Origin of the sequence: Archangium sp. (assembly GCF_036277355.1) — a bacterium.
Taxonomy (GTDB): Bacteria; Myxococcota; Myxococcia; order Myxococcales; family Myxococcaceae; genus Archangium.
The window spans coordinates 57,488-158,562 of record NZ_DASUNC010000105.1; the positions used below are offsets into that span (position 1 = coordinate 57,488).

Here is a 101,075-nt window from a genome sequence, read left to right on the forward strand (position 1 = left end):
TGGCCATTCCTCTCATCGCAGCGCAACTCGCAGCCCACCACCGCAAGCCGGGGCGGGGGAGCACATGAGCCTCTGGGCCGGCGACATGAGGGAGACGTTTCATATCAAGCGCAACCTGGGCCCGGACTCCACCAACCCGGACCCGCGGCTGCGCATGGTGGAGCGCTACGGCCCCGCTGAGCCCCACCCCTGCCGATGGCAGCCCGGTGCGCGACTGGTGAAGGCGGCGGACGGGCGCCAGGTGGTGAGCGAGGGGACGCTCTTCACCACCGCCCGCTTTACCTCCAAGGACTTGCTGTGGCTGCCCGGGGAGGACCCCGAGGACGTGGGCGCCAGCAAGCGGGCCCTGCGCGCCTGGGAGCGCAAGGCGCTGGAGACGGGAGACTTCGACCACACCGAGGCCGCGCTATGAGCCTGCGAGACGTGGAGCTCGACGTCGCCCTACTGCTCGAAGCGGCGGGGCTGGGCAGCACCAGCGCCAACCCGCCCACCCTCTACCCGGGCCCGTACCCCGCGACGGCGCCGGACGCGTTCATTGCCTGTCGACACTCGGGTGCGGAGAAGCCGGAGAAGTACCTGGCCAACACGGGGCTGGCCTACCACCGCGAGTCCGTGACGGTGATGGTGCGGGGCACACGGGAGCCGGGCAGTTACGTGACGGACGGCGCCCGCGCCCGCGCCGCATGGAGCGCCCTGTACGACTTACACCCCAGCGAGTACGTGCTGGTGGACCCGGAGGACGGCGGACCCACGTACCTCGGCGATGACGAAGAGCACCGTCCGCGCTGGTCCTTCACCGTGGGGCTGGAGTACCTCTCGGCTACCGCGCCGGGCGTGGTGGTGCCGCTCTCCCGCGACGCCACCCTGCGCGTGGGCGGGCTGTCCGTCACCGGCGAGGCCTCGGTGGCCGGGCTGCTACGCCTGGGCGCCCTTCCCTTCGCGAGCCTCCCCGCCCCTGGTGAGCACCGCGGGGCCCTCGTCTTCGACACGGACGCGGGCCTGCTGCGCGTGTCCACCGGCACCACCTGGCTGGCCCTGGGCGAGCTGCCCCCCATACCCACCGCCGCCGAGGTGCTCGTCATCCCGGCCGGCGAGCTCGCGGCGAGCACAGTCCAGGGGGCCCTCGAGGAGATTCAGGCGGACGTGTCAGGACGGGCCACGGCGGCGCAGCTGGCGGCGAAGGCCGACGCCTCGGCGGTGAATGACGCCCTGGCGCTGAAGGCGAACGCGAGCGCACTCACCAGCCACACCTCGGTGACGGCGGCTCACGGGGTGGTCGGCAGCCTGGTGGGCACCACGGACGCCCAGACGCTCTCCAACAAGAAGCACTCCGGGGTGCTCGAGGTGGTGGACGTCGCCTCGGGCGCGGTGGCCTTCCGCATCCCCGCGGGCAGTTGGCTGAAGCTCGGGGCCGACACCGCGAATGCGGACGTCCTCCTCTGGAACGGTTCCCGCTTCCTCTTCGGCCCGGCGGGTGGCTCCTCTGCCACCGTTGGCTCGCTTATCGTGGGGACGGAGGTTGTGCTGCAGGGCGGCGTTCTGCGCCGCTCCACCACGGGCCTGCTGTCCTATTCATCCACGCCCTCCACCGTCGCGCACCGGTTCACCACCTCGGCCGTCATGGCCGCTGGCGGCGTGCTGGTGGAGTTCACGCAGCCGAGCGGCACGGGCGGCGCCGAGGTGCGCAGGTGGGCGGTGGACAGGGACGGCAAGCCGCTGCTCAACACGGGCGACAGCAGCGCCGCCCCGGGCAACGCCACGCTCAACACCCCGGCAGGGAAGAGCGCCATCCTCGCCGGGGCCTCGTCCGTCACCATCACCAACAGTTGCTGCACGGCCAGTTCGCTGGTGCGCGTCTGGGTGCAGCAGGTGAACGAGGACGCCACCCTCGTCCGCGTGCGCGCCGTCCCGGCGGCTGGCTCCTTCATCATCTACGGCAACGCCTCCGCCACGGCCAACGTCGTCGTGGGCTGGGAAATCACCAACTGAGGAGTGCACATGGGGACACGGACACAGCGGGAGCTGGAGGCGAAGCGCGCGGAGGTGGCGGCGCTCGAGGTGAAGGCAGCCGAGGAAGATGCGGCCCTGGCGTTGGACTCGCCGCACGTGCGCCAGCTGGCGGTGGCCCTGCACACCAAGCTATGCCCGGACAGCCACGACACCCTGGAGTGCTCCTGGTTCCTGGAGGACCCCGTCGCCGCGGATGACCCCGAGGGCGCGGACTGGACGGCTCCGTCGCACTCCGACTGGTTGCGGCGCGCGCGGGGTGGGCTGGCCACCGAGCGCGAGCTCGGCTGGCGCATCTACCCGCCGGGCTCCTCGGAACCGCTCCCCACCCTGCCGTGAGCCGCCCCTTCTCCGGGGCATGGGACGCGGCTTGTACAGGGTGAGGAAGTCCGTCGAGGTCAACGTCCTCGCGCTCAAGCGTCTGCGCTCGCAACCGGAGCGGGTGTTGAGCGACCTGGACAGGCCGGTGCTGGACGCGGCCCAGCGTGGCATGGACCAGGCGCAGTTCCTGGTCCCGCGCGGCGGAGCGCCGGACGATCCGCTGAACCTCGCCGACACGTCATTCGTCAGTGTCCCCCACCACAATCTGGGCGCGCCCCTGAGCACCACCGTCACCACCGGGTATGACCATCCGGAGGCCGGGTCCATTCACGCGGGCTGGCACTGGGGCCACCTGTTGATTCCCCCCGAGTGGTTGCGCCGTGCCTTCAAGAAGGGGGTGCGCCCCCTGCTCATCAAGGGCGTGTCCAGCCAGCTCATGAAGTCTCTCGCGAAGCTCTTTCCCAAGAAGTGAGGCTATCCATGTCCACGCCGATCATCGCCCACAAGGTACCCATCCACATTCACGAGACTGCCGAGGAGGTGCTCTCCGACGCCAATAAGTTGGAGGCCGGATCGAAGTTCTCGGTGACCCGCAACAACGTCCACGAAACCGACAAGTTCCTCAACTCGGACGGCTACGACGAGAACACGATCGTCTGGACGGAGCTCAGCGGAAACATCTCCGGCAAGCGGCGCCAGGGCAGCCCGACCCAGGAGGTGATGGCGGCCGCCTCGGAAAACCAGACGCACTTCTACATCTCCGTCGTGACCAATCCGACTGCGTCCGCCGGCAGCAAGGGCAAGCGCTACAAGGTCTCGATCGAGTCGGACCCGAACGACTTCGAGGCCGGCACCTCGCAGGCGTTCGATTACGGGCTGAAGTTCAGCGGCCCGCCCGTGGCATTCTAATCCCTCTCACCCTCCATCCTCACGCAGAGACCATATGCCCACCGATGCATTCAATTCCCCCCCCCGCCTCTACAAGACGGTCACCATCAACATCGGCGGCACGCCCGTTACGCTCGCCCTCCGGCGCATCTCGCCGTCGCTCGCGGCCATGGTCATGGCCGAGGCCCAGAAGGCCGGGGACGCGGACAAGGACAACAAGCCGATCGGTCTGGATGGCGGCATGCGGGTGATGGCGCGGATGGCCGCGTGCGTCATCTATCTCCCCGACGCCGTGCGCCCCCGGTTCAACCGACGCAACCCCGAGGACCTGGAGACGATCATCGAGTCCGACTGGCTGATGGACCTGCAGGACGACATCAACGGCGCCATGGCCCACTCGGGCGTCGCGCTGGAGCACATCAAGGGAAACTCCGAGGCGACCCAGACCGAGCCCTCGAAGTCCGGGTCGCCAGACTGATGGGGTGGACGCTCGCCACGGCGCGCGAACAGCCCTTCGAGGACATCCTCTCCTTGGCCGCAGACGCGATCATGGAGGCAGAAAGCGTGACGTCCGGACGTGAGCCGCCCGCGCCCCATCGGGACGGACGTCCGATGACCAGTCACTCCACCGTCATCTACGAGGCCGAATAGGCCCGGAGAGGTAGTTGAGCCATGGCCGGCGCGGGAAACGGTCCAGGTGGGTTGAAGGTCGGAGACCTCTACGTCTCCGTCACCGCCGCCATCGGCGAGGCGGTGAAGAACCTCAACGCCATCATGGAGAAGATCGAGGAGACGGCGGACACCATCGAGGAGCACATGTCCAAGGCCGCAGCTGCCCTGGGTGACTTCTCGGACGGCCTGCTGTCGGTGGCTGCCGTTGCTGCCGGCGCCTTCGCCGTAGCGAGCAAGACCTCCGAGCCCGCCAAGAAGGCACTGGATGATCTCACGGGCTCGCTCCAGACGCTGGGCAAGGAGGTGGGTTCCGTCTTCATCCCTCTCGTCCAGGAAATGACGGTATGGGTGAAGACGGCCGTGGCCACCTGGCGCAACCTCACCTCCGAACAGAAGGATGCAATCGTCGCGTTCGTGAAGATTGCGACTGTTGTGGGGGGCTTGGCCAAGGTGCTCGAGCGCTCGCTCGTCTTCACGAAGAGCTTTGCCGAGGGGACGGTGGTGCTCGCGCGGGTGGCCGGGCCTGCCGCCACCGCGGTGAGCAAGGGCTTCTCGTCCATGGCGGCGTCCGTCGTCATGACGATCAATAAGGTGGGAGACCTCACCAAGAAACTGGGCGAGCTCGGCAAGTCCGACGCGAGCAAGACGTTCAAGATGCTCGACGTCGGGCGGGTGAGCTCCGGCTTCGACAAGGTGGTGTCCGCCATCAAGGGCGCCATCGTCGCCATCCCCGCGGCACTCGCCGTGGGCGCGGCGAAGTTCAAGGCCCTGGCGCTCGCGGCCTCTCCGGTCCTGGCCACCGTGGGCGCCATCGCCCTGGCGGTGGGCTCGCTGGTGGTGCTGGCGGCCGTGCTCCGCGACACCTGGGAGCAGTCCGGAGAGGGGATCAAGGCCTGGTTTGAGGGCATCACCCAGGAGGCCGTGGCGCTGGGGAAGACTATCTCCAGCTTTGTCGGGGAGATGTTCTCGTCTCTGACGGGCTTCCTGCGTCGTGGCGTGGAGGCGGCCTTCGAATTCATCGCAGCACAGGTGCGATGGATCGCGAAGATGGCCGCGCCGGTGGCGAAGTGGGTGGGCGCCGACAAGGTGTCCGCCATGTTCGAGGCGATGGCCAACACCTCGGGCAAGAAGATGTTGGAGTACCTGGACCAGGGCGTGACGAAGCTCTGGGACGCGGGCAGCGCCAAGGCGCGCGAGGCAATGGAGGGCGTGCAGGAGATCGCCAACAAGGCGGGCGAGGCCCTGAAGGATGGCGCCTCGGGAGCAGTGGACATGCTCACCACCGCGAAGGCCTCGTACGACAGGGGCATGGCGCTGCTCAAGAAGGACTTCGGATTCAGCGTCGAACTGCCCTCCATCAACCTGCCGGAGATCGGAGACCCCAACACCGTCGAGGGGACGAAGACGCTCGACGAGATGAAGCGGGTAGCGGATGACGCGGCGAAGTTCGCGAAGGATGCACTGGACGTTGCTCGTGACGTGGCCAGCGGACTGGTTGACCTGGCGCTCCAACAGAAAGACTTGATGGAGAAGGCACAGGCATGGCTCGCCCAGAACGTGATGGCGCCTCAGTTTGAGCTGCTCTTCCGGGAGAGCCTGACGCCAGCCATTGCCGCCGCCAAGGAGGCGCAGCAGGCGATCGCCGAGCGGGCAAAGCAGCTCGCTGAGACGCTCGCCCAGGCCCGGGACGCGCTGGCGTCCAAGGCCCTGGGGCGGATGGGCGAGGCACCCGGGATCGTCGAATCCGGCATCCAGGGAGCCACCGTCGCGGGCCCCCTCGGCGCGGTGGCCGCCGTCCTTGGCGATCTGCTCACCCGCTCGGAGCAGTTCAAGACGCTGGTGGAGATGGTAGGCACCCTCATTCAGCGGGTGGCCGACACGCTGGGCCAGTTGGTGGTGCCCCTGCAACCGCTGATCGGCGGGCTCTCCACCCTCGCCATGTCGGTGGTGTCCGGACTGTCCCCCGCGCTCACCGCCGTGGGCGAGGTGCTCGAGCCGCTGGCCCCGCTCTTCCAGCTGCTGGGCACCATGTTGGCCCCGCTCTTCCAGGTGCTCGGCCAGGTCCTCTCCGCCGTCATGCAGCCGGTGAAGTACCTGGTGGAGGTGGCGCTGAAGACGCTCTTCGAAGTGTTCAAGACGGCCGGACTCACGGTGATGACGATCGTCCTGGGCATCCGCGAAGCGTGGAATGGGATTGTGGGGGCGGTACAGGGGGTGTTGCGCAGCCTCGGCGACATCACCCTCTTCGGCGGCAAGCCCCTGGGCTTCCTCCTGGAGTGGGCGGAGGGGCTGGAGGGGGCGAAGTCCGACACCTCGGGCCTGAGGAGCGCCATCAACCAACTGCACCACGCCACCTACGAGACGGCCCTGGCTCAGGCCGAGCAGGCCGCCGCGGTGCTGCAGGCCACTGCGGCGGTGGACAAGATGACGGCGAGCCTCACCAACGTCCCCTCCAGCTGGAAGTATGCCCTGCGCAGCTTCGAGGCGCAGAATGCCCGCCCCTCCCCCCTGCCGCTCCCCACCTCCACGCCTTCAATCCCGGCCGGGGCGGGCGGTGGCGCGGCGCCGAGCTCGCCCGCGGGGCCTGCCCCGGCGCCGTCCGGCCCCGTGGTGGACACCATCAACGTGTACGTGCAGGACGAGAACGCGGCCATGGCCTCCTTGGAGACGCGCCTGGGCAACGTCGCCTACCGCAGCGCCGGCAGCCGGGGCGGGCGCGGCCGCAAGCCGTACGGGCAGGATGTGGGGTTGACGACGCCATGAGCCTCTTGAAGATCAACGGGGTAGCGGTGCAGGCAACGGCCTCCGAGTGGCAACCGGTGACGCTGGGAGAGATGGCGCGCACCCTCAACGGCGCCCCGCGCTCCACGGCCAGGGTGCGCAAAGCAGACCTGCGCTACACCTCGGGGCTACTGATGGTGCCTGAGGCACATTTGCTGCGCGCGCTGGTGCTGGGTGATGGAGATGTGTTGTCATTTGACGACGACACCACACCCGAAGCGTTCCTGTACACATCCCGTTGCGTGTTCCCCGTGTCACATAGCGGCGTAAGTCGTTCTACCGTATTCCCCTGGAGAGGCATTGCCAATCTCCGCATTTCCGCAGGCGGCTCAGTGTCATGGGCGGCGCAGATGGATGGTGGCTTTACGGTTATGTTCTACAGTCGATTTGTGTCCCCCGGCGCGTCTGCCTGGAACCACGTTGCTTGGAATTCATCATCCGGCAGGTGGTATAACGGTATCAATTTCCCATCCGATCCACTACCGCCGGGATTGATATTCAACGAAGACGATCAGGCGTTTGGCTTTACCGTCCCGCCAGGCCAGACTGTCTTCGACGTCGACGACGTCGTTATACTTCCATTCGCAGCACCAGACGCGTGGATGCCAGCATTGTTTGCATTTCACGAGACACGGCCGTGGCCCGCTCTCCCGTACGTGCTGGTGGAGGATCCTCGCCTGCCAGCTGGCGGCGTGCTGTGCCTCGGCGAGGTAGGCCCCTCGCAGGCGCTGCCGCTGCGCACCAGCGTGGCTGAGCGGGTGGAGTTCACGCTCTACGGCACCTGAGCACCGCTTCTCCTGGGCATGCGCCCCCTCACCGAGCAACTGATTCGCATCCTCACGCACCCCGCCGGCTACCACGCCCGCGGCCGGGTGCGCATTCTGGGCCCGGACGGCCAGTGGTGGGATCTCACCAACCTCCTGGGCCGGGACTTCCTTGAGGGCGTGGACGTAGATGAGAACCTCGACATGCCCGTGGGGCAGGCCACCGTCCGCCTCATGCGCCAGGTGCGCGGCCTCTCCCTCGCCCCGCTGATGACGAGCTCCCTGGCCAACAACCTGGCCGGCAGCTACGCGCCGCTCGTGGACCCCAACCGGCGCTTCCGGGTGGAGGTGGCCGTAGGCGTTCGCGGGCAGCCCGTCCTCCCGGTGTGGCTGCCCCTCTTCTTCGGCCGGATCGACTCGGTGGACTCCGGCAACCCGGACATCATCACCTTCACCGGCAGGGACTTGTCCTCCGCCCTCCAGGACGTGTGGACGGACGAGGAGAAGGTGTACGGCAGCGACGGCGGCGTGCCGCTGGAGACGGTGTGCAACGCCATCCTCACCGACGCCCAGCTCTCCGACTTCGCGCTCTACACCCCGGTGGCCTCCGCCCAGGCCCTGGGGAAGTACAAGCAGGACTACGAGCCCTGCATGGACGCGCTCTCGAAGCTGGCCGTGGGCCGGGGCTGGGAGGTGCGCTGGAAGCTGCGCCCGGACACCGGCGACTGGGGCCTGTGGCTGTGGGGCCCGGACAGGACGGCCACCGCGCCCGTGTGGACGTACACCGCCTCGGACTACCAGTACCTCGGCGAGCTGCGCATGGGGCTCGAGGACGTCCGCACCGCGGTGGAGGTGGTGTACCCGGACGCTTCGGACTTGGACGCGGCCGGGCAGCCCAAGCGCAAGACGGTGCGCCGGGAGTCCGCCACCGCCCTCGCCCGCTTCGGCTGGCTGACGAGCGGAGGCACCCGCCTGCACCGCCTCATGCGGGTTACCGAGGGGGCCTCCACCAACCTGCGCACCGCCGCCGAGGCTGGGCGCCTCGCGGACCTGGCCCTGGCCGACCTCTCCACCATGGACGCCGGGGCCACGGTGGAGGTGGGCTTCCACCCGGCCCTCGAACTAGCCGACCTGGTGGCCCTCACCCCCAACGGCGTGAACTTCAACGCCGAGCAGCGCCTGGCCGTCCGGCAGGTGACGCACTCCCTCTCCTCCACCAGCGCCAAGACGACGCTGCGCCTGCTCGGCAAGCCTTCCCTCGGGCCCGCAGCCTGGCTGTCCATGGAGTCCCGCGCCGGCATCGCCCCGGGCGCCCCCTTCACCGGGCCCGCCGCTCCCTCCGGACTCGGCGTCACCAACAGCGTCACCGGCGCGGTGCTCTCCTTCACCGCCCCCAACATCACCTCGGGCGGCCCGCGCGCCGAGGAGTACGAACTCCACGTCTACGATACCCCGGGCGCTGCCCTCTCCAGCGCCACGCGGCGGGAGGTGAGCAACTCCACGTGCTTCGACGTGACGGGACTCACGGCGGGAGCAACGAAGTACGCCCGCGTCCGCTCCCGAGACAGGAAGGGCAACGTGGGCCCGGCCTCGGAGGAGGTGACACTGGCCCCGAGGTACGTCACCCCGAGTGATGTCGCGCAGAACGTCACCTGGTCCGCGCTGCCTCTCAACTCCGACCTCGAGTCCCATCCCGATCCATCCAGCCCTCCGGCCGCATGGCGTTTGGTGGGCGGCACCTGGGGCGTGGATGCGGTGGCGGAGACGAGCACGGTGTTCAGCGGCTCCAGGTCGGTGCGCCTCCAGGGCACGGGCACACCCACGTTGGAGAGCCAGCGATTCACCGTGCGGCCTGGTGACAGGCTGACGCCTTCCGCTGTCGTCTTGGTACCAGCGCCCGAAAACCTCAGCCACACCGCCGCGCTGTGGCTATTCTGGTACGACGCCGCGGGAAGTACCGTGGGCAGCGTGAAGGTGTCCGAGACGTACTCGGCCGGGTCTGACGTCTGGCAGATACTGGGTGTCCGGGCCCGCCCCACCACCGTCCCTCTCGCCGCGCGCTACGCCAGCGTCGGCGTCTCGAAGTCCGGCACCAGCAGCTACTTCGTGTATGTGGACTCGGTGCGCGTCGTCCTCCTCGCGGACACCTTTCTCTACCGCTATCCGCTCGCTGCGAGCGGTGTTGGCTGGGTGCCCCCATCTGGAAAGGTGGCTCCCAGGTATCGGATGAACTCTCTGGGGGAGATCCGCCTGGAGGGGTGTGTCAACACGGGCACGTTGGGGGAGGTGGCGTTCTACCTGGACGCTGGGGATCGGCCTGCCTTCACCGCGGACTACATGTGCGCGGGAGAACTTGGACCGGCCACCATCCGGATCGCCGCAAGCACCGGAGCAGTCACCCCGATACGGGGCAGTTTTCCCATCAACATTGACGGGGTGACGTTCCTGGCCCAGGCGGCCGGCACCCTCTGACTACGGGTAGGGCGTGTTGCTCGCCCAGGTGAAGACGGTGCCGTCCAGGGCGAAGAAGGTGACGGCCTCCGGGCAGTCCCTTCTGCAGGCAGGGCTTCCGGGGCAATAGAGCCACCACTCCGAGAATGACGTGCCGGACGTCTGCGTGGTGTAAATGCACGGCGTACCACACGCTGTCTCCATTGCCGCCGTAGGCCTGCCGAGCATGGCCCGCGGCGAGCAGGAGAGGGGTGGTTGTGGGCCGCTGCTCGTCGTGGTCCCCGCATCCGGCATGGAGGGCAGCGGGGACAACGGGGCAGAGCCACAGGCGACGGCAAGCAGGAGCAACAGGGTACGGGGCATCATCGGTTCTCCGAGGAATGACGTGTGCTCCTCGGAGAAGCGTCGGCGATGCTGCGATTAAAGATCGTCTGCCTTCGCTTGGTTCTGCCTTTCGACCATCTTTGAAGCCAACCGCATACTTGCGTAGGTAATGCTGATCTTCGGCGTGAAGTCCTTCGCCTCGCAATCCAGACGAATCATCGTCTCGCCCGTAATCCACTGCGTCTCAAGCGAGGCATATCCCATTCTCAGGGCAGTCGATAGACCATCAGGGCTATCTCCAAGAAAGCTTTTCCCCTCCCTCCATCTGACAGTATCATACATCGGCGGCCCGTACTTTTGGACAAGCAGCGCCTTGAGGCTGCGATGATCCTCAATATATTGCGCCACCGTTGGACGCGTCGTTTGTAGCTGGATCGCAACGAATGACAAGCGATGATCGCCAAATCCAAATGCCGTCAATGACTTGTGACCGGCCGTCTCGCCGGCGAGCCACATTCCCTGCTCGACAGCCTGCGCTTCAGGATAGACCAGCTTCACCTCGTCTTCGGACATGCCCCAGCGAGCCTTCTGATACCCCTCCGGACTGCGATACCCAGATGGCGGATTGATGAAAGCTGGATTTATCGTACCGTCCGGTAGCCGCATGGGCGTTCCATCAGCAGAGACCGGCCCATTCACAGTCTGGACGGTGGCCACGGGTGCTGGGTTATGGAGTGGTGCGACGGGAGACGCCGTGGACGTTGCAACCGCCTGCATCTCCGCAGCGTGCTGCCCTATTCCTGTTTCCTCTGCGGCGCGGGAGGGAGCCGCAATCCGCTCCTGCCGTTCTTTCTCCCGTGGAGCCCCCATCACAGCAACTGCGGGCGGCGTCGCGGTCGTGTTTCCATGCACTGGGGGAGGGGCAGCGCAGTGGTACTGTGCCGTCATGCCTGGAACGATGCCGGCGGTAAACACACCCAGCAGCCAACCCCAAAAGGGCATATACGTCTCGACCTTGGCAATCCCGTACGTGCACTCGCGAGCGTCGGCCGTCACGGTCGTCAGTCCGATGAAACTCACGCCACCGTTCTCGCCTTGCTGTCCGCTGCGCCCGGCTGGCGAGTCCACAACGACCCGGAAACATCCCGGAAGCAACAAGAACATCACCCCTAAACACACCGCTCTCATAGACTCCCCTCCTCGAGCCCAGAGGCACGACGGCACTCCGAGCAGGAGCGGACCCTACCCAAGCCACGATGTACGTCACAAGCCCGCGCAGCGCGCGCAGTCCACCGCCCAGCGCTTCCCCAGGCCCGGGCCCTTGTCCTCCACCAGCCTGAGGTGACCCTTCCCGGGAGGGACGTGGGTGCCGCAGGTGCAGGTGCCCGCGCGGATGTTGGGACGGTGGCGCGCGGCCCCCTGGGCACACGCGGGCTCCGGGTGGGCGAGCCCCTTGTCCGCCTGGAAGTCGGCGTACTCGCCCTTGCGGACGCGCCCGCCACAGGTGCGGCACGTCCCGTCCTTCTTCGCGACGATGCGAGGCATCAGGCGGCCTCCTGGAGGGCGTTGCGCAGGGCGGCCAGCCCGCGGGCCCGGGCGGCGTGGAGCTCCTCCAGGGTGCACTTCAGCCGGCGGGCGAGCTGAGCGTCCGAGAGCTGCTCGCGGGCGAGGCCCATGGGGACGGCGACGGCCAGGCGCTCCAGCTTCGGCAGGCGCTTGAGGGCGGCCACGGCGGCGAGCTGCTGGGCGCGCTCCTCCCGGTGCTCGTCGCGCTCGTCGGCGTGCTCGAGGTACTCGCGATCCCCGGCCAGGGTGGCCCCCAGCTGCAGCCCGAGGGAGGTGGCCTGGTCCGCGCCCTCCGTCTTCAGGGCCTCCTCGTAGGAGACACTCTCCCGGGCCACGCGGCGGCGCGCGCGGGCGGCCAGCTTCCGCCCCCACTGGGTGGGGCGCACCAGCTTCGCCTCCTCGAGGACGTTGCCCAGGTGCTGGCGGACGGCCTTCATGACGTACGCGGGGTAGAGCGTCTTGCCCGGGCCGGCCCAGCCGGACTCGAAGCCCACCCACAGCCGCTGGGCGCGGGCGAGGGCCTCCTGCAGCAAGTCCTCCTTCTCCAGGTGGGTGCGCGCGTGGTGCGTGTACGCGTGCTCCACCTCGGCCCGGAGGAAGGGCACCAGCAGCTGCAGCAGGGTGGCCTCGGCGGCACGCTGCTGGCGGGACAGCCGGGTGGCGTCCACCTTCACCCGCTGGCCCGTGGCCTTCGCCTGCAGCTGCCGGCGTCCGTTGGCGGCGGGCCCGCGCACCACGGCCAGCGCCCCCTCGATGGACTCGGCGAGCTCCGGGGTGAGGAGCTTCTCCTGCCGCGCGCGGTTGAAGGGCAGCAGGGGTTGGCGAGGCGCCCCGGCGGGAGGGGTGCGCCCGCGCAGGTGCGGCCGGTGGGCCCGCGCCACCCGCCGCTTCTCCCGCGTGGGCACCTCGGCGAGGAAGGCGAAGGGCTCCTGGGCCGAGGCAGGCGCGGCCACCTGCGCGCGTGGCTGTCCCTCGCTCCCAGAGGAGCCAGGCGGGGTGGACGCGGGGGGGACAGGCAAGAGGCGAGCTGCGGAAGCCATACGTCATCCCTCCCAGCGGGGAGGGCTTGCGTCAACAATCCGGCATGCCGGAAACCCAAACCAACTCAGGCAGGTGGCCCGGCGGCGAGCACGGCCCGGCCGTCCCCGCGGCAGTGAATGCCGTGCCTGTTGAGCACGTTCGTCACGGTGCTCAGGCTCAGGCCCAGGCGTTCGGCAATCGCTTGCGCGGAGAGCTCCGTCTCGGAGCGGTAGAGCTGCACAATCCGCTTCACCTTCCAGCGGACGTACTCCACCTCCGTCATCCCGAGCTCGGGCCGCTCGGGGCCCATACCCAGCGAGTCGCGCGCCTCGGGCTCCAGGTGCGCCGGGCGGGAGGGGGTGGGCTCGCCGCGCTGGCGCGCCAGCGTGTGCTTCCACCAGCATTCGTCGCAGCGCCAGGGTAGGCGGCCCTTGGGCTTCACCTGCAGCACCGCGCCGCACGCGCAGGTGACGGTTTTGGGACGACGCAAGTCATTAAAGACTGTCATGGCTTCCTCGGTGAGTGGGTGGAGGGCGAGAGACGCAATTGCTTGCGGTATTTCAACAGGCGGTTGGCGTTGCGGGTCCGCCGGGCCCGGGCGCTGCGCTCGGCGCGCGCGCGGCGGTGGGACTCGGCCTCGGCGGCGGTGGCGAAGGCCTCGCCCTCGAGCAGCACCTCCACGCGGGGGTGCTTGGGGTCGTCGTCCAGCCGGTACCCGTGGTCCTCGGACACCTGGCCGTCATCGAGGAAGCCCCAGCCCTGCAGGGCGTCGAGCAGCACCTTGCGCGTGTTGTCCAGGTCTCCCACCCGGCGCGGGCGGTACACCCGGAGGGTGACGCGGACGGGGCCCGTGAGGGGCAGCACGCCCTCGCGCCGGGCGATCAGCTCGACGGCGGCCTTGTACCTGCGGGCCTCGTCCGAGGGCACCAGCCCGCGGCCCGGGGCGGGCTTCCAGTACGTGTTGGCGCTCGGGGGGTACGGCAGGGTGAGGCGGATGGACTTCGGCAGGGGGCAGCTCATGGCGTGGACTCCAGGCAGCAGGGCGGGGCCACCGGGGCACCGCGGCAGTTCTCCCAGTACGGCACGGCGTGCTGACACCGGGGCCAGGTGGGGTGGCCCTCGAGCGTCACCTGCCGCACGGGCATGGCGCCGTGCCGGCCGGCCGCGTCCACGTGGCGGCCCCGGCCGCATTCCTCGCACCGCACCCAGAGCACCTCCCAGCCCCCGGCGGCAGGGCGCTGGGGTGCCTCCGGCTGACGTTTCGGCACGGGGCGAGGCGCCGCGGGCAGCTCGGCGCGGGCCTGTGGTGCGGCCGGCTGGGAGGTGGGCTCGGCAGGAGGGGCGAGTGGCAACGCCGCCTGCTCTGCCCGTCGAGAGCTGGTGTCCGCCGGGCGGCGCTTGCGGCCGGTGCTCATGGCGCGCCCTCCCCGTCCGGGCTGACGAAGCGCACGCCGGAGAGTCCCTGAATCTCGGCCATGCGCCCGAGCAGCCCGCCGTAGTGGTCGCTCAGCCAGTCCACGTGGAAGCGGTCCGTGCACTCCAGCACCAGCACCCCCTCGTCCACGCCCCGCGCGCGCAGCTTCGCCAGCCAGTTGAGCGCGTAGTGCTTGCCGTCCGCGCGCAGGGCCTCGAGCATCTGCCGCCAGGCGCCCGCCGCGGGGGTGTCCTCGGCCGGGGCGGAGCTCTCGGCGGCCGGAGTCCCGGGCAGGGGCTGCTCGCCCCGGGGCTCCGGGTCAATCGTCCACTCCCCGCCCAGCAGCTTCTCGGCCCAGGTGTACCCGTCCCGGGTGGTGCCCACGAGCAGCTTCACCACCGTGGCCCGCTGGCCGCTGGAGAGCTCGCCGCGGCACACGTTGGAGCGCGGCACCAGGGCGAAGGCCTTGAACCACTCCTCGAGCGGCCGGCGCTCCAGGGCGGTGAGGGCGTCCCGCAGCAGCTTCGCCGAGGTGCGCTCCCCCCAGGGGGCGAAGCCATGGGGCGCGGCGAGCTCGTTCCACCCGTTGCGCAGCGCCTGCACCTCGGGCGGGAGGGTGTCCGGGGTGCGGTGCTCTCGCGGCTTCTCGCGCTGGGAGTCACGCGCGTTCGCCGTGACGAGCACCAGCGTCCCTCGGGCCTCCGCGCTGGAGGGAGGAGGAGGGAGGAGGGTTTCTATACTTCTATTCTTCTCTTCCTTCCTCCGTGTCACGCTGGGTGTCACGCTGTCACGCTGGCCTGTCACGCTGCGCTTCCGCGCCCTCTCATTCTGCTTTCTCACTGTGGCGAGCGCCTGTTCCCGCTCCTTCCCGGTGGGGGGTGTCACGCTGGCTGTCACGCTGTCACGCTGCTCGGGGCGTGACGGGGCGTGACGGGGGGCGGGGGCCTCCACCTGGCGCCCGGACAGGAAGAGGGCGACGGCCTCCCGAAAGCCCTCGAGCTTCGCCTCGACCCGGGCCCGGGCGAGCCGCTCCAGCTCGAGCTGGGCACGGAGCTCCAGCACCTCCTGGGGCATGCTGGCGCACGTCATGGTGTGGCCCCCGCGAAGCTGAAGAGGTCCGACTGTCGAGCCGGCTGGCAGTGAGGGGAGAGCCAGATGCGCTCACGCTGGGCGTTGGCCTTGTTGCCGGCGCTCGCCGCGTACCCCCCCGGGGCCTTCCACGCCACGCACCGCCAGCTGCCCGGCATGGCGTGCTCGCCCTCGTAGCCGCACAGGGCGATCCGCAGCTTGGGGTTGTCCCCGTTGGCGAGGGCCCACTCGCGCACCGCGTGGGCGACGTCGAGGTCCTCTTCCGCGTAGATGCTCGGGTCCCGGCCAGCGGCCGCGCTGTACGGCGGATCCAGGAAGACGGCGGTGGTGCCGATCGCCTCGGTGACGGACGGCGTCAGCACCCGCTTCCAGTCCCCGCAGCAGACGCGGACGTAGCGGAGCCGGGCGGCCAGGGCCTGCATCCACTCGAGGATGGTTCCCTTCTTGCCTGAGGCGTGTACTCCGGCCCCGGCGGCCCCGCTGTCGCCGCGGAGCATCGGCATCTGCTGCCGGGGTCTGAAGCACCTGGCGTGCACCCCTTGTGAACTCCCCTTTCGGAAACCTCCAGTCCAGTTCACCGAGTTCGCGAGCGACACGTTCCAGTCGTAGGAGAAGGTGCCCTCGCGGTACGTGCCCGTCTCCCGCGCCGCGAGCTGGTGCACGCCCCGGCCGGGCTTGTCGAGTGCGGGGCGCTTCTCGTACTCGGCGGTGTGGATGCCGCACGTCTTCTCGGCGCCGGCGGCGTCCTGCTCCTCCCACGCGGGCTGAGCGCACCAGCCCGAGCCGATCCACTGGCTGATTCCCCACACCCAGCGCCCGGCTACCTCGGCGTCGAAGTAACTCTCATCCTTGCGCAGTCGCTCGCGCAGCGCTGCACCCAGCGGGCGCCCTTCGAGTTGGCCGGCACGGAGCGCCGCTTGAGCCGCCGCCACGTCCCCCGAGGTGAGGGCCTGCAGCGCCACGTTCGACGCCTTGCGCAGACGCGCCGCCTCGTCCTCCCCGTTGATGAGCCATCGGTGAGTCGCGTGCAGGTCCGCCTCGTTGACAGGGCTGTCCGCCCAGTAGGCCACCTCGTCCGGCGAGGCCTGGACGGCCCGCCAGAAGTTGGCGAGGTAGCAATCCTTGTCGTTGACGGTCTCCACCCGCGGAGGCGTGGGCCGGGCGAGCAGCACCGCGAGGCTGCCGGCGAAGGGCTCCACGTAGTTGGCCACGTCCCCGAAGGCCTGCCAGACGAGAGGGGCCGCCCGGGACTTGCCACCGAACCAGGGGAATGGAGCTCGGAGCGCGCTCACGCAGCCTCCCGCGCGGGCATCCGCTCGCCCAGGTTGGCGCGCACCAGCGCCTCGGCCACCTCGGGGCAGACGCTGTTGCCAATGAGGCGCACCTTCTCGGCCTTCGAGCGGGCGGCGATCATGTCGTAGGCGTCCGCGAAGCGGCCGAACTGCGCCCGGAGGAGTTCGTGGGGCTCCAGCATGCGCATGCCGATGTCGGTGATCTGGTAGTCCACCCCCTCCACCGTCACGAGTCCCAGCCGGGCCTTGGCGGTGATGGTGCGCAGGGGCCGGTCCACCCGCTGCCCCACCGAGCCCTCGCCGTAGTACGTTGTCAGGAAGGCACGCACCTCGGTGGTGCGGTCCGAGCCCCCCGCCGAGCCCGGCACCCCGAGCGTGGCGGTGGCCAGCGCGTGGTGGTCCGTCGCGGTGACGGTCGACATCGGCTCGGTCATGGGGATCCCGGGCCGCTGCCCCCTGTCCCCGTAGTGCTTCGCCAGGAAGGCGGCCACGAGCCCGTGCTTGCAGCCCCCGGCCACCACCGTGCCGAGTGGGGTGTGCAGGTCCAGCGTTCTCGCTTCCTGGCCCTTCCGCTCGCCATACCCCGTCTGGATGAGGGTGGGCACGCAGAGGGCCCTGTCGTTCTTCGCGGTGATGGTGCCCACCGGTGCGTCAACGGGAGTCGCGGACGACTGACCAGCTCGCCCACCTACGCCGACGACGAACGGCCGGGGGTTCTCCAGGACGTACTTGCGGATGCCCTCGGCGATGCGCCACATCGTCTTCTCGGCCAGGGGCCGCTTCCGCTCGAAGATGGATGGGCACGGAATGGACCAGTCGATGCACTGCGCCGCCGTCCGGTAGGGGTGGGCGCGGCCCGGGCCGTGCGTGGGCTCGGGCCAGGTGATGGGCTGCCCATCCTTCCGCGCCACCAGGAAGAGGCGCACTCGACTGGTGGGCGCGCCGTAGTGACAGGCATTGAGCAGCCGCCAAGCCACCGAGTACCCCAGGCCTCCGAACTCGCTCACGAACTCCCGGAACGTCTCCCCCTTGCGCTCGGGGATGGGCGTGCCGATCAGCCTGTCACCCTCCTGCAGCACGCGGCCGTCCGGCGCGACGTGGCCCACCTCGTACAGCGGCCCCCAGTCCACGAACTCCCCCACGTTCTCCAGCATGATGACGTCCGGGCCCACGTCCCGGGCCCAGTCGCGGACGACCCACGCGAGGGAGCGGATGCCCTGCTCGCGGGGCTTGGCACCCTTCGCCTTGCTGAAGTGGGTGCAGTCGGGACTCGCCCACAGCAAGCCCACCGGCCGCCCGGCAGCCACCGTGCGCGGGTCCACCTCCCAGACGTTCGCGACATGGTGCCGCGTGCGCGGGTGGTTGGCCCTGTGGACGGCCATGGCGACGGCGTTGTGGTTGGCGGCCTCGTCCACGGGCCTGCCCAGCGCGGCCTCGATGCCCGTGTCTGCGCCACCGCCGCCCGCGAAGAGCACCACGGCGATCGGCTTCATGTGCGCCGCGATCCTCACGCCACCACCTCCTGGCGCAGCTCGAAGATGAAGCCCCGCCTGATGAAGTCCTCCGCCTCCGCCACCACGCCCTCGTTCTCGGCAGACCAGTCCAAGGCCTCGGTGTCGGCCGTCGTCAGGTGCCCGTCAGGGCTCAGCACGAAGGGTCCAACCCGGAGCTGCACGTCGCCGCGCGCGGTGGGCGAGACGAAGTCAACGTGAGGCTCTGCCTTCTCCCCCTCCCCCTCCCATGCCTCAAGCGTCCGGCAATTGGAGAGGGCGTAGATGTGCGGCCCGGCGCCGAGCGTCTCGGGCTCGTACACCTTCAGTCCCGGCACCCGGCCCTCGCGACAGTCCTCGGCGAGCGGCTTCACCACGCTGTCCGCGTTGTCCGCCCACCAGGACTCCAACTCCATGTGGGCCGCGAGCTGCTCGCCCTCCAGTTTGCCGGAGAGGTGGTGGCTTCGACGCAGCGAGGACACCCCGCTCCACCAAGTGGCCGGCTTGCGCTCGCCGGTGGCGTCGTTCACAAGCCAGAGGCGAATGATGGTGTGTCCCTCATTGCGCTCCGGCAGCTCGACGCGCCACGTGACCGGGGCCGCCGGTGCAGTCACGGGCTCGGAGGCGGGGAGGGCCGGTGCTGGAGCCTCCTTCGGAGTGCCCTTCGAGCGGCGCGTCTTTGACGCCTTGGTGGTGGGGAGGAGCGCCTCAGTGCAGCGCTGGCACTTCCACCGGCTGAACATGACGGCGCCGGCCTTGGGGTCCTTCTCCGCCTCCCACGTCGTCCCGCCCTGGGGCCGGTGCCGCCGCGTGAAGGACAGCCGGGCCCGGGTAGGAGGATCGCTGATCGCTCCCTCTCCACACCCATCGCAGGAACTGTTGGTGCCTGTCACCTCGAGCTCGTCGAGGTACTCCATGGAGGAACGGCGTGGCCCTTCAAGGAAGTCGAGCAGCGCCGTCTTGTCGAGCGCCTTCGTCCAGTCGGGGGCCGGGAGCGGCGCCTTGCGCTGGCTCTCCGCACGGCGCAGCTTGTCGTCCAGGGAATCCTTGGCGTCCGGCTTGGCGCTGTCGAAGTCGTCCACCTCCGCCTTGCAGGGCGCGCAGTAGAAGCCCCTGCTCTCCCCCTCACCCACCGGCTGGAACTCCGAGGCCTTGAAGGTGCTGCCGCACCCGTCGCACTCGCACGGGTGGTCCGGCGTGGTCTCCATGCGCGGCAGTTCCTCCGTGGGCTCGGCGGCGGGCGAAGGCTCGGCAGACGCCTCCTGCTTCTCGGGCCACGTCGCTCCCAGGTACTCGGCCACCGCGCGCAGCACCGGCCTGGGCACCCAGTTCCAGCGCGTGTCCTTCTCGTACGTCAGCGTGGTGGCGCTCTCACCCAGGTAGCTGTAGACGCAGTTCACCGCCTCACCGTCCTGGAAGGCCAGGCCGTAACCCGGCACCCACCACACCGGAGGGGTCTCCGACTCTCCGCCTTGCCACGTCGCCACGATGGTGCACCCCTGCTCTCCGCCCCGCCCGGTGCTCAGGCTGCCCTTGTGGGGGCGCACCTTCCACCCCGGCCACCCCCCGAGCTCGACAGCCGCGGGGGTGAAGCGCTTGCACTTGCACTTGCTCATCCCCCTCACACGGAGGCACCGGCCCGTGCCGTCCTTATGGTCCGCCACCGAGTCACCGCACTCGCAGCACGGCACGCGAGGAGCCGGCACGGAGTCGTCCACCTCCGCCCCCGGGCTGGCGTTGGCTTGGGCGCTCGAGGCGGTCCGGGCCGAGTTCGCCGCGGCGCGCTTCGTTCCCTTCTCCTCCGGTGCACCCTTGCGCGAGCGGGAGCGGCTCTTCCCGCTGGGAGACGAAGGAGGCGGCTCGTCCTCGTCAGCGGAGGCCGTCGCGGTGGTCTGCACCGGAGACACCGGGGAGGCGTCGGCGAGCGGCAGGGACTGCTGCTCGGGCGCTTCGGGGCTCACCCCCGTGGTAGCCGCGCGCATCAACCGCGCGTGCTTCTGGCGCATGGCGTCGGCCATGGCCTCCAACTCGGCGAGCAGCCGGGCCTTGAGGTCCTCCAGTTCCTTCAGGCCGTCCTCGAGCGCCAGGGCCGCAGTGAAGGCCTCGCCCCGCTGCGCGTGGGTCAACATGGTAGGGATTGCGTTCGACATCCGAAGCTCCAAGGGCGAGGCACAGGGCCCCGCGGAAGGGGATGGAGCCGCCGAGTTCGCGGCGGCCGGGGTGGCGGTGAGCGCGGCTCGACGGGCCTTCAGCCACGCCAGGCGATGGCCCTGGCCGAGTCCCTCCATCGGGGCGGCCACGACCCAGGAAGCAGGCAGGTGCGCGCGAAGAGCGTTCACGTAGGCCGCGCCCGCGTACACGGTGAGGTGCGCCGGGGTGCCCAGGTCATCGTCCGTGAGGTTGCGGATGACATCGCGCCCCCAGTCGAGCAACTCGTCGCCCGTGAGGTCATCGAGGTGAAGGTCGTACGGCTCCAACACCTCGTCCAGGTCGGTCAGCCCGTACTTGGCGCTGAGAATCCAGACGTCGGCGCCGAACTCAGCCTCGGCCACCTCAAGCGCGGCCCGGAAGAGCGGCCCCGTGTAGAGGTCCCGCGCCGGGGCGGCCCGGTCCAGCTTCTCCTTTCCACAGCCCACCAGGGCATAGCGGCGCGGGTCGCTGGTCATGGGTTGGCGACCTCCACCCGGCGGAACTCCACCACCCACACCCAGGGGTTGGCGCGCCATGACTCCAGGGTGTTGATGGACGCCCACAGGTTTTGGAAGTGGTACTTCCAGTGCTGGCTCGGCGTGACGATGCGGCACACGTCTCCGCGCAGGCCGAGGTTCTCGCAGACGACACCCTCCGCCTGTGCATCTGCCTCGGAGATGTCGTGCAGGCGCTCGACGCGCACGCCCGTCACCTCCAGCGTGATTCTCGAGGCCCACCGGGGCATGTGGATGGAGGGACGCCACTTCCCGCGCCGCTCATAGGATCCCCGCCACTGGTCCATGTGGACCGTCATGGTCCGCTTGGCGAGGTCGGCCGAATACTCAACGTGTGCCGTAAACTGATCTTCGGCAGACGCTTCCCGGATGTTGCCGAGCACCCCCCACGACTCGCGCACCCACAGCCGGTCCCCGGGCCGGCCGTAGGGGCAGCGCCACCGAGGCTCGGTGCCGAGCAGCTTGCGGACCGCCCATACGGGACCGGCAACGGTCCAGGTGCCATCCCTCATGAGGTGCGGACTGAAGCCGTCGCCGGACAGTGACCGCACAGCCTCCATGCTTGGGGGCTGCGGCTTCACCACGCGCCGGGTCTGCGTCTTCCGGCCATGGAGAATGGCCCTCACCATGGGCCCGGAGAACAGGATGGGCCGCTCGCGAGGCTCAGCCATGGTCCACGTCCTCTCCGCTGGGCAGACCCGGCATCTCGGGCTCCAGCGCGTGCTGGGCGGTGAAGGCCTCGGGCGGAGCGGCGAGCGTGGCCCGGAGGGCGTCGAGCGTCAGGCCGAGTTGCTGCAGCCGCTCCTCCGTCTGGGCACCGGTGGTGACGCTGTCGCACACCCCGAGGACAGCGCGCGCGGCCAACTCCATGGGGCGGAGCCGCTCCAGTTCGCGGGTGACCTCCATCAATGCCTGACGCATCCGCTCGTGGTCGCGCTGCTCGCGGTCCAGCGCGTCGGCGAGGTCCTCGATGTCGGAGGAAGGCAGAGGGCAGGTGTTCATGCCGCACCTCCCACCTTCAGCACGCCAACGACGTGGCGCACGCGCTCATGCAAGGCCTTGTCGGCCTCGATAGCCGCGACGTCCAGCGACTCCCAGTCGGCCACCTCGGCGAGCAGTTCGGCCAGGGCGATGGCCTCGTCCTGCTCCTGCACCCTCGTCACGCGCCGGCCGGTCCGGTCCTGGGTGATGCACCAGTAGGGCCCGGGGGGCCAGAAGTCGACGCCGGGGTGCACCGAGAGCCCTCGGGCGCGCCACACGGCGGGCACGCGCACCAGCCCGTCTGGGGTGACCGCCCTCACCAACCCCACCGCCGTGAAGTCCGGGGAGAGACAGGACCAGCGGACGGAGGCGTCGAAGTCCACGCGCTCCGGGCAGTCGAGATAGGCCGCCTTCTCCGGGTCCTCGTACTTGATGCAGTCCGGGCAGACACCACGGAGCGCCCAGGACCACGTCACCGTGGAGCACTGGAGGAGCGACTCGTAGAACGCCACCTGACGACGCCAGTGCCGGTGCTCGCCCAGATCCGGACGCACCATCTCATGGAGCTGCTTGACGAGCTCGGCCAGCCACTCGCCCACGGCCTCCGGCTTCGGGCACTTCACCCGCTCGCAGACGCGGCACGTCGTCTGCCAGTCCTTCCACTCGGGATACTCGAGGGTGGTCATGCCGCACCGCCCTTCCCGCCCCGGGGCGCGCGCACGTTCTGCGTGGGCGCGCGCAGGTCCTGCGGGCTCGTCAGCTCGCGGATGACGGAATCAAGGATGCCTTCGATGGTGTCCGGACTGAGCGGCACCACATCGACGACGCGGGCTCGCTCGCACGCCCAGGACCTGCCGAGCGCGATGACGTCCGGGTCGTGCTCGAACTGGCCTTCGGGCACCACGCGGTACACCCAACCTCCACCCGGGTACATGGCGGCGAACACCTCCGCACCGACGTACTCGGAGGCCACGTACACCCGGGTGGGCTGGTACCCGGGCCGGCTCGTCGCCCCGTCCTCATACGCGGAGAGGATGAAGCGCGTCCGCGTGATGCTCGGCGGGAGGACGTAGTCGCCGACCTTCAGCCCCGGCACGCCACCATGCCAGTAGGTCTCCCGTGTGCTCGCCGTGTGCTCACCGGCAACAACCGGCGACACACCCGACGCAACCCGGTGAGGTTCCGCCTCGCCGCTCACCCCAGCGAAACCAACACCTTGCAACTCGGCGCCACTGCTGCAAACGCACGAACCACCCCGGTCCTTCTTCAAGAAGATGAAGGCCCTGGGCCTGCGGCGCGGCGCGGAGAAGGACGCGGGCCCCAGCGGAGGTGAGGGCTGAGGGCGTGACACCGGCCCCCGCACCTTCTGCACCCGGCCGCCCGCACGCATGCAGGATTTGCGGGCAGCCCGGCGCCTCTCCGGACGGCCACCACCTCGCACGCTTGCTGCATCACGGCGGCACCGGTCCCAGATCGTCTGTGATCCGCCGCGAGGTCCCCACATGCTTCCGGTCCCCCACTTCCGCCCCGCCCGGCTGGCGCGGTCATCGAAGCAGTCCCGCGGCCACCGCGCGGCGCTGACGCCCGATGATCGCGCGCTGCTCGACACGTGGCTGGCCGAGGTGCGGCGGCATCCCCTCCTGTCCCGCGAGGAGGAGGCGGCGCTCGCCCGGCACTTCCGCGAGCACCACGATCCCAAGTCCCAGGCCCGGCTGGTGGCCTCGAACCTGCGGCTGGTGTTGAAGCTGGCCCGCGAGCACCACCGCCCTCCCCTGCTCCTCATGGACCTCGTCCAGGAGGGCAACCTGGGCCTCGTCATCGCCGTGGAGCGCTTCGAGCCGGAGCGCGGCGTGCGGCTGTGCACCTACGCGGCCTGGTGGATCCGCGCCTACCTGCTGCGCTTCATCATGGAGAACTGGCGGCTGGTGAAGCTCGGGACCACGGACGTGCAGCGCAAGCTGTTCTTCCGGATGAGGCAGGAGGAGGGCCGCCTGCTCGCCTCGGGGCAGGAGGTGAGCCCCCGGCTGCTGGCCGCCCGGCTGGGCGTCCCCGAGGAGGACGTGGTCGAGATGGATCAACGGCTGCGCCAGGACGAGCTGCGGCTGGACGCGGCCTCGCCCGAGGACGACTCGGGCCGCCCCACGCCAAGCCGTGCCCTGCCCTCGGGAGCGCCGGACGTGGACGAGGAGCTCGGGCGGCGGGAGCTCACCCACTGGTTCCAGGGGAAGGTCCACGACTTCGCCCACGCGCTGCACGACGAGCGCGAGCGCTACATCCTGGAGCACCGGCTCCTGGCCGAGGAGCCCGAGACGCTGCAGACCATCGGACAGCACTTCCGGGTCAGCCGCGAGCGGGCGCGCCAGGTGGAGGCCGGACTCATCTCGAGCATGCGGGAGTACCTGCACGAGCACATGCCGGACTTCACCTGGCTGGGCGCGGAAGCAGGCTCCAGCCAGCACGCACCGGCCTGAGCCGGGCCTTCCCACCCGTGGCGGAGGAATTGCATGTGAGCATCGGGGAACACATGGGGACGCGGAGCGCCCCGAGGAGGCGGCAGATGCGCATCGGCGAGCTGATGACGAAGAGCCTGGAGACCATCGAGGCGGATGACACCCTCCGCGAAGCGGCCGAGCGGATGCGCTCGTACGGCATCGGAGCGCTGCCCGTCATGGACGGAGAGCAGATGGTGGGAATGCTGACGGACCGGGACATCACCGTGCGCGCGACGGCCGCGGGCAAGGACCCGAACCGGACGCCGGTGCGCGAGGCGATGACCCATGCCGTCATCACCTGCGACGCGGACGCCCCGATCTCCGAGGCCGAGCACCTGATGGAGGAGAAGGCGGTGCGGCGCCTGGTGGTGCTCGACGCGTACAAGAAGCCGGTGGGCCTCATCAGCCTGGACGACCTGGCCACGATACCCGGCGAGGCGCGTCACGCCGGAGAGGTGCTCCGCGAGCTCAACACCCCTCAGTAGGCGCGGCGTCGAACCAGTCGAAGAGGGACAGGGTCTCTCCGCTCAGCCGGGCCAGGGTGTCCTCCATGGCATCCTGGTTGCCCCAGAGGATGTCCCCGTCCCCGTGCTTCTCCAGCAGCTCGAGGATGAAGTGGCACCAGTTGCCCTTGTCCCGGCTCACGTAGAAGCCATACGTCCGGCAGGCCATGGGCCGGTGCGCGTACACCCGGCAGCCACCGGACTCGCGATCCAGGAAGGGGCAGGTATAGGGCCGCCGCGTGCCCTTCAGCCCGGCCACGCGGGCCCGGACCTCGGCGCGCACCTCGGGAGGCAGGGCCTGGAAGCCCTCCCAGAGGTACGTCCACTCCAGCCGGGTGACGGGCAACGGCGCCGCCAGGTGACGGCAGCAGTGGTCGCACCCCTTCCGGCAGGGCCACCAGGCATGCGCCCCGGTGATGGGCGCCACGCGCTCGTCGATGCGCCGGTAGAGGTCTTCCAGTGTCTTGCGTTGCGCTTCGGTGAGTGGCTCCATGAGCGCATAGACTGCCGCCCCATGTCCGAGCTTGTCGAGCCGCTGCCCCACCCGCCTCCCGAAGCGCCGCCCCCGGCGCCCCTGCCAGAGCCGGAGGTCATCCTCCGCACCCGGGGCCTCACCCGCGCCTTCCTCGACGTGAAGGCGGTGAACGGGGTGGACCTGGAGCTGCGGCGGGGCGAGGTGTACGGCTTCCTCGGCCGCAACGGCGCGGGCAAGACGACCACGCTGCGGATGCTGATGGGCATCCTCCGTCCGGACTCGGGCGACATCGAGCTGATGGGCCAGAAGGTCCGCCGGGTGGGCGCGGCCCAGAAACAGCACCTCGGCTACGTGTCGCAGGAGCAGGTCTTCTACCCGTGGATGACGGCGCTCGAGCTGGGGCGCTTCGTCTCCGGCTTCTACCCGCACTGGGACGACGCGCGCTTCCAGCAGCTGCTCCACGTGCTGGACGTGCCGAAGGACCGCAAGTCCGCGCAGCTCTCCGGCGGCACGCGGATGAAGCTGGGACTGGCGCTCGCGCTCTCCCACCGCCCGCCGCTGCTCATCCTCGACGAGCCCACCGCCGGGTTGGATCCGGTCGCGCGGCGCGAGTTCCTCGACATCCTCCGCGACCAGGTCCGGCGCGAGGGGCAGACCGCGCTCTTCTCCTCGCACCTCGTTGGCGAGGTGGAGGAGGTGGCGCACCGCATCGGCATCCTCCACGAGGGCCGGCTGCGCTTCCAGGGCAGCCTCGACACGCTCCGCCAGTCCGTCCGGCGCGTGGGGGTGGAGAGCGCACCGGAGCCGCTCCCGCAGGGCCTGTCGCTCGTGAGGCGCGAGCGCCTGCCGGATGGGCGCCTGACGCTGGTGCTCTTCGGGACTCCCGGGGAGTGGGCCACCGCGCCCTTCGCTCCGGAGGCGGTGGAGACGCTGTCCCTGGAGAACATCTTCCTCGCCTACGCGCGGCGGTCGGACGAGTCATGAGCCGGGCCCTCCTCCTCAAGGAGTGGCGCGAGCACCGGATCGCGTGGCTCCTCCTCAACCTCCTCCTCGGGGCCGTGCTGTTCCTGCTGCTCGTGGCGCAGAAGGACATCGAGGACAAGGGCAGCCTGTTCGCGCTGCTCCAGGTGCCCGCCGTCTTCCTCTCCACCGTGGGCGCCCTCTTCGTGGGGCACCGGCTGGTGGTGCGCGAGTACGGCCAGCGGACCCAGCTCTTCCTCGAGGCGCTTCCGCTCTCGCGCCCGCGCATCCTCGCCACCAAGCTGGTGCTCGGGGCGGCCGTGCTGCTGCTCCCGCTCGCGGCGTTCCTCCTCTACCTGTGGAGCAGGGCCCGCGCCCACGAGGACGTCACCGCCCGCTTCCTCCTGCTGCTCTCCCTTCGCGCGGCCACCCCGGTGCTGCTGGGCTGGAGCTCCTTCGCGCTCGCCGGGCTGCTCGGCCGCTACCGCAACCCCCTCTACATCTTCCTGTTCCTCGCCGCCGTCACGCTGGACCAGCTCACCGAGTTCGAGCTCTTCGAGTCGGGGCCCTTCGCGCTGCTCGGCAATGACTTCGCCTTCGAGCGCCAGCGCATCCCCTGGGAGCACCTGCTGCCGTGCTGGGCCCTCATGGCGGGGGTGGTGGCGCTCTGCTTCGGGCTGGTCCTCTACCGGGATGGAACGCTGACCGAGCTGTTCTCCCAGAAGATGAGCCACCGGGAGAAGGTGTTCATCGCGTGCCTCGTCACCGGGTTCATGACGGCGAGCACCCTGCTCGGCAAGGCGAAGCACCGGGAGCCCTTCTCCCTGCGCGATGCGGAGCAGACGCGCGTGAAGGAGTCGGCCCTCCAGGTGGCTTCCGGGGTGGGCTTCCCACGGGAGCGGGCCCGGGCGCTGTCGGAGCGGCTCGCGCGGGAGCTGCTCGCGCTGAGCGACTACCTCGGGCTCGAGCGGCTTCCGGCCGTGGCGGTGCTGCCCATCCGCGAGCTCGACGCGGACGTGTTCCAGCGTGCGAAGCTCGAGAAGGCCGATGGCGTCGTGGTGCGGGCGAACCTCTCGGCTCCGGACTTCGATGAGCGGGCCTTCGAGGCCTTCCTCTTCCGCGAGGTGCTCATCCACCTCAGCGAGGGCGTGGTGCTGCGGGAGGAGCGGCAGTGGCTGCTCGATGGCTTCACCACGTGGTGGGCGCACCGGAGCGGGCAGGAGCAGCGGCTGCCGGCGAGGGCCGCGGTAGCCTCGCGGGAGGGCTTCGACGCCCGGAGCTGGTTGAGCACGCGCGAGCGCCTCGGGCCGTGCCTGTCGGGAGCGCTGGCGGCCCGGGGAATCCAGGCGCTGCACACGCGGCTCGGGGAGGCCTCCTTCCAGGCGCTGATGCGGCACACCCTGGCGCGGCCCCCCGGCACGGGCTTGTGGGGCTTCTGGACCGAGCCCCGGCTGGCCTCGCTGCTGCGTGAGCAGGGCGGATTCTCCGAGGAGGAATTGCTGCAACGCTGGTCCGAGGCCCTCCGTGAGGACCGCGAGGCCCACGCGAAGGAGCTGGAGTGGGTGGCGGGGATGACGCCCTCGTTGTCGCTGGTGGCGGAGTCGGAGGAGACCTTCCGGCTGGAGCACACGCTGCAGGCGGCTCGAGGCCAGACGCTTCCCACCCGGTACGCGCTGCTCCACCACAAGCTCGAGCCCTTCGAGAACGAGGTGGCCGCGCACGAGCTCTCCCGGCAGGACACGGTGCCCTCGGCGAGCGGGACGCGGCTTCCGCTGGGGCTCGCGCGAGGAGACCGGTGGCTCTTCGTGGTGCAGGTGGAGTCCGAGACGCTCGGGTGCCCCATCCGCCTGCTCGCGGAAAGGAAGGAGATCCGATGATCCGCCCGCTCGTGGCCAAGGAGGTGCGAGACCAGCGGCCGTTCCTGTGGCTCGCGCTCTTCTTCATCGCGCTCGACGTGGTGTCGGACCTGTGGACCGAGCCCCTGGGGTTCTCGCCCTACGCGGACACCTTCGACCGGTTCAGACCGGGCGGCGACCTGTCCATGATGACGTTCATCCTCGCCTTCGCGCTGGGCTGCGGCCTGCTGGTGCGCGAGCAGGATGACCGCACGCTGGAGTTCCTCGACGCGCTGCCCACGTCCCGCTGGACGCTCTTCTGGGTGAAGCTGCTCGTCGCGCTCGCCACCGTGCTGGTGTTCCCGCTGGGGACGATGCTGTGGATGATCTTCCACCAGCTCGTGTCCAGCACCTCGCTGGAGCCGGGCCTGCACCTGGACATGATGGCGGTGGCCGCCGTGCTGCGGGTGGCACAGGCCTTCACGGTGCTGGCGCTGGCCCTGGCGCTGGCGCCATTGCGGCGGCTGTGCTGGACGGTGCTGGCGGTGCTGATGCTGACCCAGTCGGTCCTCGAGGAGCGCGAGCCGTGGCTGGCCGTGCTCAACCCGCTCCGCTTCACGGCGCCGCGATTCGAGGGCACCACGTGGCGCTGGCCCGTGGAGGCCCTGCGCCTCCAGCTCTCGGTGGCCTGCGTGCTGCTAGGCCTGGCCCTGGCGCAGTTCCTCGGGTGGGGCGAGCGGCTCACCGCCGCCGTCCAGCGGCGGATGCAGGGCTCGTGGCTGGGGACGCTGGCCACGGTGGCCACCGTGGGCCTGTTCGTCTGGCTCTTCGGCCGGTGGTCCGCGAGCGACGACACGAAGCAGGACAGCGGTGACAAGGGCCCCCGGGTGGAGTTCCCCACCATGGCCACCGCGCAGGCGGCGACCGGGCATTACCAGTTCAGCTACCCCGCGAGCCTGCGCAAGCGGGCCGAGCCGCTGCTGGATGGAGCGGATGGCGTCTTCGAGAAGACGCGGACCTTCCTCGGAGTGGAGGCGGGAGACATCATCCGCGCGGACCTCAACGGGAGCGCGAGGCACACGTCGGGCACGGCCTACTGGAACACGCTGCGGATGAACCTCGCCGGGCTCTCGGATGCCGAGGAAGGGCTCGCGGTGCTCGGACACGAGACGACGCACGTGCTCGCCCAGCGCATCGCGGGGGTGGACGCGGCCCCGCGCCTGTCGGCCCTGAAGCTGCTCAGCGAGGGATTGGCCAGCTATGTGGAGTACCGGCTCTTCTACCCTCCCGGCGCGGAGGAGGAGTTCCAGCTCATCGCCGCGGCGGCGCGGGCGCGGCGGGAGGTGAAGACGGAGGAGCTGCTGGACTACGAGAAGCTCGCGGCCGAGCGGGACGAGAATCAGGTGTACCCGCTGGGCAGGGCCTTCATCGAGGTGCTGGTGCGGCGGCATGGGGACGGAGCCCCGGCGCGCGTCATCTCCGCGCTCGGGAGGAAGGACGCCCCCGAGGGACTGGAGGGCGCGCTGGCGTGGCAGGACGCGTTCCAGACGGCGGGCATCGACCTGTCGCAGGTGTTCGACGACTTCTTCGCGTACCTGGACGAGCAGGTGGAGCTGCGCCGCGAGGTCATCGACTCGCTGCCGCGCCCGCGAGGAGCCGTGGAGCGTGATTCAGGGCGGGTGGGCATCCGGGCCATCGTGGACGGACCGGTGCCCGATGACTGGGAGGTGGTCTGCCGCTTCCGTTCGAACGAGACGTCCAACCGCCACACGTTCGACGGGCCCTACCTCGGAACGGGCCCGCACTGGCGAACGCCGGCGAACATCTCGGAGGGCCGGCTCTGGTATCAGCTCGGGCTCAGGACTCCTCGGGGACAGGTGCTCTACGAGCCGTGGACGATGGTGCGGGTGGAGTGAGGTTCGCTTGAATACACGAGCCAAGGACTCAGAGCGCTAAACAAGAGTAAGGGCTGGGCCCTCCCGTCAGTGGGGGAACGCCCCTCAAATCTTATTGCAGCTCATTCGCGAAGGCGCACACCGTCTTGCCAATCCGCATACGGGTGGCATGGCCATCTGGGGTGGAGGATACCGCCAGCCCTCGCCTGGGAGAGGAACCTCGAAATGAACATCCGCTGGGAACCCTATGTCTGGAAGGAATCCCACCCTGCAGCGCCTGCTGAAATCGCGGAACTCGAAGCGGCCTGGGGCGTTCAGTTGCCCGAGGAGTACAAGCAGCTCGCGCCCCAGCACCAGGGCATGCGTCCCACCCCCAACGTTTTCGACATCGGGGAGAGTGACAATGCTTTCACCTGTCTGCTGACCCTTTCCCTGGAAGAGTCCAAGGAAGGGTATGCCATCCCCACCAGGTACAGCATCATCAAACCCTACGTACCATCGGGCATCTTCCCTTTCGGAATGACCCCGGGAGGAGAAAGCATCTGCTTTGACTATCGCGAAGTACCACCTGGGCAGCCCAGGATCGTCCTCGTCACGACGGAGATGGAGGTCTACCTCATCGCCAACAACTTCCGCGAATTCCTGACGGGGCTGCACGAGCTGCGCGATTGAGCAGCACGGACCGCACATGAAAACGGCGCGGGGGCCTCGTTGCCGCCCCCGCGCCGCCGGGAATTCCAACCCCTGTCTCGAGCGATTACCGCGTGATGCTCACCGCGGTGTCATCGAGGAAGAAGCTCGTGGCCAGCGACGAGTCCTCCGTGCCGTTGAAGTACACGCGGATGCTCTGGCCCTTGTACGCGCTCAGGTCCAACGTCTTCTGCACGTAGCCCGTCGACTTGTTCAGGTTGCTGTAGGTGGCCAGGGTCGCCAGCACCGTGCCCGCGCTGTTGCGCACCTGCACCGCCAGCTTGTCGTAGGCCGTGGTGGTGGTCGTCTCGGAGGTGGTGATCTTCACCCAGAAGCTCAGCGAGGCGCTGCACGCCGTGGAGGGGATGGTCACATCCTGGTACACGTACTCGGTGCGGGTGGTGCCGGCACCGCCCAGCCACGCCTTGTAGCTGCCCGTGAGCGCCGCGCTGCCCGACGTGGTGCCGTCGATGACGCCCGTGCTCGCCGTCCAGCTCACGTTGCCGCCCTCGAAGCCGGGGTTGGCCAGGAGCTGCTCGGAGAGGGAGCAGCTGCCCGTGCCGTTGCTCACGGTGACGGACACCGTGGACGAGCTGCCCACGTTGCCTGCGGCGTCATACGCCTTGGTGCTCAGCACGTACCCACCGTTGGCCACGCCCGTGGTGTTCCAGTCGAAGCTGTACGGGGCCGTGGTGTCGCTGCCGAGCAGGCTGCTGCCCAGGTAGAACTCCACCCGGCTCACGCCCACGTCGTCCGAGGCATTCGCGCTGACAGTGGTGGTGCCGCTCACCGTGGCGCCGCCCGCCGGAGCGGTGATGGAGGTGCTCGGCGCCGTGGTGTCCCCGCCGCCGCCACCCCCGGTGACGAACATGCTGTAGAGCAGCAGGTTCGGCGAGCCCGTTCCCGGGCTGGTCACCTTGTTCGGGGTGGCGTTGGTGGTGAGCGCCGACATCGTCTGGGCCGGGGTGGACGAGGGGTTGGCCTGCAGGTACAGGGCCGCCACGCCCGCCACGTGCGGCGAGGCCATGGACGTGCCGCTCATGGAGGTGCTGCCCGTGTCGCTGGAGTACGAGGCCGAGGTGATGCTCGAGCCCGGCCCGAAGATGTCCAGGCAGGTGCCGTAGTTGGAGAAGGACGAGCGCGCATCACTGCTCGTGGTGGAGCCCACGGTGAGCGCGTTGGGTGTGCGGGACGGCGAGTAGCTGCAGGCGTTGCCGCTGTCGTTGCCCGCGGCGACGGCCGTCACCACGCCCGCGGCGATCATCCGCTCCACCGCCTCATCCAGCGCCGGGGACGGGTCTCCACCGAGGCTCATGTTGGCCACGGCCGGCTTGACGTGGTTGGCCGCCACCCAGTCCACGCCTGCGATGACCTGGGCGTCGGAGCCGTAACCCGTGCAGTCCAGCACGCGCACCGGGTGCAGCGTCACCTTCTTCGCCACGCCCCAGGTGGTGCCGCCCACCGTCCCCGCCACGTGCGTGCCGTGGCCGTGGCAGTCCGACGCCGTGCCGCCCGCGGTGATGGAATCGAAGCCGTTGCCCACGCGCCCGGTGAACTGCGAGTGCGTCAGCCGCATGCCCGTGTCGAGGATGTACGCGTGCACGCCCGTGCCATCGAAGTTGTAGTTGTACGTCGAGTCACGCGGCAGGTTGCGCTGATCGATGCGATCGATGCCCCACGTCGCGCTCGTCTGCGTGGCCGACGCCGACACCACGCCGTTCTCCTCGACGTAGGCCACCCGCGGATCCTCCAGCAGCTCGCGCACCTGGGCCTCGGACATCTTCACCCAGAAGCCCTTGAGCGCCCGCTCGTACGTGTGCAGCACCTGGCCGCCACGCGCCGCCACCAGCTCGCGCGCCACGTCCGAGGAACCGCGCAGCGCCACGTCCTTCACGTCCTCGCGCAGCACGACGATGTACTCGCCCGGAATGGCCTTCGGCTTGCGCAGGAGCTGCGCCATCTGCCCCACCTCCTTCGACGGGAGGACTCCCTCCTCCTCGGGCAGCGGGCCACCGCAGGCGGCCACGCTCAGCAGGGAGCAGGTGAACAGCGCACGGCTCAGCTTCAGCTTCATGAACGGCCTCCGGGGGGGTCGAGGACTACGGGTGAAGAAAACGAGCCCAACCGGTGGAATTAGTCTTTCCCGGACCCACCGGTCAAGGCGGCTAATCTCGTTTTCTCCGATTCCGTCTCCCCGGAGGCCGTGCGGCTACTACTGACCCGGAGCCACGTTGGGCCCGAAGCCCAGGGCCAGGGTGGGCAGCACCTTCCACTCGGTCCACGCCGGGCGGGCGCCATGGGCACCTCGTAATGTCACCCGGAGCATCCACGAGGCCGCAGCCCGTGGCCAGCAGCAGCGCGCAGGTGAGCGCGCCTCTTCGATTCCACCTGGTTGCCGTCATGGGGGGCCCGAGTCGTACCACGAGCGCTCCCCCACCAGCCATGCAACCGCCGTGAAGCTCACGCGCCAACGGCGGTGGGACGCGCGGCGATCTCCCGCACGGGCTCGTCCACCTGCTGCCGGGCGGGGATGAAGGTCATGGCGCGCTCGGCCAACGCGGTGATGGTGAGCGAGGGATTCACCCCCGGGTTGGCGGAGATGGCCGAGCCGTCGATGACGTACAGGCCCTCGTAGCCGAAGAGGCGGTGCTGGGAGTCGATGGTGCCCGTCTGGGGCGAGTCCCCCATGCAGCAGCCGCCGAGGATGTGGGCCGTGGTGGGGATGCCCATCACCGACTCGGAGGCCAGCGTCATGGGCAGGCCGTCCAGCTTCTCGGCCACGCGGTGGGCCAGCTCGGTGGCCTCGGGGATGTGCGCGGTGGGCGCGGGGCCCTCCTGCAGGCCGGTGGTGAGGCCCTTCGTTCCGCCCGTGAAGAGCCCGCGCCCGCGCCGCATGCGCAGGTGTCCGTCCAGCGTGCGCATGTAGAGGAGGATCATCGACCGGCGGGCGAAGTCGCGGGTGAACCAGGAGCGGAACACCTTGAGCGGGTGGCGCAGGAAGAGGCCGGCCAGGTTCGCCATGCGCGACAGGGCGGTGGTGCCTCCGACGTGGGGCGCCATCAGCGAGCGGAAGAAGTCCGAGCCCGCCGCGTAGCGCACCGGCTCCAGGTGCGAGTGCGCGTCCGTGTGGAGGATGGAGCCGATGGCGATGCCCTTGGACAGGTCCTTGTCGTGGAAGCGCTTGCCGGCGATCACTCCGATGAGCGCCTCCGAGTTGGTCCGCACGCCATCGCCGAGCCGGTCCGACAGCCGGGGCAGTCCGTCCGGGTGGGCCTTGAGCTTGAGCAGCAGGTCCACCGTGCCCAGCACGCCGCCGGAGAAGATGACCTGGCGCGCGGTGAAGCGCCGCTTGCGGCGGGAGAAGCGCGAGGTGCCCTCGAGCGCCTCCACCTCGTAGCCGCCACCGGGCAGCGGGCGCACCCACGTCACCTCGGTGTCCGCGTGGAGTTGGAGGCCGCGCTTCTCGGCGAAGTAGAGGTAGTTCTTGTCCAGCGTGTTCTTGGCGTTGAAGCGGCAGCCCGTCATGCAGCCGCCGCACGCGTTGCAGCCGGTGCGCTCGGGGCCCTCGCCGCCGAAGTACGGGTCCGGCACCGTCACCCCGGGCTTGCCGAAGTAGACGGCCACCGTGGTGGACTGGAAGTCCTCGCGGCCCATGTCCTTGCCCACCTGCTGGATGATCTCGTCCGGCAGCGTGCGCAGCGGGTTCACCGTGGCCCCGAGCATCTTGCGCGCCATGGCGTAGTGCGGCGTCAGCTCCGTCTTCCAGTCCGCCAACGCCCCCCAGGAGCGCGCCTGGAAGAAGTCATCCTTCGGGATGGGCAGCGTGTTCGCGTACACCAGCGAGCCTCCGCCCACGCCCACGCCGGACAGCACCGTGACGTGGCGGAAGAACGTCATCTTGAACAGGCCCCGCCACCCGAGCTGCGGCATCCACAGCCACTTCTTCAGGTTCCAGTTCGTCTCGGGGAAGTCCTTGGCCCGCAGGCGCCGGCCCTTCTCCAACATCACCACCCGGTAGCCCTTCTCCGTCAGCCGCAGCGCGCTCACGCTGCCGCCAAAGCCCGAGCCGATGATGAGCCAGTCGCAGTCGAAATCCATCGTGTCCTCCCCCCCTACCGGGGATGGTTCACAGACTACCCGGGAGCGCGCTGGATGCGCTCATCTTCCCGCTCGGAGGGCAGGCACCCGGGCACGGGTGGGAACCCGGGGCCCGTGGCACCCTCACCCTGTCCCTCTCCCGAAGGGAGAGGGGAGATGGGGTCGGTGTTACTCCAGCGAGGTCTGTCCACCCTCGGAGGGCGTCAGTTTCTGGCGGGCCGTCTCCCGCCGCTTCGCTCGCACCTTGCCCGCGACGTTGAGCAGCAGCCGGTCCCTCTCCCAGCGCTCGCGCGTGGGCGCGGCCACCTGCTCCCAGAGCGTCCCCAGCCCGTCCACCCGTCTCCGGAGCAGGTCGATGGCTCCCGCCAGGGCCAGGTGCACCGCGGGTGACGCCGCGTCCGCCTGCGCCAGTCCCCGCATCGTCACCGCGAGCGCCAGCAGTTCCTCGCGCACCTCGTCCGGCCAGCCCGAGCGCCGCGCCACCTGCAGCAGCCACCCGAGCACCGCCGCGAACACGTGGCAGTCCTCCACCGTGCGGAACGGTTTGACGTAGCGCTCGTAACCATCGCCCGGCAGCACCTCCTCGGGCGCCACCGCCACGTCGTGCAGCCGCAGCTCCGCGTGGGGCACCTCGGGGACGAAGGGGGTCTCGGGCAGCTCGGTGACCGTCACCCCCGCGCGCCGGGAGTCGATTCGCACCAGCCGCAGCCGGTTGCGCCCTTGTGCGTCCTGTCCCTCGCTGGCCACCACCAGCAACTCGTCCGCCGCGGTGCCCAGGGTGACGAAGGCCTTGGTGCCCTCCAACCGCGGCTCGCCCTTGCCCGAATCCGTGAGCCGGGTCTGCATCGCCGCGGGGTGTCCGCCCCCGGCCTCGGTGACGCACAGCGCATAGCGATGCCGGGGCGGCAGCTGGGGCAACAAGGCGCGCAGGGCCGAGTGGTAGCCCGAGGCGAACGCGTAGCCCAGGCGATCCGCCGCGAAGCCCCCGGCGAACGCTACGTCCACGGGCAGGGAGAAGCGCGAGGACAGTTGAAGGTGCCGCGTCCACCAATCCCCGACGGAGCCGAGGGGTGCTGGCGTGGGGGGCTCGGAGAGGAGGAACCGCAGGAGCTCGTCCATCCGGCCACTCTAGACGAATCCCGGAGGCCGGGGACCTGCCGGACTCGAAGTCGAGCAACTGGTCCGATTGTCGGACCAGTTGGGGAAGCGCGCGCCCGGAAGGGGGGGCACCGGCTGCTGCCGCGCGTGGAGCTTGGCCACGAACTGCTTGCCCCTCCGAGAGGCCGCGCGCTTCTTCGTGTCCGTCGCGCGCTGTCCGGCCCCTCGCGTCCGCGTCAGTCCTTGAACTCGGTCCACACCGGCGCGTGGTCCGACGGCTGCTTCCCCTTGCGCGCGTCCCGATCCACTCCCGCCGCCACCAGCCGCTCCACCAGCGGCGCCGTCGCGAAGATGTGATCGATGCGCAGCCCCTGGTTCTTCGGGAACGCCAGCATCCGGTAGTCCCACCAGCTGAACTTCTGCTCCGTCGGGTACAGCTTGCGGAACGTGTCCGTCAGCCCGAACCCGCACAGGTGCTCGAGCGCCTTGCGCTCCTTGTCCGTGCAGAGCGTCTGCCCCTGCCACAGCGCCGGATCCCACACGTCGATGTCCGCCGGCGCCACGTTCCAGTCTCCGCACAGCACCAGCGGCTCGCCCGGCTTATGCCGTGTGTCCAGGTAGCGCCTCAGCCGCCCGTACCACTCCAGCTTGTACTCGTACTGCTCCGAGCCCACCGACTGCCCGTTCGGCGCGTACGCGCTCACCACCCGCACCCCGTTCACCGTCGCCGCGATCAGCCGCGCGTGCGTGTCGTCCACCCCGTCCGACAGGCCCTTCACCACATCCTGGGGCTCCGTCTTCGCCAGGATGGCCACCCCGTTGTACGTCTTCTGCCCGTGCACCGCGGCGTGGTAGCCCGCCTCCCGCACGGCCTCCATCGGGAACTCGGTGTCCTGACACTTCAGTTCCTGCAGGCACACCACGTCCGGTTGAGTGCTCTTCAGCCAATCCACCAGCCGGTCCAGCCGGGCGCGGACCGAATTCACGTTCCAGGCAGCGATCTTCATCCCGCCCAACGTCGCACGTCACTTTCCACCCCGCCACGGTTTTTCCCCTCCTCCCCACCGCGGCCCCCTCGTGGGTCCTGTAGCGCACTGTCGCACCGCGGCCCTCGGGCCCCGGGTTTCCCCGGTGTGGCCCACCGGCCGCACGGAGGCTGTCCGGGGAGCGGGGAGGCGTCCTCGGAGACCCTCACCCCCGCCCTCTGCCAGAGGGAGAGGGAGTCCGCGACACGGCTGGCACGGGCGTCGCAATGAGCTCCTCCCGACAAGGAGCCGCACCATGAGGAATACCGTCCTGTCCGCCTGCTTCGCCGCCCTCTCCCTCACCGCCTGCGACGTCAGCCAGCTGCGGCGGCCCCAGGGGCTGCTCCCGTCCACCGCCAACCGCCTCGACAACCGGGTGCTCCCCTCCCGCGAGCCCACCACCGAGGTCGCCTTCTCCACCCCGCCCTCGCTCCCCTCGCCGGGCGATGCCCTGCCCGAGACGGCCGGCCTCCCCCCGCCTCCCCAGATGCCGGACGAGCCCCTCTCGCGAGCCGAGGAGCTCGCCCCCGCAGAGCCCGCGGACTCCCTCTCGCTCCCGCACGAGCCGCACCTCTACCCCGTGGCCCACCTCGACCGCGCCCGCGCGCTGCGTGAGGAGGGTGACCTCTCCGGTGCCCTCACCGAGGCCCGCCGCGCCGTCCACGACGCCGGTGACGACGTCGACGCCGCCGAGCAGGCCCTCGATGCCCTCATCGAGCTCGCCCGCCTCTCGGGCCAGAAGCAGCTCGCCGCCGACGCGTACCGCGAGCTCGCCGTCCTCTTCCCCGACGGCCCCGAGCCCCTCGTCCAGCAGGCCCGTCTCCTCCTGGAGCTCGGCGACACCGAGGGCGCCTTCCGCGCCGCCGAGGCCGCGCTCGAGCTCGACCGCGAGTACCCCGAGGTCTACCAGGTGCTCGGCCGCATCCACCTCGCCGCCGGCCAGCTCACCGAGGCCATCATCCGGTTCAAACAGGCCGTGCACCTCGACCCGTACCACGGGTATGCCCTCAACAACCTCGGGCTCACCTACTTGCAGACCGGCCAGGACGCACTCGCCGTCGAGGCGCTCGCCCAGGCCGCCTGGCTGCTTCCCCAGGTGGGCTACGTCCACAACAACCTGGGGCTCGCCTACGAGCGGCTCGGCCGCTACGAGGAGGCGCGCATGGCCTTCGACACCGCCACGCGGCTGTCCCCGGGGGACCTCAAGGCCCGCCTCAACCTCCAGCGGTTGAATCGCGAGGCCCGCGCCTCCGTCGATGTCCAGGCGATCCTCGGGGGACGGACGTCCCCGGGGTGCCCGGAATAGTCAGGGGCCCCGCGTGTCTCGGGAGGCCCCCCGCCCGGTGGGCCTCCTGCCCATTCCGGTTCTCCGCCCGGCGGTTTAACGTCGCCCCCCCCTTTGTTGTCCCCGCGTCCCATGAACCCGGCCCGAGAGATGAGCTCCCAGCCCTCCCCCCTTCCTCCCGCCACGCCTCCGGCACCCCCGGCTCCTCCGGCCCGTCCCGGCCTGGGTGCCCGGTTGTGGCGATGGACGAAGCGGCTCCTCGTCCTCGGCGCCGTGGGCCTCGTGCTGCTCGCGCTCACCGTCCTGGGCGCCTACCTGTACTACAGCCGGGATCTCCCCTCGGTGGAGGCGCTGCGCAACTACAGCCTGCCCCAGGTCACCAAGGTCCGCTGCGCCGACGGCTCCATCTGCTCCGAGTTCTTCCAGCCGCAGGGACGCCGCACCGTGGTGGACGTCAAGGAGCTGCCGCCCCACGTGCGCAACGCCTTCCTCGCCGCCGAGGACGCCGACTTCTACAAGCACGAGGGCCTCGACATCTTCGGCATCATCCGCGCCGCGGTGAAGAACCTCATCCCCGGCAGCCGCAAGTCCGGTGCCTCCACCATCACGCAGCAGGTGGTGAAGAACATGCTGCTCACGCCCGAGCGCAGCCTCGCGCGCAAGATTCGCGAGTGGATCCTCACCCCGCGCGTGGAGCAGGCGCTCACCAAGGATCAGATCCTCGGCCTCTACATCAACCAGTCCTATTACGGGCAGGGGCGCGATGGCATCGAGGAGGCCGCGCTCTACTACTTCGGCAAGCAGGCCAGGTTCCTCACCGTGGGCGAGGCCGCGGTGCTCGCGGGCACGGTGCAGTCGCCCAACCGCATCAACCCGGAGAAGAACATCGTCAAGGCCAAGCAGCGCCAGCGCTACGTGCTGGGGCAGATGGCCGGGCAGGGCTTCGTCCCCAAGGAGACCGTGGACAAGGAGATGGACAAGCCCATCGTCCTCTCCCCGCGGCCTCCTCCCGAGGTGGGCTCGTACTACGCCGAGGAGATCCGCCGCACGCTGGTGGCGCGCTACGGCGGTGACGCCGTGCTCACCGGCGGCCTGCGCGTGGACATCGCCATGGATCCCAAGCTCCAGGTGATCGCCGACGACGCCGTGCGCAAGGGACTCGAGGCCGTGGATCGACGCCAGGGCTACCGCGGCCCCGTGGGCACGCTGGAGCCCGCGCGCTTCGAGCAGCTCAAGCCCCTCATCGCGAAGCAGATCGAGGAGGCGGGCCGGCGCCAGAAGGAAGGCGCCTACGTGGCCGACCTGGCCTCGCTCGCGCAGTCCCCCACCACGCCCCCGCCGCCCGAGCAGACGCCCGCGGTGGTCACCGAGACCGAGCAGGAGGAGGAGGCCCGGCTCTCCGCCGACGAGAAGCTCGCGCTCGCGGTGCAGCTGCAGCCCCTGAAGGAGGGCCTGAAGGTGCACGGCTTCGTCTCCCAGGTGGATGACACGGGCAAGAAGGCCCGCGTGGAGCTGGTGGGCCGCGCCGCGGAGATCACCTTCTCCACCGTCACCTGGGCGCGTTTCAAGGGCAAGGGCGCCCCTTCGAAGATGTCCGACGTGATGAAGCCCGGCGACATCGTCCGGGTGCGCATCACCCGCGCCACGCCCTCGCCCGCGCTGCTCGAGGCCACGTTGGATCAGGTGCCGCTCGTGCAGGGCGGCCTCGTCGTCATCAACCCGCGCAACCGCTACGTGGTGGCGCTGGTGGGCGGCTACGACTTCGCCGCCTCGCCCTTCAACCGCGCCACACAGGCCAGGCGCCAGCCCGGCTCGTCCTTCAAGCCCTTCCTCTACGGCGCCGCGCTCGGCAGCGGCCGCTTCACCCCCATCAGCACGGTGAACGACGCCCCCGAGGCCATCCGCGATCCGTACACCGGCAAGACGTGGAAGCCGCAGAACTACGACCGCTCCTTCGACGGCCCCATGACGCTGCGCCAGGCGCTCACCAGGTCCAAGAACACCGTGTCCGTGCGCCTCATCGAGGCGATTACCCCCGCCACGGCCATCGACTTCGCCCGCCGCGCGGGCATCCGCTCGGAGCTGCCGGAGAACCTCACCCTGGCGCTGGGCACCGGCGAGGTGACGCTGCTGGAGGCCGCCAACGCCTACGCCACCCTGCAGGCCAACGGCCGCTACGCCGAGCCGCTGATGATCCTCAAGGTGGCGGACGCGCGGGGCAAGGTACTCGAGGAGCACCAGCCGGCCTTCGAGGAGACGCTGCCCCCGGCGGTGGCCTACCTCACCACGTCGCTGATGCGCAGCGTGGTGGAGGAGGGCACGGCCCGCGCGGTGACGGAGCTCAACCGCCCCGCCGCCGGCAAGACGGGGACCGCCAACGAGAGCCGCGACACGTGGTTCTCCGGCTACACGGCCGACTGGGTGGCCAGCGCGTGGGTGGGCTTCGATGACCACTCGCCCCTGGGCAGCTCCGAGACGGGTGGCCGCGCCCCGCTCCCCATCTGGCTGGAGTTCATGCGCGCCGCCCACGAGGGCCTGCCCTCGCGCGAGTTCGAGATTCCCCCGGGCGTGGTGCAGGTGCGCATCGATCCCGTCACCGGACTGCTCGCGGGCAACTCCGTGCCCGGCCGGCTCGAGTCCTTCCTGGATGGCACCCAGCCCACCGCCGAGGCGCCCCCGCCCGGCCACGTCAGCCCGAGCGACTTCTTCCTCCAGGAAGGTAGCCGGGGGGGTTTGTGAGCCGGGCCCTCGCCGCCGCCCTCCTGTTGGCCGCGCTGCCCGCTCCGGCCGCCCAGACTCCCGCTCCGCCACCGGCCGCCACGACGGCCCCGGCCACGCCCGCCCTCGAGCGGCTCGCCCAGGCCGTGGCCACGGACGTGCGGGCGATGAAGCCCGAAGCCCCCGTGGCCCTCCACCTCTCCGGCGCTACCCCCGAGCTGCGGCGCGCCTTCGGAACGCTGCTCGCCTCGCGCCTCGCCTCCGCCGGGCTCGCTCCCTTTGTCCTGGAGATGCTGGAGGCCCCCTCGCCCGAGGCCGCCGAGACACTCGCCCGTGAGCAGGGCGCCCGGGCCCTCGTGCGTCTCAGCTTGAGCGTGGAGGCCGGCGAGCTGCGCGCCCGCGGCGATGCGTTCGGCACCTGGGTGAACTTCTGGTCCGGCCGCACCGCCCCCCGCGCGCCCTCGCCCGCCGCCGCCATCGCCCAGGCCGTGGAGGCGGATGCCGCGGCGCTCGCGCTCGCCGCCGTGGAGCCTCCGCGCACGCCCACTCCGGCCCCCGAGGAGCCGCGCCCCCTGCGCCTGCTGGGTGCCGTGCTCGCGCGCCTGCCCTCTCCGCCCGCCGCGCTCGCCGCGGGAGATCTCGACGGGGACGGCAAGGACGAGGTGGCCGTGCTCACCGCGCACGCCGTGCACGTCTTCACCGCCGAGGGGAGCCTCCTCGCGGAGCGCTCGCTGGACATGCTGCCCCCGGGCCCCGCCCCCACCCGCGAGCCCTTCGGGGCGCTCGCCGTGCTCTCCGGGCCACCGCGCCTCGCCGCCTGGTCCACCCGCTTCGCCCACGGCGAGGTGCTCACGCTGGAGAACGGCGCACTGCGGGGCGTGTCCCGAATCGAGGCCGTGCCGCTGGGCCCCGATGCGCGCGGCAGCTTCGTCCCGGGCCAGACGGCCTTCGCCCCCGAGGTGCGGCTCGGCACCGGCGAGCAGCGGCTGGCGGTGACGTCCCGCATCACCACCTTCAGCGCCGCCAACTCCCGTGTGCTCCTCGTCCACCCGGATGGCTCGGCCTCCTTCTTCTCCCAGCCCTCGGTGGCGCCCGTGCCGCTCTCCGGGCTCGGCGCCGGCAGCGCGCTCGGAGACCTGGACGGGGATGGGACGCCGGAGCTGCTCACCACCTCGCCCGAGCTCCAACCCTCGCCGGACGCCCTGCGCGTCTTCAAGACGAATGGGAGCGAGCCCACCGCCCATGAGCCCCTGTGGCAGGGCTCCCTGCCCTCCGGCCGCGCCCTGTCCGTGGTGACGGCCAACCTGGACGGGGACAAGCGCCGCGAGGTGGTGGTGGGCCTCACGAAGCCGGACGGCACCGGCGAGCTCTTCCTCCTGCGCCAGGGTGCGCCATGACGCTCCGCCACGCCCTCGCCAGCCTCCTCCTGCTCGGGGCCACGCCGTCGCTCGGCGCTGGCCGCATTCCGTACGGAGGCGAGCTGCGCGTCGCCCACACCGGCCCCGCCGAGCCCGGTGAGCCGGCCCTCGCCGACAGCCCCCTCGAGGCCACGCTGCTCGGGCTGCTCTCGCGGCCCGCCTGCCAGCTGGCCCCGGACGGGCACGCATCACCCGCGCTCGCTCGCGAGCTGTCGCGCCCCGCTCCGCAGGTGGTGCGCCTCACGCTGGCCTCGCCCGCGCAGGCCACCGCGCTCGCCCGGGCGTGGATCCGGCTCGCCGGCACCGAGGCCCCCTCGCCCTACCGCGCCCTGCTCTTCCCACTGCGCGGCGAGGGCCGGCTGCTCTCCCCCACCGGCGACACCCTGGAGCTTGCGCTCGGCTTCCCGTGGCCGGACATGGAGCGCGCGCTCTGCCACCCCGCGCTCGCTCCGCCGCGCTCCGTTCCCGCCGCGCTCGGCCCGTTCTCCGCCGTCGGTGCCAACACCGTGGAAGCGCGGCTCGCGTGGAGCCAGGGCCGGCCCTATCTGGACAGGGTGCGCCTGCAGGCCACCGATGAGCGGGGACTGTCGCGCCTGTGGTCGAACCAGGAGGCCCAGGTGGCGCTCGGCGTCCTGGCCGACGCGGGCACGCCCTCGGGCGCGGCGCTGTACGCCACGTACCTGGCCTGGTCTCCGAGGCGCGTGCCCCCGGACTTCCGGCAGGCGGTGGAGAGCGCCCTGGAGCGCGAGGATCTCACGCGCCTCTTCGTGCGCGGGCCGGCCGTGCCCATGCCGAACCTGCTTCCGCCCGCGCTGCTCCCGGTGTCCCCGGGTGCGCGCCCCACACCGCCGCCCACGGCCCAGGCCGGACGCAAGGTGACGCTCGTGTACGACGCGGGCAACGAGGACCAGCGCGCGGTGGCCGAGCGCCTCCAGGTGCGGCTGCACGACCGGGGCTACACCGTGGCCCTGGAGCCCCTGCCTCGCGCCGAGCTGCGCGCCCGCTGGGCCCGGGGCGAGTACGAGCTGATGCTGCACTCGCTGCTGCTGCCGCCCGTGCCCGGCCCGGCGCTGGCGGTGGTGCTGGACGCCGCGGGCCGGAAGGATCTGCTCGGGGTGGAGCTGCCACGCATCGGCGCCCTGCCCGACGCCGCGGCGCGAGACACGCGGGCGAGGGAGCGGGCCCTGGCGCTCGCCGCGTCGGTGCCGCTGCTGCCGCTGTACGCGCAGGGACTGGCACTGCGCGCGGCGCCGGAGGTGGGAGGCCTCGTCTTCGACGCCCAGGGGCTGCCCATGCTGGACGGGGCCTGGCTGCAACCGGCGGTGACGGGTGTCCCGGGAGCCCGGAGATGAGACTGAGGACGAGGCTGGCGCTCGCCTTCGCGCTGCTGGCGCTGGTGCCGCTGGCGGTGATGGTGCCCTTCACGCTGACGGAGCTGCGCACCACGCTGTCGCGAGGGCTGGACGCGCGCATGGAAGGCGCCACGGCCTCGGCGCAGGAGGCCGTCGAGCGAGCCGCCGCCAACGCGCGCCGGGCGGTGGAGGAGCTGGTGGAGAGCTCCGCCATGGAGGACCTGGCGCGCGAGGCCCGTGAATCGCCCGCCCGGGCCATCCGCGCGGACACGGCCCAACCGCTCATGAAGAGCCGGGGCCTGACGGTGCTGTCGCTCTTCGATCGCAAGGGCACCACGCTGTCCTCCGGGCACCTGCCGGCGCGCCGGGGAGATCCGGATCCCGCGCTCTTCGCGGTGACGAAGGAGAAGTCCCCCAAGCCGGTGCCGGTGAAGGTGGCGGTGCGAGGGGACCAGGGATTGCGCGAGGTGCCCGCGCTCGTCACTGCGAGGCCGGTGGACTACGGGGACTCGCGGCTGTGGGTGGTGGGCGGGGTGCTGCTGGACCAGGGGCTGGCGGCGCACCTGTCGAGGCTCACGGGGGCGGAGGTGGCGCTGCTGTCGGGGGACACGGTGGTGGCGAGGGCGGGGAGCGTGACGCCGCCCACGGTGGCGCGCGTGTTGCCACTGGGCGAGGCCGCCACGGTGCGGCTGGTGTTCAGCCGGGCGGCGGAGCGGGAGGCGACGGTGGGCGTGTTCCGCTCGTTCCTGTTGCTGGCCGGATTGGGGTTGAGCTTCGCGGTGCTGCTGGGGCTGCTGATGTCGAGGCGGATCACCCAGCCGGTGGAGGCACTGACGTCGGGAGCGAGGCGCGTGGGCGAGGGGGCGTGGGACGTGCAGGTGCAGGTGAAGGCCACGGGCGAGGTGGGCGAGCTGGTGAAGACGTTCAACCACATGACGACGGAGCTGCGCTCGACGACGGAGCGGCTGGTGGCCACGGAGCGGGTGGCGGCATGGCAGGAGGTGGCGAGGCGGCTGGCGCATGAGATCAAGAATCCGCTGACGCCGATCCGGATGTCGCTGGAGACGCTGATGGCGGTGCAGGACGCGCGGGACGCGCGCTTCCCGGCGCTGTTCCGGGAGAGCGCGGGCGTCATCCTGGAAGAGGTGGACCGGCTGAAGCGGATCGTCGACGAGTTCAGCCGGTTCGCACGGTTGCCCAAGCCGCAGTTGGAGCCGGTGGACCTGGGCGAGCTGGCGCAGAGCGTGTTGTCGCTCTACGCGTCACCCCCGGAGGGAATCAGCATCCACTCGGAGGTGCAGCCGGGGGTGGTGGCGAAGGCGGACCGGGATCAGCTGACGCAGGTGCTGGTGAACCTGGTGAAGAACGCCGAGGAGGCGATGGCGAAGGGAGGCGGAGCGCTGCACGTACGGGTGCGAGGCAGCGAGCAAGAGGCGGTGGTGGAGGTGCAGGACAGCGGCCCGGGGATTCCGCCCGAGCACAGAGCGCGCATCTTCGAGCCCTACTTCACGACGAAGGAGGGCGGCACGGGCCTGGGACTGGCAATTGCGGCGAGGATCCTCCAGGAGCACGGCGGCAAGCTGGACGTGGGCGGCGAGCCCGGCCAGGGCGCCTGCTTCACCTTGTCGCTGCCGCGCGAGCGCTGACGACGCCGCAGAAACCAAGGTGTAAGGGGTGCCTGCCGCATTTTCTCCGCCCAGATGAGTTCCTAATAGATTTCGGCTTGCCACATCACCTAAGACGTTGGCACAATCTACCCACCTTTTAGGTAATTACCTCGGAAGCGGGCTCACACTGTGCGGCAGAAGCACGGCTCAAGAAGCACTTTCAAGCATGTAGCGCTCTACTCCTGCCAAGCAGGGCTCTATAGTCCGCGCGGAAATCGGGAGTTCAGGTCCGTTTGTGAGATGGGACGACTGACACTCAGGGAGGAAGCGTGCGGAGAGGTATAAATGAACCAGCAGTGATCAGCCTCTTTACTGGTGCTGGAGGTCTCGACTACGGATTCGAGGCCGCCGGCTTTCGGACCGCGATTGCGGTAGAGATGGATGCTGACTGTTGCCGGACGCTGAAGGCCAATCGAAAGGACTGGCCTCTCATGGAGAACGATCTCACTAAGGTATCCACGGACAAGATCCTGGAAAAGGCAGGCCTTGAGAAGGGGCAAGCGGCACTCGTGATTGGTGGGCCGCCTTGCCAGCCTTTCAGTAAAGCTGGTTATTGGAAGCGACAGGACACACTTCGTCTGGCAGACCCAAGAGCTAATACCCTGGAGCATTTCCTCCGCGTAGTAGAAGAAGCACAACCTCAAGCCGTGTTGCTTGAGAACGTTGTAGGGCTCGGATACCGCGGCAAGGACGAAGGCCTGCAAATGCTGCTCAAGGAGTTCGAGCGCATCAACCATCGGACAGGCAGCAATTACATACCGAAGTATAAAATCCTTAACGCCGCGGATTTTGGTGTGCCTCAAATCCGAGAAAGACTTTTTGTGATTGCAGCGAGAGATGGGCGCGCCTTCACGTTCCCATCACCCACCCATGCAAGTTCGCCTCCCCCAGACTCCGCATTGGAAAAGTACCGTACTGCGTGGGATGCAATTGGAGATCTTAAAAACGACACCTCGCCTGAACTCAAGGTAAAGGGCAAGTGGGCGGACCTGCTGCCCTCAGTTCCGGAGGGGAGCAATTACCTGCACCACACTCCAGAGGGCGAAGGAGAGCCGCTATTCGGATGGAGATGCCGGTACTGGAGTTTCCTACTGAAGCTTTCTAAGCAGCTTCCTTCATGGACGATTCCCGCACAACCAGGGCCTGCTTCCGGCCCATTCCACTGGAAGAACCGCCGGCTCAGTATGCGGGAACTCTGTCGGCTTCAAACGTTTCCCAACGAAGTGAATATTCTAGGAAGCATAAACACCATCCAGCGACAAGTCGGCAACGCAGTACCCTCGCTCTTGGCTGAAGTACTCGCGAGAGCTATTCGAACGCAGTTGCTAGACCTACCTGATATTGAACACCCCCCAAGGCTACGCCTATCCCAAAGATTCGACGTGCCGCGTAAAGAGCGGGCTCGCAAAGTTCCTGCGGCCTACTACAAATACAAGGGGAAACACGAGGCACACCCCGGAGAGGGGAAAGGGCCCGGAGCACGCGCACTCTCAGGCACAAATTCCGATCACCCAACCATTTAACCATCATAATACATGCAATGAGCACGCCTGCTCATGGGGACTTCGCTCAGCTGGTATACTCCTCGCTGAGTATCGCGGCTGCACCACGTCTGCTAAGAAGGATGTTCGCTGGTAGCCACGCCGCTCCGAGTTCATCTAGCGGGTGTACGCAATACTGATCACGAGCCACGTACGCACAAGTCGGACAGCCATCTGCACACCCCTGAGCACAGCCAAGTGTCAAGTCACGCGCAGCTTCAACGAGCTGCACGAGGCCTGCGCCTCCATTAACGAGTTGGATGACGCCTCCACGCCCAACTGAACTCTTCTCGAACAGCACCACCGTAGCAGTTGCTGGGAAAAGGCGCGCACCGAGTGTTTCACTTCCAATCTGACGCATTGCTGCGTTAAGGAGGGCATGCTCTACCGCATGCAGTGCCCGGTAAGCGCGAATTGATTGTCCCTCTGTAGTCAAGAGATCGCGTACTTCTCGACTGGAGATAGATGCCGACTCTTGCGCGAGCACATCCTCCAGCGTGCTCGTCGAATCGAGACCAAGGCGTTCCAGGACACGCACAGGATCGAATTGCAGCACAAGGGCACTGCCAATGGTCGAGTGAGAGAAGGCTCGGAAGCGAGAGTAGCCCTCCGGATCACCAAAAAGAGTAGCGAGACGCTCATCGGGCGCGACCCGCGACTGAGGATGTGCGGCAGCATTGCCCGGTTTATACCCGTATGCCACAGTCACAGCTGACACTCCACCGACCAAGAATGCACGCGCAATACAAGCGTTACGTAACGTGGCGAGTGCCTCATTATCGAGGGAATCTGCGGGCGCCTGTTCCCTGTCTGCTATGTCAACCAGAAATGCATCTGACATACGACGTGTAACCGCTTCACGAGCAGCAGCGTGGAGCGTTACTGGGTCAACCGGACGATTGTTGACGTACATTTCCTGGTGTACCAACGATTGCAAAGCATTGGGCGCGCTCGCAGGCACTGCGTTCATAAAGATGACGCTCCCTTGGGCATCCCCGGCAGATGGCAGAGCGCAACGCAGGCAGCGCTGCTGTAGTACGATTTGATAGCCACAACGTGCGGTGCAGCGCCATTCCCATTGTGCGACCTGGTTGGTCCCGTGCTTCTCAAGATGCACGTGCCCGCGCCCGCAGTCTGGACACACAGTCGCTGCACCGAGGGCATGTTCGGCCATCCCAGGGCGTCGCATGTCACCACGCCGTTCAAGTGGTGGAACTAGTTCACGCATGTCGCCGCATCGGCCACAAACGAAGATAATAGGCTCAACGCGCAGCATGCTCTGTCGGCAACATGGGCATCCGAGAGTAGAAGGCACATTGCTCGGATCCAGCAGGAAAAAATGCCCACAGCGCTGACAATGAACAGTCCTTGGAAAGACTCGCGTTCGAACGATCGCGTCCTCATCAACCTCAATCAAGCTGATGTCTCCCTCAGCAGGGAGCTGCGGCTGAGAAGGCGTACTATTGTCCGTCCCACCAGTGCTCTCTGCGCTGGGATTTTCTAAAAACGCATCAAACCCATCAGGGAGCACAAAATCAGGCTCAGGTTGGGGCAGAGCCCCTACGGCGGCGCTGCTGCCAGCAGCGTTCCTGCGTAAAACACGGCGCGCTGCGAGATCCGTGTCATGCTGATATCGACGTTGCAGCTCAACCAAGATGCGCCGCGCCAGAGAGCGGCGCACCAATCCACTCAGAGGATCTTCACGATCACCACGAGAGGAAACGATCGTCCGCACACGCGTTATCTGGCCATGCACAAAGCGCACTGCATCTGGAAATGCTTGATATAGAACCTGCAAGGGAGAAATACTTTGAGGTCGAGACATGGTTTTACTCAGTGAAAGCGTTCAGAATACCAATGTTCAATTGGAGACCAGCGTATCATCGCCAAGCTCGTCTTCTGGCTGTCCCCCCTCAGGTGCGCGAAGACGAGCAAGCAGCGCATCGTCAGCACACGTCACTCGGACCACGTTTCCTGGACGCCCACGAAGACTCCGTATCAGCCAATCGGATGTCGGCGCAGTCATGATGGCAGAAAGAAAGGCGTTCTGTTGAGACAGCTGGTCCATCAACGCGCGGAATCGCGTATCAACGAGGTCACGAGTATCCGCAAGCAACTGAGGGTCATCGCAGAGCAACCCAGCAAGCCCACCACGTATCTGCGCATCCCTGCCGCCAAGTGCATCGCGGACCCCAATCGCATTTGGCCAGCGAGGTCGCTGGGGACGGAAACAAAGGCCCACAAGAGTGGCCTTCACGATATTTCCGAACATTTCACCGGCACAGAACAGATTCGTACTCTTAACCGGTAGCACGTCGTAATAGCCGCTCACATCAGAGAGCACTGCGTGAAAGTGACGGTACACATACGCATCACGAGGATTGAACGGCTGGAGGATCACATGCACGTGACCACTTGAGCGCAGTCCGCGCCCCGTCCGTCCGGCAGTTTGCACGAATTCAGTGAAGCTCTGCGTCATCCCGAGCATGACCATGTGGTTTAACCCGTGGATATCGACACCCAGACTAATTACGAGATTCGCTAGCAGGATGTCGATTTCACCTTGCAGTGCTCGCGTCAGAATGTTGCTGATCTGGTCCTTCGGAGCCTCTCCGCTCAAGAACTCGACTCTCAGGTCATCTCCCACAGTGTTGCGGTACATGTCACGCAAAGCACGCCGCATGTCCGCGCCTTCCTGCTTTTTGAAGAGATAACCGAGGAGAAAACGCCAATCCTGAGAATGTGGCGTCATCGATGCTAGCCGTGGTTCAAGGTCGGCTCGCTGGCCGTGCAGGTGCTCGTAAGCATTCAGGATGGATTGGATGAATGCCCGTTTAGAGGAAGTACGCGTTGGTAAAGTAACGAGCACTCGATGGCGGACTGATGGATTGACGATTTGGAAATAATCGTGCGCCTGTCCCTCTGCTGGAATCAAAAGAATTTCACCAACTGACTGACGCCGTCTCGTGAGCGCTTCGATAAGCTCCGTCTCGTTGGATATAGTTGCAGTCGCCGTCTCAAATCGAATACCAACACCATTTTGACCGCCCTCTCGCCGCTGAGAGAGGAATACTTGTAGCGCCTGAAGGCTGGCCAGGAACATTGACAGGTAGGTTGCAGTCACACCATAAAGACTGTGCACCTCATCGAAGCCCATGTACCGAATGGGACGAACCTCTATCGGCCCTCGTGTAGTCCCAGGACAACCAGCGTTCCTATGAAACTGCTGGCAGCGCATCGCATCCGGTTTGAGTTGCAGATGGACATCTGGGCATGCACGCCCACACAAAGTACAGCGGCGCACCGGCGCGCCAAAAAGCCCTATGCGATAAGTTTCGTGCTTCTGGACAGTGGCCTCGTAGAGCAACTTGTCGGGTGTTGCAATTACAATGTCGGGCAGAAATGGCTCGACTTCAAACGTCGTGAACATGTAGTCCACGCGGTGTCCACATGCAGAACATGCTGGCAAAATGCGTCCTACACTTGCGCCAGTGCCAATCACTGCTGTTAGCGGCGCATGGTTATTACATGCGGGGCACCGCCCGAAGTGATGCATTGGTTCGCCTTCATCTGGTGCGAGCAACACACGATAAAGCGGGTCACTTGTCCCCATGAGAAGCCCCCCTGTCGCGGTCGCTGTAGACTCGTGAGTGCGGAGGGCGTACACAAATGCGGTGAGTCGCCGGAACATGTCCTCGTTCAAAAGGCGTGTCGGGAAAACAAGAACGGCGCTTCCCGGCTCTTGAGGGCAAAGCGCTGAGACCGCGGCGTTCACGAGGAAAACGACCGTCTTCCCTGCACTAGTTGGTGCGCGAACAACCGTGACAGGACGGTGCGCCCCGCTAGCAACAAACTTGAGATTTGCCTGGATGGCGTCCCATTGGAACCGGTGTAGTCGAGTGAAGCCGAACGCCGAACCAGCAGCCCTCAACACGGCTTGAATGACAGTCCAGCGATTCGTGACAAGCGCACGAACCTCTTCGGTTGGTATGTTTATCTCTGCAAGTAAAGACGCAGGCGAAGTGGTCAACGCCGCCAGTTCTGGTCCTGGGGCAGGCATTTCACGGGGCGTATCAAATACGCCGAACGTCGTAAGAACAACGGTGTTGGGCTCGGCAGGTGATCGGGTAGCAATACACCCCGACTGGCGTACAGCGTAGAGCCGCCGGGTAGACTCCAGCCGTCGAGCATCCTCGTCGGCTAGCGAAATCAATCCCGCCTTAGCTTCCGCATATTGTTGTGGCGGGAAGTCTGGCATGCCACCCAGCGTGGTTACGAGCAAGTGCGGCATGAGGAGCGCTCCCAACATCGGGGCGCTTGCGCGGTCATCCTCTCGCTCAGGGGTAACATTGCGAAGGCTCACAGTCACGAGTACCCGGTTTGCGCGTTGACGCACCCATGAGACGCGAAGCTGAACTGCCGCCTCCCGCGTCTCAGCCCAGAGATAGAGTGGCTGTGCTCTCCGAGTGTCGCGCACCATGGGCCGCCCGATGAATGAATCACCTTCGCCCCGGCTTGCCAGAATGGTCCCGTGTTCATCCACGGTCCCGTAAACCAAGTCAAGGGCAGGGCTATTGAGTCGCCGCTCGACCTCTCCAGTTTGTCGATCAAAGCCGACGACCACATCGTGAAACACTTCGCGGAGCGGGCCCGCGACGGCACGCAGGCGGTCACCGTCTGGCTCACCGAGTTCATGGTCCGTACCCCCAATGCGGAAACGCTTAAATTCTTGGGGTATCGAGCGGTTTGGGTTTACGACCTTCTCTCGACCTCGTTCACCGATCTTCAGCTCTGACCCCTGACCCCAACGCGCCACAACTCGCACGCCAAGCAGTCCTCCAGTGTCATCAACATCGAGCGGGAAAGTGACGCTCATTGCAGAGGGGCCACCTACTCGCTCGGATTGCTCGACATACTGAGGAACAAGAGCGTGCGCAGCAAGACACGCATCTATCGGCGCGCCTTGCTGGTAGGCGAGATCGAGTACTTCTGCCGCGGTAATCTCATCAAGAGTGCGGGCATCAGGACCAATCGGCGTGATGCGCTCAAGAAGAGCACGCACCCATGTATCAAGCACTGCACGAGCATCAGAGAGTTGGTAGAGCATTGACTCAGAATGGTCTGCCGCCGGAGCGCAACGCGGCGGGTACGTGGGGACATCTATCGGCTGCTCGCTGCGTCACGCGTTGGAGCAACCGCGCCGATACAACACGATCCAACACAACCGGCAATACCTCTAATGCACCTGACTCGCGCAGCATATGCGCAACACCTGCCATCGTATGTCCAGTCGTCACAGTGTCATCGAGCAGAACGATCCGTCGACCAACTACACGTGTACCCGGCTCTGGCACGACTCGATATTCGTTCGAGGCAATTCTCGCTCGCGCTTCAGCAACGCTCCCTCGCGTCGATCGGCGTTTGTCCCGGGCGAGTAGACCTTCGATAAATGGAAGGCCAAGCTGAACCGCAACGTTCGCAGCAACACTAGCAAAGACATCAGCCCCCGTAGCGCCACTCATGGGAATGTGGGCAACAACCGTATCAACTGCATTATAGATGCCTCCTCTGCTCATCCGGAGAGCATCTCTGGCAGCAATGGCGAGTAGGCGGCTCACCAACACATTTGTGCGCGATCGCACACGCCGGAGGTCGTCCCGTAGCGCCTCCGAAGTGCCTGATGCCCAGCCAACCACGGACAGCACTAGACCGGTGGCGTGCAGTGCACAGTACGCCTCATGCGCATCGCCGACACGTCGTACGGACTGACACGAGTGGCAGACGGTATGCGTACCAATAAAGGCCGCTGGCAATGTTACTGGTGTAGCCACTGCGCGAGCCAACGAGGCGTCATCCAGAGCGCTAAGCGCTGCGAAGCACTCGGCACATAGCACGCGGGAAAGTGGACTCACACTCACAGGACCAAACGCTCCACATTCTTACAGGGTCGAATTCGAGTGGGCTGGAACCTCATGGCTCGTAAGCATACCTGCTATTTACGCGCAAGGCCCGCTTGGAGACACCGTATCTTTCTGGGGCGGGCTCATCTGCCGATGATTCGGAACGAAGCTGTCGGAGCGGTAGACCGTCTCTAGCTCATCGGCATACCCCACGTTCCCTGCGTATTCACGCTCTGCTCCCAGAGAGAGCACCAACCAGGCACGTCCTGTCTCCATGCCCGCAGTGGAGGGTCCTACGCGGCAGACAGTGAAGGACTCCAGGCATGGGGTGGAACCACCTCATCTCTGGAGACACCTGGGACTCCGCAGGTCGCTCAGTGTTACCGCGCAAGCTGGTTGATGGGCGCGTGAGCGAGCTGGTTGATGGGCATCACGCCGATGGTGGTGTACCACCGTGGGTGATGGGGAGGGGTCCGGGGAGGGGGGACTCGTGGATTACAGGGGGGGCGGTGTCAGGTGGCAGGAACATTGATGCACTCGGCGGCAGTAGCTCCGACCCGACTCCGCCAGTGGTGAGGCCTCCGGCCTCACGCGGTCGGCCCACCACTCGGTGAGGACGCTGTCCAGGGGCGCGTAGCGACTCGTGAAAGCGAGCCTGCCCTGGACGGCGCCGCAGGAGCGGGGCACACGAGGCAGGGCGCCGCGCGCCGAGCCCAGGGGGTCAACGTTGGTGACGCGAGGGGGAGCGTGTCTACTCTCGCGCCACAGGCGGCCGACTCCCCGCCGTGGGGGATGATGGAGCCGCGGCGAAAGGAGCCGGGCTGCGCTCGCGCAGCCTGTCCAATCCATCGAAGTGGAAGCTGTCCCGGATGCGCGCGGTAGCACCCCCAGCGGCAGGGCACACCCGTCCCGTCCAGCCTTGCTGTCCGACGCGCAGCCAGGGGCGTGGGCGTGCGGAGGCAGGCCGGATTCGGGCAGCGTATGCAGTCCGGCTCCCCCCAACCCGGTGGGCGGTTCGGAGCCTGCGCCGGAGCGCTGATGCCCATCAGTTCACATGGCTGGCCCCGGCGAACGCCTGGTGGGGCAACCCGGCGGCCCGTACCCAGGGCGGTGCCAGGCCGCACAAGGCCTGTGCGACACGTGCCGCCACCTGCCTGGGTTCACCCTGGGCCCGCGAATCCAGCGACGCCCAGAGCGTCCCGTCCGCTACCTGCCGGACCCAGCGCGCCAGCGTCCGCCATCCTCGCGACGGGCCGCCTGTCTGCATCCGGCCCCCCACCAGGGCTCGTACCTGGGGCCGCGCTCCAGCCACACAAGCCCCAGAGCGCCAACGCCAGCGCCATCGCCGCTCCCGAGAAGTGCTTGCGGGCCAGCGCGGCCTCCGGAAGCACCGTCAGTACGGCCGTACACGCCTTGCAGCGGTAGCGGCGGCACGCCACCTCCCGCTTCACTCCCACCCCTCCTGGGGACACGGGCCCTCTCTGCTGCCGCTGCACCACTCCATGCCCGTGTATCCACACCTCTCCTCCCTCGTAGGCTGGCTGGCCGCACATCGGACACGTGCGTGGACGGGCCGCATCGGCGCTGGGCAGCGACACCTCGATCCGCCCGCTCATGGGCGGGCTCCCCCCGCCTGCTGGCTTCTGCTCCATGTTCGTCTTGTCGCGGAACCCAGGGACGGGTGGCTCTGTCCACCGCGGGTCTCCCCCCTGCTCATCCGCCATGCAGCTCCGCTCTCCTCGGGCAACCGCTCTACTCCTGCTCCTGGTCGTTGACACGGACCGGCCAGGATGGGAGCGGCTCGCCCAACCCACGGGCTCGTGGCCATCCCATCAGCCAACGTGCCTCGCCTTTCCAGTCTCGGTGATGGGCTACCCCTGCCCGCTGAAGGCTTGCCCATCACCCAGCGCTCTCATTCTGGCCCGCTTTTCCCTCATCCAGCGTGCTCGGTAACAGCTCAGCACGAGCACAGCATCGAGTAGCAGGAAGCACGCATCTCCCGAGTGATGCGCAAGAGGCCCATTCACATTTCTCATCGGCCCTCCGTCAGGAGGCTCGGTGCCCGGCCGTGTGGTGCCGCGCGATGACCCAGACCCGACTGATTCCTCTCCTCGCGCTGCTCCTCGTTGGTTGTCCGTCTTCCCCCACCGTCGACCCGGATCCTGATGGCGGCTCAGGGCAGAACCCCACCGGTCCCACCTTCACCGTCCACGCTCCGAGCGAAGTCACCTCCACCTTTCAGCTGTACAGGAACGTCGACGTGCTGCTCGGCGATGGCAGCAAGTACCGCGCGCGCCTCGATAGCAGCGGCGTGGTGCACTTCCGGGACCCGGCCATCACGGGGCCGCAAGACGTGACGCTGGTGATGGTGCGCTCCACCGGAACGGTGGAGGCGAAGACCTACCTCGCGCTCAACGGACCCGAGGTCTGGCTGCCGAGCTCGCTCTATCTCCTGGGCGCCATCCCCTTCACGAAGCAGGGCACGATCACCGGCAAGGTGACGGGCGCGTCCAATCCCAGCAACCTCTCCGTCACCGTGGCCGGCAATGGCCTCTACGGCACCACGACCCTGTCCGAGGACGGCTCCTTCAGCATCGACATCCGCGGTGACGCTCCCGGCAAGGTGGACCTCTTCGCCCAGGAGACCACCGGCACCGAGGGAACGGTCGTCCGGGTCGGCCTCGCGCGCGACATCGCCGTGAGCGCCGGCACCACCGTCAGCGGGCGGGACGTCGCACTCGACCACCCCGTGGACCAGTCGTTCGGTGTGACGGTCGCGAGCGGCGAGATCCCCGACACCACCCTGAACGCCTCGCTCCGGTACATCCTGGGCGGCCGGCTCCTCTTCGGCACGAGCGCCTCCGGGACGCAGCCCCTCTCCGTCCCGATGATTGCCCGGACGGCACCCTTCGACACCGTCACCCCGATGCTCCGCGTCTCCTCGGGTGAGGCGGCGAAGCTCCCGGGGGGTCAGGTCGAGACGAACATGCCCGTGAGCACCGGCTCGTCCGCGCAGGTCACGTTCCTGAACCCGCCGAGCATCACATCTCCCGCCGTGGGAACCCTGGAGGACCCGCCCAGCGCCTCGCGCGCCGGCCTCGTCCTGCGCTGGAGTCCCGATGCCTCCGCGCACCTGACGGAGGTGGAGCTCGCCGCGACGATCGGGCCGGGTCCCCTGGATTGGACCGTGGTGGCCCCCGCGGACAGTGCCCCCGTCACCACCTTCCCCGCGGGCTCCTACCGCGTGTGGGCCGCCACCAGCTGGCAGGCCAACGCGAGCGGCTACGCGAGCTTCTTCACCGGAAGCCTGTCCAGCGACCCGTACGTGGAGACCCGGACGACCCGGCTCCTCACCTACGTCGAGCTCCAGTAGCCCTGAAGCACCGGGCTCGCGCCTCCCGCCTCACTTCCGAGGCGCGCGCCCGTGCGACCGCGCGTGACGGCCCGGAGCCTGTCCCGTGTCCCGCTTGGACATCCCGTGGTCCTTCTGCGGCGGGCCCGGGTCTCTCTGCGCGGCCTGGTGGCGCTCCCACTCCGCCTGGAAGACCGGGTCCTCGCGTGGCACCGTCGCGCGGGGAATCCCGGCCCGCATGATCTGCTCGATGCGCTCGGTCATCAGCCGGTCCTTCGCCGTGACGAACGTCGAGGCCACGCCGCTCGCCGAGGCCCGCGCCGTGCGGCCGATGCGGTGCACGTAGTCCTCCGGTGCGTGCGGCAGGTCGTAGTTGATGACGTGCCCCACGTCCTCCACGTCCAGCCCGCGCGCCGCGATGTCCGTGGCCACCAGACACCGGTACGTCCCCTCCCGGAAGGCCTTCATCGTCTGGTTGCGCTGGCTCTGCGTCCGGTCCGCGTGCAGCACCCCACAGCTGTACCCCGCCCGCTCCAGCGCCTTGTGCACCTTGTCCGCCCGCTCCTTCGACGCCGCGAAGATGAGCGCCGTGGCCTCGTCCCTCGCCAGCAGCGTCAGCAGCAGCGCGGACTTCTCCTCGGGCTTCACCACGTACAGCCGCTGCTCGGCGCGCTCGGCCGGCGTCCCGCTGCGCGTCACCTCCACCCGCACCGGCCGGTGCAGCTCCTCGCGCGCGAAGTGGCTCACGTCCGGCCCCAGCGTCGCGGAGAACAGCAGCGTCTGCCGGCGCCTCGGCAGCGCCGCGAGAATGGTCTCGAGCTGCGGCTGGAAGCCCATGTCCAGCATCCGGTCCGCCTCGTCCAGCACCAGGGCCTCCAGCTGCGGAAACGCCGCGATACGCGCCCCCAACAGGTCCACCAGCCGCCCCGGCGTGGCCAGCACCAGCGTGGGCCGGCGCTTCAGGGCCTCGGCCTGCGCCGCCATGTCCTCGCCGCCGATGACCACCGCGTGCGTGACGCCACGCGGGCCCCCGAAGAACTCCACCGGCCCGGCGATCTGCTGCACCAGCTCGCGGGTGGGCGCCAGCACCAGACCCAGCGTGCCCTTGCGGCCGGCGAAGCGCTCCACCAACGGCAGCACGTACGCGGCCGTCTTCCCCGTGCCCGTGGCGGCGCAGCCGATGACGTCCCGGCCCGCGAGCGCCGGAGGAATGGCTTGCGCCTGGATGGGCGTGGGCCGCTCGAACCTCGCGCGGCGGATGGCGTCGAGGGACTCGGGGGACAGGCCCAGCTGGTCGAAAGTGTCGCTCACGCTCTGGGGGTACCACGCCGCCCCCTTCGGGGCCACCCGGCTCGTGCTCCGTTCGTCCTGTCCGTGGCGCTGTCGGGGGCCGGACGCCTCCCCAGCCCACGAGCCCTCAGAAGCAACCGGCCAGCACCAGCGCCTGGTGGTGGGCGGAGAGGACGACGGCCGGCCGCAGCTGGAGCCCCACCGCCTTCTTCCGGAGGCCGGAGGAGAGCTCGTACCCCAGGAAGGCGCCCACCACCGGCAGGGGGATGGCCACGCCCTTCAACACGCCGGAGAGCGGCTGGCCCGAGCGCTCGGACAACGCCCACAGCCCCACCGTCCCGAGCCCTCCCACGGCGGCTCCCCCGAACGTGGCGAGCAGGCCCCCGTCTCCCGCCATCAGCTCGCCGCCCCACCAGACGCCCAGCGGAAAGCCGAGGGCCGCTCCGGTGAGCAGGAAGGGAAGCACCGTCGGGCCCTCCTCGGGCTGGATGAGCCGGACCCCGCTCCCGAGCATGTACGTCCCCAGGCCCACGAGCGCTCCCGCGAGGCCCGTGCCCACGCCCGCGCCTCCCTCGACGAGCAACCGTTGCCACAAGGGGTGCACGGGTGGCGCCACGGGCACGGGGTCCGGGAGGAACCTCGGCGGGGTCTCCACGATCGGAGGCTGCACGAGCCGCAACCTCGACCCCTGCCCCGCCCGGGCCACCGTGGGGAGCAGGAAGAGCAGCACCAACATGCACCGCACGGCCACGCATCTGGACAAGGGGAGCCTCCCGCCCGGTGTCGTTCAGGCGGGCCTTAGCACACGCGCTACCTGCCCGGCGTGGGCAGCCCCACGGCCGCGAGCTGGACTTCGTAGAAGTCGCCATTTCCGTTGCCCGGCGACTCCAGCTTCGTGGCGAACTCCTTCGTGGTCAGCGGGCGCTCGGGCGTCTCGGAGAGGAAGGGCCGCCGCTGGGCGTAGAGGAGCGTCCCCCGCGCGGGCACCACCGTCGGGGTGAGCCCCCCGTCGAGCCGGTTGATGGCCGGTCCGAGGTTGCGCGGCACGCCCCACTGCCCGTCCTTCCGCTCACTGACGTACAGGTCGTAGGCATCCGGCGTCAGCCCTCCCGGCCGTTGCGAGGAGAAGACGAGGTAGCGCTCGTCCGCGTCCACGAAGTGGTTGCCGTCCCCGTGGCCCGAGTTGATGACGTCCGGCAGCGGCTCGCCCGGGCCCCACCCTTCTCCCTGGGGCGCATGCCGGTAGATGCGCCGCTTGCCGTCCTTGGGGCTGCGGGTCACGTAGACGGCGCCCTCGCGCGTCACCGAGGTGTTCGTCTCGGACTCCGGGGTGTTGAGGCCCTCGGCCAGCCGCGGCGTCCCCCAGCCCTTGTCCGTGCGCTCGACGAACCAGATGTCGAAGTCCGCGTGCACCGCCTCGCCCGAGGACTGGGGCCGCACCGAGGCGAAGAAGAGCCGCCTGCCGTCCGGCGTGAAGGCCGGGTCGATGTCCCGGTAGCGGCCCGAGAAGGGCAGCACCTCGGGCGCCGTCCAGCGGCCGTCCCGCCAGTGCGAGACCATCAGCAGCTGGAACTTGAAGCGCGTGGGATCCGCCCGGTTGAACACCACCGTGCGCCCATCCGGCGAGAACGTGATGCCGAACTCCTCGTGGGCGGTGGACACCACGCCCGGGGCGAAGAGCACGGGCTCGGGGGTGGGCGTGGGAGCGGCGTGGAGCAGCAGCGCGAGGGGAAGGGACAGGAGTGAGGACATGGAGATTCCTTTCCGCCCGGAAGCGAGTCCGGGCGGGCAGTAACGGCCAGGGTGGAAGGGAGTGTCAGGCCCGGCGCAGGACGAGCACGGGCGTGGAGATGAGGGCCAGGCCCGCCACCAGCCCGAGCACTCCGCTCAGGCCGTAGAGGACACTGCCCAGGGAACCGCACAGTGTGGCCACCAGGCCCGAGGCCAGGAGGAAGCGCTCATGTCCCTCGGAGCGCCGGAGCGCCGTGAACGCGAGGACGGCTCCGGCGGCCAGCCCTCCGCCCACGCAAGTCATCAGACAGAAGGCCCGGCAGCCGCCGGTGTAGCAGACATGCCCCGCCCCACTGACCACGAAGGGGAGCAGCAAGGGAAACAGTCCGGCGAGCAGCCCGGGAGTCACCGCGCGGTCCCACTTCCGCCCCCACCAGCCCAACCCGAGGCACAGCAGCACCAGCAGTCCACCCAGGACGAGCAGGGCGGGCCGCACCCGGTGCTGGAGCACGGCCGCCATCACCAACAGGCCCAGCGCATGCAAGGCCCCGGGCATCGCGGCCCGGAAGCGTCCCCACTCATAGGACCAACGCGCGCGCCGCTGGAGGCGCTCCAGTTCACTCGACACCATGACGCATCCTCCATGCCTCGCGCAGCCGCCCGAGCGAACGCTCGAGCCGTTTGCGGAACGTGGCGCCAGGAATCGCGGGCCGCTCCCGCTCTCCCATGGCCGCCTCCAGGGTCTCCACATCCTCCGGCCTCAATCCGCCCATCACCTCCGCCAACGCGTGCCGCAGGTCCTCCGCGAGCAGCCGCGCCTCGGGCCCCGCGGCCCCGTCCACCACCTCCGTGCCCTCCGTCTCGGGGGCCTCGCGCCGGCGCGCCCGCGCCTTGAGCACGGTGCGGCACTCGTACGCGGCGATGCCCAGCACCCACGGCAGGGCCTCGCGCGACACGTCGTACTCCGAGGCCCGGGCGAACACCTTCAGCAACGCCGCCTGCGCCGCGTCCTCGGCGTCCTCGCGGCACGGCAGCAGCCGCGCGCAGAAGCGCTCCAGCAGGGGCTGGAGGCAGGCGAAGGCCGGCGTGAAGGCCTCGCGGTCGCCCTCGGCGAGCCGCGTCATCCACCGCCGGAGCTGTTCCCGCGTACCGTCGTCCACTGCATCGTCCCCCTCGGTCCGAGCCGTCGTGCCCTTTATAGGCCGCCGCCGGAAAAGCGTGACACCCCTGGCGCCGGGGTCGTCACCGCCGTGAGGTGTCATGAGGAGCGCCGCTTCAGGAGACGGGGGCGGCGCTCTCTCATGGAGGGAAGTGGGCGAAGACATCCCCTCTCCCCTCGGGCGAGGGGAAATAACCGCGGTCAGGCTACGGGGGCGCGTACGTCCGTGCGCGGTGGGAAGTCCTCTCCAGCATCCGCGGACATCGGTCCGGGGGTGTCCTGGGGTCGGGGGCTCCCCTATTGGCGGCCGAAAGGCCGGGGTTCGACTCCCCAACGGAGGCACCGGGAGCCAGCGCCCTCGAGGCGCACCGTGCGGAACGGCCATGCGGGCGAAGAGCCCCCGCCGCGCCGCCGGGGCTCCCGGGGCCGACGTCTTTCGCTGAACGAGGTAGGAGCCGGTGGACACGTTCCGATTCATTCCGCTGCTGGTGGTGGTGCTCGTGCTGGGCGCGGTGGCCTACAAGCTGCTCGTGCTGAAGGTGGTCGTCCCCGAGGGCTTCACCGCCCTGCTCTACCGCCAGGGCCGCTTCGTGCGCGTGCTGAGGCCCGGAGCCCATCGGGTGTTGCGCCAGCTCCACGGCACGCAGCAGGTGGACATGCGCCAGCGCTACCTCACGGTGCCCGGCCAGGAGGTGCTCAGCCAGGAGCAGGTGGGCCTCAAGGTGAGCCTCGCCGTGCGCTTCGCGGTGGCCGAGCCCGAGCCCGCCCTGCACCGCGTGCAGAACTACACGGAGGCGCTCTACCTGGCCGTGCAGCTCGCGCTGCGCGAGGAGGTAGGCCGCCATCCCCTGGAGGAGCTGGTGGCGGGCCGCGTGGACCTGGGGCAGCGGATGCGCGAGCGCGTGGCCGGCGAGGTGCGCGCGTTCGGCCTCTCGGTGGAGTCCGTGGAGGTGAAGGACGTGATGCTGCCCGCGGAGCTGCGCCGGGCCTTCTCCGAGTCGCTCAAGGCGAAGAAGGAAGCGCAGGCCATGCTGGAGAAGGCACGCGGCGAGTCGGCGGCCCTGCGCAACCTGGCCAACGCGGCGCGGCTGGTGGAGCAGCACCCGTCGCTGCTCGACCTGCGCATGCTGCAGACGCTCGGTGGCGCGAGCACCACGCCCGGCAACACCTTCGTCCTGGGCGTGGGCGCGGAGCTCGCCCCCCGCGCGCGCAAGCACCCGGCTCCGGGTGGAGCACCGGTACCGCCCTCCGAGGAGGACGAGCCCGGCTCCACCTGAGCGCCAGGCCTCACTTCTTGCCGAGTCCCGCCCGCTCCGCCGCCAGGGCCCCGAGGGCCGACCAGTCCAGGTCTCCCCTGCCCTGGGCCACGCCGCCCAGGTAGTGGTCGCGCAGGAGGCTGGCCAGGGGCATGGGCACCTCCGCGGCCCCGGCGGCCTCCAGCACCAGCCGCACGTCCTTGAGCCCCAGCTTCAGCTTGAAGCCCGCGGGCTCGTACTGCTCGTTGGCGATCAGCACCGCGTAGCGCTCGAAGATGGGCGAGCGCGCGAACACCGACTGGAACAGCTCCAGGAACACCTGGGGCTCGACGCCCGACTTGCGCGCCAGCGCGAAGGACTCCCCGAGCGCTTCGATCATCGAGGCGATCAGGAAGTTGCCCGACAGCTTCACCACGTTCGCCGAAGAGGCCTTCTCCCCGAGCACCGAGAGCCCGCGGCCCAGGGCCTCCAGCAGTGGCCGGCACCGCTCCACGTCGGCCTTCGCGCCCGCGGCCACCACCCAGAGCTGCCTGGCCTCCGCCGCCTCGGGCCTGCCGAACACCGGCGCCGACACGTACCGCTGCCCGGCCTTCGCATGCGCCTCGGCCAGCCGCTCCGAGAGCGCCACCGAGAGGGTGCTCGACGACACGTGGAGCGCCCCCTTCTCCAGCCCGGCCAGCAGGCCCGAGCCTCCGAGCACGGCGGCCTCCACCGCGGCGTCATCCGAGAGCATGGAGAAGACGACCTCCGCTCCACGGGCCGCGTCCGCTGGCGAGTCCGCGACGCGGGCCCCCTGCTGGCGCAGCGCCTCGGCCTTCTCGCGCGTGCGGTTGTAGACGACGAGCTCATGCCCCGCGGCGCGCAGATTCCTCGCCATGGGCTGGCCCATGTTGCCAAGTCCGACGAAGCCCACCTTCATGTGCACCTCCTCGAAAGCGAGCCGCCACAGCTAGCAGGAAATGCGAGAGGGCCCCAGGTCGCGGAGACCTGGAGCCCTCGGGAGACAACACTGTGGCGCCGGAAGCGTCAGTCCTTGACGGGCGTCGCCTTGAGGGCGGCCTTGCCCTCCTTCACGTACACCTGGAAGCGCACCGTCTTGCACGCGTACTTCTGGACGAGCTGCTCCTTGTTCTTGCGCAGCTTGGCCACGAACTTGTCGTACGTGAGGCCGTCGTTGGGCTCACCGCACTGATCGCGCGTCACGACGAACTCGCGGAAGACGTCCTGGAAGTGCTGCTCCTCGGCCAGGGCGATGGCGCCGCTGCCCGTGGGAGGCGGGGGCGGCATGCCCGGCATCTGCGTGCCCATGACGGGCGTGGGCGCCGAGGACGGAGCGGCCATGCCGGGGTGGCCCGGCCGCTGGGACGGGAGGGGAACCTCGGCCGTGTTGGGACGCGCCGAGCGCGCCAGCAGCTCCTGCGGAATGGCGGCCACGCGGGTCGTCTCGGGAGGCGAGTCCTCGCCATAGAGCGGCGGCGCGTTGCCCGCCTGCGCGGCGGCCGCGGCGAACGGATCCGCCGCCTGCTGCAGCGTGTAGGCCGCCGTCGGCTGGTCCTCGAAGGCGAACGCGCCCCGGCGAGCGGCCGCCGTGGCCACATCCGAGCCCGAGTCCCCCGTGGGGAACGGGAACGCATCGCCGGAACCGCCCGACGCGGCGAACGGATCCTTGCCCGGCACCGTGGGCGAGCCGTACGGATCCGCCACCGGAGGCGGCGTGGGGAACGGGAACGCATCCCCCCCGGAAGCCGCCGGAGCCGGCGGCGCGGGGAACGGGAAGGCATCGCTGTCGGCGGCGGCCGGCGCGGCGCGGGCCGGGAAGGGGAAGTCGTCCGGGCCGGGAACGGGCGGCTCCTGCACGGCCGCCACGGGGAGCGGCGCCGCGGCCTGGGCGGGCGCCGGAGCCGGGGCCTCCTCCTGGCCCTTCTTGCCCTTCTTCTTCTTGCTGTCCTTCTTCTCCTTGGCGGCGGCGTCGGCCGGTGCGGCGGCGCGGCCCGAGCCCATCACCAGCAGCCACACCAGCGAGAAGCCCAGCAGGCACATGAGCGCGAAGAGGGCCACCTGCTGGTAGTCCGCCAGCGCCGTCATGAAGGGCAGCACGCTGCAGACGGCCACGACCTCGAGGCCACCCTCGAGCGCCCGGCGCGAGCCCACCGCGAGCGGAGCATCGCCCCCCTTGACGTCATCGGCGCGGGTGAACATGGGCAGCTTCACCTGCGGCACCTGGGAGAGCCACCCACGCACGCTGCCACTGCGCACCACGTGGCCGTGCTGGCCCTTGCGCAGCACCTTGATGCCCTCGGCGGCCAGCTCCTTCTGCGCGCCCGCGGTGCCCAGCACCGTGTCGCCCCGCACCAGCGCGAGCGCGGCGACACCGGAGGACAGCGCCGCGCCCTCCAGCGCCTTGGCGTCCACCAGCGGCGCGCCCACCACCAGCGTCGCGGCCACCTGGGACTGGCCGCCCTCGGCGTTCCACAGCACCGGCACGGAGTAGAAGACATGGGGCGCGTCGAACGCGTCCACCACCACGCCCTCGCTGCCCGCCTTCAGCAGCGCCTGCACGTCCAGCGTGTCGTCCGAGACGGGCTCCCCGTCGGCGCGCACGTACAGCGAGCCCTCGGTGGTGGAGAGCGCCAGCACGAGCGAGCCCGCCAGCGGCGCGGGCACCAGCTCCCTGGCGGCGGCGCGCAGGTTGGTGAAGCGCTCACCCGTGGGCGGCTCCACGACGCGGATGCCCTTGCCCTTGGGCAGCGGCACCACCTGCGGCTGCACGGCGGTGGCCACGTCCGGACTGGCCGCGAGCTTCAGCGCCAGGCCCTGCACGGCGAGCCGGCGCGCGTCGAATGCGCGGGAGAGCTCGGCGATGGCCGCCGTGGCGGGGGCCGCGGCCTCCTGGGTGGCGCGCTCGCTCAGCGCTCCCGAGACCAGCGGGAGATGCGCCACCCCGAGTCCGAGGACCAGAAGTGCGAAGACGAAGAACTTGAAGCGGACCATCGCCGACCTTTAGCCCGGGGGGTGTGAAGTGTCCGCTTATAGCTTCCACCGCTCGGGGCCAGCAAGAAACCGGGAAGGGTCCGCCTGGGAGCCCGGACACCAGGCGAGGGATCCGGGCTCCGTCCGCGCGCTAGAAGCGCACGTCCTGGGGGAGCCCCTGACTGCTCTGCTCCCGGCGCTTCTCCAACGTCCGGGTGATCATCTTCTCCAGTGTGTCACGCGCCGCGTCGATGGCGTGGAACATGGTCTCCGCCGTCTCCGTCACGTGCATGCCCGCGAAGCCCGGCATCCGCACCGTCACCCGGCACTCCTGGTCCACGCCTCCCTTGGGACCATTGATGTCCACCATGGCGATCTCGATCTCGGTCGCCTCGTCGTCAATGAACTTGACGAGGGGATCCACCAGATGCCGGTTGGCGTAGTCCCTCAGCTCGTCCGTCAGTGACAGGTGGACTCCTCGCATCAGTACCTTCATCGCGTCACCTCCCTTGGACCCTCAAGATGGGCAGCCCGCCCACATTCGGTGAGCGGCGGACGTGCTCGCTCCCTTGGCCGCCCTCGCGGCGAGGGACGGAGCGCTGAAGAGGCGTGGACGTTTCAGGAGGGCTCCCGGGTTGCCCAGTCGCATGGGAGAGCGAATCAAGGTGTTGCTGGTCGAGGATGACGGCGACAGCCGGGAGCTTCTCGCGGAGCTGCTGGAGATGGACTTCGACGTCGTCACGGCGGCGGACGGGCTCGCCGGGCTGCGGGCCTTCGAGAACGATCACCCCGACGTGGTGGTCACGGACGAGTCGCTGCCCGGCATGTGTGGCACCGAGCTCGCCCAGGAGGTCAAACACCGCCAGCCCAAGGCGGGCGTCATCCTGGTGTCCGGTTACACCAATGTGGACGCCGGCTGCTGTGACGTGGTGATGCGCAAGCCCATTGATGTCGAGCGTTTGTCAGCCGCCGTGGGAAGCCTGGGGGAAGCAGCCAGGCATTGAGGCCGCGCGTGCTAACCTCGGGCCCGGTTGCCAGGGTGTGGTTCCTGGAGGGAGGCACGATGAAGTACTGCATGCAGTGCGGTTCCGAATACCAGGATGGCGTGAAGACGTGCGCCGACTGTCCCGGCAGTGAGCTGGTGGACGCCGAGGCGATGCGCCAGCGCCACATCCCGCTGTCCAGCGAGAGCGACACCCGCAAGTTCGTCCGGGCCACCACCGCGGATGATCCCCTCACCGCCGAGGACTACGTGCGCGTGCTGGAGGCCGAGCGCATCCCCGTCTTCGTCCGGCCGCGCCGCGGAGGCGCCGTGGACGTGCTCACCACCGGCGCCCTGGAGCCCTGGTGGGAGATCATGGTCGGCGAGGAGCACCTGCAGCGCTCCCTCACCCTGCTGGCGCAGGAGAAGGCCCGCCTGGACTCCACCTCCGACGAGGCCGCCCGCGCCGCCGAGGAGGAGGAGCTCGAGACGGAGGCCACCGCGCCCCCGCCCGGCACCCTCTGAGGGACGGCCGCGAGCAGCACGGCCCCGGAGCCTGGCGGGGAGCACCGTCTCCGTTCCAGGGCTCCGGGTCCTCTCCTGCCCGCCAGGCGGGCAGCTTCCCGACACCCGGGCCCGGGGACCCGGCGGAAGCATCCCCCCTCCCTCATGAGTTTTCGTCACATGACAAGCCGCTCCTATCAGTCTGATTGACCGGATTGACCGGTCCATCGAACTGAAAAAGGAGAAGCACCATGTTGCAGGAGAAGGCTGTCAGCCGATTGGGGGAGATCGGTGCGGCGCAGGTCCTCGCGAGCGCGCTGAACGTCAGGAGTGGCCCGGGCACCAGCTACCGGATTCTCACCGTCGTCTATCGCGGCGAGTGGGTCGATATCCTCTCGGGAGACTACGGCTCCTGGACGCGCATCAGAACCGCCGGCGGGGTCATCGGCTACGTCGCCTCGCAGTACCTCGGTAACCATGTCGGCCCGTGACCGGCTCGTCCGGCTCCCGAGGGGGGCAAGGCCGTGAAGGGCAGGACGCGCACAGGTTCCGCCGCCCTGCCCCGACACACCGCGGCCCGTCCACGCATCACGGAGAGCGCACCAGCTCGCCCCCGCCCGCGTCGGGGCGGCGCGGCTCGTAGAGGCTCACGCCGGAGACCTTCCACTTGTCGTACTTCGCGTTGCGGGCGACGTTGCCGTCCACACCGCGCCGGGCGTGGCGCAGCCAGGTACGCTTGCCCTTCTGCACCACGAAGCCCAGGTGCGTCACCCGCGTGGCCTTGAGCGGCAGATCCTCGCGCAAATACCCCCTGACTCCTGGCCGTCCAGCAGTGGCTCACTCGTAGTCGACTACAAGCGGCAGGTGCGACACCTGCCCACAACAATCGAAGTCACTACGAACGGAGACATAACCCTCACCAATCCACACCTCCACCCACATCACTCATGGTCGACTACGAGTAAAGCGGCGGTTGCAGCCCACCCATCGGGCCAGCAGACTCGCCATGCCATGCGACTGCGGGCCGCGTTCGAACACGAGCGTAACAGTGCTGGCCGTCGCAACGCCTGACCAGCTAGGTTCAGTCGCCGATGATGACCTCCGCCATCGGCCAGCTACGGAACGTTGTCCTGGTTGCTCTTCTGGTGGTGTCCGCTACGAATGCGGCCGCCCACGGGCATCTCGCCCTTGATTCGGAACGAACAAGGCCAAGAACCCTCTACCTGTCGAAGGACCCCAGGCATGAAGTGCCCCAGGTCTTCGTTGCCGGCGGCAGGGTGTCCACGCTTCGGTTCACGACCGACTGCGAGCCAGGTCAGACGAAGCTACTCGGGTGGGAAGGCCGCTTCGAGCCGCTGCTCGTGGGCGGAAGGTCCGTAGTCATCGTTCCATTTCAGGATCTGGACCCGGACGACCGCTTCATGCTGCTGGTGACTCTCAAGGACGGCACGTCACTGCCTTTCACCGTCACGGCCCGTGCGGGTTACGTAGATGGGCAGGTCAACGTCTTCCCGGACCCGGAAGCACCCGAGGCGGTACTCACGGCATTGAAGGAGCAGCACGAGGAGAACGAGGCGCTTCGTGCCGAGAACCACCGCCAGCGTGAGGAAGGAATCTCGGTGGATCACGCCATCGCGGCGCTCCTGGCCAACGACAAGGTCGACCTGACCCCGTTCACGGAAGGCGAGAAGTGGGTACTGCGGAGGGAGGAAATCGAGGTCGAGATCCTCATCTTCGTTCCCAAGAAGACCCGGAGGAAGGTGGCCGAGACGAAAGCCGGTGTCGTCTTCAAGGTGACGAACAAGGATCCCTCGAGACCCTGGGCTTTGCAGGAGGCACGGCTCTCGACCCTCACCACCCAGCAATCGAAGCCCTTCGCGCTGCGCGAGACCTCACCCGTCATCGCCCCAGGTGAGACCGGCCGCATCGCCATCGTCACCGACCTGGCCACATTCGATCCCGCCAGAGATGGCGACAAACTCGCTCTGGAGCTCTTCAGGGATGGAGGGCTGCGACAGGCCTACGTCGAGCTGATTCCCGCCAATCTGCTGCGTTGACGTCAGCGCGCTGATGAACCCGCTCTGGTAGGACTCCTCCCATGTTTCTCATGAAAAAACCGTTCCTTTCCGCCCTCGGAATCTGCTGCCTCGCCCTCGGCTGCACAACATCCGGCGTCTCCCTGCGCCCGGACGGCGGCCCGGGACCGCAGAAGTGTCCGGAGAAGGCCCTGGAGGCGATGAGGATCCTGCGGCTCCGCCCAGGCGATAGCTCCACGGTGGTAATCGACGCGAACCAAAGCAGCCAGAGCCCGATCATCGTCAACGACGGTCCTGTCGAGAGCCACCTACGGGACGAAATGGGATTCCTGGATGCCGGGACCCGGATGTACGGACAGATCTGGACTGGTGGTCCGAACGTGGTCATCCGCTACTACGAGGCGCGACCACCAGACGCAGAGCCGATCCCGATCTGTGCTGTGGCCCGCCTGGGTCATGGCCAATTGAAGAAAAAGCAAGGACCTGCCCCAGGAACCGCCGAACTCGAATTCTCTATCGCGGGCATCTACATCGTAGACGGCTTCCGCTAACCCTCCTGCTGTGCCTTGCTCTCGGGGCATTGGTGGGGCGCCTCCACCCACGACAACCATGAGAGATGTATTTGATTCCAGCGCTTGCCCTTCATCCAAGACGAAGCAGAGTCGATTGGATGAGACCAACCACTTATCCTCGGCAATAAGTAACGAAGGCTGTGCCCCTGGGCCATGGTCGAAACTGAGGTACCGCGAAAGCTCTTGATGATTGTAGTAGCTGGGATTTATCAGCTTGGCGCCACTGAGCGATGAGAACGTTGCTGTGGAAGCATCATCTGGCGAAGTGAGTCAGGAAATCACGCTATTGAGATACAGGGTGATGACTTTCATGGCCATTTCAGAAGCCAAGGACGTCGTTGATGCCACCGGATACGAATCTTCAAACTTGGACGCACGAACACGTGCAAACTGACATGCACGCACATAGGCTCGCTCACTTGTCCATGGACACAATGAGCGCCATTGCGGCAACCCACTCGTAGTCGGCTACGAGCGGTGGGTGAGATCTACACCCACATCATTCATGGTCGACTACGAGTGAGGGTGGGGCAGGGCCGTCACGGAGAGCTCACGAGCTCGCCCCCGCCCGCGTCGGGGCGGCGCGGCTCGTAGAGGCTCACGCCGGAGACCTTCCACTTGTCGTACTTCGCGTTGCGGGCGAGGAAGGTCTCCAGGTCCTCGTCCACCACCCGGCCGTTGCCGTCCACACCGCGCCGGGCGTGGCGCAGCCAGGTGCGCTTGCCCTTCTGCACCACGAAGCCCAGGTGCGTCATCCGAGTGGCCTTGAGCGGCAGATCCTCGCGCAGCACCACGAGGATGGTGCCCGAGGGCACCTGGCGCGCGTGCGCCATCACCCGCTCCAGGGGAATCATGTCCAGGCTGTAGGTGCCGCGCGGCTGGCGCGTCTTGGGCAGCCCCAGCGCCAGCGAGGAGCGGGACGTCCACGTCACCGCGGTGAGCGTCTTCTGCACCTTGACGGTGTCCTCACCGCCGTAGCGCCGCGTCACGTCCACCAGGAAGCCCTTGCGCTGGTTGTTGGGCAGCCACTGGGCCTCCATCAGGTGGTTGCGATCCTCGTAGGTGGGCGTGCTCGCGTAGCGCAGGCGCTCGAGCACTCCGGCCACCTCGGGCTCGGCGGTGGCCAGGCTCATGGCCAGCGCCTGCTCCACGAAGGTGAGGCAGTCCACCGCGTCCAGCCGGAAGGTCGGATCCGGATCCACCCCGCTCCCCTCGCCCAGCGGAGAGTGGACGTAGGGCGTGCCCAGGAAGCGCTCGCTCACCCGCAGCAGCCGCTCCTTCAGCGGAAGGGCCGCGTCCCCGGTGAGGAACGAGGCGCGCTCCTGGGGGCTGAGCGAGGCCCACACCACCCGGGGCTCCTTCACGGGCTCCTTGAGCGTATTGCGCGCCAGGGGTTTCCCGGTCACGGCCGGAGCCGGCGCGGTGGCGGCGGCGGGCGTCTGGGCCAGCAGCGCCGAGACGAGGGCGAAGGCCTTCACTTCACGACCCCCGCCTTGCGCAGCAGCGCCTTGCGCTCGTCATCCGCCAGGTGGAGCGTCTCCAGCTCCTTCTCGTAGGCGAGCTTCTCCTCGCCCTTCGCGTTCCACGAGGCCAGCACCAGCCAGGACATCATCGTCTTGTCCCCTCCCTGGTAGAGCACGCGGGCCGCGCCGGCCGCGAGCGTGCGGTCCTTGTCCTCCAGCAGCGGCCGGAGCGCGGCCGAGGACTGCTTCACGGACACGCCCTCGTAGAGGGCCAGGCCCTGGCGGCGCACGTGCTTGTCCTCGGAGGCCAGCAGCTTGCGCGCGAAGGCGAAGCCCTCGGGGTCCCCCAACAGGCACAGGCCCCGGGCGGCGGCGAAGCGGGTGCTCTCCGAGCTGTCGTCGAGGAAGGTCTCGAGGCCCGGCGCCTGCTTCTTGTCACCCGCGGCCCCCACCGCCTCCAGCATCATCACGCGCGTCTGCGGATCCGCCTCCGCGCGCGCCGCGGCCAGCAGCGCCTTGCCCACCTGGGGGTTGCCGGTGGCCCCGAGCGCGCGCGCCACCTCCCGGCGCACCCCGAGCGACTTGTCCTCCAGCAGCGGCAGCATCACGTCCACGCGCCGGCTGCGCACCTTGCCCAGGCCCTGGACGGCGTACATGCGCACCGGGCCGTCCTCGTGCCCGGCCAGGTCCACCAGGGTGGGCTCGGCCGCGCGCGTCTCCAACCCGGCCAGCACGGCCGTCACGTCCCGCAGCCGCCGGGGCTCCAGCACCTGGTCGATGTTCTCGATGATCAACCCCGCCGCGAAGGCCTCCTCCCGCAGGATGCGCAGCCGGGAGATGGCGGTGGGCACGGGCAGCCTCCCGTCGAGCACGTCCTTGACGAGCGCGCGCGTCTCCCCCCGGCGCTCCTGGCGCTTCTGCACGGAGGGCGGGGTGGCCAGGACGGCCGACGAGGTGAAGGCGAGGACGAGCAGCAGGCAGGCTGGCAGGGTGCGCACGGCCGGCCACGATGACAAGGCCGGAGCGAGGCTGTCAAAACCCCGGCCGGGCCCGCTCCCTCCCTCGGGGATGTACGACTGACCGATTCTTGACCCTCCCCGAGTCGATTGATACGACCCATCTCCTAGTGTCTTCCAGCCCTTATCCCGAGGCCCCTTCCATGAAGCGACTCCTGGTCCTGGTGGCTGCGGCGGGAGCCGTCGCCGGGTGCGGTCCCCTGAGGTCCACTTCGAACCTGTTGGACGCCGAGGTGCAGATCCAGGCGGCCCGCACGGCTGGCGCCGAGAAGCTCGCCCCGTACGAGTGGACGGCCGCCAACCTCTACATCCGCAAGGCGCGCGAGGAGGTCGGCTATTCGGACTTCCAGGCCGGGGTGGACTTCGCCGAGAAGGCCGCCCGCTTCGCCACCGAGGCCCGCGCCAAGGCCATGGCCAACGCCAACGCGGAAGAAGCCGCTTCCCAAAGCCCCAACCCCTGACGCGAGAGCACCCACCCGATGCGACGTCTCATCGCCTCTTCGTTGCTGCTGCTCTGCGCCGCCTGCGTGAGCGGTAACAAGGTCCGCGCCCAGTCCGAGGTCCTCCAGGCGGATATCGAACGCGCGCGCCGCAGTGGCGCCATGCGCTGTGCCCCGGTGGAGCTCGCCACCGCCGAGGCCCACCTCGACTTCGCCCGCGGCGAGCTGAGCCAGGGCACCAGCTACCGCGCCTCCGAGCACATCCGCGTCTCCGAGGAAGCCATCAAGAAGGCGCTGGAGCTCTCCAAGGGCTGCGCCCCCGCCAAGGTCACGGTCAAGGACAAGCCGGACGCCACCACCCCCCCGCAGCAGCAGACGGGCCAGCCGCCCACCGTGGAGATCACCCCCAAGCCGTCGCAGCAGGTGGTGGTGCAGATCGAGGAGAAGGACTCCGACGGCGACGGCATCCTCGACAAGGACGACCCGTGCCCGGACCGCGCGGAGGACCGGGACGGCTTCGAGGACACGGACGGCTGCCCCGAGCCGGACAACGACCGCGACGGCGTGCTGGACGGCAACGACAAGTGCCCGCTCACGGCCGGTCCGCTCTCCAACCAGGGCTGCCCCGAGGAGGCCCCTGGCGACAGCGACAATGACGGCATCCCCGACAACCTGGACAAGTGCCGCGACCAGGCCGAGGACAAGGACGGCTTCGAGGACTCGGACGGCTGCCCCGACCCGGACAACGATCAGGACGGGCTCATCGACACCGCGGACAAGTGCCCGGATGCGGCCGGCCCCATCCAGAACGTGGGCTGCCCGCGCACCGACAAGGACGGGGACAACGTCGAGGACTCGCTGGACAAGTGCCCGGAGGAGCCCGAGGACAAGGACGGCTTCCAGGACGAGGACGGCTGCCCGGACCTGGACAACGACTCGGATGGCATCCCCGACGGCCTGGACCGCTGCCCGCTGAAGGCCGGCCCGCTGGAGAACGGCGGCTGCCCGGACGATGACAAGGACGGCGACGGCGTGGTGGACCGCATGGACGTCTGCCCGGATCAGCCCGGCCAGAAGGAGATGCGCGGCTGCCCCGACCCCGACAAGGACAGCGACGGCATCCCGGACCGGTTGGACCTGTGCCCGGATACGGCCGGCCCCGCGGAGACGCGCGGCTGCGCGGACGTGGACACGGACAAGGACGGCCTGGTGGACCGCCTGGACGTGTGCCCGAACGAGGCCGGTCCCAAGGAGATGCGCGGCTGCCCGGATCCGGACAAGGACGGCGACGGCATCCCGGACCGAGTGGACGTGTGCCCCGAGGAGCCCGGCATCAAGGAGGAGCGCGGCTGCGCCAAGAAGTACAAGATGGTCATCGTCAAGAAGGGCAAGATCGAGATCAAGAAGCAGATCAAGTTCGGTTCCGGCTCGGCGAAGATCATCGGCAAGGAGAGCTTCACCATCCTCGACGACGTGGCGCAGGTGATGCGCGACATGCCCACCATCAAGAAGCTGCGCATCGAGGGCCACACGGACTCGCTGGGCAAGGACCTGGCGAACCTGAAGATCTCGCAGGCGCGCGCGGACTCGGTGATGGCGCAGCTGCTCAAGCGGGGCATCGACCCGGGCCGGATGGAGGCCGTGGGCTTCGGTGAGGAGAAGCCCATCGACAACAACGCCACCGCCAAGGGCCGCGCCAACAACCGCCGCACCGAGTTCAACATCATCGAGCAGTAACCCCCTCCCCCACCGGGAGGGATTCAAGAGGGTGCCGCGAGCCTCCGGGCCGCGAGCACCCTCTTCCTTTTGCGGGACCGGGCTCACCGCCGATTTCAAGGATTCCCGAAAGAACGTGTTGAAATCCCAAATGCGTTCCAAATATATATGCGCCGAATCCGGGCCGGAGAGGTCCGGGTTTTCCATGGTGATTCTGGTCCGGAAGACGCCACAGCCCCGCCGGGGGGCTGATGACGGTACCGGAAGCGTGTCGTTTCCAATGTCTTAGACGACTCGAACGATGGGCCGGTGGCCCGCGGTGGGGGGATGTCGCGCACAGGCAGGTAGTGCAGTGTCCGACCACGTCTGGTGTTGACGTGGAGGGGCACGCGTGTGCCTCGCCGCGCAGTGTCTGCTCCTCCGGCCCTCTTTCATTGCATGCCTGAGCGACCCGTGCCGCACACCAGAACGCGGCAGCGGGACATGTGTGTCTTTTGAAGGGAAGAACGTGCGGCAATTCAAACATAGACAGTGGTTGGCCGTAGGACTCTGGGTGGCCCTGGCCGCCGGATGTGGCGTGGAGCTCCCGGGCAACGGAGAGGCGGGCCCCGGCGAGGTGGCCTCGGAGTCCCAGGAGCTCATTGTTGACGGGGCCGCGTGCAATGCGGGAGCCCTCGACGCCACGACGTGCTCGGGTCCGTACGAGTACCAGATGCAGTGCTACGCGTACCGGACGAACTCCTTGTACTGCGGACTGAAGGGCTATCAGCAGATGGACTGCTGGAATCAGTGCACCCTGAGCGCCCCCGTCAATGACGGGCCGTACAGCACGACGGTCAGCCCCCGGATCTATTACGTCCAGGTCTGCAGCACGCCCGTCTACGAGTGTGATTACGACCGGAAGCCGCCCTGCCAGTGGTCGGAGTCCATCTGCCAGGACGAGCCGCGGTACGACTACGCCACGCCCTGCCAGCAGTTGGCGGAGTCGGAGCGCACCAGGCTCTACCCCAACCAGCCCGGCGTCACCTACACCTACAGCGTCAGCGGCAGCACGTGCACGTACAGCTTCGGCGGGACGAGGACCTACCCGTCCGGCGTCAACAACCCCGCCTGCGGTGACGCCTACAAGTACTCCTGCGACAACCCGCAGCAGGCCATCTACTACGACTGCCGCCACTCCGCGCACGGCGCGGCGCCCCTCAGCGAGTGCGCCAACAGCACGCTGATCGGCACTGGCTGGAGCCACACCGACTCGGGGCTCACCGCCGCGCAGGCCACCACCCAGGTCCAGTCGCGCTGGACGACTGCCCTCGCCAACAAGGAGCCGGCGCCGGTCCACGTCGTGGCGCCCCGCTGCGTCACCTGTGAGGACGTGGCGAACGCATCCGACAAGCTCGCCTGCCTGAAGCGGGGGCTCCTGGAGCGCAACTGGCAGGACAGCTACGGCAACACCCACCTCGATGACACGCGGCTCAAGCTGCGCCAGCGGCTCATCCTGCTCCACGAGCTCCGGGGGCACGAGCTGACCGAGGCGCAGCGCACGGAGCTGCGCGGCCTGATGGAGTCGCAGCCAGTCTCCAACATGTGCGGCCGCAACCTGGAGAACAGCACGGAAGCCAACCCCGACTGCGACGCGCTGAAGGCCTGGTACTCGGAGCTCAACAGCTGCATCCGGCTGACGTCCTCGCATGTGCCGATGACGACCCGGCACGCCTTCTACGACTACTGCGCCGGGCTGGAGTCCACCGTCTTCAACCAGAGCTACGGCACCTGCCAGACCACGGACACCTGGCACCAGGACTACGTGGAGGGCCTCCGGACGCTGGCCGCCAGCATCGTGACCGAGCCGATCCCCGCCAACACCGGGTTCACGCAAGCGCAGATCCAGCTGCGCCTGGAGGCCATCCAGCGCTGGTACGACGCGGCCCGCGGCTACTACGGCTCCGGCCTGGCGGCCAACCCCGTCCTCTGGAGCAAGCTGGATGGGCTGATGGGGACCTTCTGGATGACGATGTACGACCAGGAGGCGCCTTTCGACTCCAATGGCCCCGCGGCCGGAGGCATCCGCACGCCCAGTGAGTTCATCCAGGAGAGCCTGGAGGTGGACCGCAAGGTGCTGAGCGCCGCCATCACCAGCATGTCCCGGACGAGCGGCACCCGCCTCGAGGAGCTGCCCCTGCTGCTGACGCTGGGCGGCGGCCTGCGCGCCCTGTCCAACCGCCTGGACGACATGGCCGTGCTGCACGACCTGGGCTGCCGCTTCCGTGACTGCAAGCCGCTCGACTCCCGCACCATGATCAGCGAGACGATGGGACTCATCGGCTCGCTGCACGACGTGTCCGCGCTGAACACCCGCGTCAGCCGCGTCACGGCCTCTGGAGTGCTGAGCGCCGGGTGGCGCAACGTCTTCTCCGGATTGAACACCCAGCATGCCCGCATCCAGGAGGCGCTGACGGCGTGGATGGGCGTGCCCACCCCCCCCGGCACGGTCGCCACGCTCTTCCTGAAGACGCCGGACGCCGTCTGGCCCTCGCTCGCCCTGGACTTCGTCCAGCTGGTGAAGGACGCGGCGCAGCGCTCCGCCAGCTACGACGCCACCGGCCGCTTCGCCACGGGCCCCGCCAACGTGCTGCACACCGGCATGCAGGACACGCAGTTCCAGACGGCACGCGGCCTGCTCACCCAGTACCGCACCGCCCTGAAGGCCTCCGTCGATGACTACAACCAGAACGAGGTGCTGTACGTGGAGCGGCTCCTCGCCCAGATGGGGAACGAGACGGAGCAGCGCAACCTCAAGGCACAGTTCGAGCAGCGCTCCCTGCAGATGGCCCAGCTCTATGAGGATCTCGCGGGCCTGAAGATCAGCTCCGCCCAGGACGAGGCCCGTTTCGGCGACTTCATGAAGACCTTCGTGGACGCCGCCCAGGCGCAGCGTGAGGGCCGGCCCGCGTACCAGCTGCTGCTGGAGGACCAGAACTACTCCCTCACCGCCGCCTCGAGCGCCCGCTACAAGGCCGTGGTGGACAACCAGCTGGTGGACGGCTTCGACATCTCCAAGCTGGCGGTGCCTGGAATCCAGCCCGTGAGGCTGAAGGCGGGCGATGTGCTGTACATCAACACCTCGGGAGCCTGGTCTCCGACCTGTGCGCTGAGCAAGGTGAATGCCTCCACCTATGGCGCCTTCCAGGGCTTCGACTTCGCGAGCGTGCCGACGACGCCCACGGGACCGGAGGGCTACCTCATCCAGCGGTCCACGAGCGGGACGACGGCCGTCAGCAACCAGGCCGTGGCCTCGGCCGAGGTGTACGGGAACGTGTCGGCCAGCGTCCGCTCGTGCGCGGGTGCGCGTGCGGACGTCACGGCCAAGAGCCCGGATCCGTTCGGCGCGGCGCCCGTCGTGGCCTCGGCCTCCGTCTACGGGATGATCGAAACGTGTCAGCAGGTCGAAGCGGGCGTGAGGTTGGGCGTGAGCGCGTCGATGAGCCAGGACACCTCCAGCCAGATGGGGATGTCGGCCAGCTTCGCCATGGGCATCCGCTCCAGGGAGGCGCCCTTCACCAACCTGCCCACCGGCAGCCTGCTGGCCGTCCTCATGGCGCCGGACGCCCCGAAGACCCCCGGCCAGATCCAGAATATCCACCTCGTGCAGTCCCCCAGCACCTCCATCGTCGCCAAGGACGAGGTGGACGTGTACCTGGTGGCCAACGAGCTGGCGACCTGCGCGAACCTCGATACGACCCGGGCGCTGTCGGTCAACCTCCGGCAGCTGCGCCCGGAGACGACGGACACGCTGGCCACGGTGGCAACGGCCGCCATGGCGGAGCTGAAGAAGCTCCGGCTGGCCGCCCAGCAGAAGCTGGCCCAGGGGCGTCTGATACCCGAGGACACCATCACCCTGCGGGATGACTTCTGGTCCAACATGAGCACCGTCCAGGGCGTCACCGTCCCGGAGCCCCTCCGGGAGCTGGTGGATCAGTGGGTGACGCGCGAGCTGGCGGAGCTGAGCCGGGCCATGGAGCGTCAGGCCATCCTGCGCCAGCTGGAGCAGCTGAAGCTGGAGCAGCGCGCCATCAACGAGGGCCTGCAGGACAGCCAGCGCAAGGCGGCCCTGCTCCAGTGGCTCCCGCGCCGCGCGCTGCAGAACATGGACGCGGAGGAGCTGCGGCTGAACGTGCGCAACGTGTCGGTGCTGCTCAATGACTACCTCTACCCCATCTTCGAGCTGCGCTACCCCGTCGTCCTGCAGTCGCTGCGCAACCAGACGGGTGTGAACGGGGCCATGGACCTCATCGACGACTTCATCCACGTGGACTTCACCACGTCCTACCCGGTGCTGGCGGACAAGCTGGCCCACGTCGCCGCGCTGGTGGAGTCGGAGACGAACCTGATGGGGCTGCAACAGAAGGGCAATCCCACCATCAGCTACCACTACCTCAGCATCCCCCGTCCCACGTGGCAGTGGGATCCGGCGCCCCAGCCGCCGCCGGCGCCCCAGCCGCCGGCGACGGTGTACCAGACCGTGACGCCCTCCGTGTCCGAGGCGGTGTGGGACCGGATCAACCGCACCTCCATCGCCACCATCCCGGTGACGCCCGTGGACTTCTTCCACGTGGATGGAGACAAGCGCCTGTGGTGCGAGAAGGACGTCCCCATCATTCGCAACATGATGGTGTTCTTCAACCTGCAGCGCTCCTCGGACGTGGAGACCGCCCGCTCGAAGATCATCGATCTGCCGCTCAGCGTGGACGGAGAGCTGGTCTTCCCGAGGGTGAGCGGACCGCAGCGCTACCGCATGGTGAACGCGGCCTGGCTCAACCAGTCCTTCGGACGGCCGCTGTACGGACGCTTCAACGAGGCTCCGGCCGTCTATACGAACTGGCGCAACACCACCACGGGCCAGCTGGCGTCGGTGGCGGACGGCCTGTCGCCGTTCACCCGCTACGACATCAACCTGCGCGCGCTCAAGAACAACAACCTGCTGCACCTGGTGACGGACATCGTGCTCATCTTCGAGGTGGAGACGCGCTCGGGGACGCCGCCGATGTTCCCGTGGATCGAGTCCTGCCAGCAGACGGCGAGCACGTCGTCCCTGATGTCCCCGGTCCAGGTGGCGCCGGAGCTCTGAGCCACCTCTCCTGAAACACCCCTCCCCCGGGCGCGTGTGCGTCCGCCCGGGGGAGGGCGCAGTCCCCACGCAATCCCTCAAATTTCCGGGTGCCAGCAGGCCGCTCGCCGTGCCGCGGCATCCCCCGTGCGGAGAGAAGAACGTGAAACAACCATCCGTCCTGGCCGGAGTACTGGCCTGGGTATGCCTGGCCCTGGCCACTCCGGCCCTGGCCTCCGGCCCCTTGGAAGACATGCTGGTGCAGCCGCCCCAGCTGTCGGCGCCTCAGCGCGGCAGCCTGGTGGGCCAGCTCGCCAGCACCGCCTTCGGCCCCGCGGACGTCAGCCGCGGCGCCTTCTCCCTGCCCTCGCCCTTCAGCGTCCCGGAAGACCGGGGCATGCTGCTGGCGCCCGTCATGCCCACCTACGCTCTGGACTCCGGCGCCTCCGAGTGGGGCGTGGGCTGGAGCAACTCGCTCTCCCTCGAGCGCTGGCGCGCCAAGGGCGACCCCGACTACCTCACCGATGACCTCTCCAGTCCCTGGGGCCGCCTGGCCCAAGGGACCGACGGCGCCTGGTACCCCCAGGGCCTGTCCACGCTGGCACGCGTCGTGGTGGACGGCTCCACCGCCACCGCCTACCTGCCCGATGGCTCCACCTGGACCTTCGGCGGCACTGCTCGCGTGAACACCCCGCGTGGCACCTATGCCTGGTACCTCACCGACGTGGTGACGGCCCTGGGCCGCCGCACCCGTCTGGAGTGGGCGCCCAACGCCTCCGGCCGCCTCTTCCTCCAGCGCGTCCGCTACGGCGGCACCGGCACCGACTTCCAGTACCGCGTCGAGCTGCAGTACCAGCCCCTCCCCATCCCCTTCGTCGACTACCGCTCCGGCGTGGGCCTGTCCCTCGACCAGCGCGTCGCCACCCTCACCGTCTTCTCCCGCGACCAGAGCACCGGCGCCGACGCCGAGCGCTGGCGCTACACCCTCACGCACGAGGGCGACGGCTTCGGCCCCGCCTTCTACCTGACGCAGGTGTCCCAGCGCTTCGCCTCCGGTGAGACGCCGCCCCCCACCCGCTACACCTACCACTCGGCCCGCCAGAAGCTGCTTCAGCCCGAGTGGTTCACCAACCCCCGCCTCGACGCCGTGCTGCAGTACTTCGGCGAGGACGCCTTCCAGCCGAACAAGGCCACCTTCCTCGACGTGGACGCCGACGGCCTGCTCGACTTCGAGCACGCCTATGACGGCACCCTGGTGCGCCAGAGCACCACCGGCTTCACCCTCGAGCCCCTGGCTCCCGCCTCCTCCGGCACCTTCTACGGCTGCCGCTCGTCGCCCTCGCACAACAACCTCCCCCGCCACCTGGCGCAGATGTTCCCCGACCAGCGCGCCTTCCAGGTGGTCTGGCTCGAGTTCAACTCCGTCTCCTCCTCCACCGACCTGGCCGTCTGCGAGCGCTCCGGCCAGTTGATTCACGGCTCGATTCTGCCCGGCCTCTGGGAGCTGGACGCCAACACGCGTCTGGTCGACTTGGACCGCGACCACCGCCCGGAGCTGCTGCGCGTGGAGGCTGGCGGCTTCGAGGTGCTGCCCAACACCACCACCGGCACCACCATCTCCTTCGGCCCGGCGCGCCAGGGCACCCTGGCCAGCGCCAGTGGTGGCTCCTACCAGCCCCTGGCCTCCTGGGTGCAGGACATGAATGGCGACAGCATGCCGGACATCGTGGTGCGCCACTCCAGCGGCCTGGCCGTGTGGTGGGGCCTGGGCCAGCTGAACTTCGAGCCCATCGCTCAGGAGTACTCGCTCATCAACCTCTCGGACAACTACGTGTCGCCCGAGGGGTACGCCTTCCACTTCATGGACGCCAACCGTGACGGCCTCACGGACGTGCTGCTGGTGGCCCAGGCCGACGTGCGCCTCTTCGTGAGCTCGGGCCTGTACTTCAAGGAGGTGGATGTCCCCTCCCTCTACTACCTGGGCTACGGCTCCACGCCCCCGGTGGTGGGTGACTTCCGCGGCAGCGGCAACACCGAGGTGGCCTACGCCTACTACGGCCTGGGCTATGGCGTGGCGCTCGAGGCTCCCGAGACGGGCCTCATGGCCACCGCCGATGACGGCCGCGGCACCCTGCTGCGCTTCACCTACGCGCGCGGTCCCGCGGGCCTCGACGTGCGCCAGCGCCCCGCCGTCCTCTCCTTCCTCACCGTGGAGTCCAGCGGCTACGACTCCGTCCAGTACGGCTACACGTACGCCCAGCCCACCCACCACTCCGTGGGCCGCTTCCTCGTGGGCTACGACACCGTGGTGCGCCAGGACGGCGTCCTCACCACCACCGAGGACTTCCTCAACGGTGACTTCTACGCCGGCCTGTCCTCGTCCTCCTCCGAGCAGGACGCACGCACGCCCGACCTGCGCACCCTGGCCTCGCGCCAGTATGACAATGCCCTCTTCCGCGGCATCCCCTGGAAGCGGGTGAAGGAGGAGTACCAGGGCTGGACCAACGGCGCGGGCACCACCACCCTGCAGGAGCGCACGGAGTACCTCGCCTACGAGGCGGACGTGTGCCCGTCCCACACGGTGCGCCACACCTCGTCCGGAACGCTCACCACCCAGCGCCGGCGTGCCGTGGTGAGCGGCCTGTCGCAGCACCTGCACTGCCTGGAGGACCGACTCATCCTCAGCGGGCGGCACTCCGACAGCTCGCTCAACTTCGACCACGAGGCGTGGCTGACGCGCAACACGGTGGGCCTGGTGGAGCGGGTGGAGAGCCTGGGCGAGGACGGCCTGCTGACGCTGCAGGAGATGCACTACCGGCCGGACTACTCGGTGGAGTCCGTCTCCCAGCCCGGCCGCGGCGGCACGCTCTTCGAGCTGGAGCCCGGCGGTACCCTGCTGCGCAAGGTGACGTCGCCGAATGGCTCGGTGCTGGAGGTGACGGCGCGGGATGCCCGCACGGACGCCATCCTCGCCCTGTCCAGCCAGCACGGCACGCAGGCCTATACCCAGTTCTTCCGCCATGACGGGCAGGAGCGCCTGCTGAAGCAGTGGGACAGCCTGGGCAATGCCACGGAGACCCATCCCTCGTTGCTGCTCGCCTACGAGTTCGCCACGGCGCTGGAGCCGGCGGCCGTGCACCTCTCCACGCTCGTGGACGCACTGTCCGGAGCGAAGCGCCGCTCGGTGGAGTGGAGCACGGCGGGCGGTGAGCAGGTGGCCAGCGCCCAGCTCATCCCCGAGGGCTGGGCGTTCGACGGTGTGACCACGCGCCACCCGGCCCTGCGCGAGACCCGGACGCACAACCGCCCCACGGAGCCGGCCAGCACCAACCTGGCGGGGCTCACCCATGCGGCGCTGCGCACGGGAATCCAGCGGGTGGGCAGCACGCGCCTCGCCGGCTTCGGCCACGCGGTGGAGTCGCTGTCCAAGCTGCATTCGGACGTGGAGCGCCAGGTGGCGACGAGCCTCGGCCTGGACGCGGGCCTGCTCCGGCGCGAGTCGCTGGAGAACGCCACGTACCGGACGCGCTTCTGGCTGAACGCCTCGGACGAGGTGCTGCGCCGCGAGCAGGCGGATGGCACCACCTACGACTTCGACCGGGACGCGCTCGGCCGCGTGCGCCGCGTGCACCTGCCGGATGGGAAGACCCACTCCGTCACGCATGACGCGCATGGCCGCGTGAAGCGCGTGGAGCGCGAGGGGCTCGCCACCCTCGTCTACGACTACGCGCCCACCACGGGCCTGCTCAGCAGCCTGCGGTACCTGTCCGCCAACGGCGTGGCCCAGCGCTCGGAGACGTGGACGTATGACGCCATTGGCCGCAAGGAGGTGGAGCTGCACACGGACCTGGTGCTCGGCACCACGCGGAGCTACCGCTTCTACTACGACGGCGCCACGCCGGACGCGCCCGCCCGGCGCACGTACCTCGGCGAGGTGTCCGCGGTGGAGGGAGAGGGCTACCTCAAGACCATGGACTACCGCGCGGACGGCAAGCTCGCCCGGTACGTGCTGCGGCTGGATGGCTGGCGCACGGTGGAGTCGGACCTCGAGTACACCGACGGTGGCGAGCTGAAGCAGGAGGCCATCTCCGTGCGTGCGGCGGATGGCACGCTGCTGTCCGTCTCCACCAAGGAGCAGCGCTGGGACACCTACGGCCGGCTGCGGGAGGTGTGGCTGAACGGAAACCCGCTGGCGACCTTCGGCTACAACGCCAACGGCCAGGCCGCCCAGGCCACCTTCATCTCGGGCGACAGCGTGCTGCTCGGGTACGATCCGCTGACGCGCAGGCGGCTGTCCCAGTCGCAGACGACGGCGGGGTGGAGCTCCTCCAACTCCTTCCGGTTCAATGCCCGGGGCTTCCTGGACGTGGAGTCGTTCGTCGTCGGCGGGAAGAACCTGCAGCGGAGCTACGGCTACTCGCCCCAGGGTTTCCTCACGAGCGCACATGACGCGGAGAACGCCTACGACTACGAGTTCGACGGCTTCGGTCTGCCCACGGCCATCGAGGAGGCGGGCGTCCGCCGCGAGCTGCTTCCCGGCAACGGCACGCTCACCGCGGGGGACGTGACGTACACCTTCGACGCGCTCGGCCGCACCCGCGCGAAGGGAGACCTGACCTTCCACTACGGGCCCAACGGCCACCTCGAGCGCGCCACGCGCGGCACCAACGAGTGGCGCTTCCTGTATGACGAGACGGGCCAGCGGCTGCTGAAGCTCTCCGGGAATACGCCGGTGGCGGCATACCTGCAGGAGGGCGCGTACCTGGACGCGAGCGGCCTGGCCGAGCCCTTCAAGTTCGCCGGGCAGCTGGTGGGCCTGGTGCAGGGGGGCGTCTTCCAGATGCTCGCCGCCGACGCGCGCGGCACCGTCATGGCGGACCTGGACGGGACGGCGCGGCTGGCCTCGCCGTTCGGCAACCGGACGGTGCGCCCGGACAGCTCGGCGGTGGTGGACTACGTGCAGAAGGGCTTCGACGCGGACCTGGGCCTCATCCGCATGGGCGTGCGCGACTACGACCCGGAGCTCAACCGCTTCCTCACTCCGGATCCCCTGTTCCTCGCGGAGCCGGAGCGCTGCGTGGACAGCCCGGTGGAGTGCAACCTGTATGGCTATGCGGGCGGCAACCCGGTGGCCTACGTGGACCCGACGGGCAAGGCGCTCGAGTCGGTGTGGGACGCGGCGAGCCTCGCCATGGGCGTGGCCAGCATCGCCTCATGGGACAAGAACACCTCCACGCTGGAGAAGGCGCTCGACGTCGTCGGTGTCGTCGCGGACGCCGCCGCCCTGGCGGTGCCTTTCGTCCCGGGTGGAGCGGGGGCCGCCCTCAAGGCCTACCGCGTCGGTGACAAGGTGGTGGACGCCGTCAAGACCACCGACAAGGCCGCGGATGCGCTGAAGGTCGCCAACCGGGTGGAGGACACCGGGAAGATGGCGAGCAAGGCGGACGACGTGGCGGATGGGGTCAAGTCCGCCCTCAAGAAGGGGTGCGAGGGCAAGAGCTGCGGCATCCCCGGACAGTGCTTCGTCGCCGGGACGCAGGTGCTGACGAAGCAAGGGCCCAAGCCCATTGAAGAGGTGCGGCCGGGAGACTTCGTCTGGTCTCGCAGCGATGAGACGGGCGCGACGGACTGGCGGCCGGTGGTGCGGACCTTCGTCACGCCCAATCAGCCCGTGCTGAAGCTGGAGTTGGTTGAAGAGGCGTCCGGACAGAAGAGCGAGCTCGGCGTCACGGGCGAGCACCCGTTCTGGGTGAAGGACCTGGGCTGGGTGGGAGCCGGAGCGCTCCAGCCGGGCCAGCGGGTGGCCAGTGCGCACGGCGGCTGGCTCAAGGTGGGAACCTCCACCTGGGAGCAGACGCGGACCACCGTCTTCAACTTCGAGGTGGCGGAGTACCACACGTACTTCGCGGGAGACCTGGGCGCGTGGGTGCACAACGATTGCGATCTACCGCTCCTGCCTGCGGGAGACCCACCGAAGCCTCGAGGCCGGGAGAACCCCATCGGAGAGCAGGGACCCTTCCGGGTGACGCCAGAGGGGCAGGCGGCTCCTCCCATCGACAAGTTCAACCCGGGTTCCCTGGAACGGGGCCACCCCGGCAACCACGGCAAGATGAACTACGGCGTCAAAGATCCCGCTACGGGCAAGTTCCGCGAGACGGTCGCTGTCCATCCCAAGGAGCCCGGCAAGGGCTCCAAGACACATGGTGGACAGGATCACTATCATCTCAACCGGGACAAGGAGCCCACCTACGCCCCTCCGAGGGAGTGAGCAAACCCATGAGCGAGCGCCTTGAACGAGCTGTGGACTGGGAACGGAGCCAGCAGGTGTTGGACGCCTTCGGAGGATTCCACGACTGCTTCATCCTCGACGTGCGCATCTCGTTCCAGGCGCAGAGCTTGACGCTCTGGATCGACGACCTCTATTCCGCTCTCGACGAGAGGCCTCGGCGCGAGCCAGTCCCCGGCATTCTGTGTTTCACGGGGATTGAAAAGCTGGTCTCGCATCTCGCTTTCGTTGGGGGAGAAGTCCGGCTCAATGGGCTCGAACTGCGCGAGAAGGGCGCGCTGTTGGAGTTCGAGCTCGATGTGACGATGACCGAGTGGATTGCTGGTCCTGATTTCGCCGGCGTCGGGATGAAGGTGTCGTGCCGGGAATTCTCCGTGGAGCAAATCGCGGCTGAGTAGCAAGCATCGCGGCCGTCCCAGCGTCCGGGGCGGCCGCGGAAAGGGCGAGCCCTCGAGCCCACCCACCTCGAGTCAGCGCGCGCCGTCCCCCGAGGTCTGCACGGGCGGTGCGAGGGGCTTCGGCGCATCGGCCAGCTTGCGCATCACCCGCTCGACGTGCTGCTGATAGGCGGGGTGCACCTTGTTGGCCTGGATGCCGAGCGTGAGCGCGCGCCGGTAGCTCTCGAGCGCCGCATCCAACTGGCCCGCGGCCTCCAGCGCCTCGCCCAGGCTGTCATGCACGTTGGCCGAGTCCCCGTGCCGCTCCACGTTGCGCCGGAAGACGGCGAGGGCCGCCTCCACCTTCCCACGCTGCAGCAGGGAGTACCCCACGACGTTGAGCAGATCCTCGGAGGGTTGGAGCTCGAAGCCGAGCCGCTTCGTCAGCCGGGCGTAGCGTGCATCCAGCTGCGCCAGGTCTTCCGTACGCGCCAGCACCTGGGGCCGCAGGTCCTCGAAGAGGGCCTCCAACCCATCGTAGAGCGTCCGGTGGGGCGTGCTGCCGTGGTGGTCGTTCCCGAGGTAGGCGTAGCGCCACGCCAGCCGCGCCGGCCTGGCCTGCTCCAGCGTCGCCGCGAGCTGCTGGATGGGCTTGAGCATCTCATCCCCCTCGTCGCCCATGGACATGTAGAGGAAGCGCTCCTGCTCGGGCAGGCGCTCGAGGGACTTCAGCGCGCCGGCCACCAGCTCGCCGTCGTTCCACCAGAGGCTCGGGCTGATGGCGATGTACGCATGGAAGCTCTGGGGGCGGTTCATCAGGGCATGCACGGCGAAGAGCCCGCCGAACGAGTGGCCCACGAGGATGCGGTACGGCTGCGTGCGGTAGTGCGCCTCGATGTACGGGGCCAGCTCTTCCTCCAGGAAGCGCAGGAAACGGTCCGCGCCACCAGCGGTGGGGAGCGACCGCGCGACGCTCCGGGACGAGGTGTCCCCGGGCATCACGGTGTCCCCGTGCACCGGAGGGGTGAGCTCCCGCGTGCGATTCGTGTTCGGCACGCCCACCACGATCATCGGAAGGATGTGCGAGTTCCCCGCGAGGAACTGCACGACGCCGGTGGCGTGATGGAAGTGCGCATCACCATCCAGGAGATAGAGGACGGGGTAGCGCTCCGAGGACTCCGCGTAGCCGGGGGGCAGGTAGAGGCTGAAGCCGCGCTCCTCCTCGAGGATGGCGGAGCGCAGGCGGTGCTTCGCCCCGAGATAGATGGGCTGTCCCTCGGGCGGCGGAGCGGAGACCCCGCGCGAGGACACGGACTGGCAGGAGGCGAGCAGGAGCACGGCCCCCAACAGGAAGAGGCGTCGGAACATGGGCCAACGCTAGCACCGCTCGCGCCCTCCCCTCCCCGGCCGAGCCCCCTCAGGCCCAGAGCTCCTGCTCGAGCGAAGCCACCAGGGAGGCGGCGATCTCCGGCGTGGGAATGCCGGCCTCGGTGACGAGCGCGGCGTCCAGCGGCAGGGCCACCTCCTCGCGCAGCGTCGCCACGGCCTCACGCTGGGCCTCGCGCAGGGCGGCGCGCTCGGCGGCGGGCAGTTGCTCGCGCGCCCAGCGGTCGATGGCCCAGGACAGCTCGGCATGGCGCGTCTCGTCCTCGGCGATGCGCGTCATGGCCTCCCGCACCTCCGCGTCCCGCGCGTGCAGCGCCTGGTGGTGCCCCACCAGCGCCCCGTACGTCTCGCGCACGCAGCCCTCCACCGCGTTGTCCAACGCCACCTCGAAGAGCGAGCGCGGGGGCAACTCCGCCACCTCGGGCCGCTGGGGTGTCGCGCCGAAGCGGCGGGCGAGCCGCGTGCTGACGTCCGTGTGCATCACCTCATCCAGCGCGCTCGCGAGCGCCGCGTCCCGCAGCGCGACCTCCGCGCCATGCAGGGCGAGCTCCTCGCGCAGCCGGAGGAAGGCCTTGATGGAGGCGGCCTCCAGGTGCGCGGCCGACGCGAAGTGACGGCCCAGCGCGTCCACGCAAGCAACGCCGTCCGAGGCGCGCAGCCCCACGGGCCTCCGGCCGATGACGCAGTTCGGGTCGCCCCGCTGGAGGATGTGGCTGCTCACCTCCCTCACCTCGCCCGAGGCGGACACCTCCAGGACGAACTGCGTCACCGCCGTATCGCGCCCGCAGGTGTGGCCACGGGTGCCGATGACGTTGAAGCCGCCCTTCCCGTTCATCCGGACTCCGCCCTGCGCCAGGTCGCCGCAGGCCAGGTTGTAGTTGGACGCGAAGGCGAGCAGCGCGGCCTCCTGCGCCGTGTCGATGGGGCCCAGGAAGCCCTTGAGCGCCTCCAGTGTCGTGTGGGCCGTCACCTCGTCGCCCCGCGTCGTCGCGACGTAGTACGCGTTGCACAGGTCCAGGCAGGAGGTGCGGAAGCCGCTGCGCGAGGAGAGGTTGCTCAGGGCCGACTCGCACGCCGCCGGGTCGGAAGCCGTCGCGCAGGCCGTCCCCGAGGAGTTGAGCCGCGCCTCGCCGAAGTAGTCCCCACCCGGGTTCCAGCCAATGGAGCGCAGTTGCACGAAGTCCGTGGGGGCCGCGGGAGACAGGCCGCTCATCGCGAGGGACCCGTTCTCACAGGCGGGCGCGGAGTAGCCCGTCAGGTCCGCGCCACAGCCGGCGAGCACCAGCGGAGAGGCGAGCGAGGCGCGCAGGGCACGCGAGAACAGGTGGCGCAGCAGGGGCGAGTCCATGGATGGCTCCGGTGGGAATGAGGTGCGGCTCCCTGGAGCAACGGGGATGCCACGCCGCCCCTTCCCTCTCTCCGGAGCGCCGCGGCGCCCTGCTGGGCTCAGAAAGGCGCCGTCCCGGGCTCAGAAACCTGAGGCCCGCGTCATCCGTCCTTCAGCAGCTCGTGGAGGACCTCGGTGGCGTAGGAGCCCTTGGGCAGCTCGAAGGTGAGCACCAGGTCCTCCCCGTCCACCTCCAGCGAGGGGTTGCCGAGCCGCACCCGGTAGGGCCTGCGCCCGCCCTGGGTCTCGTCGCCACCGCGCCGGAAGTCGTCCAACGTGACGCCCTCGTCCGCGAGCAGCTTCGCCTCGGCCTCGGCCACGGCGTGGGCGGCGGCGGTCATCTTCGGCCCGAAGAGGGGCCCGGCGGGGCTCACCTCGAAGGCGGCGGCGCGAGGCCCATCCACCTCGGGCGCCTCGCAGACGAAGAGGCCACCGGAGTCCTCCTTGCGCAGCACGTCCCCCAGCAACGCCGTGTCGAAGGTGCCCGCGCGCAGCCGGTCCACGAGGGCCCGGTTGAAGAGGCGCGACTGGAAGGCCGAGAGGTACAGCTTGCGCTGGAACTTGTCCGGGCGGCGCGGCAGCCGCTGGCCCAGCACCAGCAGGCGGCCGAAATCCGCGTTGTCGCCCTCGCGGCCGAAGCGCTGGTCTCCGAAGTAGTTGGGCACGCCCCGGGCACCCAGCCGGGTGAAGCTCTCGCGCGCCGCGCCCACGTCCTTCACGCCGCGCAGGCGCAGCCGGAAGCGGTTTCCCTTGAGGTGTCCGGTGCGCAGCTTGTTGCCATGGCGCCGGCTCCACAGGACGCTCACACCCTCCAGGGAGAACTCCGGCAGACGCGCCTCGGCCCGGGCGGGCACGGAGAGGAGCTGCCGGGTGATGGCCTGACGGTCCTTCATCCCCGCCACGCCCACGTCGCCCTCGTCCACGCCGAGCGCGGAGGCCAGGGCCTTCACCACCTCGCGGGTGTCCCGGCCGCGCTTCTCCAGCCAGAGGTAGAGGTGCTCCCCCTCCCCCGAGGGCTGGTAGGCGGGCAGCTCCTCCACCTCGAAGTCCTCGGGGACGAGCTTGAAGGCGCCACCGCACCCCGGCACGTCCTCCGTCAGCCGGGGCCTCTCGGTGCCCATGTCAGGAGCCGCCCAGCGTGGCGAGCATGTCCTTCACGCGCCGGGCGAGGTCCTCGTCCGCGCGCGACTCGAGCAGCTCTCCCGCCTGGAAGAGGAGGAAGAACATCACGTCGCTGAGCGCCTGCCGGAAGGAGACGAGCGGCTCCGAGCCCAGCGAGCCGCGGTACTGCTCGTAGGCGGTCACCAGCTTGAGGTCCGGCAGGCTGCCGTCGGGCGCGAAGGCCAGCCCCGCCAGCACCGGCGAGGAGGACAGCGCCTGTCCCGAGAGCGCGGCGTTGGCCGAGGCGATGAATTCGCGCGCCAGGCCCTGCTTGGACACCTCGGCGGCGATCTCCCGGAAGATGCGGTTGAAGACACGCACCACCTCGCGCACGTCCAGCACGGGGGCCGGCTGGGGCGGCTGGGTGATGGCGCGCAGGCCCGACTGCGAGTGCCGCACCGTGGGGATGCCGGTGGAGGACGGGCGCACCACGGGAATGCCCATGAAGGCCTTGGGGCGCACCGCGGGGATGCCGGACAGCGACTGCATGGAGCCGCCCAGCGGCTTGTCGGACAGCTGCACGAAGCCGCCCTCGAGCAGGCCGTAGACGACCTTGGTGACGTCGAACTCGGACAGGCGGGCGCCCTGCCCCAGGTCCAGCACCGTGCGGCGGCCATCCACCAGCGCGAGCACCTTGTCCTCGTCCGGCTCCAGCCGGGCGTTGGCCATGCCCTTGCGCAGCACGTACAGGCGGCTGTGGGGGATGCGTTTGCGGAAGTGCGCCAGCTCGTCGATCTTCCGGATGCTGTCCATCAGCAGGCTCTGCGTGGACAGCTGGATGTTGTGGCCGAGCTTGTCCTCCACCGGCTGGTCCACCAGGAAGAAGCTGCCCTCCCGGCACAGGACGATGGCGTGGAAGATCTCACTCACCTGGTGGGTGACGCACTTGAACAGGTCGTGCGCCTGGAGCAGGCCCCGCTCCACCAGGGCGCGGCCGATCTTGGAGGGCGGATGCTCGCGCAGCACCGTCTCCAGCTGGGTGCGCTCCAGGTAGCCTAGACGGACGAGCACCTCGCCGAGCCGGTCCGCGGCCACGTCCGAGGTGGCGCCGCGCACCTCGCCCTCGCGGAGGATGACGGAGCGCTCGCCGCCGGGGGCCTGCACGCGCACGACGCCGCTCCAGCGCGCCTGGCTCAGGAAGGCGATGAGGTCCGACAGGGGGAAGCCGGAGGCATCTCCGGAGAGCACCACGCGGGGGGTGGGCAGGGAGCCCCCCTCGGCCGGCGAGCGCGAGAAGACGAGCAGGTCCGGCGAGGTGGGCTGCAGCACGTACGAGCCCGTACGGCCCGCCAGCGCCGGCTGCTGTGGCGGTTGGGTCCCCTGGCGCTCGTCGGGGACGAGCTGGGTGCCATCGATGCGGAAGCGCTGGCTCATGTCACCGTCAGTCGGCGGCCCACGCGTTGTTGTTCGCGCGCCACTCGAGCTCGTCTTCGAGGCTGTGGGTGAGGGCTTCTTCGTTCACGCCCATCTGCGTGTCGTAGACGCGGCCGTTGAAGAAGAGGCTGGGCGTGCCGCGGATGCCGGCCCTGTTGCCCAGTTCCTTGTACTTCTCCAGCTCCTGGGCGTAGGTGCCGGCCTGCAGGGCCTTCTGGAGGTCCGCGCCCTTGAGGCCCAGCTTGTTGGCGATGGCCACGATGTTGGCCGTCGACAGGTTGCGCGCGTTCTCGAAGAGCGCGTCGTGCATCTCCCAGTACTTGCCCTGGTCGCGCGCCCAGAGCACCGCCTGGCCAGCGGGCACCGCGTTGGCGTGCATGGGCAGCGGGAAGGGCACGTTGCAGAAGCGCAGCCGGCTGGCGTTCTTCTTCGCGAAGGCCTCGAGCACCGGGCGGGCCGTGCCGCAGTAGGGGCACTCGAAGTCGGAGAACTCCACCAGCGACACCTGCGCCTTGGGGTCTCCCATGCACATGCGCGGGTCCACCTCGAGCTTCTGCCGGGTGGCGCGGAAGCCGGAGTAGTACTCGGAGAGGGCGACGATGGTCTCCGTGGCCGGCACTCCGGCGGCGGCCTGCCGGGCGGCGAGCCGGGCCATGCGCTTGGCGTGCTGGCAGGTGGTATGGCCCTTGAGGCACTGGCCCAGGGTGTGGGGGCAGCCGCAGTAGCAGAACTCGTCCGAGAAGACGGTGGACAGCTCGCGCTGGGCGGAGGGCGGCAGGGCGGAGAAGTCCATGCCGGGGATGCCGGAGAGGCTCGAGCCCCCCGAGGCGGGAGCGGCTGCCTGGGGGGGCGGAGCCGCGGGAGCCGGGGTGGACGGCTTGGGCGCGGTGGGCTGGGCGGGCTGGGCCGCCTCGGAGTTCTTGGTACAGGCCGAGAGGGCCGTCAGCGCCAGGGTGAGCGCCAGGAGGACGCGGTTGCGACGGTCGGGGAGCACGAGCCGGTCTTAGCGATGCGCGCGGGGCTTGTAAAGCGACCCCGGCTCTGACAGGGAGGACGCCGCCTATGCCCAGAATCCTCCTGCTGCACACCGGCGGCACGCTGGGGATGGCCGGAGGCCGGCCGTCCGCGCTGCGCCCCGCGGCCTTCTTCAAGACGCTCAAGTCCCGCTGCCCCGAGCTCTTCCGGCTCGCCGACATCGAGCTGGAGCTCTTCTCCAACCTGGACAGCTCGGAGATGCAGCCGGAGCTGTGGAGCCGCCTGGCCGCCCACCTGCACCAGCGGCTGCCGGACTTCGACGGCGCCGTGGTGACGCACGGCACCGACACCCTTGCCTACACCGCCAGCGCTCTCTCCTTCATGCTCCCCGGGCTGCCCAAGCCGGTGGTGATGACGGGCTCGCAGCGGCCCCTGGGGGAGATCCGCTCGGACGCCCGGCTCAACCTCATTGACGCGGTGCTCTCCGCCCTCCAGGGCCCCCCCGAGGTGAGCATCTGCTTCGACTCCCACCTCTACCGGGGCAACCGCACCCGCAAGGTGAAGGTGTCCGAGTACGACGCCTTCGAGAGCCCCAACTGCCCCCTGCTGGGCACGCTGGGAGTGGACGCCACCTTCGCTCCGGGTCTGCGTCAGAAGGGCCCCTTCCGCCTGCGCGAGAAGCTGGAGCCCCGCGTCTTCCTGCTCAAGGTGTTTCCGGGCCTGGACCCCGCCCTGCCCCTGGCCCTGCTGCCCCACCTGCGCGGTCTGGTGCTGGAGGCCTATGGCGCGGGTAACTACCCGAGCGATCCATCGCTGGGCCGTTCCCTGCTGCCGCTCTTCCGGGAGGCCCGGAAGCGGGACGTGCCGGTGGTGGTGGTGAGCCAGGCCTTCCGCAACGGGGTGGACCTGACGCTCTACGAGTCCGGGGCGGCGGCCCTCCAGGAGGGGGCGCTGAGCGGGGGGGACATGACGCCCTCGGCGGCGCTGGTGAAGCTGATGCAGGGGCTCTCCTACTACCGGGACAGGGAGTCGCTCGCCCGCTTCATCCAGACCCCAATTGTCGGGGAGATGACCGAGCGGCCGCCCGCCGTGGCGGAGTTGCCGGTCAAAAAGTCGAGGAGCGCCCGTTAGGAGCCGACCATCCCAGGGCGTCCGTCCCGGGGTCTGCTTGCTGCTAACAATCCTCGACCCATAAGATGGGGGTCACGATGTCCGACGAGAAGACCGCCGTCCATTCGATTTCGGACCTGCTGGGGGACGCCCCTCAGCAGCAGAGCGCGTATCTCATCGTCATCAGCGCGAAATCCGCGGCCGGAATCGGCCGGATGTTCAAGCTGGACAAGTCCGAGACGGTGCTCGGCCGCAGCGTGGAGGCGCAGTTCCAGGTCGAGGACGATGGCATCTCGCGCAAGCACGCGAAGGTGGTGTCGCTCGGCGAGGGCCGCTTCCAGCTGGTGGACCTGGGCAGCACCAACGGCACGTTCCTCAACGGCCTGAAGGTGAGCGCCGCGCCGCTCTATGACGGCGACAAGATTCAAATCGGCTCCAACACGGTGCTGAAGTTCTCCATCCAGGATCAGTTGGAGGAGGCCTACCAGCGCAGCATCTACGAGTCGGCCACGCGCGACGGTCTGACGCGGCTGTACAACAAGAAGTACTTCATGGAGACGCTGCGCAAGGAGTTCGCGTACTGCCTGCGCCACCGGGTGGCCCTGTCCCTGGTGATGTTCGACGTGGACTACTTCAAGAAGATCAACGACGTGTACGGGCACCCGGCGGGTGACTACGTGCTGACGCGGATCGCCCAGCGGGTGAGCGACACCATCCGCACCGAGGACGTCATCGCGCGCTATGGCGGCGAGGAGTTCGCCCTGATGTTGCGCGAGTCGGCCGAGGACCAGGCGCTCGCGTGTGCCGAGCGCTGCCGCGTGGCGGTGGACCGCACGGACTTCATCTTCAGCGGGACGCCCATCAAGGTGAGCATCAGCCTGGGCGTGGCCACACTGCACGACACGGACTTCGCGCAGGCGGAGGACTTGATCGCCGCGGCGGACAAGTATCTCTACCGGGCCAAGCGCGCGGGCCGGAACCGGGTGGACGGCAAGGCCATCAGCGGCCCGTAGCCATCCACCCCTCCCTCCCCTGTCCTCCCTCTCCCCCTGGGAGAGGGCCGGGGTGAGGGTCTTCGCTAGGTCCCCTCAATCTCCAGTCCCGGAGTCTCCGCGAGCATCTCCACGCGGTTGCCGCCCGCGGCCTGTGCGGACTCGAGCGAGCTCTGCGCCTGACGCACGAGGTCGGCGAAGGACACCTCGCGTCCGGGGGCGAGCGCGGACAGGCCCACGGACACGGTGGGGCGGATGACCTGGTCATCGAAGGCGAGGCTGGAGCGGGTGACGCGCTCGCAGACGCGGCGGGCCAGGGTGTGGGCCCCGGCGAGGTCCGTGTGCGGCAGCAGCAGCAGCACCCGGTCCGCCGAGTACTGCACCGGGTAGTCCGTGTCGCGCAGCGAGCGGCGGATGGCGAGCGCCAGTCCTCCATGGAGCTGCTCGCGCAACTCCCGGCCCGCGCGGACCGGGAGCGGATCGAACGCCACCAGCGCGAGCGCCAGGGGCAGGCCATGGCGGCGGGAGCGCTTCACCTCGACGAAGAGGAAGTCCTTGAAGTGGGCGAAGACGTAGAACTGGGTGAGCGGATCCAACAGCGGCTCGCCCGCGGCGCGCACCGGCTCGGCGGCGGGAGCGGAGCGAGCCTTGCGCGCCGGCGTCCCCTTCGAGAGCGTCCGCAGCTTCACCAGCTCGGGCAGGCGCACCCGGAGATCCTTCGCGGAGACGGGCAGCGGAAGGACGCCATCCGCGAAGCCGGCCTTGCCGGGCGTCTGCTGCGCGGCCAGCACCAGCGCCTGCGGCAACTGCGCCCGCACCACGCGAGCCACCCGCTCCGGCCGCTCCACCGAGGGCCCCAACACCACCAGCTGGGCCCGGCCCGGCGCCTCCTCCCACTCCGCCACGGCGGACACCTCGAGTCCCGCCTTCTCCAGACCGTCCTTCAGCTTGCGGCGTGCCGCCGCTCCCGGCTCGATGACGATGGCTCGTGTAATCTTCATGCGCACTTCTCCAGACCTCGAACCATACCCACCTACCCAAGACGCCTGCAAGGACTGCCTTCAAGGAGTCCGGAAGCCGAGCCGCTCCAGTCCGCGCCGGGCCACGTGCTGGACGTGGGAGTCCGGATCCTTCGCGAGGGCCTGGCTGAGCGCGGAGGCGGCGAAGGGGCCTCCGAGGAGGGCCAGCGTCTGGGCGGCGGCCACCCGCACCGAGGCGACGCTGTCCTCCTGGAGCGTCTGGGCGAGGGGCTTCACATGCTGGGGGCGGCCGATCCACTCCAGCGCGCGGGCGGCGGCCTCGCGCACCTGGGCGTGCGGGGAGCCGAGCAGGGTCACCGCGGTCTCCGCCCGAGCCGCCTGGCGCTGCTGGCCCACCACCTCGAGGGCGGCGGCCACCACCTCCGGCGCCGGGTCCTCGAGCGCGGCGGTGACGGCGGCATCCGCCTCGGGCGAGCGCGGCAGGGCGAGCGCCCGCACCGCCCCGGCCCGCACCGGGCCCTGCGGATCCTCCAGAAAGGGAGCCAGCAGTTGGAGGCGGCGCCTGGCACCGCCGTCGCAGTCGGCGAGCCGGGCCACCGCCTCGCCCCGCGTGTCGGCGGGAAGCCCGGTGTCGTGCGCCAGCTCCAGGAGGAACGGCTCACAGACCTTCTCGGTCGCCGCCACCTCCATCCAGGTCCGCCGGGTGTCCAGCGAACTCCCCTCCGCGCGGATCTTCCGGCCCGCGGTCTCCAGCAGCGGCAGGCCCTCGGCCTCGGCGAGCCCCCGCGCCGCCAGCCGGCGCACCTGGGCCTCGGAGTCCACCAGCGCGCGCTCCAGCTCGCGCTGTGCCAGGGGGCCGTAGCGCCGCAGCGACTGCACGGTGGCGCGCCGCTCGGCGATGTCGAGGGAGGCCAGCCCCTTCTGCAGCTTCTCCAGGTCCGCCGAGTAGACGGCGAACAGACGGTTGATGAGGGCCTGATCCGGCGGCTTCGCCTCCACCAGCAGCATCCGTCCCACCGAGGAGCCCTGCTTCTCGGCCACCGAGAGGAGCGCGGAGGCGGCGGCCGGGTCCCCCGCCTCGGGGCGCTGGGCCATGGACTCCAGCAGCACCCGGGCCGGTGGCCTGCCCAGGAAGGTGGCGAGGTGGGTGAGCGCCTCGCCCCGGAGCACGGCCTGCTCGGAGTACACCTCCACCTCCAGCGCCTCCCGGATGGCTTCCCGGCGGGCCCAGACGCGGGCGGCCGCCGCTCCCCCCCTGGCCCCCGCCTCCTTCAAGTAGGCGGCCGTGGACTTGCCGGCACTGGCGGCGGCTCGCGCGGCGGTGACACAGGCGAGCACCTCGTCCCTGGCCGGGGCCTCGGCCACCCAGTCCGCCAGGGTGCGTGGCTCGGTGTGTCCCCGGGCCTTCGCCTGGGCCCGCAGCACGGCCCAGCGCACCCGCCAGTCCGGATCCGTCAGGGCCGAGCGCAGCCCCTCCTGGGCGGGAAGCCCCCGGGTGCGTCCCAACTCCAGCACCCAGGCATCGGCCCGGCCGGTGGTGACGCACAGCTGGCAGACGCGGGCGCGGAGGGCCTGCTCCTGCACGTGCCGCTGGCAGGACGACCAGCAACCCAGGGCTCCCTGGCCGCCGTGCTGGCCAGCCGACAACAGCAGGACGAGGAACAGGACGGAACTCACGAGGGTCCACTTTACCCTACCCTGTGGATCCTTTTCTGCGGGTGTCCTTGCGTTTTCACGCCCGCTGCGTCATATCGGCGCCCCCTACAGTTCCAGGCACACGGAAGGAGGTGACAGTTATGCCCGGCATTCGAGTCAAGGATGGTGAGTCCATCGAGAGCGCCCTCAAGCGCTTCAAGAAGGCTACCGAGAAGGCTGGTATTCTCTCCGAGATCCGTAAGCGCGAGCACTACGAGAAGCCTTCCGTGAAGCGGAAGAAGAAGGCTCTCGCGGCCAAGAAGCGCGCGGTGAAGAAGGCGCGCAAGACGTACTAGCCGCCCTTTCGTGAGCCGGGGACGCGTCAGTCGAGCGCCCCGGCTTTCGTCCGTTCAGCACCCTTCCCACACATACCTGGAGCACTGCCATGGCCACCGTCAGGGAGCGCATCGACGCCGACCTCAAGGACGCGATGCGGTCGAAGAACGAGCTCAACACCAGCGTCCTTCGGATGCTCAAGAGCGCCATCAAGTACAAGGAAGTGGAGCCCGGCGCCACCGGCCCTCTCGACGAGGCCGCCATCCTTCAGGTGATCGGCACCCTCATCAAGCAGCGCCGCGACTCCGTCGAGCAGTTCAAGTCCGGAGGCCGCCCCGAGCTGGCCGAGAAGGAAGAGCAGGAGATCTCCGTCCTCCAGAACTACCTGCCCAAGCAGCTGTCCGCGGACGAGCTGCGCGCCGAGGTCCAGGCCGCCATCACCGAGGCCGGTGCCAAGAGCGCCAAGGACATGGGCGCGGTGATGAAGCTCCTCACCCCCAAGCTGCAGGGCCGCGCCGAGGGCCGCGCGATTTCCGAGGAAGTGAAGAACCAGCTGTCCAAGCTGTAGCAGTCCCGGCCTTCCGGCCTCGAACGGCACCGGGCGGGTTCTTCGAGAACTTGCCCGGCCGCTGATCGGCCATTAAGGGTATCCGGTCGCTTCCCGTCCACCCACCCGGACGGTTCCCGACGCGCCGAAATGCCCTTCCTTCTCCACATCGTCGACCCGAGCCGGACCTCCCTCGCCCATGTCAGGGGCCCGTCCCATACTCGTCCGCAGGGGCTGGTGTGCGGACCATGGCGGTCCGCTCGCGCCGGGCGGAGGGGGTGGGACACATGATCCCCGAGCACAAGATCCAGGAAGTCCTCGAGCGGGTGGACCTGGTGGGGCTCGTCTCGCGCTACGTGGAGCTCAAGAAGGCCGGGCGCGAGTTCAAGGGCCGCTGCCCCTTCCACCAGGAGAAGACGCCCTCCTTCTACGTCGTCCCCGAGAAGCGCTTCTATTTCTGCCACGGGTGCCGCGCGAGCGGTGACGCCGTGTCCTTCGTGCAGCGCTACCTGGGCAAGACGTTCCTGGACGCCGTGAGGGACCTGGCCCGCGAGGTGGGGGTGGACCTGGAGGCGGCGCAGGACCCCGGCGCCCGGGAGCGGCAGCAGCTCAAGGAGGCCACCGACCTGGCGGCCGAGCACTTCCGGGCGCTGCTGTGGGAGGAGGAGGGACGCCGGGCCCGGGCCTACCTCGCCAGCCGCGGCATCTCCGAGGAGACGGCGAAGGCCTTCGGGCTGGGCTGGGCCCCGGCGGCGTGGACGTCGCTGGCGGACCGGCTCACCAAGGCGGGGATGGTGGAATGGGGCCTCAACGCGGGCCTCGTCAACAGGCGGAACAAGGGGGACGGCTACTTCGACTTCTTCCGCAGCCGCCTCATCATCCCCATCCGCGCCCCCGAGGGCCGCCCCATCGCCTTCGGCGGCCGGCTGGTGGACGCGGAGGAGGGCCCCAAGTACCTCAACTCCCGCGAGTCCCGGCTCTACAACAAGAGCGAGACGCTCTTCGGCATGGACCAGGCGCGCGATGAGATCCGCCGCCGCAAGGCCGCCGTGCTGGTGGAGGGCTACTTCGACTGCATCGCCCTGCACCAGGAGGGGGTGAAGCACACGGTGGCGCTGTGCTCCACCGCGCTCACCCCGGGGCACCTCAAGGTGCTCGGCCGCGCCGAGGCCCGGGAGCTCTTCCTGCTGCTGGACGGAGACCAGGCGGGACTGGCCGCCGTGGAGCGCCTGGCCGGCCCCCTGCTCGCCGCGGGAGCGGCCGCCAAGGTGGCCCTGCTGCCCCAGGGCGATGACCCGGACACCTTCATCCGCCGCGAGGGCGCCGTGGGCCTGGAGCGGCTGCTCACCGAGGCCCGGCCCCTCACCAATCACGTCTTCCTCACCCTCCTGCCCCAGGGGAAGGAGGCCAGCTTCGAGGAGAAGATGGCCGCCCTGGAGCGCCTCAAGCCCGTGTCGGCGCAGCTGCCGGTGGGGCTGGTGCGCTCGGCCTTCTTCGGCGCCCTGAGCGCCTGGTGCGGCCTGCCCGCGGCCGAGCTGGAAGCCTCCCTGCGCAGCAAGGCACCGCCCCCCGCGGTGAAGCCCGCGCCCAAGCCCGGTCAGCCACCGGCCAGGGGAGCGGCGCCCCAGGCCCCGGCGCCCCGCCCGCCTCCGGTGAAGCCCCCGGACGCCCTGGAGGCGCTCTACGTGGCCGCCGTCCTGCGCGAGCCCCGGCTCGTGGTCCGCGACACCTTCCGCGTCCACGACGAGCTGTCCCACCCCGGCCTCCGGCTGGTGCTCGCCCACGCCACCTCGGGCCACGGCGCCGAGGACGCCCTCTTCGAGGCGCACGACACCCTCAAACGCGCCGTGGAGGCCGCCTCCCGCCAGCTCGCCGAGCAGCAGGGCTCCGCCCTGGAGCACTACTTCCTCCAGCTGTGCCGTGCCATCATGCTGCGCCGCATCAATCAGCAGCTGGACTACATCAAGCGCACCACCAGCCAGATGACCGGGGCCATCGACCTCTCGGAGGAGACGAAACAGCTCCTCTCCCAACGAATCGAGCTCCTTTCGCTCAAGAAACGCGTGGAAGAGGAAATCCGCCCGTCCCCCCCGGGAACAAAGGCCCCCATGCAACCGGTTTGAGTTCGCGTTTGTAAGAATCCTCTACTTTGCGATAGATCGGCCGGCTCGCTCCAGGCCAGGTCCCTGTTTTTCCAAGGAGAAGTACCCGAATGCCGACGCAGAAGCCCTCCTCGAAGGTGGCCGTCAAGCCCAAGAAGAAGGTGGCCCCGGAGATCCGCAAGAAGAAGAAGCCGGAGGACGCCTCGGCCAAGGGTACCGAGGGCGCTGAGGCCGCGCCCGCCCTCTCCGCGAAGAAGGCCGACAAGGCCGAGCGCAGCGAGAAGACCGCCGCCGCCGAGAAGGCCACCGAGACGCTCAAGAAGCGCAAGGCCGTCACCCAGGTGGACGACGGCGACGTCGACCCCGAGGAAGCCGCCGAAGAGGCCGCCGCCGCCGTCGAGGTGGATCCCGACGCCGTCGAGGACGAGGTGGATGAGGAGCCCATCGCCGATCGCAAGGAGGTCAAGGATCTCCTGGCCGCCGGTCGCGAGAAGGGCTTCCTCACCTACGACGAGGTCAACGACGCCCTGCCCGCGGACATCGTGTCGTCGGATCAGATCGACGACGTGATGAGCATGTTCGGCGACAACGACATCGAGATCGTCGACGCCCAGAAGGCCGCCCAGAGCACGGAGATCAAGCCCACGGTCGCGGTGGAGGAAGAGCGCGCCGAGGCCGACGAGGACGAGAAGGACGAGGACGACGAGCCGGGTGGCAAGTCCAACGACCCTGTCCGCCTCTACCTGCGCAAGATGGGCAGCGTGAGCCTCCTCACCCGCGAGGGCGAGGTGGAGATCGCCAAGCGGATTGAAGACGGCGAGAAGGAAGTGCTGCGGGCGCTGCTGGCCTGCCGCGTGGCCATGGTCGAGATCCTCGACATCGGCAACCGGCTGAAGAACGGCAAGCTGCGCGTGCGCGACGTCATCAAGGACGCGCCCGAGGAGGCCCAGGCCGAGGGTGAGGAGCCCGAGGTCGAGGCCGCCGAGGAGGGCGCCGAGGGTGAGGGCCAGCCGGCGCAGCTCGCGCAGAGCGAGCTGAACAAGATCGAGCAGATCAACAAGCAGATCGAGCGCATCCGCAAGTTCGCCAAGGACTGCGAGGCGCTCGATGCGGAGCTCTCCGGCAAGAAGAAGCTCACCGACGTCAAGAAGAAGGAGCTCAAGCAGGAGGTGAAGGATCTCCGGACCAAGATGATGGAGGTCCTGGAGGAGATGCGGCTGAACAAGAAGCAGGTGGACCGCATCGTCCTGAACCTCAAGGGGCTCATCGAGCGCGTGGAGAAGGCGGAGTCGGAGCTGCGCGAGCAGGAGCGCCGCTACGGCGTGCCGATGGACACGCTGCGCGAGCTGCTGCGCGAGGCCAAGGAAGACCCCGAGGCCATGAAGAAGGCGCAGCGCAAGCTGAACGCCACCACCGAGCAGATCGAGGCGCTCGAGCGCGACGTGCGCACGGCCACGCGCAACATCAAGCGGGTGGAGGAGGAGGCCAACCTCGAGGTGGAGGAGCTGCGGCGCAACTACGAGGCCATCCGCATGGGTGAGCGCCGCGCCGAGCGCGCCAAGACGGAGCTGGTCGAGGCCAACCTGCGTCTGGTGGTGTCCATCGCGAAGAAGTACACCAACCGCGGCCTGCAGTTCCTGGACCTGATCCAGGAGGGGAACATCGGCCTGATGAAGGCCGTCGACAAGTTCGAGTACAAGCGCGGCTACAAGTTCTCGACCTACGCGACGTGGTGGATCCGCCAGGCCATCACGCGGGCCATCGCCGACCAGGCCCGTACGATCCGCATCCCGGTCCACATGATCGAGACGATCAACAAGCTGATGCGCGTGCAGAAGCAACTCGTCCAGGAATACGGCCGCGAGCCCTCGCCGGAAGAAATCGCCGAGGAAATCCACCTTCCCGTTGAACGCGTCCGCGCCGTGCTCAAGATGGCCCAGCAGCCGATCTCCCTCCAATCGCCCGTGGGCGACAGCGACGACACCAATTTTGGCGATTTCATCGAGGACAAGTCCGCGGAAAATCCGTCGGACATGACCAGCTACAGCCTCCTGAAGGAAAAGCTCAACGATGTGCTGACCAGCCTCACCGAGCGCGAGCGCAAGGTACTCGAGCTGCG

At 69.0% G+C, this 101,075-nt stretch carries 80 protein-coding genes and 1 pseudogene (1 of these 81 cut by a window edge); 41 read left to right on the plus strand and 40 right to left on the minus strand.

Going from position 1 to position 101,075, the window contains the following annotated elements; translation table 11 throughout:
• The 10 genes from VFZ09_RS27560 to VFZ09_RS27605 all read left to right on the plus strand — a co-directional run.
• A protein-coding gene (locus VFZ09_RS27560) for a hypothetical protein (RefSeq protein ID WP_329730660.1) crosses the window boundary here: on the plus strand, window positions 1-68 show its final stretch. 613 nt of this gene lie to the left of the window's left edge; only the last 68 of its 681 coding nucleotides appear in the window; its start codon lies off the left edge, out of view; its stop codon occupies window positions 66-68.
• Window positions 65-412, plus strand: coding sequence for a hypothetical protein (locus VFZ09_RS27565; RefSeq protein WP_329730661.1), 348 nt, complete (start codon window positions 65-67; stop codon window positions 410-412). The genes VFZ09_RS27560 and VFZ09_RS27565 overlap by 4 nt, the downstream gene beginning before the upstream one ends.
• The gene (locus VFZ09_RS27570) at window positions 409-1,989 is read left to right on the plus strand and encodes a hypothetical protein (RefSeq protein ID WP_329730662.1); all 1,581 of its coding nucleotides are present in this window, start codon (window positions 409-411) and stop codon (window positions 1,987-1,989) included. The genes VFZ09_RS27565 and VFZ09_RS27570 overlap by 4 nt, the downstream gene beginning before the upstream one ends.
• Before the next feature lie 9 nt (window positions 1,990-1,998).
• Window positions 1,999-2,346, plus strand: a complete 348-nt coding sequence (locus VFZ09_RS27575) for a hypothetical protein (protein WP_329730663.1) — start codon at window positions 1,999-2,001, stop codon at window positions 2,344-2,346.
• Window positions 2,347-2,386: 40 nt separating this feature from the next.
• Window positions 2,387-2,800, plus strand: a complete 414-nt coding sequence (locus tag VFZ09_RS27580; RefSeq protein ID WP_329730664.1) for a hypothetical protein — start codon at window positions 2,387-2,389, stop codon at window positions 2,798-2,800.
• A gap of 8 nt (window positions 2,801-2,808) precedes the next feature.
• Window positions 2,809-3,237 carry a phage tail tube protein gene (locus VFZ09_RS27585; RefSeq protein WP_329730665.1) on the plus strand — a complete coding sequence of 143 codons (429 nt, stop codon included), beginning with the start codon at window positions 2,809-2,811 and terminating at the stop codon, window positions 3,235-3,237.
• Between the two features lie 34 nt (window positions 3,238-3,271).
• Window positions 3,272-3,694: a hypothetical protein gene (locus VFZ09_RS27590; protein ID WP_329730666.1), complete on the plus strand. Its 423-nt coding sequence runs from the start codon at window positions 3,272-3,274 to the stop codon at window positions 3,692-3,694.
• Between the two features lie 194 nt (window positions 3,695-3,888).
• Window positions 3,889-6,651: a hypothetical protein gene (locus VFZ09_RS27595; protein WP_329730667.1), complete on the plus strand. Its 2,763-nt coding sequence runs from the start codon at window positions 3,889-3,891 to the stop codon at window positions 6,649-6,651.
• Window positions 6,648-7,454, plus strand: coding sequence for a hypothetical protein (locus VFZ09_RS27600; RefSeq protein WP_329730668.1), 807 nt, complete (start codon window positions 6,648-6,650; stop codon window positions 7,452-7,454). Before VFZ09_RS27595 ends, VFZ09_RS27600 begins: the two co-directional genes overlap by 4 nt.
• Window positions 7,455-7,472: 18 nt before the next feature.
• Window positions 7,473-9,905: a hypothetical protein gene (locus tag VFZ09_RS27605; RefSeq protein WP_329730669.1), complete on the plus strand. Its 2,433-nt coding sequence runs from the start codon at window positions 7,473-7,475 to the stop codon at window positions 9,903-9,905.
• A gap of 399 nt (window positions 9,906-10,304) precedes the next feature.
• On the opposite strand, the gene VFZ09_RS27610 is transcribed toward VFZ09_RS27605, so the two are convergent.
• The 14 genes from VFZ09_RS27610 to VFZ09_RS27675 all read right to left on the minus strand — a co-directional run bounded on the left by VFZ09_RS27610 (window position 10,305) and on the right by VFZ09_RS27675 (window position 22,924).
• The gene (locus VFZ09_RS27610; RefSeq protein ID WP_329730670.1) at window positions 10,305-10,781 is read right to left on the minus strand and encodes a hypothetical protein; all 477 of its coding nucleotides are present in this window, start codon (window positions 10,779-10,781) and stop codon (window positions 10,305-10,307) included.
• Window positions 10,782-11,471: 690 nt separating this feature from the next.
• Window positions 11,472-11,753 (minus strand): hypothetical protein, encoded by a 282-nt coding sequence (locus VFZ09_RS27615; RefSeq protein ID WP_329730671.1) that lies wholly within the window; start codon window positions 11,751-11,753, stop codon window positions 11,472-11,474.
• On the minus strand, window positions 11,753-12,727 hold the full coding sequence (locus VFZ09_RS27620) for a hypothetical protein (protein WP_329730672.1): 975 nt from the start codon (window positions 12,725-12,727) through the stop codon (window positions 11,753-11,755). Before VFZ09_RS27620 ends, VFZ09_RS27615 begins: the two co-directional genes overlap by 1 nt.
• A gap of 152 nt (window positions 12,728-12,879) precedes the next feature.
• Window positions 12,880-13,284, minus strand: a complete 405-nt coding sequence (locus VFZ09_RS27625) for a helix-turn-helix domain-containing protein (RefSeq protein WP_329730673.1) — start codon at window positions 13,282-13,284, stop codon at window positions 12,880-12,882.
• A gap of 14 nt (window positions 13,285-13,298) precedes the next feature.
• Window positions 13,299-13,814 carry a RusA family crossover junction endodeoxyribonuclease gene (locus VFZ09_RS27630; RefSeq protein ID WP_329730674.1) on the minus strand — a complete coding sequence of 172 codons (516 nt, stop codon included), beginning with the start codon at window positions 13,812-13,814 and terminating at the stop codon, window positions 13,299-13,301.
• Window positions 13,811-14,209, minus strand: a complete 399-nt coding sequence (locus tag VFZ09_RS27635) for a hypothetical protein (protein WP_329730675.1) — start codon at window positions 14,207-14,209, stop codon at window positions 13,811-13,813. The genes VFZ09_RS27630 and VFZ09_RS27635 overlap by 4 nt, the downstream gene beginning before the upstream one ends.
• Complete coding sequence (locus tag VFZ09_RS27640) at window positions 14,206-15,297, minus strand: DnaA N-terminal domain-containing protein (protein ID WP_329730676.1); 1,092 nt, start codon at window positions 15,295-15,297, stop codon at window positions 14,206-14,208. The genes VFZ09_RS27635 and VFZ09_RS27640 overlap by 4 nt, the downstream gene beginning before the upstream one ends.
• Complete coding sequence (locus VFZ09_RS27645) at window positions 15,294-16,589, minus strand: DNA adenine methylase (protein WP_329730677.1); 1,296 nt, start codon at window positions 16,587-16,589, stop codon at window positions 15,294-15,296. Before VFZ09_RS27645 ends, VFZ09_RS27640 begins: the two co-directional genes overlap by 4 nt.
• Window positions 16,586-18,082 carry a DNA cytosine methyltransferase gene (locus tag VFZ09_RS27650; RefSeq protein ID WP_329730678.1) on the minus strand — a complete coding sequence of 499 codons (1,497 nt, stop codon included), beginning with the start codon at window positions 18,080-18,082 and terminating at the stop codon, window positions 16,586-16,588. The genes VFZ09_RS27645 and VFZ09_RS27650 overlap by 4 nt, the downstream gene beginning before the upstream one ends.
• A 14-nt stretch (window positions 18,083-18,096) precedes the next feature.
• Window positions 18,097-20,745 carry a DUF6884 domain-containing protein gene (locus tag VFZ09_RS27655; protein ID WP_329730679.1) on the minus strand — a complete coding sequence of 883 codons (2,649 nt, stop codon included), beginning with the start codon at window positions 20,743-20,745 and terminating at the stop codon, window positions 18,097-18,099.
• A complete protein-coding gene (locus VFZ09_RS27660) occupies window positions 20,742-21,455 on the minus strand; it encodes a hypothetical protein (RefSeq protein ID WP_329730680.1) in 714 nt (237 codons plus the stop codon). Before VFZ09_RS27660 ends, VFZ09_RS27655 begins: the two co-directional genes overlap by 4 nt.
• Window positions 21,448-21,786 (minus strand): hypothetical protein, encoded by a 339-nt coding sequence (locus tag VFZ09_RS27665; RefSeq protein WP_329730681.1) that lies wholly within the window; start codon window positions 21,784-21,786, stop codon window positions 21,448-21,450. Before VFZ09_RS27665 ends, VFZ09_RS27660 begins: the two co-directional genes overlap by 8 nt.
• Window positions 21,783-22,451, minus strand: a complete 669-nt coding sequence (locus VFZ09_RS27670) for a hypothetical protein (protein WP_329730682.1) — start codon at window positions 22,449-22,451, stop codon at window positions 21,783-21,785. The genes VFZ09_RS27665 and VFZ09_RS27670 overlap by 4 nt, the downstream gene beginning before the upstream one ends.
• Window positions 22,448-22,924 carry a hypothetical protein gene (locus tag VFZ09_RS27675; protein ID WP_329730683.1) on the minus strand — a complete coding sequence of 159 codons (477 nt, stop codon included), beginning with the start codon at window positions 22,922-22,924 and terminating at the stop codon, window positions 22,448-22,450. The genes VFZ09_RS27670 and VFZ09_RS27675 overlap by 4 nt, the downstream gene beginning before the upstream one ends.
• A gap of 343 nt (window positions 22,925-23,267) precedes the next feature.
• Here VFZ09_RS27675 and VFZ09_RS27680 point away from each other — a divergent pair, with 343 nt between their 5' ends.
• On the plus strand, window positions 23,268-24,236 hold the full coding sequence (locus VFZ09_RS27680; RefSeq protein ID WP_329730684.1) for an RNA polymerase factor sigma-32: 969 nt from the start codon (window positions 23,268-23,270) through the stop codon (window positions 24,234-24,236).
• A gap of 86 nt (window positions 24,237-24,322) precedes the next feature.
• Entirely contained in the window at window positions 24,323-24,742 is a 420-nt protein-coding gene (locus VFZ09_RS27685; RefSeq protein ID WP_329730685.1) for a CBS domain-containing protein, read from the plus strand.
• Here the strand turns inward: VFZ09_RS27685 and VFZ09_RS27690 are convergent.
• On the minus strand, window positions 24,726-25,253 hold the full coding sequence (locus VFZ09_RS27690; RefSeq protein WP_329730686.1) for a YkgJ family cysteine cluster protein: 528 nt from the start codon (window positions 25,251-25,253) through the stop codon (window positions 24,726-24,728). The two genes, VFZ09_RS27685 and VFZ09_RS27690, sit on opposite strands and share 17 nt — an antisense overlap.
• Window positions 25,254-25,274: 21 nt before the next feature.
• Between VFZ09_RS27690 and VFZ09_RS27695 the strand changes: the two genes are divergently transcribed.
• From VFZ09_RS27695 to VFZ09_RS27710, 4 genes are all read left to right on the plus strand, one after another.
• Window positions 25,275-26,219: an ABC transporter ATP-binding protein gene (locus VFZ09_RS27695; RefSeq protein WP_329730687.1), complete on the plus strand. Its 945-nt coding sequence runs from the start codon at window positions 25,275-25,277 to the stop codon at window positions 26,217-26,219.
• Window positions 26,216-28,072, plus strand: a complete 1,857-nt coding sequence (locus tag VFZ09_RS27700; RefSeq protein WP_329730688.1) for a hypothetical protein — start codon at window positions 26,216-26,218, stop codon at window positions 28,070-28,072. The genes VFZ09_RS27695 and VFZ09_RS27700 overlap by 4 nt, the downstream gene beginning before the upstream one ends.
• Window positions 28,069-29,946: an ABC transporter permease subunit gene (locus tag VFZ09_RS27705; RefSeq protein WP_329730689.1), complete on the plus strand. Its 1,878-nt coding sequence runs from the start codon at window positions 28,069-28,071 to the stop codon at window positions 29,944-29,946. The genes VFZ09_RS27700 and VFZ09_RS27705 overlap by 4 nt, the downstream gene beginning before the upstream one ends.
• Window positions 29,947-30,150: 204 nt before the next feature.
• Window positions 30,151-30,597, plus strand: coding sequence for an SMI1/KNR4 family protein (locus VFZ09_RS27710; RefSeq protein ID WP_329730690.1), 447 nt, complete (start codon window positions 30,151-30,153; stop codon window positions 30,595-30,597).
• A gap of 85 nt (window positions 30,598-30,682) precedes the next feature.
• On the opposite strand, the gene VFZ09_RS27715 is transcribed toward VFZ09_RS27710, so the two are convergent.
• The 4 genes from VFZ09_RS27715 to xth form a co-directional block, all read right to left on the minus strand.
• The gene (locus VFZ09_RS27715; RefSeq protein WP_329730691.1) at window positions 30,683-32,689 is read right to left on the minus strand and encodes a S8 family serine peptidase; all 2,007 of its coding nucleotides are present in this window, start codon (window positions 32,687-32,689) and stop codon (window positions 30,683-30,685) included.
• 386 nt (window positions 32,690-33,075) lie between these two features.
• Window positions 33,076-34,713, minus strand: coding sequence for a GMC family oxidoreductase (locus VFZ09_RS27720; RefSeq protein WP_329730692.1), 1,638 nt, complete (start codon window positions 34,711-34,713; stop codon window positions 33,076-33,078).
• Between the two features lie 168 nt (window positions 34,714-34,881).
• Complete coding sequence (locus VFZ09_RS27725; protein ID WP_329730693.1) at window positions 34,882-35,832, minus strand: acyl-CoA dehydrogenase family protein; 951 nt, start codon at window positions 35,830-35,832, stop codon at window positions 34,882-34,884.
• 215 nt (window positions 35,833-36,047) lie between these two features.
• Window positions 36,048-36,818: an exodeoxyribonuclease III gene (gene xth, locus VFZ09_RS27730; RefSeq protein WP_329730694.1), complete on the minus strand. Its 771-nt coding sequence runs from the start codon at window positions 36,816-36,818 to the stop codon at window positions 36,048-36,050.
• 274 nt (window positions 36,819-37,092) lie between these two features.
• On the opposite strand from xth, the gene VFZ09_RS27735 reads away from it, so the two are divergent.
• From VFZ09_RS27735 to VFZ09_RS27760, 6 genes are all read left to right on the plus strand, one after another.
• A complete protein-coding gene (locus VFZ09_RS27735) occupies window positions 37,093-38,142 on the plus strand; it encodes a tetratricopeptide repeat protein (protein WP_329730695.1) in 1,050 nt (349 codons plus the stop codon).
• Window positions 38,143-38,271: 129 nt separating this feature from the next.
• Window positions 38,272-40,860, plus strand: coding sequence for a PBP1A family penicillin-binding protein (locus tag VFZ09_RS27740; RefSeq protein ID WP_329730696.1), 2,589 nt, complete (start codon window positions 38,272-38,274; stop codon window positions 40,858-40,860).
• Window positions 40,857-42,236: a VCBS repeat-containing protein gene (locus VFZ09_RS27745; RefSeq protein ID WP_329730697.1), complete on the plus strand. Its 1,380-nt coding sequence runs from the start codon at window positions 40,857-40,859 to the stop codon at window positions 42,234-42,236. The genes VFZ09_RS27740 and VFZ09_RS27745 overlap by 4 nt, the downstream gene beginning before the upstream one ends.
• Window positions 42,233-43,609, plus strand: coding sequence for a peptide ABC transporter substrate-binding protein (locus VFZ09_RS27750; RefSeq protein ID WP_329730698.1), 1,377 nt, complete (start codon window positions 42,233-42,235; stop codon window positions 43,607-43,609). The genes VFZ09_RS27745 and VFZ09_RS27750 overlap by 4 nt, the downstream gene beginning before the upstream one ends.
• A complete protein-coding gene (locus tag VFZ09_RS27755) occupies window positions 43,606-45,255 on the plus strand; it encodes a sensor histidine kinase (protein WP_329730699.1) in 1,650 nt (549 codons plus the stop codon). Before VFZ09_RS27750 ends, VFZ09_RS27755 begins: the two co-directional genes overlap by 4 nt.
• A gap of 317 nt (window positions 45,256-45,572) precedes the next feature.
• Window positions 45,573-46,799 carry a DNA cytosine methyltransferase gene (locus tag VFZ09_RS27760; protein ID WP_329730700.1) on the plus strand — a complete coding sequence of 409 codons (1,227 nt, stop codon included), beginning with the start codon at window positions 45,573-45,575 and terminating at the stop codon, window positions 46,797-46,799.
• A 1,879-nt stretch (window positions 46,800-48,678) separates the two neighbouring features.
• Here VFZ09_RS27760 and VFZ09_RS27765 read toward each other — a convergent pair.
• Both VFZ09_RS27765 and VFZ09_RS51730 read right to left on the minus strand, forming a co-directional pair.
• Window positions 48,679-50,247, minus strand: coding sequence for a helicase-related protein (locus VFZ09_RS27765; RefSeq protein WP_329730736.1), 1,569 nt, complete (start codon window positions 50,245-50,247; stop codon window positions 48,679-48,681).
• Window positions 50,248-50,484: 237 nt separating this feature from the next.
• Window positions 50,485-51,297: pseudogene (locus VFZ09_RS51730) on the minus strand (DEAD/DEAH box helicase); the annotation flags it as partial.
• A gap of 51 nt (window positions 51,298-51,348) precedes the next feature.
• On the opposite strand from VFZ09_RS51730, the gene VFZ09_RS27770 reads away from it, so the two are divergent.
• Window positions 51,349-51,612: a hypothetical protein gene (locus tag VFZ09_RS27770; RefSeq protein ID WP_329730701.1), complete on the plus strand. Its 264-nt coding sequence runs from the start codon at window positions 51,349-51,351 to the stop codon at window positions 51,610-51,612.
• A 316-nt stretch (window positions 51,613-51,928) separates the two neighbouring features.
• On the opposite strand, the gene VFZ09_RS51735 is transcribed toward VFZ09_RS27770, so the two are convergent.
• Complete coding sequence (locus tag VFZ09_RS51735; protein WP_414640750.1) at window positions 51,929-52,735, minus strand: phosphoribosyltransferase family protein; 807 nt, start codon at window positions 52,733-52,735, stop codon at window positions 51,929-51,931.
• Window positions 52,736-54,800: 2,065 nt separating this feature from the next.
• Between VFZ09_RS51735 and VFZ09_RS27775 the strand changes: the two genes are divergently transcribed.
• On the plus strand, window positions 54,801-56,090 hold the full coding sequence (locus VFZ09_RS27775; RefSeq protein ID WP_329730702.1) for a hypothetical protein: 1,290 nt from the start codon (window positions 54,801-54,803) through the stop codon (window positions 56,088-56,090).
• A 30-nt stretch (window positions 56,091-56,120) separates the two neighbouring features.
• Here the strand turns inward: VFZ09_RS27775 and VFZ09_RS27780 are convergent, their stop codons facing one another.
• The 5 genes from VFZ09_RS27780 to VFZ09_RS27800 form a co-directional block, all read right to left on the minus strand.
• Entirely contained in the window at window positions 56,121-57,380 is a 1,260-nt protein-coding gene (locus tag VFZ09_RS27780; protein WP_329730703.1) for a DEAD/DEAH box helicase, read from the minus strand.
• Between the two features lie 106 nt (window positions 57,381-57,486).
• A complete protein-coding gene (locus VFZ09_RS27785) occupies window positions 57,487-58,122 on the minus strand; it encodes a hypothetical protein (protein ID WP_329730704.1) in 636 nt (211 codons plus the stop codon).
• A gap of 47 nt (window positions 58,123-58,169) precedes the next feature.
• A complete protein-coding gene (locus VFZ09_RS27790) occupies window positions 58,170-59,111 on the minus strand; it encodes a hypothetical protein (RefSeq protein ID WP_329730705.1) in 942 nt (313 codons plus the stop codon).
• Between the two features lie 64 nt (window positions 59,112-59,175).
• Window positions 59,176-59,721 carry a hypothetical protein gene (locus tag VFZ09_RS27795; protein ID WP_329730706.1) on the minus strand — a complete coding sequence of 182 codons (546 nt, stop codon included), beginning with the start codon at window positions 59,719-59,721 and terminating at the stop codon, window positions 59,176-59,178.
• Window positions 59,708-60,250: an RNA polymerase sigma factor gene (locus VFZ09_RS27800; RefSeq protein ID WP_329730707.1), complete on the minus strand. Its 543-nt coding sequence runs from the start codon at window positions 60,248-60,250 to the stop codon at window positions 59,708-59,710. Before VFZ09_RS27800 ends, VFZ09_RS27795 begins: the two co-directional genes overlap by 14 nt.
• A gap of 457 nt (window positions 60,251-60,707) precedes the next feature.
• Here VFZ09_RS27800 and VFZ09_RS27805 point away from each other — a divergent pair, with 457 nt between their 5' ends.
• A complete protein-coding gene (locus VFZ09_RS27805; RefSeq protein WP_329730708.1) occupies window positions 60,708-61,526 on the plus strand; it encodes a slipin family protein in 819 nt (272 codons plus the stop codon).
• A 10-nt stretch (window positions 61,527-61,536) separates the two neighbouring features.
• Here VFZ09_RS27805 and VFZ09_RS27810 read toward each other — a convergent pair whose 3' ends face one another.
• The 3 genes from VFZ09_RS27810 to hpf all read right to left on the minus strand — a co-directional run bounded on the left by VFZ09_RS27810 (window position 61,537) and on the right by hpf (window position 64,971).
• On the minus strand, window positions 61,537-62,424 hold the full coding sequence (locus VFZ09_RS27810) for an NAD(P)-dependent oxidoreductase (RefSeq protein WP_329730709.1): 888 nt from the start codon (window positions 62,422-62,424) through the stop codon (window positions 61,537-61,539).
• A 107-nt stretch (window positions 62,425-62,531) separates the two neighbouring features.
• A complete protein-coding gene (locus tag VFZ09_RS27815; RefSeq protein WP_329730710.1) occupies window positions 62,532-64,496 on the minus strand; it encodes an MXAN_5187 family protein in 1,965 nt (654 codons plus the stop codon).
• Window positions 64,497-64,626: 130 nt separating this feature from the next.
• Entirely contained in the window at window positions 64,627-64,971 is a 345-nt protein-coding gene (hpf, locus tag VFZ09_RS27820; protein ID WP_047856419.1) for a ribosome hibernation-promoting factor, HPF/YfiA family, read from the minus strand.
• 151 nt (window positions 64,972-65,122) lie between these two features.
• Here hpf and VFZ09_RS27825 point away from each other — a divergent pair, with 151 nt between their 5' ends.
• The 3 genes from VFZ09_RS27825 (at window position 65,123) to VFZ09_RS27835 (ending at window position 66,452) form a co-directional block, all read left to right on the plus strand.
• Complete coding sequence (locus VFZ09_RS27825) at window positions 65,123-65,479, plus strand: response regulator (protein WP_329730711.1); 357 nt, start codon at window positions 65,123-65,125, stop codon at window positions 65,477-65,479.
• Window positions 65,480-65,538: 59 nt separating this feature from the next.
• Entirely contained in the window at window positions 65,539-65,982 is a 444-nt protein-coding gene (locus VFZ09_RS27830; protein WP_329730712.1) for a hypothetical protein, read from the plus strand.
• 230 nt (window positions 65,983-66,212) lie between these two features.
• Window positions 66,213-66,452, plus strand: coding sequence for an SH3 domain-containing protein (locus tag VFZ09_RS27835; RefSeq protein WP_329730713.1), 240 nt, complete (start codon window positions 66,213-66,215; stop codon window positions 66,450-66,452).
• A 97-nt stretch (window positions 66,453-66,549) separates the two neighbouring features.
• Here VFZ09_RS27835 and VFZ09_RS27840 read toward each other — a convergent pair whose 3' ends face one another.
• Entirely contained in the window at window positions 66,550-66,765 is a 216-nt protein-coding gene (locus tag VFZ09_RS27840; RefSeq protein ID WP_414640751.1) for a hypothetical protein, read from the minus strand.
• A gap of 287 nt (window positions 66,766-67,052) precedes the next feature.
• Here VFZ09_RS27840 and VFZ09_RS27845 point away from each other — a divergent pair, with 287 nt between their 5' ends.
• Both VFZ09_RS27845 and VFZ09_RS27850 read left to right on the plus strand, forming a co-directional pair.
• On the plus strand, window positions 67,053-68,018 hold the full coding sequence (locus tag VFZ09_RS27845; protein WP_329730714.1) for a DUF2381 family protein: 966 nt from the start codon (window positions 67,053-67,055) through the stop codon (window positions 68,016-68,018).
• Between the two features lie 41 nt (window positions 68,019-68,059).
• A complete protein-coding gene (locus VFZ09_RS27850; protein WP_329730715.1) occupies window positions 68,060-68,548 on the plus strand; it encodes a serine/threonine protein kinase in 489 nt (162 codons plus the stop codon).
• Window positions 68,549-69,108: 560 nt separating this feature from the next.
• Here VFZ09_RS27850 and VFZ09_RS27855 read toward each other — a convergent pair.
• Window positions 69,109-70,047 carry an N-acetylmuramoyl-L-alanine amidase-like domain-containing protein gene (locus VFZ09_RS27855; protein WP_329730716.1) on the minus strand — a complete coding sequence of 313 codons (939 nt, stop codon included), beginning with the start codon at window positions 70,045-70,047 and terminating at the stop codon, window positions 69,109-69,111.
• Entirely contained in the window at window positions 70,044-71,030 is a 987-nt protein-coding gene (locus VFZ09_RS27860; protein ID WP_329730717.1) for a HEAT repeat domain-containing protein, read from the minus strand. The genes VFZ09_RS27855 and VFZ09_RS27860 overlap by 4 nt, the downstream gene beginning before the upstream one ends.
• Before the next feature lie 161 nt (window positions 71,031-71,191).
• Here VFZ09_RS27860 and VFZ09_RS27865 point away from each other — a divergent pair, with 161 nt between their 5' ends.
• The 5 genes from VFZ09_RS27865 to VFZ09_RS27885 all read left to right on the plus strand — a co-directional run bounded on the left by VFZ09_RS27865 (window position 71,192) and on the right by VFZ09_RS27885 (window position 84,992).
• A complete protein-coding gene (locus tag VFZ09_RS27865) occupies window positions 71,192-71,509 on the plus strand; it encodes a DUF4398 domain-containing protein (protein ID WP_329730718.1) in 318 nt (105 codons plus the stop codon).
• A gap of 18 nt (window positions 71,510-71,527) precedes the next feature.
• Complete coding sequence (locus tag VFZ09_RS27870; RefSeq protein ID WP_329730719.1) at window positions 71,528-73,225, plus strand: OmpA family protein; 1,698 nt, start codon at window positions 71,528-71,530, stop codon at window positions 73,223-73,225.
• Window positions 73,226-73,757: 532 nt separating this feature from the next.
• Complete coding sequence (locus tag VFZ09_RS27875) at window positions 73,758-78,329, plus strand: hypothetical protein (protein ID WP_329730720.1); 4,572 nt, start codon at window positions 73,758-73,760, stop codon at window positions 78,327-78,329.
• A 142-nt stretch (window positions 78,330-78,471) separates the two neighbouring features.
• Complete coding sequence (locus tag VFZ09_RS27880) at window positions 78,472-84,576, plus strand: polymorphic toxin-type HINT domain-containing protein (protein ID WP_329730721.1); 6,105 nt, start codon at window positions 78,472-78,474, stop codon at window positions 84,574-84,576.
• A gap of 8 nt (window positions 84,577-84,584) precedes the next feature.
• Window positions 84,585-84,992: a hypothetical protein gene (locus VFZ09_RS27885; RefSeq protein WP_329730722.1), complete on the plus strand. Its 408-nt coding sequence runs from the start codon at window positions 84,585-84,587 to the stop codon at window positions 84,990-84,992.
• Window positions 84,993-85,064: 72 nt separating this feature from the next.
• Here VFZ09_RS27885 and VFZ09_RS27890 read toward each other — a convergent pair whose 3' ends face one another.
• The 5 genes from VFZ09_RS27890 to VFZ09_RS27910 form a co-directional block, all read right to left on the minus strand.
• Window positions 85,065-86,339 carry an alpha/beta fold hydrolase gene (locus VFZ09_RS27890; protein ID WP_329730723.1) on the minus strand — a complete coding sequence of 425 codons (1,275 nt, stop codon included), beginning with the start codon at window positions 86,337-86,339 and terminating at the stop codon, window positions 85,065-85,067.
• Window positions 86,340-86,388: 49 nt separating this feature from the next.
• Window positions 86,389-87,705 carry a ferritin-like domain-containing protein gene (locus VFZ09_RS27895; protein ID WP_329730724.1) on the minus strand — a complete coding sequence of 439 codons (1,317 nt, stop codon included), beginning with the start codon at window positions 87,703-87,705 and terminating at the stop codon, window positions 86,389-86,391.
• A 140-nt stretch (window positions 87,706-87,845) separates the two neighbouring features.
• On the minus strand, window positions 87,846-88,865 hold the full coding sequence (gene truD, locus VFZ09_RS27900; RefSeq protein ID WP_329730725.1) for a tRNA pseudouridine(13) synthase TruD: 1,020 nt from the start codon (window positions 88,863-88,865) through the stop codon (window positions 87,846-87,848).
• Between the two features lies 1 nt (window position 88,866).
• A complete protein-coding gene (locus VFZ09_RS27905) occupies window positions 88,867-90,279 on the minus strand; it encodes a DUF4388 domain-containing protein (RefSeq protein WP_329730726.1) in 1,413 nt (470 codons plus the stop codon).
• A gap of 7 nt (window positions 90,280-90,286) precedes the next feature.
• A complete protein-coding gene (locus VFZ09_RS27910; protein ID WP_329730727.1) occupies window positions 90,287-91,273 on the minus strand; it encodes a DsbA family protein in 987 nt (328 codons plus the stop codon).
• A gap of 68 nt (window positions 91,274-91,341) precedes the next feature.
• Here VFZ09_RS27910 and VFZ09_RS27915 point away from each other — a divergent pair, with 68 nt between their 5' ends.
• Together VFZ09_RS27915 and VFZ09_RS27920 are read left to right on the plus strand one after the other, a co-directional pair.
• Entirely contained in the window at window positions 91,342-92,385 is a 1,044-nt protein-coding gene (locus VFZ09_RS27915) for an asparaginase (RefSeq protein ID WP_329730728.1), read from the plus strand.
• A 77-nt stretch (window positions 92,386-92,462) separates the two neighbouring features.
• Window positions 92,463-93,377, plus strand: a complete 915-nt coding sequence (locus VFZ09_RS27920) for a GGDEF domain-containing protein (protein WP_329730729.1) — start codon at window positions 92,463-92,465, stop codon at window positions 93,375-93,377.
• 65 nt (window positions 93,378-93,442) lie between these two features.
• Here the strand turns inward: VFZ09_RS27920 and VFZ09_RS27925 are convergent, their stop codons facing one another.
• Entirely contained in the window at window positions 93,443-94,357 is a 915-nt protein-coding gene (locus tag VFZ09_RS27925) for a GGDEF domain-containing protein (RefSeq protein ID WP_329730730.1), read from the minus strand.
• Window positions 94,358-94,417: 60 nt separating this feature from the next.
• Window positions 94,418-96,013: a HEAT repeat domain-containing protein gene (locus tag VFZ09_RS27930; protein WP_329730731.1), complete on the minus strand. Its 1,596-nt coding sequence runs from the start codon at window positions 96,011-96,013 to the stop codon at window positions 94,418-94,420.
• Between the two features lie 119 nt (window positions 96,014-96,132).
• Here VFZ09_RS27930 and rpsU point away from each other — a divergent pair, with 119 nt between their 5' ends.
• The 4 genes from rpsU to rpoD all read left to right on the plus strand — a co-directional run.
• Window positions 96,133-96,327, plus strand: a complete 195-nt coding sequence (rpsU, locus tag VFZ09_RS27935) for a 30S ribosomal protein S21 (RefSeq protein ID WP_002621505.1) — start codon at window positions 96,133-96,135, stop codon at window positions 96,325-96,327.
• A gap of 89 nt (window positions 96,328-96,416) precedes the next feature.
• Window positions 96,417-96,875, plus strand: a complete 459-nt coding sequence (locus VFZ09_RS27940) for a GatB/YqeY domain-containing protein (protein WP_329730732.1) — start codon at window positions 96,417-96,419, stop codon at window positions 96,873-96,875.
• Window positions 96,876-97,141: 266 nt separating this feature from the next.
• Entirely contained in the window at window positions 97,142-98,977 is a 1,836-nt protein-coding gene (gene dnaG / locus VFZ09_RS27945) for a DNA primase (RefSeq protein WP_329730733.1), read from the plus strand.
• A gap of 89 nt (window positions 98,978-99,066) precedes the next feature.
• On the plus strand, window positions 99,067-101,075 hold a 2,009-nt coding region (gene rpoD / locus VFZ09_RS27950), incomplete at its 3' end, for an RNA polymerase sigma factor RpoD (protein WP_329730734.1).

Bases quoted from the DNA above. Each gene is read 5' to 3' on its own strand.
- VFZ09_RS27685 (WP_329730685.1), top strand. From the start codon at position 24,323: ATGCGCATCGGCGAGCTGATGACGAAGAGCCTGGAGACCATCGAGGCG.
- VFZ09_RS27680 (WP_329730684.1), top strand. From the start codon at position 23,268: ATGCTTCCGGTCCCCCACTTCCGCCCCGCCCGGCTGGCGCGGTCATCG.
- VFZ09_RS27590 (WP_329730666.1), top strand. From the start codon at position 3,272: ATGCCCACCGATGCATTCAATTCCCCCCCCCGCCTCTACAAGACGGTC.
- VFZ09_RS27710 (WP_329730690.1), top strand. From the start codon at position 30,151: ATGAACATCCGCTGGGAACCCTATGTCTGGAAGGAATCCCACCCTGCA.
- VFZ09_RS27895 (WP_329730724.1), bottom strand. From the start codon at position 87,705: ATGGACTCGCCCCTGCTGCGCCACCTGTTCTCGCGTGCCCTGCGCGCC.
- VFZ09_RS27635 (WP_329730675.1), bottom strand. From the start codon at position 14,209: ATGAGCACCGGCCGCAAGCGCCGCCCGGCGGACACCAGCTCTCGACGG.
- dnaG (WP_329730733.1), top strand. From the start codon at position 97,142: ATGATCCCCGAGCACAAGATCCAGGAAGTCCTCGAGCGGGTGGACCTG.
- VFZ09_RS27600 (WP_329730668.1), top strand. From the start codon at position 6,648: ATGAGCCTCTTGAAGATCAACGGGGTAGCGGTGCAGGCAACGGCCTCC.
- VFZ09_RS27640 (WP_329730676.1), bottom strand. From the start codon at position 15,297: ATGACGTGCGCCAGCATGCCCCAGGAGGTGCTGGAGCTCCGTGCCCAG.
- VFZ09_RS27660 (WP_329730680.1), bottom strand. From the start codon at position 21,455: ATGGCTGAGCCTCGCGAGCGGCCCATCCTGTTCTCCGGGCCCATGGTG.
- VFZ09_RS27940 (WP_329730732.1), top strand. From the start codon at position 96,417: ATGGCCACCGTCAGGGAGCGCATCGACGCCGACCTCAAGGACGCGATG.
- VFZ09_RS27725 (WP_329730693.1), bottom strand. From the start codon at position 35,832: ATGGACGAGCTCCTGCGGTTCCTCCTCTCCGAGCCCCCCACGCCAGCA.
- VFZ09_RS27740 (WP_329730696.1), top strand. From the start codon at position 38,272: ATGAGCTCCCAGCCCTCCCCCCTTCCTCCCGCCACGCCTCCGGCACCC.
- truD (WP_329730725.1), bottom strand. From the start codon at position 88,865: ATGGGCACCGAGAGGCCCCGGCTGACGGAGGACGTGCCGGGGTGCGGT.
- VFZ09_RS27735 (WP_329730695.1), top strand. From the start codon at position 37,093: ATGAGGAATACCGTCCTGTCCGCCTGCTTCGCCGCCCTCTCCCTCACC.
- VFZ09_RS27690 (WP_329730686.1), bottom strand. From the start codon at position 25,253: ATGGAGCCACTCACCGAAGCGCAACGCAAGACACTGGAAGACCTCTAC.
- xth (WP_329730694.1), bottom strand. From the start codon at position 36,818: ATGAAGATCGCTGCCTGGAACGTGAATTCGGTCCGCGCCCGGCTGGAC.
- VFZ09_RS27700 (WP_329730688.1), top strand. From the start codon at position 26,216: ATGAGCCGGGCCCTCCTCCTCAAGGAGTGGCGCGAGCACCGGATCGCG.
- VFZ09_RS27890 (WP_329730723.1), bottom strand. From the start codon at position 86,339: ATGTTCCGACGCCTCTTCCTGTTGGGGGCCGTGCTCCTGCTCGCCTCC.
- VFZ09_RS27585 (WP_329730665.1), top strand. From the start codon at position 2,809: ATGTCCACGCCGATCATCGCCCACAAGGTACCCATCCACATTCACGAG.
- VFZ09_RS27755 (WP_329730699.1), top strand. From the start codon at position 43,606: ATGAGACTGAGGACGAGGCTGGCGCTCGCCTTCGCGCTGCTGGCGCTG.
- VFZ09_RS27655 (WP_329730679.1), bottom strand. From the start codon at position 20,745: ATGACCAGCGACCCGCGCCGCTATGCCCTGGTGGGCTGTGGAAAGGAG.
- VFZ09_RS27870 (WP_329730719.1), top strand. From the start codon at position 71,528: ATGCGACGTCTCATCGCCTCTTCGTTGCTGCTGCTCTGCGCCGCCTGC.
- VFZ09_RS27830 (WP_329730712.1), top strand. From the start codon at position 65,539: ATGAAGTACTGCATGCAGTGCGGTTCCGAATACCAGGATGGCGTGAAG.
- VFZ09_RS27865 (WP_329730718.1), top strand. From the start codon at position 71,192: ATGAAGCGACTCCTGGTCCTGGTGGCTGCGGCGGGAGCCGTCGCCGGG.
- hpf (WP_047856419.1), bottom strand. From the start codon at position 64,971: ATGAAGGTACTGATGCGAGGAGTCCACCTGTCACTGACGGACGAGCTG.
- rpsU (WP_002621505.1), top strand. From the start codon at position 96,133: ATGCCCGGCATTCGAGTCAAGGATGGTGAGTCCATCGAGAGCGCCCTC.
- VFZ09_RS27885 (WP_329730722.1), top strand. From the start codon at position 84,585: ATGAGCGAGCGCCTTGAACGAGCTGTGGACTGGGAACGGAGCCAGCAG.
- VFZ09_RS27750 (WP_329730698.1), top strand. From the start codon at position 42,233: ATGACGCTCCGCCACGCCCTCGCCAGCCTCCTCCTGCTCGGGGCCACG.
- VFZ09_RS27650 (WP_329730678.1), bottom strand. From the start codon at position 18,082: ATGAAGCCGATCGCCGTGGTGCTCTTCGCGGGCGGCGGTGGCGCAGAC.
- VFZ09_RS27695 (WP_329730687.1), top strand. From the start codon at position 25,275: ATGTCCGAGCTTGTCGAGCCGCTGCCCCACCCGCCTCCCGAAGCGCCG.
- VFZ09_RS27715 (WP_329730691.1), bottom strand. From the start codon at position 32,689: ATGAAGCTGAAGCTGAGCCGTGCGCTGTTCACCTGCTCCCTGCTGAGC.
- VFZ09_RS27765 (WP_329730736.1), bottom strand. From the start codon at position 50,247: ATGTTCACGACGTTTGAAGTCGAGCCATTTCTGCCCGACATTGTAATT.
- VFZ09_RS27605 (WP_329730669.1), top strand. From the start codon at position 7,473: ATGCGCCCCCTCACCGAGCAACTGATTCGCATCCTCACGCACCCCGCC.
- VFZ09_RS27790 (WP_329730705.1), bottom strand. From the start codon at position 59,111: ATGTCCTCACTCCTGTCCCTTCCCCTCGCGCTGCTGCTCCACGCCGCT.
- VFZ09_RS27845 (WP_329730714.1), top strand. From the start codon at position 67,053: ATGATGACCTCCGCCATCGGCCAGCTACGGAACGTTGTCCTGGTTGCT.
- VFZ09_RS27720 (WP_329730692.1), bottom strand. From the start codon at position 34,713: ATGGATTTCGACTGCGACTGGCTCATCATCGGCTCGGGCTTTGGCGGC.
- VFZ09_RS27565 (WP_329730661.1), top strand. From the start codon at position 65: ATGAGCCTCTGGGCCGGCGACATGAGGGAGACGTTTCATATCAAGCGC.
- VFZ09_RS27925 (WP_329730730.1), bottom strand. From the start codon at position 94,357: ATGAAGATTACACGAGCCATCGTCATCGAGCCGGGAGCGGCGGCACGC.
- VFZ09_RS27905 (WP_329730726.1), bottom strand. From the start codon at position 90,279: ATGAGCCAGCGCTTCCGCATCGATGGCACCCAGCTCGTCCCCGACGAG.
- VFZ09_RS27835 (WP_329730713.1), top strand. From the start codon at position 66,213: ATGTTGCAGGAGAAGGCTGTCAGCCGATTGGGGGAGATCGGTGCGGCG.
- VFZ09_RS27795 (WP_329730706.1), bottom strand. From the start codon at position 59,721: ATGGTGTCGAGTGAACTGGAGCGCCTCCAGCGGCGCGCGCGTTGGTCC.
- VFZ09_RS27775 (WP_329730702.1), top strand. From the start codon at position 54,801: ATGACCCAGACCCGACTGATTCCTCTCCTCGCGCTGCTCCTCGTTGGT.
- VFZ09_RS27630 (WP_329730674.1), bottom strand. From the start codon at position 13,814: ATGAGCTGCCCCCTGCCGAAGTCCATCCGCCTCACCCTGCCGTACCCC.
- VFZ09_RS27610 (WP_329730670.1), bottom strand. From the start codon at position 10,781: ATGTCCGAAGACGAGGTGAAGCTGGTCTATCCTGAAGCGCAGGCTGTC.
- VFZ09_RS27920 (WP_329730729.1), top strand. From the start codon at position 92,463: ATGTCCGACGAGAAGACCGCCGTCCATTCGATTTCGGACCTGCTGGGG.
- VFZ09_RS27615 (WP_329730671.1), bottom strand. From the start codon at position 11,753: ATGCCTCGCATCGTCGCGAAGAAGGACGGGACGTGCCGCACCTGTGGC.
- VFZ09_RS27670 (WP_329730682.1), bottom strand. From the start codon at position 22,451: ATGACCACCCTCGAGTATCCCGAGTGGAAGGACTGGCAGACGACGTGC.
- VFZ09_RS27815 (WP_329730710.1), bottom strand. From the start codon at position 64,496: ATGGTCCGCTTCAAGTTCTTCGTCTTCGCACTTCTGGTCCTCGGACTC.
- VFZ09_RS27665 (WP_329730681.1), bottom strand. From the start codon at position 21,786: ATGAACACCTGCCCTCTGCCTTCCTCCGACATCGAGGACCTCGCCGAC.
- VFZ09_RS27850 (WP_329730715.1), top strand. From the start codon at position 68,060: ATGTTTCTCATGAAAAAACCGTTCCTTTCCGCCCTCGGAATCTGCTGC.
- VFZ09_RS27810 (WP_329730709.1), bottom strand. From the start codon at position 62,424: ATGAAGGTGGGCTTCGTCGGACTTGGCAACATGGGCCAGCCCATGGCG.
- VFZ09_RS27825 (WP_329730711.1), top strand. From the start codon at position 65,123: ATGGGAGAGCGAATCAAGGTGTTGCTGGTCGAGGATGACGGCGACAGC.
- VFZ09_RS27595 (WP_329730667.1), top strand. From the start codon at position 3,889: ATGGCCGGCGCGGGAAACGGTCCAGGTGGGTTGAAGGTCGGAGACCTC.
- VFZ09_RS27570 (WP_329730662.1), top strand. From the start codon at position 409: ATGAGCCTGCGAGACGTGGAGCTCGACGTCGCCCTACTGCTCGAAGCG.
- VFZ09_RS27575 (WP_329730663.1), top strand. From the start codon at position 1,999: ATGGGGACACGGACACAGCGGGAGCTGGAGGCGAAGCGCGCGGAGGTG.
- VFZ09_RS27705 (WP_329730689.1), top strand. From the start codon at position 28,069: ATGATCCGCCCGCTCGTGGCCAAGGAGGTGCGAGACCAGCGGCCGTTC.
- VFZ09_RS27915 (WP_329730728.1), top strand. From the start codon at position 91,342: ATGCCCAGAATCCTCCTGCTGCACACCGGCGGCACGCTGGGGATGGCC.